Origin of the sequence: Undibacterium sp. TJN19 (assembly GCF_049339485.1) — a bacterium.
Classification (GTDB): Bacteria; Pseudomonadota; Gammaproteobacteria; order Burkholderiales; family Burkholderiaceae_D; genus Undibacterium.
The window spans coordinates 230,687-323,760 of sequence record NZ_JBMPPL010000007.1; the positions used below are offsets into that span (position 1 = coordinate 230,687).

A 93,074-nucleotide genomic window follows, 5' to 3' on the forward strand; every position below is an offset into this window, starting at 1 on the left:
GCGATGTCATCACAGGTATCGTCTGACACTGCTCAAGCGCGTGAAAGTATCAATAAAAATACGCATTGTGAACCGGCAAAGCGAACCGCGGATAAAACTGACAATACAGGTAAAGCACATGGTAGTTGCAAATCTTCTGCACCGTGTTGCCTTGGCATCGCTATGATGTCATCTTCACAGCGGATGTTTTTTTCTGCTGAACACGACGACGCGCTTGCCGTCCTCATTGCCCTGCATACTTCTTTTCCAGCCCGTGCACTGGAGCGTCCTCCCAAAAAGCAATTGGCTTGACTGGTAGCTGATTGCAGTTGCGGCTCAGGCCGTTTACTACCATGCATGCCTGTATCGTTATCTCTTCTTTGACCGGTCATCGTTGATAAAGTGCACAGTCGCACTGATCCGGCGTCGACTCGCAGATTGCTTGTTTCATCGTGAGGGTTTCATGTTTCAGTTTTACCCATTTCCACCCCGGCGCCTGTTGACTGTGCGCTTGTCCAGACAAAAGCTTTTGGCTTTGCTGCCTGTCATGTTTTTATTCACTGCTTGTGCCAGTTTTAATATTGATCAGGCGACCCAAACTGTGAACCAGGCCTATCCTGAATTTACCCAGGGCCAACTGGCTTTGGCTGCTGATGCAGACCAGCAGCGTAGCAGGCAAAACCAGGCACAAGAGATTTTGCAGCAACCACTTGCGCTTACACAGGCGGCGGCAGTGCAGCTTGCTTTGTTGAACAGCCCGGCGCTGCAAGCATTATTGGCCCAGCAACAGGCCGATGGTGCCGATACGGAGCAAAGTGCGCGTATCGCCAATCCCTTGCTAACTTTTGACCGCAATCACATGCCGGGCGAGCTTGAGCTAGGGCGCATGCTCAGTTTTGGTTTGCTGGATCTGCTTAGCCTGGCGCAGAGACAAAACCTCGCACAGCGCAAGCTTAGTCAGGGACAGACGCAATTAAGCCTGGATGTTATAGAAAGGGTAGGGCAGGTGCGTGCTGCCTGGGTCAAGGCCGTAGCAGCCCAGCAAAGCCTGGAGTATGCAAAACAGGTGACAGACGCTGCCGACGCCAGTGCCGAACTGGCAGAGCGCATGCGCAAGGCTGGCAATTTCAATGCCTTGCAGGCGGCAAGGCAACAGGCATTTCAGGCGGATGCGGTGGCACAATTAAGCATGGCACGACACGTTAATTTGTCCATGCGTGAAGAGTTGGTACGCTTGCTGGGCTTGAATGAGGCGCAGGAAAAAATTTTAAAGCTGCCAGAGCGATTGCCAGACCTGCCTGATACGCCGCGCACACCGGAAAGTATCAGTAGCTTTGCGACAAAAAACCGTCTCGATATCCGTCTCGCACAACAGGAACTCGATACCACGGCACAACGCCAGGGCCTGGATCTGGTCAGTAGTTTTACCGATATAGAACTGGGTGTCAGGCGGGATACGATTTTTGATGAAGCAGGTAAGGGTGTGGTCAAACGTGGTGTGGAAGTCAGCGTACGCCTGCCGGTTTTTGACTGGGGCGACCAACAGCGAACAGCGATGAACGCCAGCACTCTGGCGGCCAGTTACCGGTTGCAAGATACGGTCAATAATGCGGCTTCGCATTTGCGTGTCAGTTATTCTGCCTATCGCAGCAGCTATGACATCGCCAGGCAATATCGCGATGAAATCCTGCCCTTGCGCAAACGTATCTCGACAGAAAATCAATTGCGTTACAACGGCATGTTCATCAGCGTATTCGAATTGTTGGCCGATAGCCGTGAACAGATCAATAGCGTACTCGCCGCCATCAATGCCGAACAACAATTCTGGCTGGCTGATGCTGCGCTCCAGGCTGAACTGGTTGGTAAGCCATCTGCCAGCAGCCTGACGCCCCAAAAATCATCCGCAATATCAGACGCCGCGCATTGATCAATTGTGCGCAAAAGGGATAAACATGAATTCGAGAAGACAGTTTTTTAAAACAGCCGGGCTGGCTGGTGTGGCCGGCGGCGCTTTGGCAGCAACAGCTGTCAGTAAAGTTGCACTGGCTGCTTTGCCAGAAGCGGCGTCACAAACCAGTGCCGATACCATGCCGCCGCTGATGCCGCAAAATGGCCGGCCATACAGGCCCGTCGTCACGCTGAACGGCTGGACTTTGCCCTGGCGCATGAATAATGGCGTCAAGGAATTTCATCTGGTGGCAGAACCTGTGGTGCGCGAAATGGCACCTGGCATGAAAGCGCGCCTGTGGGGTTATAACGGCCAAAGCCCTGGCCCGACCATCGAAGTGGTAGAAGGTGATCGCGTGCGCCTGTTTGTCACCAACCGTTTGCCAGAACATACCAGCATGCACTGGCATGGTCAGCGTTTGGCCAATGGCATGGATGGTGTATCCGGCCTGACACAGGCATCCATACAGCCGGGCAAGACCTTTGTATATGAATTTGTCGCACGCCGTCCAGGTACTTTCATGTATCACCCGCATGCAGATGAAATGACGCAGATGGCGATGGGCATGATGGGCTCGTGGGTCACTCATCCCAAAAACAGGCATCCATTGATTGATGAAGTGGACAGGGACTTTATCTTTTTGCTGAATGCCTACGATATCGAACCCGGCGCATCCAAACCCAATATCATGACCATGACTGAATTCAATTTATGGTCATGGAACAGCCGCGTCTTTCCCGGTATCGATACGCTGAACGTACGCAAAAATGACAAGGTCAGGATACGTATCGGCAACCTGACGATGACCAATCACCCTATTCATATTCATGGACATGAATTCATGGTCACTGGCACTGACGGTGGTGCAATACCAAAGACCGCCCGCTGGCCCGAAGTGACGACCGATATTGCCGTTGGCCAGATGCGCCAGATAGAATTTATTGCCGATGAAGAAGGTGACTGGGCCTTTCATTGCCACAAGAGTCACCACACCATGAATGCAATGGGGCATAGCGTGCCGTCGATGATCGGTGTCGACCACCGTGAAGTGGCAGAAAAAATCAATAAACTGATTCCTGCCTATATGAGCATGGGTGACAAGGGCATGGCTGATATGGGAACAATGGACATGCCCTTGCCCGACAATACTTTACCCATGATGATGGGTGAAGGGCCTTTTGGTGGCCTGGAAATGGGCGGCATGTTCAGTGTCGTCAAAGTACGTAAAGACCAGAAACCGGGTGATTATAAAGACCCGGGCTGGTACCAGCATCCGAAAGGAACCGTCGCGTATGAATATACCGGACCTGTTGACGAACCTGTGCGTGCGTCGCAAGCAAAATCGGACAAGCTGCGCCAAGATGGGCACCAGCATGCAGAAATGGAAGTGCGAGTCAGGAAGCCACAGGGGCATTCAGGGCATTGATTGTGGCTTTAATTTTGGCTTTGATTTTGGCTTTAATTACGACATTGATTGCAACACTAGACCTGAATAAATTGCGTCAGCAATAAAATGGGGCAGCACTGTAAAAAAGTGCTGCCCCCATTTGTCTTCAATACAGCTTATTTTGCCGTGATCGTAACAGGGACCGATGCTTGTGCGCTTTTACCAGCAGAATCAGTCACACTGATTTTTAATGTATAAGTCCCGGTGACAGGGCTTGGCCAATTGATGGATATATTCAGTCCACTCATGGAGAAATTCATTCCCAAAGGCGCGCCAGATACAGAGACGGATACAGAGCTGACACCCGCATCAGTAATCCCGATAGCGCCGCTTAAAGCTTTGCCAGCAACACCCGTCATGGCTGTTGTCGTAATGACAGGCCCTGTGCTGCTGGTGCTGCCTGATGCCGTAATATTGACGCTGTAGACAGCCTGCCCGCTCAAGCCAGTCTTGCTGTCTTTTGCTATCGCAGTCACGGCATAATTGCCCGTTACAGGACTTGGCCAGTTGACGACACCGTTGCTACTGACCGTCATACCGGTTGGTGCACCGATGAGAGAATAAATCAGCGTGTTGCTGGCGACAGCATTGATGTTGAAACTCAGTGTGCTGCCAGCCTTGCCGCTGATCGTCGCTGGGCTCACTACTGGTGCGACGGGTGCTGCAACAGCTACGATATTGACGGTATAAATGCCCTTGGCACTCAGGCCGGTTTTGCTATCGGTCGCGGTGACGGTGACCGCATACGTACCGCTGACAGGTGCCGCCCAGTTGACGATGCCAGCACTGCTGATGATCATCCCTGGTGGCGCACCACTGAGACTGTAGCTTAATGCGTTGCTGGAACTGGCCGACACGGTAAACGATAAAGCTGTTCCGGCCACGCCACTGATGCTGGCAGAATTAACGACTGGTGGTGATGTGATATCCATGCCGCTGATGGTGCTCAGCAAGCTGTTGACATTGGGCGTGCCCAGGCCTGTCAGCGGGTCAAACCCGGTTTTGGCTGAGCAGTTGGTGCAACTGCCGTCCGTCCCTTTTGTCACATCTGCAAAGACGTTTGCGTAGGTGCCGGGAACGGTCGCTATTTTCCCATACAACACAGAATGCGGCGCTGCCAGTACGGGTTTTGAATTTTGTGCGAGCACGGCATTGGCAACTGCGAAAATACCTGCCCATTGTGGTGCAGCGAGGCTGGTGCCGCCGGCGCTGACCCAGTTGACTGTGCTGCTACCAGATTTGATGACGGCGACATATTGACCAGAATTTGGGTCGGCATTAAAGGCCACATCGGCAACCACACGGTGACCAGGTGTACCCAGGCCTGGTACGGCATTGCTTTGGTAAGCAGGCGTCGCTGTATAGCTGCTGACGCCGCCACCGGTACTCGCCCAGGCCACTTCGCTGCGTGCGCCTGTGCCGGAGTAGCTGAGTGTCGTCCCACCTACGCCAATGACATTCGGTGAAACTGATGGCCAGTCCACACCCGCCCCGGAGTCGCCCGTCGACGCCACATACGTCATTTTTGCCGTGGTGAATGCAGATTCAACCGTGGATGTCCAGCTGCCTTCATGTGAGCCAAAGCTCATTGATACCACGCCTGGCCCCATGGCATTGGCCAGTTTGATGGCAGCGACGAGATTGTTCATGGAAGCGTCAGGTGCTTCAATCAGTATGATTCTTGCAAGAGGGGCCGTTGCATGTGACCACTGCACATCCAACGTGATTTCTGTTGCCCAGCCGGAGTCATAAGCAGGTGCTGACGATGTCATTGTGCCACTTGTGCTGCTGTAAACCACGGCAATTTCACATCCTGTCATGGCAGCTGCTGCCAGCGGCAGACTGGCCGTGCTTGCAATGGTTTTTGTGGCGCAGCCAGGCAGGCCAAATTTTTGATTGAACGCGGTCAGTTCTGCAAGCAGGTTAGGGTCATGCATTGCATCAATGATATAGATGGTCTGACCGGCGCCGAGTTGCGCAGCCTGTGCTGCAGTGAGCGAGGCCGTATTGGTTGCATTCGATGGCAGCGTGGGCAAGCCATAGGCGGTGCGGATCTGTGCTGGTGTATAAGTTGATACAGAACCGGAGCTGGCCAATGGTTGTGCATTCTGACCGGTTTGTGTTGCCGTATCAACGGGCGCTGGCGCCAGATTTTGACGAGGCACAGCCTGAATGGCAGCGACAGTCAAGCCACGTGAACGCATGCCCTGCAATTCGCGCGGAATCGTTTGCCTGTTTGCTTGCATGCGCGCAGAACGCTTATTGTCTATAGCGTCAATATCGGCTGGTGCATCCAGCAAGACCGGCGCCAGATGAAAAGTAGGCAATACAGTTGTTGCACCTGCATCAGGTGGCAATACGGGAACCGTTACCTCAAACGTGGTGGTTCCTGTGGCGATGAGGGCAGGCACGGCCGCAGGCGTTTGCAGGCTGGCAGATTTTTCCGTGCTGCCACCGCAGGCACTTAATAAAACGCTGGCCGCTGTGCACAATATGGCAAGCAGCACGCTTGAACTGGTAAAAGCCAGCCAGTGTGAAGGAGTCGTTGAAATAGTAAGTGTGCGGTTCTTGTTCATCACGCTGGCGCTCCAGTAAGCAAAGAGGGGCTGACCGCGCAATGAAAACAGATCCGGTGACAAGATAGTCAGAAATTAATCCGAAATGTTCTGCATTGGTAACCCCGCCGCCATGACGTTGACACGTTTTAGGCCGGTAGCTTTGCGTCCCCGTTTTTCAACGAGTTTGCCCTCAAATGTGGTACAGAAAAATATTACGTCTTCAGCATAGAAATAAAATCTTTGGAAGGGAAGGACGCAATTGTGAAGGAATGTTGAAAGCATGCCGCTTTAGCATGTCTGTTGCATGAATCTGGGGCAGTTGAAATAATCTGTAAATGATTTGACCAATCTTTACCGGCCTGGCCTGGTTTGCCTTGCGCAGTTTTTGGTAGGTTTGTCCACAATGTTAAAATATTGACTATTAAAAAAATAGCCTCTGTCATTCGATTTTCGTTTGATCGTGTTTGATGATAAAAGAAAATTCATTTATATCATTTATCAAAATACATGCAATTTTAAAACCGTAAAAATAATCCATGAAAAAAAGTACACCATTTTTAAAAGCAGGTTTGTCTCTTTCCATCTTGTTGGTCTGCGCTGTCTCGCATGCTGCAAATATCAATCTTGATGATTGCAGCCTGCTAACTGCCAAACCTTTACGCGCTGATTTTCAGACATGGTTGAACAAGAACCGCAAACTGGCAAACGAAGGGAATTTTGAAGCTGCAAAAATGGTGGCGGCAGAAGCGAATAATCGTCTGGCTTGCCTGGAAGAGAAGATTGCCGAGAAATCACAATGGACGATGACCATGAGCGGTGCAGATGGTGCCAGTGAGACGACTTCAAATCCCGGTATAACTGATATTAAAAAATACCCCGAGGCATTTTCTGCTTTGAAAGATGCGGTCAGATACATGCATCAGGCGGGGACGAATGATCCGGCTTATCGCGGTATGTCTGCGCAACTGGTATTGCGTTATCTGGCAGTATTGCCGGAGTCACTAGAAACCGCTTATGAAGATGTCAGTGGCGCCAATCAGCTTGAATGCGTCATGAAACGCACATTTGGCAAGCGTGATCAAAAATTTGCCTGTGCTTCACACCGTACGACCCTGGCACAATTATCTGTCAAATTGCCGGCAGAACGTCGCGCAGAACTGGATGCCAAAGGGCAGCAGTGGGCGGCCAACTTCAAGTAAATCTAAGCACCCGTTACCCTTTCCCTGGCTACTTCCTGAGTTCGCTAACACACTGACTGTCAGCAGATGGCATGATTAAACTATGCTTCATTGGCGTCAACAGAATTTGATGTGAGGCGTTGTAGTCTCAACGGTCATGAAATTTGATCGCCGATGTGAAATTGCGAAATTGTTTAGTTGTTTGCTTCTCGTTCAAGAAACGGAAATAGCCATGAAAAACATTACCTTCAAAAAAGTTTTGTTCAGCGTAACTTCTTGTGCCGCATTGTTGATATCTGCGCAGTCGCAGGCACAGAATGTATCAGTTCAGTTCGGACAACCCGGATTTTATGGGCATGTTGATGTAGGTAATTTCCCCCAGCCTGAACTGGTGTATCGCCAACCCAGGATCGTGCAGCGCGTGGATGTTGTACAACCCCCACTGTATCTGGTTGTGCCAGCAGGGCATAGAAACCGCTGGGACAAAAATTGCTACCGCTATGATGCCTGCAACCGCCAGGTCTATTTTGTTCAGGAAAGCTGGTACAACAATCGGGTAGTTCCACGCTATCGTGATGGCTACTACCGCGAAATTGATCGCGATCATGATGGTCGCCGTGATTACAGGGAACGTGGCCACGAACATGACTATGGACATGGTCATTGATGCCGATGAAATCTTTGTTTCATGAAAGCCGATTTTTGTAGAAAATTTTTTGATACTGGCAGGCTTGGTTTGCTTGTCAGTATCAGCTGAAATTTGCCTGAAGTTTTTTTGAAATGTTATCCACACGCTTTAAGTCCATGTGTGAATAAATATCTGCATGCGTTCAGCTGATTTCAAATTGGCATAACATGTAGTTTATTTCTCCAGGCAATGATGGCTTTGTCCCAGAACGCCGCAATGCTGCTGGCATTTCCTTCAAGTTTCAATTCCAGAAAATCTGCCGCCGGTATCAAGGCTTCGCGCAACAAATCATTGTCACCGCGATCAAATGCCAATGCCCCGGTTTGTTTGGAAAGTTTTTCACCATATTCATTGAGTACCACCGGTACATGCAGATACGCAGGTGTAGCCAAGCCCAATAGTTTTTGCAAAAAAATCTGGCGTGCTGTTGAGTCGATGAGATCGGCACCCCGGACGATATGAGTGATACCCTGTGCTGCATCGTCAACGACGACGGCCAGTTGATAGGCCCAGAAGCCGTCAGCGCGTTTCAACACAAAATCCCCCACCTCGGCCGTTATATCCTGGGTTTGCAGACCACAGTATCTGTCGTTGAATTGTATGATTTCATGCGGTATTTCTGGCAGGCGCAAACGCCAGGCCCGCGGCGCTTTGCCTGCGGCAATGCCGTTGCGGCAGGTGCCGGGATAAACCTGGCTCGCAGCTTCACCCATGCGCAGGCGCGAGTCGGCAATTTCTTTACGTGAACAGGCGCAGGAATACACGTGCGTATCCAATTGCTGCATGGCGGCTTCATATAAATGCTGGCGCTGGCTTTGCCAGCTTACTTCACCATCATTTTTCATGCCACAGCGTTGCAGTGATTTCAAAATTTCTTGTGCAGCACCTTTGACGTTGCGGTCAAAATCCAGGTCTTCAATCCGCAGTAACCAAAGACCGTCATGTGCTTTGGCATCAAGATAACTGGCCATGGCCGCCACCAGAGAACCCATGTGCAAGGGGCCGGTGGGCGAAGGGGCGAAACGCCCTGTGTAAATAGACGACGAAACAGATTTGGTATCCATAAAACGAAATAGCGTCAGTTGCCGATCAGCATGCGCTGTACGACTGGGTCATTGAGTTTTTGTAAAAACCAGTGCAAGGCCTTGCCTTTGTTGCTGTTGCGCCAGACGATGCGGTTATTGCCACCTGGGCGGCTGCCTTCAGTCTGCTTCTCTATCAAGGTGCCCGCACGCAAATAGGGCAGGGCAATCCGTCTTGGCAGATGGCCGCAACCCAGGCCCGCTAACTGCGCTGCCAGTTTGGCTTGCATGGTTGGCACGGTCAGGGTGTCTTGCCCTCTCAGCAAGCCGGCAGTCATTGAAGGCAGGGTCAGGCCGGTATCGCCAACAGCAATGGCGCGGTGCGCTTGTAAAACTGATAATGTTACAGGTTCGGGCGCGTTTGCGAGAGGGTGAGTTGGTGATACTGCAAAAACCCAGTCAACGTTACCGAGCAGGCGGGTCTGGAATTCACCCTGCATGCGTATCGCGTCTGGTCCGTCATAGGCAGCACCGATGGCGAGGTCGGCCCGTCCAGAGACCATGCTTTCCCATACACCTGACAACACTTCTTCCGAGATCCGTATGCGGGTATCGCAGCCCTGTTGTTCAAATTCCTTGATCAACGGGATCAAGTCATCAAAATGAATAAGTCCATCCATGACAATACGCAATTCAGCCTCCCAGCCACTGGCCGCGCGTTTGACGCGGTTTTCCAGCTCCTGGGCGGCATTGAGCAAATGCCTGCCTTGCAATAAAAGCTCTTCCCCGGCAGTAGTCAGTTTGGCACGGTGACCGCGACGGTCATACAACAGGACATCCAAGTCTTCTTCCAGTTTGCGTATGCTGTAAGTAATGGCTGAGGGCACTTTATCCAGTGCCGCTGCTGCTGCCGCAAAGCTGCCTTTGCGGTCTATGGCATCCAGAATTTGCAGGGCTTCAAGGGTCAGGTTCACAGTTGTTCAATTAATTTGAATGAGATGTCGGAAATTTTACCCTTATCTGTTTGATTTTGCTTGTATATAGTGTGCTTACTGCCTGTACATCAACATCAGGAAATTTGAAGGAATAAAAATGATCACACTCAGACCATCTGAAGACCGCGGCCATGCCGAACATGGCTGGCTGAAATCGCATCACAGTTTTTCGTTTGCAGAATACTATGACCCGCAACATATGGGTTTTGGCCCTTTGCGCGTTATCAATGATGACTGGATTGCACCTGCCATGGGTTTTGGTACGCATCCGCATCAAAACATGGAAATCATCACTTATGTGCTTGAAGGTGCGATTGCGCACAAAGACAGCATGGGTAATGGCAGCACAATACGTCCGGGTAATGTTCAGTATATGAGCGCTGGTACCGGTGTTCGCCATTCGGAATTTAATCCGGCCAATAGCGAACATACGCGGCTGCTGCAAATCTGGATACAGCCAAACACGCTCGGTGGCGAACCGCTGTACGGCGAGAAGGAATTCAGCCGTGAAGAAAAACTGGGGCGCCTGCGTCTGGTGATATCTGGTGATGGTGCGGATGAGTCCATCAAGATACGCCAGGATGCACGTCTGTATATAGGTTTGTTCGATGGCGATCAGAAGACTGAGCTGGCACTGGCTGCCGACCGTCTTACCTATGTGCATGTGGCTCGTGGTGAAGTGAAATTAAATGGCCAGCTTTTGAAAGAAGGCGACGCCGTCAGAATACAGGCCGAAGAAAAACTCGTCCTGGAACAAGGCAAGCAGGCAGAAGTACTGGTTTTTGACTTACCGCATTAAAAACATGGCTGTCAGGGCAGGCGTCATTTGTTTTGCCCTGACAGCATTATTGTCAACCAAGCGTTTAAAAATTCAGGAGTAACAACATGACTAAAGTCGCAATTGTGTATCACACAGGTTATGGCCATACGGCCAAGGCTGCCGAAGCTGTCCACGCAGGTGCCAGCGCAGCAGGCGCCGAAGCCGAGCTGATATTGATTGATGCGGAAGGTAATCTGACCGATGCGCAATGGGCCAGCCTGGCCGCAGCAGATGCCATCGTCTTCGGTTCACCGACCTATATGGGCACGGTGTCCTGGCAGTTCAAGAAATTTGCAGATGCTTCTTCCAAGCCCTGGTACACCCAGGTCTGGAAAGACAAGATTGCAGCAGGCTTTACGAACTCAGCCACCATGAATGGTGACAAGCTGTCGACATTGCATTATCTGTTTACCCTGTCGCAACAGCACTCAATGATCTGGGTAGGCACAGGCCTGATGCCAGCCAACAGTAAGGCAGCGCAACGCAACGACATCAACTACGTCGGTAGTTTCAGCGGCTTGATGACACAATCCCCATCCGATTCCACACCAGAAGAAGGCCCGCTTCCAGGTGATCTGGAAACAGCAAAATTGTTTGGTAAGCGTATCGCTGAAGTGAGCAAAAAATTTAAATAAGCCCGCTTTCTAATGAAATGAAAAGCCCGTCAAATAACGGATTTGGCGGGCTTTTTGCCTATTCTGCTATTGGTGAAGGTGCACGGCTTAGTTGCTCTTCAGTTGCTCAAGCAAGGTGCTGAGATCCTCGACATGGTGATTCGAGATGAATTTATTGTCCTTGACTGTAAAAATATCGACACCGACAAAAGACACCTTGTTTCCAGTCGGAGGATATGAAAAGAAAGAACCGGTATGTGTACCGGTGAATGTGAAGTAGACCAATACCTTATCTTCCCCCACCGGTTCAATCATTGCAAAACTGCGTTTTCCGTCGGGAAAACCTTCGGACAGATTTTTCAGCAAACTCAATACGCTTTGCTTGCCGCTGATATCGGGCCCGTTTTTACGGGGTGGATAACTTTGGTAGTGTTCGTCAAAGAAGACAGATACAGCCTCTTCTTGGTAAGGATGCATTTCGGCGGCCTGGTAATATGACCGGACCATATTTTCACGGTGATGTGCTGTCGGTGCGGTATGTATTTCTGCATGCATGGAGGTTTCCTCTAAGGTAGTTGCCCATAGCGTTGAAGGGGAAAAGAGTACAGATGAGGCTGTTGCCAGGGTGGCGGCTGAGACTATTTTTGAAAACACAGCATGCTTCATTTGCTTCCTTTCATAATATTAATATGCAATTTGTTGCATATGAATATTATCATCATACATTAAGCTATGCAATTTGTTGTATAGGTATGCTATTCTTCATGAATGGCTCTCGCACACGCAATTCTTTCATCCATTCTCAAACACCCCAGTAGCGGTTATGAACTGGCGAAAGAATTTGATCGCGTTGTCAGTCATTTCTGGAGTGCGACGCATCAGCAGATCTATCGCGAACTCGCAGGGATGGAGAGGGATGGCCTGGTGACGGCAGCGGTGGTAGAGCAAAAGGATCGTCCAAACAGTAAATCTTATTCCATCACAGACCACGGACGGCAGGTATTGGCGGCCTGGATAGCTGAGCCAGTGGGTGTATCCGCCATGCGCGAAGATCTACTGATTAAATTGCGCGCAGAATCCCTGGTTGATCGCTCAGTGCTGATGACGGAAATAGAAAGACACCGGCAGATTCATCTGGACAAGCAGGAGTTCTACACGTCAATTATTGCCCGTGATTTTCCAGATGTGACCATCCTGTCGTCAACTGAGCTGGCGGATTACCTGGTCATCCGTTGCGGCGTCCGTTACGAGTTGGCTTACATAGAATGGTGTGATGAAGCACTTACAGCATTGGGTCATACATAAGCACAGGGCACTGGCATCATTTCAAATGCTCTGCAAGCAGTTCATTCAGATCATTCTATTTTTTTGAATGAACCCCTCCAGGGATAGCGGATCTGTGTCTGTAACGAAATACCTTTATTCTTGCCTGTGCTTTATTACAATCAATCCCTGGCTCATGTCGTGCGATAAGCCGATCCCGGGTGTCATAATTTTTCTTTTAAAAATTCCAGCAGTCTTGGGGCCAGATAGCCTGGCTCAGTACCTGGAACTTTGATCGGTTCTGACGCCCAATAGTGTCCGGCATTTTTTAAAACGACGGTGCGGACTGAGTTGCCAGCCTGTTTCAATGCGTGCGTGAAAGCGATTGACTGTCCTGCCGGATCGACAAATTTGTCTTTTGCACCCCAGCTAAGCAAGAAAGCTGTCTGATTATTGCTGCTTGTGACATAGGACAGCGGTGAAGCCTCGAAATAGATTTTTCTATTATCGATGAGGCTGTCGCCAAGAAAACCCTGGGCAATATTGTTGTCCGGGTAAAAGCGATTTGAATGTTCCCATTTTGCGGTCAGGTCATATGAACCATAGATGCCTATGCATACCTTGACCCTGGTGCTGACAGCGGCATTTTTTTTATCCATGCCGGTGCCGGCAAATGGCGGTAAATCGCCAGCGAGTGCGACTAGCGTAGCAAGTTGTGCCCCGGCAGAATCACCCATCAACCCCATACGTTCAGGATCAAGCTGGTAAGTCGCCGCCTGCTGTCGCAAGAATTGTACCGCTGCGCGTACATCATGCACCGCTGCCGGATAAAGATTTGTCTTGTCCTTCACCAGACGATAATTGACGGAAAATACGGCATAACCATGTTCTGCCAGATAGGGCCCCCAGTGCTTATACAGACTGGCATCAGCAAAGCGCCAGTCGCCACCATGAACGGCAATCAACACGGGGTATTTGTCATTGCCTTTGGGTTTGTATAAGTCGCCAGTCAACACTTCGCTACCTGAGTGTTGATAGATGATACCCCGCTGCACTTCATATTTTGTATCTGGCATGGCAGCGTGGGCAGAACTTCCTATAAACAAACTCAGGTTCAAAAACAGCAGGGCGTTTTTTGTGACGTAGTTTGCCAAACGATGCAACAAAGACCGGGCGTCATTGAAGCCATATAGATGACCTGGCTGAATAAGAGTTTTCATTCTGATTCCATGCAATCGTAGAGTTTTATAAGAGTTTTATGCTGAGGCATGATGGTGTACGGAGTATGCCGTGTCATTTCGGGCAGATGGCCGATTGTGTGACCAAGCCTGATTTTGCCGTGACGAATTGCATGGTGCGAAAGTGGCTCCCATAAAAAAACCGCCTGTTAAACAGACGGTTTAACAGGCGGTTTGGCAACTTCAGTTCAGCTTATGCAGACTTATTTTGATTCACCTTCAGCTACCATGTACACCAATTCCCAGCCATGGCCATCAATATCATGGAAGCCATGCCCATACATGAAACCGTGATCTATCGGCTCTTTAGGTATCGTGGCACCCGCTGCCTTTGCCTTGGCGACCAGGCTGTCGACATGCTCACGGCTGTCACAAGACAGGCAGTTCAAAACCTCAGTACGTTCACGCGCATCGCTGATGGGTTTGTTGGTAAAGCCGGCAAAAAATTCTTCCACCAGCAACATCACAAACAGGTGGTCACCCAGTATCATGCAGGCAGCTTTGTCGTTCGTAAATTTAGGTTCAAAGCTATACCCCAGACTGCTCCAGAATTCCTTGGAACGAGGCAGGTCTTTAACAGGCAGATTGACAAAAATTTGCTTATGCATTTTGTCTTCCTTTAATTTGTTGTAGCGTTATTGAGCAGTACGGTTGTATTGATATCGGATGGCTCAGTGAATGATGCTTTTACTTGCATTCACCTTCAGTTGCCCATGCGCAGCAATTCCAGCCATGGCCATCAATATCGTAAAAGCCCTGCGCATACATGAAGCCATGATCTTCAGCTTCATCAGGCACTGCACCACCAGCAGCCTTGACCTTTGCGATGAGGGTGTCGACATGCTCGCGGTTATCACAGGAGACCGCATGCAAGACTTCAACGCGTTCATGGGCATCACAGACGGGTTTGTGGCTAAGACTGGCAAAGAATTCTTCCACCAATAGCATGACCAGGATATTTTCACTGAATATGATGCAGACAGAGTTCTCACCGCTGAATTTTGGTTCGAAACTATATCCCAGACTGCTCCAGAATTCTCTTGAGCGTGACAGGTCTTTAACGGGCAGATTCACAAAGATTTGTTTATGCATTTTTTTCCCTTAGTGTGCTGTTGTTACTGTTGCCGCTGCTGAATTGGTCGATGGCAGATTCAATTCGCGCACGGGGCGCACTTCTATGCTGCCGTACTGTGCAGGTGGAATCTTTGATGCCAGCTGTATGGCTTCGTTAAGATCCCTGGCATCGATCAGGTAAAAACCGGCCAGCATTTCCTTGGTTTCAGCGAAAGGGCCGTCTGTTACTGACAATTGTCCGTTCCTTACCCTGACCGTGGTTGCGGTATGTACCGGATGCAAAGGTTCTGCTGCCAGCATGTGACCGCTGTCGAGCAGGCCTTGTGCATATCCTGCACATTTCTCATCCGGGCAGGCATTCCAGTGTTCGTTATCGAGATAAACGAGGCAAAGATATTTCATTGGGTCTCCAGTGCGGCAAGTATCGGATGTTGCTATCAGATTGGCAAAGGTTCGCCATTGATGATCCAGGGTGTACCATACTTGTCTACCAGCATGCCCCAGCACTTGGCCCAGAACGCACCTTGCATAGGCATGGTTATTTGTCCGCCTTCAGCCAGCGCATTGAAAATTCTGTTTGCTTCTTCAGTGGTTTCATAATTGAGTGCAAACGATACACCCTTGATACCTTCATACGGCATCTGTTGCGGGCAATCACCTGCAAACAGCATGCCGCCGTCTGGCAATTCGAGGCGTGCATGCAATATGCGATGGGCTGATTCTGGCGGTATCATGGCCGCCATTGGCGATTCTGCGCCATTCATCATGACGGTAATTTTGCCGCCCAATGTTTGTTCATAATAGTACATGGCTTCTTTGCAGTTGCCATCGAAAGAGAGGTAGGCGATAGGTTGTGGCATGGTAATTTCCTTTTATTCACTGGTTGGATTATCGTGGGAAAACGTCTCCACATCTGATAGTCGAATGGCCGGGCGGTAAATCGACACTGCTTCAAAAAAATAGTTAATTTTTTTTTTGATATCCGAAAAATTGCCAATAAGCATTAATTACTCAATGGCCTCACACGTTCATTGAGCAGTTTTAATTGTGCCTCAATAAATGGCAAATTGGGATCATGTCCAGCGCGTGGCACCACGATATATTCTTTTTGCGGTGCAGTAATGCTGTCTACATACTGACGGTAATCGCAGGCATGGTCAGTAAATCTTCTGCGCCCTGGACAAAAAAGACCGGGATGCCGAAGCTGCGTGCTGTCGCAGGAAGATCCACGGTGCTAAACATGCCGTCACCCTTGTAGCCGACAAATTTCAGGAAAGAGTAATCTTCGCCAGCTTCATAGTCAGCCTGGGCCATCTGCGTGGCGTAGGCTGGTTCTGGCGTCCACCATGCTGCGGGCGCTGGATCTGTGCGCAGTGCTTCATATTTGCGTATTGCCTTGCGCAAAATACCGAAGTTGCGCGGATTGTTCCACGGTGGCGGGCCTAGTGCGCTTATTTTGCTAACTGTCTCCTGATCGCCAGCAGCTTGTGCCAGGCTTAACACCTGCTTGTAACTGCTTGCCTGGTTCGCCCTGTAGCTGACGACTTGTGAAGTCCCCACATAGGCATAAAATAACTCAGGTCTGGACAAGCTCATTTGTACGCCTAGTATTGAGCCCCATGAACTGCCCGTCAAAATAATTTTTTTCTTGCCAAGATGTTGCGTCAGATAAGCCGCCAGGGCGACACCATCATCAGCCATTTGCGCAATAGTCAAAGGCGTTTCTTCACCTGGCTTGTTCTTGCCAAAAGTTTTGCCTGCACCGCGCTGATCCCATTGCACCAGCGTGTAGTCTTTTTCCCAGGCGCCATATATCGCGCTGGCATAGGGGCTCATGGTATTACCAGGCCCGCCGTGCACAATCAGGATGACCGGATTGCTGCAATGCTTGCCCTTAATGGTTACCCATTGGGATATGCCGCCTATGTCGACAAAACTTTCTTCGTTGATGGCTTGCGTTGCAGACTTGCAGGCAAGACCGGATGAAATTGGTGTCGCTTCGGCCAGACATAGGGCGGGTAGCAGGCTCATTAACAAAGCGGGAAAAACTTGGTGCAGTTTTGGCATATATCTCCTGGAGGTGGGGCGAACTTCTTTTATTTTTTTAGTAAGGGTGACGAGCGTCAGATAGATTCTTTAATTTATCAATGCCTGCAAGCGGCGTTCAATAAAACGTTTTTCCGGCTCCTGTTTGCAGAGTTTCAGCGCCTCTTCGTAGGACAATCTGGCCTGCGCCAGGTTACCGTCGCGGCGACACAGGTCAGCCCGGGCGGCGTGAGCCAGATGGTAATTTTGCATTTCCTGTTTTTCAAGCAAAGCTTCCACCAGATGCAAACCATTTTTTAGCCCACCAGCACACATGGCAATGGCGATGGCACGGTTCAATTCTATGACAGGGCTGGCTTCCACCCGCAGCAGCGCATCATACAAGCCAACTATTTGAGGCCAGTCAGTCTCGGCATAAGTAACTGCTTCTGCATGGACGGCAGATATTGCTGCCTGTAGCGTATAGGCTCCAAAGCGGCCCGAGCGTAATGCTTGTACTGTTAGCGTACCGCCTTCGACTATCAATACCTGGTCCCACAATTGCCGGTCTTGCTGATCCAGTGCAATCAATTCTCCCTGCTTGTCAGTACGGGCGGGACGGCGTGATTCATGCAAGAGCATCAGGGCCAGCAAGCCGCTGACTTCTGGTTCGAGCAATAATTCTTGCAACAGTCGCGTCAGTCGTATCGCTTCTGCCGCCAGATCCAGGCGTAAAACAGAGTGGCCGGCAGAACTGGAATAGCCTTCATTAAATACCAGGTAAATGACCCGTAATACATTGTGCAGTCGTGCTGGCAACTCTCCTTTTTCTGGCACCTGATAAGGGATCTTGGCATCACGTATTTTTGCCTTGGCACGCACTATGCGTTGCGCCAGCGTGGGGGCAGGGGTCAGGAAGGCGTGGGCGATTTCTTCTGTCGTCAAGCCGCAAACTTCGCGCAGCGTCAGCGCAACCTGGACGTCTGCTGCCAGTGCCGGATGACAGCAGGTAAAAATCAGCCGCAGCCGGTCATCTTCCAGCATGCCCTGATCTTCCCTATTGGCGGTTTCATCCACCAGGGCTTCCACTGCTTCAGTATGATCATCAAGGGGGGCAAAGCGGGCCTGCCGGCGTAAGCCGTCTATGGCCTTGTAGCGGCCTGCTGACACCAGCCAGGCATAAGGGTTTTGGGGTATGCCCTGTTCTTGCCACTGTTCAAGCGCAGCACGAAAGGCTTCATGGAGTGCTTCTTCAGCCAGGTCAAAATCACCCAGCACATGCACCAGCGTTGCAAAAACCCGACGCGCATCGGACTGATAGATGCGGTCTATGATTTGATGAAGGGTTTGCTGAGCTTGTTCCATCGGTTCCGGCATGAAATTGTTTGCCGAAAGTCTAACACTATGAATAGCCAGCCATTAAATCAATTTGCAAGAGCACGTATAAACTGCGTGAGCTGTCTACATTGCCTATGTCATATATGTCGTATATGAACAGCTTTAACGAACTTAAAGTCCGAATACAATCTTCTCGGTCTTACTGTCACGTGTCTGCATGAAACGTACGATGGATTCTACCGTGACGGTATCAATCTGCCCGGCCATGCGGCGGTCAAACGGGTGGTCGTCAAAACTGACATTGGCGCGAAACATGCGTGCGCCCAGTCGCGTCAACGTAGGGATGTTGAGCGTGTCTGGCTTGTAAGAGGCCGATTTCAGCCAGGCCTGCGCTTGTTCACGGGTTTCAATCCGGATGTCTTTGGATTGCGCTGCTGCAATCACTTCCAGCGCCCATTGATTCGAGTTCTGATAGTTGGTGGAAAAGGCATAAGACAGCATGTTATAACGTGCAGCATGCAGGTTTTTGGCCCGGCCATCTGCCATGACCTGTTTGAGTTTTTCCTGCAATTCCGGGGCCGGGATGAGGATCAGCGTCTCAAAGGCAAACATATCATCCAGGAAGAAATTGCCCAGGCCTTCGTAAAATAAATCTGAACTGGCGGTTCCGCATTGATTCAGTTCGTGCATGACTATCCAGGTGCCATCTGGAGTGCGCTGTATCAGGCCCAGGTGCGAATAGCGCAACTTGTATTTCGACAGGTCTTGCCCGACACGCGCGATGATGGCGACTTCAGCCTTGGTGTCATCCAGCCTGAGCTTGGTTTTTTGTGCAAATTCCAGCGCCTGCATGACCTTTTTCGGGTCATAGCTATTGTCTTCACATGGGCGCCCGGCGAAACCCGGTGCGCTATGCAATGCAGCAAGCAGCAAAAAAACACGGCCAAGCCAGGGCAGGACTTTGTGCATCATTGCACCTTGTTATGCTGCATGAGGGCGCTACCTACTTCATTCGGAATAAATGCCAGTGCCTTGCCTGCGCTGACCAGCAAATAACCGGTCGAAGTGGCGCTGACTTCAATGACCGCACCACTGACCAGGGCAGCTTTTTCTATCCCTTTTCCCGACAGTTTAATGGTGGCACTGACTGCCTGGGTCGAGCCTTTCACTACTACGGTAACGCCATCGGCAGCGGTTTTTACCGTATCGACGATCACCTGACCTGAGGCCGCCACCATGGACATGCTGCCCAGTAAAACGATACCAGCACCGCCCGACAGCATTTCAGAACCATTGGACGGGCCGCAAGAAAGGCAGTCACCGGCCTGGGCACCAAGCGGCAGGGCGATGGAAGTGAACAGAACGCTGATGAGGGCAAGTTTTTGTATGCGGGTTGACACGGTATCTCCTTAAGATCGAATGAATGCTTACACCTTACGTTAAGGCCATAAAACTGCAATCAATTTATCATTAGTCGCAATTGCTTACGGAAAAGGTAGCGTAAAACAATGCTTTATCACGTAGTAGGCAGTGTATCAGATTGCTGGTCAAATTGTTTGATATGCAATATTTGTTATCAACCTAACCCGTCGACAGATGCAGATGTCATGCGGGGTCATGCGTCAGCTTGTCTGCCTCGCGACGATAGGGGAAAAACAGACTGAAGCGCGTAAGACCTTCATGGCTGGTCACTTCCCAGCGGCCCTGATGCAGCAGCATGATGCTGCGCACGATGGATAATCCCAGCCCACTGCCACCAGATGAGGCTCGGCGTGATGAATCGACGCGATAAAAACGATCAAACAGGCGCGCCAGATGCTGAGTCTCTAAACAGTTACCCTGATTTTCAACTGTGATATGCGTGCACCTGCTGCCTTGCTCATCGCTTGCTTGTGATGACAGGGTAATCGCCGTGCCTTTGTCTGCATGGCGTACGGCATTCGACAAGAGATTGGCCAGTGCACGGCGCAGCAAATCGGGATCTGCCCAGATCATGCCACTGCCATGCCAGGTGATGGTAATCCCGTTCTCGTCGGCCAGCCCGTCGAAATAATCGGCAAGCCTGGCCAGCTCGACAGCTGCATCCAGTTCTTTACGTTCAATGGCGTGATCAGCATGTTCTGCACGGGCAATGAAGAGCATATTGTCAATCATGCGCGAAAGGCGTTGCAGTTCTTCAAAATTCGACCCCAGCAATTTTTCATAATAATCGACAGTGCGTTTCTGCCCCAGTGCTACTTCTGTCTGGCCCAGCAAATTGCTGATGGGTGTGCGCAAATCATGCGCCATATCGGCTGAGACCTGGCTCAGTTGAGCAAAACTGGTTTCCAGGCGATCCAGCATGGCATTGAAGCCGGCGATCAACGGGCGCAATTCTTGCGGGCTGCCCTGACTGGCGATGCGTATCGCCAGCTTGTCTATGCCGATGGTCGCTGTCTGCTTTGCAAGCAAGGATAAAGAGTGCAGGCTGCGCCTTGCTATCCAGTAGGCGATAGCCGCAGTCATCAATGCGGCCAGCAATGCCACGCCCAATACCTGATTGCGATACACCATCAACATGCGGGTACGTTCGGTCAGCAGGCGACCGGTGGTGATTTGCAAATCACGCCCATTGTGCTGCGCGTCGCTGGTGTGGGCTGATGCCGAAGTCACGATGAAAGGTGTGCCATCCATGATGGAATGCCTGACTGAGGCGAGCGTAAGCACCGCGTCAGGTGCGACAGCTGGCATATCAGGAATCGCAATAAGCCCGGGGTTGACTTCGATCAAAGGCGCTTCGCCAGGATATCTGATGACCAGCAAAGCCTCCCGGTTGCCTAGCATATTGGTAAACAGCTGTGGTTTCTGGCTGATCAGATTGATGATGTCCACATCACGCATCAATGTGCGTATCTGATCTACACGTGTCACCAGGGCAGCGTCATCGCGTTTCACCAGTTGTGCCACCAGCGCCACATATAGCGCATAGCCAACCGCTGCCAGTACGGTAAATGACAGCGTGGCATACCACCAGGCCAGACGTGAAACCAGCGAATAAGAATGGATTTTCACGTTTCGATTTCGCAACGATAACCAACACCGTGAACGGTCTGGATAAGATGAACGGGAAAAGGTTCATCTATTTTTTTTCGCAATCTGCGCACGGCCACATCCACCACATTGGTGTCACTATCGAAATTCATATCCCAGACGCGGGAGGCGATCAGGGAACGGGAAAGTACCTGTCCCTGGTTTTGCATGAAGAATTGCAGCAGCGAGAATTCCTTGTTGGTTAGGGCGATGCGCTGATCGGCGCGAACGACCTTGTGTTTTGCAATATCAATTTGCAGATCGGCAATTTCAAGAATCTCATCTTGCAGTTTTTGCCCGCCACGACGCAAGATGATTTTCACGCGCGCCAGCAATTCTGCGAACGAAAAGGGCTTTTGCAGATAATCATCGGCACCCAGCCCCAAACCCTTCAGACGGTCTTCCAGCGTGCCACGCGCTGTCAAAAATAATACCGGTGTATCCGATACCTGGTTGCCTTGCCGCAACTGCCTGATCACTTCCCAGCCATCCATTCCCGGCATCATCACATCCAGCAAGATCAGGTCATACTGTAATTCCCGGGCGCTGTGCAGGCCATCATTGCCATTGCGTGCCACATCGACGATATAGCCTGATTCAGTCAAACCATTGCGCAGGTAGTCGCCAGTCTTGGGTTCGTCTTCAATGACCAGTATTCGCATACGCGTTTCCTTTGATATGGCGGCACTATCTGATGCAGGTATTCTACTAAAGTCTGCATCAGGCAGGTTTGCTGTGATTGCTGCTTAATTACCAGCGGACCTCGCTGCTTCTTCTATCATGGCAGCCACTTCGCGCGCACGCGAGATATAAATCGTATGCGCACCATCTATCTCTTGCGTATGACTATGTGCACGTTGCGCATACATGCGTTGCAGCTCCGGGTTGATTGCGCGATCCTGTTTTGCCACCATATACCAGCTTGGTTTGACGCGCCATGCCGGGTTGGTGATCAGCGTCGTATTGACACGTACTGCAGCAGGTATTTGCGAATGTGCCATGAAATCTGCCTGCTCCGCTGGCAAGTCAGCCGCGAAATCTTCGTGAAAATGTGCCGGATCGACAAATACAAAACCATCGGGCGTTGCCACAGTGCGGATCTTGCCAGGAATTTTGTTTTTGTTCGATGCTGTCGATTCTCCTTCATCCGGTGCATGCGCCGCAATATAGACCAGGCCGGCGACGCGGGAATCCGTGCCCGCCTGGGTGATGACAGCACCGCCATAGCTGTGCCCTACCATAATGCTAGGGCCATCCTGGCGCGCCAGCACGCGTACTGTGGCAGCCACGTCTTCATCCAGAGAGGTGATCGGTTCCTGCACCATGTTGACGTTGTAGCCGTCTTTGCTCAGTATGTCGTACACCGGTTTCCAGCCAGAAGCATCGGCGAACTGGCCATGTACCAGTACGATATTCTTGACAGGGGCGGCGCTGGCAGGCATCACTGCCAAAGTCAGCAGTAAGGCAGATGCAATGGCAGAGATATGGCGAATACGGGTCATTGAGATAGACATGGTGGCTCCTTGGTTTCAGTTCACAGGGTTGTTACTTCGGCTTACGATTCACGAAGTATGTCTTGCGCCAGCCAACAGCCTCATTACAGAGTTATTACAAAAAAATGACAAATTCTTCCTGGTGCGATCATCAATTTAAAAGCAATTCTGTCGCCAGAATGAAAAAGCGCACTTCAACACGATGTTGAAATGCGCCAGGTATTTATTGAGACAGAAATTAGATCTGGTTGTGTCTGGATAAAGCGTGCTTGAAAAACAGTGCCTGAATTTTTACCAGATGACTACACGCCTATCTGGGGTCAGGTACATGTTATCGCCAGGTTTGACATCGAAGGACGTATAAAAATCCGGATGATTGACCATGCTGCCATTGACACGGAATTCGCCAGGTGAATGCGGGTCTGTCTTCACCAGGGTAATTGCACGCTGCTCGCGTGACTTGCCGCGCCTGGCCTGTGCCAGGCCCATGAACAGGCGCTGCTCGGCCGTCCAGCCGTCGATGACGGGTGCTGGCTTGCCTTCCAGTGACAGTTTGTATGCACGCAGGGCCATGACGATACCGGCATTGTCAGCAATGTTTTCACCGAGTGTCAGTTCGCCGTTCAGGAAGTGACCCGGTACCGGGCTGTAACCATTGTATTGTTCAACCAGTATCTTCGTCTTGTTTTTGAATTTCTCCTTGTCTTCAGCTGTCCACCAGTTACGCAGGTTGCCGTCACCATCGTATTGTGCGCCCTGGTCATCAAAGGCATGGCTGATTTCATGGCCGATAGAAATACCCAGTGCGCCATAGTTGAATGCATCTTCTGCATTGACATCAAACAGGGGGGATTGCAGACGTGCCGCCGGGAAGACCACTTCATTCATCTCCGGGCTGTAATAGGCATTCACAGTCTGTGGCGTCATATGCCATTCTTCGCGATCGATAGGCTTGCCCAGTTTTGCAATTTCCCTGTCATGGGCAAATGCACGTGCGCGCATGAGGTTGCCAACCAGGTCATCGTTGCGGATAGTCAGCCTGGAATAATCGAGCCACTTGTTTGGGTAACCAATCTTGACACTTATCTTGGACAATTTGATCTGCGCCTGCTGTTTGGTTTCAGGACTCATCCAGTCCAGGGTATCAATGCTTTGCTTGAACGCTGCCAGAAAATAGCTGACCATTTTATCTGTGCGCTGTTTGACTTCGGATGAAAAATACTTTTCTACATAGGCTTTGCCCATGGCTTCGCCCAGCACCTGGTCAACCAGGGCAACACCGCGTTTATCGCGGGTGCGGTTTTCCTTGATGCCGGCAATCAGTGCACCTTTGAAGGCAAAATCTTCATTCACAAAATCAGATGAGAGGTAAGGCGCATAGCCGCTGATCAGATGCCAGGTGAAATAGAATCTCCAGGTGTCCAGCGAGTTCGTGTTCAGGCTCTCATTGAAGCCTTTGACATAGCTGGGCTGTTGCACGATCAGGTCATTGATTTTGCCTGCCATGCCACTAGCCTGCAAATAGGCTTGCCAGTCGTAGTCAGGTGTCAGGGTTGCCAGGTCTTTGACGGCAAACTTGTTGTAGCTTTTGACCGGATCACGGTTTTCGACTGCTGTCCATTGTGCCTTGGCGATTTCTGTTTCCAGCGCGACGATGCGCCTGGCCTGGTCACCGGCATTTTTTTCGCCTGCCAGTGTCAGCATCTTTTCTATATGTGCCTGGTATTTGTTGCGGATATCCACCATCCTGGCGTCATCCAGCTTCAGGTAATAATCACGGTTCGGCAAGCCCAGCCCGCCCTGCGACACGCCAACAACATATTGACTGGAATTTTTATTGTCCTGATGAATGCCGACACGCAATGGTGTGGTGACGCCGATATGGTGCAAGTGGGCAATCAATGCCGGTATGGCCTTTTTGTCTGACAGTGCGGCAATGCTGCTCAATTCGGTTTTCAGCGGCTGTATGCCGAGGGTATTCAGTTTTTTCTCATCCATGAAGCTGTTATACAGGTCACCGATTTTCTGCCTGTCAGTACCAGCTACTTTATCGCCATCTGCTGCCGCACCTTCGACGATGCTGCGCAATTGCTGCTGCACGTCTTCACGCGCCTGCATGAAAGTGCCCCAGTCAGACTTGTCAGACGGGATTTCATTCGCCTTCAGCCAGCCGCCTTGTGCATAGCGGTAAAAATCATCCTGCGCGCGCGTAGTCTTGTCCATGTTTTCTGGTTTGACACCGGAACCCAGGGCAGCAGTCTTGACCATTGCACTGCCTGTTGCCGAATCAGCGGCCTGGCAGACGGGTGTCAGCAAGGCAAGGGTGAGAGTGCTCAGTAGTAGGCGTTTCATGGTTTTCCCCATATATTTTTTATCTGGATTTTTGGATTGCTGGCTGATGATTGCCTGCAACAGGGATTTGACTCTTCATCATAGTCTTAGTTCCAGTATGAAAAGCAAAAAGCGCATCCCTGAACTCGTCAGGAATGCGCTTTCTATTGTAGTCGGCAGGATTATCCGGCCGTGACTTCTGCGGAGCTAAGGCTGGCAGCGCTGCTATCGCTGGATTCTTTCATGCAATGCGGGCAAGATTTGCCTGGAATATACCAGGGTGACAATTGCTCACGTGGTGTGATGACAGCACGGCAAGCAAAGCATTGTTTGGTATCGGTGGCTTCCAGTTGCGGATTGAGCGCCGTGCGATAGTCAAATACAAAGCAGTCGCCATGATAATGATCGCCACCGACTTCTTCAAAATACTTGAGGATGCCGCCTTCGAGTTGATAGACGCTGTCAAAACCGACATTTTGCATATGGATGGCAGCTTTTTCACAGCGTATGCCGCCGGTGCAGAAAGTCACGACGGTTTTGTCATTCAGGGAAGCGCGATTCGCTTCGATCACCGCCGGGAATTCCGTAAACTTGGCAATGCGATAATCAATGGTATTGTCAAAACTGCCAACGTCTACTTCAAAATCATTGCGTGTATCAACCATCACCACGGGTTTACCGCTGTCATCATGGCCCTGATCAAGCCAGCGCTTCAGGGTATGCGCATCCACCGCTGGCGCACGGCCTTCTTCAGGCTTGATCAACGGCATGCGCATGGTGATGATTTCGGCTTTCAGCTTGACCAGTAATTTGGTGAACGGCTGGCGGTCAGAAAAACTTTCCTTGGCAATCACGTCAGCAAAGCGCGGGTCTTCATGCAACCAGTCCATGTAGGCATCAATTTCAAGACGCAGGCCAGCCAGGAACATATTGATGCCTTCGGGCGTCAACAGTATGGTGCCCTTCAGGTTAAGTTCCTTGCATTTATCGATAAACGCCTGGCGTTTTTCAGCCGTGTCATCGAAAGTGATAAATTTGTAGGCGGAGATATTGACGTAGGGATTGTCTGGAGTTTGGATTACAGCCGGCATGATAAATTCAGTAAGTCATTGATTCGACAGCATTATAAGCGATTTGTAGCCAATTTTACCTAGTTTGCTGTCAGCAGCATCTCTACATGCGGAATATCATCTTCCAGATACATGGGCGAAACAGTCTGAAAACCAAAGCTGCCATAGAATTTTTCCAGATACGCCTGTGCACCGATGCGGATGTCGGCTGCCGGATAGATTTGCCATAATGCTTCTATCCCTTTCGCTATCAACTGCTTGCCTACACCCGTACCACGCCAGCCCTGGGTGCTGATGACGCGGCCCAGTGAAGCTTCATGAAAGCTGATGCCAGCGGGCACGATGCGCAGATAGGCAGCCACTTCACCTTCCGCTGTCCAGGCAATCAGGTGATGAGAAAGCGGGTCTTTGCCGTCCACATCCTGATACACACAATTCTGTTCGATGACAAATACGGCACTGCGCGCCTGGTAAATGGCATGCAGTTGCAGATTGCCTAGTTCAGCAAAACTGGCGCACTGCCACTGTAAATCATTTAAATTATTCGACGAATTCATTCTTGAAGGCCTGCCTGTAAGCGTAAATTTGTTTTTTTGCCTGATGCCGCAATGGCATGCATATTACATCTGGCGGAACAAATGTGCATAAACCCGGCTGACTTGCAGCTTGTCTTCACTGCCTTTTAACTTCAGGCTGATCTTGCCGGTTTCATCCTTGTTGGCGATCTGTATGTGCAGGGTATTGACCACAGTACTACGGTGTATCTGCCAGAAAATGCTGCTGTCGAGTTGTGGCAGCAGTTCGCGCAGGCTGCTGCGTATCAGGGAAGAATGCTCTCTGGTGACAACGTTGACATATTTGTCTGTTGCCTCAAAATACAGCACATCGTCGACCGGTATCATGCGTATCTGGTTGCCAACGGCGGCGCGTATGATGCGCAGGCGTTCTGCGGCGGGCTGGTTGCCGGGCAGGCTGGCGGGCAAACCTTGTCCGGGTACCAGATGGCGCAATTGTTCCAGCACGCGTTCCAGCTCATTGGGGCGTTGCACGCCATCGTCGAGCCTGGCTTGCAATCTTTGTACGGTCTTGCCCAGCCTTTCTTCGCTGGCAGGTTTCAACACATAATCAGACGCTGAGTGTTCAAACGCCTCAATGGCAAATTCATCATAGGCGGTGACATAGACGATCAGCGGAAAAGCCTTGTCGTCTGGCCATTCCTCGGCCAGCTCCTGTGCGACTTCCAGGCCGGTTTTACCTGGCATCTTGATATCAAGGAATAATATGTCAGGTAAATTATTCAGTGCTTCCTGCACGGCTTCAACGCCGTTTTCTGCCATGGCGCAGATCTGTAATTCCGGCCAGAGTTTTTCCAGCATTTTTTGCAGGGTCAGTGCAAGGATGGGTTCGTCTTCAGCTATAAGGGCGCGTTTTGGTGTCATGGTTTTATTGTAATGGAATAGTGATATGGGCTATCGTACCTTCTGGCTGGTTCGCCAGCAAAGTCAGTCGTGCCTGTGGCCCGTACAAGGCCAGCAGGCGATCCCGGATATTGGCATTGCCAAGATGATGCCCTTCTGGTGAAACAATATTCACATTATCGTCATAATTGAAAGGCAGGCCAAGTCCTGTATCAATGACCTTCAGGTGTAATTGCATGTCTTCCTGCGTGGCTACCACGTGTATGCTGCCACCCTCCATTTTGGGTTCCAGGCCATGTTTGATGGCATTTTCCACCAAAGGTTGCAGCAGCATGGGGGCGATGGTTTTTTGCTGCAATTCATCAGGCAGGTCGAGCGTATAGCGAAGACGCTTTCCCATGCGTATGGCCAGTAATTCCAGATAGGCTTGCATGAGGGTGAATTCCTGCTTCAGCGTGGTTTGCTCGGCTCGCGAAGAACTGAGTGTATTGCGCAGATAGATAATCAGTTGCGCCAGCATATGCTGGGCGCGCGGCGGGTCAATCGCAATCAGCCCCTGTAAATTTGCCAGGGTATTGAACAGCATATGTGGTTCAATTTGCGCTTGCAATAATTGCAATTGCGCTTGCAGGGCCTGTTTTTCTATCGCTGCATTCTTGGCCTTTTCTGCTTCGGCAGCGGCGACCAGTTCCGAGATTTTGATACGACTCCAGAATGACCAGGCAGCCACCAGGCTGACAATGCTGGTCATCGTCACAAAGCTGCTGACATACGACCATTCGAAATGTATGACGTGCTCGATCGGATAGTTGAAACTGATTGCCGCCAGGCTTGATCCAATCAAGAAGGCAAGGGGGGCCACAATGACGCACATGACATAAAAACCGACGGTATGCGGCTGGCCCTCTCCCCAGATCAGGCGCTTCGTGAACTTGATCAAGCTGTAAGCAGAAAAGCCGATGAACATCGAGAAGATGATGTTATCAATCAGATTGCCACCCACCCGCATGACATAGGTAACCGCAAAGCCACAAGTGACATTGATGCCTAAAAGCCGAGGCAAATCGGTGATGAATTGCCTGAGGTTTAGCCGTAACTTAGGTAGCAGGCTTGAACTCAGATAAATCTTGAACTGGTGTAAAGCAGAGTTGTTCATGTTGGTCTTATTAATAATATGCCTGCCAGCAGACTACACCGGCCGCGCCGTCAATGACATCAGAACAGGACGAAACGCGTGCTTTTTGTCGCCAGCACGCTAAAAATAGTCGCCAGTGCCCGCAATAGCGGGGCCAGTCAGGCCACGGACGAGAGGCCAAAGCTTAAATGATTTTGCGTTTTTTCAAGTCTTGTAGTTCCGTATCGGAATACCCTAATAACTTGTTTAATACATTGTCCGTATGTTGCCCCAGCAACGGCGGCGCACTAGGATAGACAGCCGGTGTTGCCGACATCTTCATCGGGTTGGCCACCAGTTTGACTTTTCCGGCGGTAGGGTGGGGCAGGTCGAACTGCATTTCACGTGCCTTTACCTGCGGGTCTTCAAACACTTCATTCAAGGTATTGATAGGGCCGCAGGGGACGCCAGCGTCTTCGAGCAGGCTGATCCACTCTTGCTTGGTTTTTTGCCTGACCATTTCTGCCAGTATCGGCACCAGCATATCCCTGTGCTCAACCCGCTTGGGGTTGGTGCTGAAACGCGGGTCGTCTGCCAGTTCGGGCATGCCACCCATCTGCACAAATTTTTTATACTGGCCATCATTGCCTGCTGCCACAATGATGTGGCCATCTGCCGTGGCAAAGGTCTGGTAAGGCACAATATTCGGGTGCGCGTTGCCCCAGCGTTTGGGGGCATTGCCACTGGCGAGGTAATTCATGTTCATATTGGCCAGCATGGCCACCTGTACATCCAGCAAGGCCATATCGATGTATTGGCCTTCACCTGTCCTGTCCCTGTGCGTCAGTGCAGCCATGACGGCGATGGTCGAATACATGCCCGTCATTAAATCGGCAATGGCGACGCCAGCTTTTTGCGGGCCACCACCAGGCAGGTCATCGCGTTCACCCGTCAATGACATGAAGCCGCCCATGCCCTGCACGATAAAATCATAGCCAGCCCTGTGTGCATACGGGCCATCCTGACCGAAGCCGGTAATGGAGCAATACACGAGATCGGGCTTGATCAATTTCAGTGATGCGTAATCCAGCCCGTATTTTTTCAACTGGCCGACTTTATAATTTTCCAGCACCACATCCGACTGAGCCGCCAGTTTGCGTATGATGTCCTGGCCTTCAGGCGTCGCAATGTCGACAGTAATCGCCTGCTTGCTGCGGTTCGCTGCCAGGTAATAGGCAGCTTCCGTCGTATTGTTGCCTTCTGCATCGCGTAAATACGGCGGCCCCCAGGTGCGGGTATCGTCACCACTACCGGGCTTTTCAACCTTGATGACTTCGGCACCCAGGTCGGCCAGGTTTTGTGCACACCAGGGGCCAGCCAGCACCCGGGTCAAGTCCAGCACACGGATATGACCAAGGGCAGTTTTTTGTAGCGACGTTGTCGTCATCTTCGATTATCCTGTGAATTATTTTATTGGGAGAGCATGATGTGGCCCTATCCTAAAGTCATCGCCCATCGTGGTGGTGGGATTTTAGCGCCAGAAAACACACTGGCCGCGATGCGTTGCGGACTGGAACACGGTTTTGCTGCCGTGGAATTTGATGTCATGTTATCAAAAGACGGCATTCCTGTGCTGATGCATGATCCGGAATTTGGCCGGACCGTATCTGGTCACGGTGCCGTAGCGGATACCCTGGCCGCCGATTTGCAAAAAAAAGATGCAGGCAAATGGCTGGCCGAGCGCTTTGCCGGTGAACCTGTGCCACTGTACGCCGACATCGTGCATTTTTGCCGCCAGCATGGCATATGGATGAATGTGGAAATCAAGCCCGCACCTGGTGTCGAAGAAGAAACCGGTCGCGTCGTGGCAGAGCAGACGCAGGCCTTGTTTGCTGACGTCGCCGTGACGGATGACTTGCACCTGCCACTGTTCTCTTCCTTTTCTTTTAGCGCCCTGATGGCGGCCAAACACGCAGCCCCAACGATACCGCGTGGTTTTTTGATGGACAAAGTCACACGAGACTGGAAAGCATGCTTACAGGAACTGGCCGCCAGAGCCTTGCACACCAATCACAAATACCTGACGCCAGAAATGACAAAGGAAATCAAGGATGGCGGTTATGGCGTATTTTGCTACACCGTCAACACCCCGGAACGGGCAACAGAAATCCTGCACTGGGGTGTCGATGCATTTTGTACCGACAGGATAGATTTGATACCGGCTGATTTCTAAATTTTCCCATGGCAAATAGGGCGGTTACGAGTGCTTACACTGATTACATTTTTGGTGTCATCAGAAAAAATCGCAGCGGCGTTATTGGCACATGGGCTGCCTGCTCATCCACAATAAAACTGATCGCTGAAACTTTTCAAAGGGAAAAACCATGAAATCCATCCAATTTGCTGCTGCACTGGTCGCCACAATGATCGCAGGTTCCGTCTTCGCACAAACCAATACCCCGAATATCGATAAACGCCAGGAAGTACAGCAAAAACGCGTAGCCAAAGGCATGGAAACTGGTGCCCTGACCGCAAAAGAAGCGACCAACCTGGAAAAACGCGAAACCAAAATCGAAGCCGACAAGCAAGCCGCCAAAGCTGACGGCGTCGTCACAGGAGCCGAACGCGCCAAGCTCGAACATGAAGAAAACCGTGCGAGCAAGAAAATTCGTAATAAAAAACACAATGCAAGCACGGCAACAAATTAAGCTTTGGCGGTATGCGACGCTGTAAATGCAAAGCCCAAAACAAAACCGCCAGCTTATGCTGGCGGTTTTGTTTGTAGGAGAATTAGTCTGGATTTAAGCAGAAGTGTCCCAACGGTATTACCCCATGAGAACAAAATGCCTTGTTCTCCCAGTTGGGTGGGTTCCAGATCTTTGCTTTTTCAACCACACGATTGCGAACGGCTAGAAGTCGGTTTTGATATCGCCAATTTGCAGGTGCATTTGCGGTATGCAGCCATGCGCCACTTCGGCAATGACGCCAAAGTGTGTCAGGTTTTGCAGGTGGCTAATTAGCTTAGCAACTCATGGGCGTTAACGTAATCGCGCTCATGACGAGTCTGTAAAAACCTTAATAATCATTTCAAAATCATGGTTATAGCTATCCGCATTTATATTGATTCATTATTTTTATTGTGTACCAATACACCAAAATTACCGACAAAATAGGTATGGAAGCCCTCAACCTCAAAGTTGTAAACAGTTCGAAGACTATGCTGATTTGTAACGCTAATTACTCTCGCCGGCCAAGTGCGTGTCAGTTTTTCAGTAACCGCAATTCTCCACTTCTCACGATCACGTGTAGGGTGTCTCTGATACGGATCACAAATTTCCAGCTCATGCCCCTCTTTTAAATCAATTGCTTTTATCCAGCCTATATTTTTTACCCAAAAAGGATGTCCTGCGGTAGTTACTACCCAATCCATTTCACCAAGTTCGTTTTCGTATCTGACACAAAAAGTTTCCTGATCTTCGTGCTCAAACCTACGAATAACCTCACGATACATTAGCTCACCTGTCTCTTCGCAACGAGACAAGACCATGTCACCAGAGCCAATAAGTTCAATATCCCATATACCATCTTCCGCATGAATCTGCGTTCCCCCTACAAAACACGTATTTTCAATATCTGGATTTGGCTTTGAAGTTCCAGGGTCAGAGCGGGCGTCGGTGCGATACTGCTTTAATTTGTTTATCGCGTAAATGATGTTTGCTTTGCAGGTAATTCGTATCGATTCATTCATAGCTATTCATGAGAAGGCATCCAGCATATATTCTGTCAGTAGAGTCCTTACATTACTCGAAGACCGTTGAAGGTATCAAATATTATTTTTGTGGTTGTTGGGTCGATTCCCAAAACTCGCCTCTATTCATACTGAATATCACTCCCACTCGGCACAACCTTATCCAGTATTTGGTATTGATGCCCCCGCGCGATGCTGGCTACGCGGGTCATAGTTCCAGCCCATTGCCGTCTGCCTTTGGCTTGAGGTGGGTATTCATCCTTAGCTTATTGAACATGCGGGCTTTTTTGCTTTTTAATGTGGCCTTGTTTGCCGGATGTTTTTGCGTTGTTTGCGCGGTGTGTTGGGGGGGGCGCCTGGGTTTGTTGTGCCTGGAAGCGGGTTTGTTGCTGGCGGCGCAGGTCTTGCGCTATCTGGTGGGTGAGTTTGCGACGGGCGGCGGAGTCTAGTTTGGGCAGCAGGGTACTAGCCCAGTTTTCCAAGGGGTAACGTCGCCTTGCACTATATGGGAGGTATGTGGGTGTACCTGCCATCCGGCCAGCAGCTTGTTGCCGTTGTAGAGTTGCCAGTAGAGGGGCGACGTAGCCTGGGGGGACTTCAACAGCGTGGGTGATGGCCAGCCGGGCGCCGTTTTGTTTGACGATGACGGGTTCGGTGAGGTCGAGATCGAACGAGATATCGAGGCTGTTGCGGTTCTTGAAATCGACTGTAAAGTGCATGCGCTTGCCTTTGTCTTGAGGTCTGCGTGGCGGTGGTTAGCAAGCCGAGATGGATATGCGTACGATTAAGTTGCTCTTATGTCTACGTTCTGCTGCTGATAAAACAACGTCAAATCATCAAAAAACACGTCCCGGTTTCCTCCGTTTTTCTCTGTGTCTCCGTGCCTCTGTGTTGAGAGGTCTTCCGTTTTTAGGCACTTTTTCCAATAATCCCAGTCGCCAGCTATCAGCACCCATAGATATATAGCCGAATTTATACCGTATAATCAGAAATTACCCCTATTTTTCAGCTTTGAACTATCACTCTATGAACTCGTCAGAAATCCGCGATAAATTCCTCAGCTTTTTCGAATCCAAAGGCCACACCCGTGTTCGTTCTTCCAGTCTGATCCCTGGCAATGACCCGACCTTGCTGTTCACCAACTCCGGTATGGTGCAGTTCAAGGACGTGTTTCTGGGGCAAGACAAACGTGCCTATACGCGTGCCACGACAGCGCAGCGCAGTGTGCGTGCTGGTGGTAAGCATAATGATCTGGAAAACGTCGGTTATACCGCGCGTCACCATACCTTCTTTGAGATGCTGGGCAATTTCTCTTTCGGCGATTATTTCAAGAAAGATGCGATTCACTATGCGTGGGAATTGCTGACGACAGTCTATGGTTTGCCAAAAGACAAGCTGACCGTCACCGTCTATCAGGAAGATGACGAAGCCTACGATATCTGGAAAAATGAAATCGGTGTACCGGTAGAGCGCATTATCCGTATCGGCGACAACAAGGGTGCGCGTTATGCATCCGACAATTTCTGGCAAATGGCTGACACGGGCCCTTGCGGTCCCTGTACCGAGATTTTCTATGACCATGGTCCGGAAATCTGGGGTGGCCCTCCAGGTTCGCCAGATGAAGATGGCGACCGTTTCATTGAAATCTGGAATCTGGTGTTCATGCAGTTCAACAAGGATGAAGCTGGTGTCCTGAACCCTTTGCCTAAACCATGTGTGGATACCGGCATGGGTTTGGAACGTCTGTCTGCTGTTTTGCAGCATGTGCATTCCAACTATGAAATCGATACTTTCCAGAACCTGATCAAAGCCGCTGCGCGTGAAACTGGCTGTACGGACCTGGAAAACAATTCCCTGCGCGTGATTGCAGATCATATCCGCTGCGCGGGCTTTTTGATCGTTGACGGCATCATCCCTGGCAATGAAGGCCGTGGTTATGTATTGCGCCGTATTACCCGCCGTGCCTTGCGTCATGGCCACAAGCTGGGTCAGAGCCAGCCTTTCTTCTACAAGCTGGTGCCTGATCTGGTCAAGGAAATGGGTGTTGCTTATCCTGAACTGGCTGAGGCGGCTGAGCGTGTTGCCCAGGTATTGAAACAAGAAGAAGAACGTTTTGGCGAAACGCTGGAACACGGTATGAAGATACTGGAAGCCGCTCTCGCCAAAGACAGCAAAAATCTGGACGGCAGAACAGCGTTCACTTTGTACGACACTTACGGCTTCCCGCTGGATCTGACGGCAGATATCTGCCGTGAGCGCGACGTTGTGCTGGATGAAGCTGGCTTTAACGTGGCGATGGAAGAGCAGCGCACAAATTCACGTGAAGGCGGCAAATTCAAGATGGCTGCGGCAATGGAGTACAGCGGCGATAAAACCAAATTCGTTGGCTACGATCAGTTGCAACACGAAGCCAGGGTGGTCGCTTTGTATGTCGATGGCAGCGCCGTCAATGAAATCAAGGCTGGCCAGCAAGCTATCGTGGTGCTCGACACGACGCCTTTCTATGCTGAATCAGGCGGCCAGGCTGGTGACTCCGGTGTCCTGGTGACGGCGGATGGTACGGTGTTTGAAGTCAGCGATACGTTGAAGGTACAAGCTGATGTATTCGGTCACCATGGCGTTTTGAAATCAGGCAGTCTGAGCCTGGCACAAAGTCTCAAGGCAGAAGTGAATGCAGAAATTCGCGCACAAACCATGCGCAATCACTCTGCCACGCATTTGATGCACAAGGCCTTGCGCGAAGTACTGGGCAGCCATGTCGCACAAAAAGGTTCTCTGGTGGATGTGGAAAAAACCCGCTTCGACTTTAGCCATAATGGCCCCATGACTGCGGATGAAATCCGTCAGGTGGAAACCATCGTCAACCGTGAAATTCTGGCGAATGCTGCCACCCAGGCCCAAGTCATGGGCTATGACGATGCGGTCAAGCATGGCGCGATGGCGCTGTTCGGCGAAAAATACGGCGATGAAGTACGTGTGCTGGATATCGGTTCTTCGCGTGAACTGTGTGGCGGTACGCATGTCTCCCGCACGGGTGATATCGGTCTGTTCAAGATCGTTGCTGAAGGTGGTGTTGCTGCCGGTATCCGCCGTGTTGAAGCGGTAACGGGTGAAGTGGCATTGACGCTGGTGCAAAACCTCAATAGCCGTATCAATGAAGCTGCCGCTGCCCTGAAAACCCAGCCGGAAGAATTGACGTTGCGTATTGGTCAGGTGCAGGATCATGTCAAGGCGCTGGAAAAAGAACTGGCGACATTGAAATCAAAAATGGCTTCCAGCCAGGGCGATGACCTGGTATCACAAGCAGTGGATGTCAAAGGCATCAAGGTGCTGGCAGCAACGCTGGAAGGCGCTGATGTGACAGCCCTGCGTGAAACCATGGACAAGCTTAAAGACAAGCTGAAAACAGCGGCCATCGTGCTGGCAGCAGTCAATGATGGCAAGGTCAGCCTGATTGCCGGTGTGACTGCGGACAGTACTTCGAGGGTCAAAGCTGGTGATCTGGTCAATTTTGTTGCGCAGCAAGTCGGTGGCAAAGGTGGCGGTCGCCCTGATATGGCGCAAGCTGGCGGTACCGATGCGAGCGGTCTTGCGAAAGCCTTGGCAGGAGTTTCTGAATGGGTAAATTCACGGGTATGATCCACGTACGTCGCGCAGAAATCTCGGATGCAGCACAGCTGCAACGTGTTTTCGCCAGCACCAGCACTTATGCCGGTACTTTGCAATTGCCACATCCTTCTTTCGAATTGTGGCAAGAGCGGCTGGAAAATGCCGACCCCAAAGATACCCGCCTGGTCGCCATTTATGATGGCGTCGTGGTGGGTAGCGCCAGCCTGCATCTTGAGAAAAAGCAAAGACGCGCCCATGTCGCCGCTCTGGGCATGGGTGTGGCTGATTCCTTCTCCGGGCGTGGTATAGGCACGGCCTTGCTGACGGAAATCCTGCATATTTCTGATAACTGGCTCAATTTGCTGCGTATAGAATTGACCGTGTTTTGCGATAACACTGCTGCCATCCGTCTTTACAAAAAATTTGGTTTTGAAATAGAAGGCACCCATCGTGCCTACGCATTTCGCAATGGCGAATTTGTCGATAGTTATGCGATGGCGCGCCTGCATCCGCATCAGGCCATGGTGCCCGTGCGTGAAACCTGAGCCTGTACCCGAAAAACTTGATAAGCCCCGAGGATTTTGATGGAAATGAAATTTTGCCCGGTCTGTGCCACATCATTAATCGAACGTGCAGATGAGCAAGAAGCAGGTAAATTAAGACTGGCCTGTCCCGAAGGGCATTGGACACATTGGGATAATCCCCTGCCAGTATTGGCTGCCCTGGTTGAACTGGATGGCAAGATCATGCTGGCCCGCAATGCCGCCTGGCCAGAAAAAAGCTTTGCCCTCATCACCGGCTTCATGGAACGCGGCGAAACCCCGGAGCAGGGCGTGGCCCGCGAACTCAAAGAAGAAACAGACCTTAATGCCGATCAGATCACCCTGTTAGGCGTGTATGAGTTCATCCGAAAGAATGAGCTCATCATCGCCTACCATGTGAAGGCATCTGGTACGGTCACTTTGTCACCAGAACTGGTCGAATACCGTCTGATAGAACCGGAAAAACTGCGCCCCTGGAATGCCGGTACCGGCCATGCCATGGCTGACTGGATGCGTTCACGCGGGCTGGAGCCTGTCTACAGGGAATGGGAAGGCAAGTAAGCCCGGGTCTTTTGCATTGCAAAAGGATAGACGTTGGCGACCTGCCAAAGCGTGTGGAAATTTGCATCTGCCTGATCATGGAGCAGCAGTTTTACAATTGTTTTGATGAAATATCCGAACTAAGTAAGCCAGCAGTAAGTTTAATGACTAAGATGAGAGTAGCGGCTTTGGACGAAAAATCCTGGGTTTTGCACTATTGTAGTGCGGAAACTTTGTAAAATATTTGGTCTTTTGTTGTTAGTCTGCTGCGATGCACCATACAAATGAAAATTCCGGTAGAATTGGTGCATCAATTGTCGGGCGTATATGCTTACTCAATTTGTATTACTGGGAAAATCATGCAATTCAATAAAGAACTGGATGCACGCGGACTGAACTGTCCTCTTCCAATTTTAAAGACCAAGAAAGCACTGGCAGAAATGCTCACCGGTGAAGTCTTGCATGTCTTGGCGACTGATCCTGGATCTGTTCGCGACTTTAAAGCTTTCTCCAAGCAAACCGGCAATGAATTGCTGTCGCACATGGAAGGCAGTAAAGAGTTTGAATATTTCATCAAGCGCAAATAATTTGCGATTGCTTGTTTGAATTGGATATGTCGGTCTCAAATCCAAAGTTGTTGAGATGCTGTTATCCGCTCGCTAAAACCCGCAATGCTGTTGCGGGTTTTTTTACGCCTGCAAGATCTGATCTGTTTAATTCAACGTTGATTGAACGCTGATTCAGCATTGATTCAGCGTTGATATCGCCTCTGGTTTACTTGCTTGTTGGCGATATTTATCGTTTGCCTTTGGTTTCGATTAGGCATTCCTCTCTAGTGTTGAAGTGGATTAAAAAGAACGCTCGTGCTAAATTATGCAAAATCTTGATGTTTTCGTTTTATAATCACTACAATTTACGTATACGTCAATTTGTGGAAGCGAAAGCGAAGTAAGATGCGCTTAATATGTGATTTGTAAGTGCGTCGTATTGTTCGCAATCAACTTGTTTTCTGCAAGGTGTACGTCTGCTGTTGGCTTCAAACTTATTCAGTTTTAATCAGTTTTTCAGTTTACATTCGCATTACCTTCGGTATTCCCCAATTAGCTCATAAAGGCAGAACTATGAAAGTCCTGGTACCAGTCAAACGCGTCGTCGATTACAACGTCAAAGTACGCGTCAAATCTGATGGCTCTGGCGTTGATATCGCCAACGTCAAAATGTCCATGAACCCATTTGATGAAATCGCTGTTGAAGAAGCGACCCGCCTGAAAGAAGCGGGCGTGGTGACCGAGGTGATTGCTGTTTCTTGCGGCGTGGCACAATGCCAGGAAACCCTGCGTACCGCGATGGCAATTGGTGCTGACCGTGGCATTCTGGTCGAAAGCGATGCAGAACTGCAACCGCTGGCTGTGGCTAAATTGCTCAAGGCACTGGCTGATAAAGAGCAACCACAACTGATCATCCTCGGCAAACAGGCGATTGATGATGATTGCAACCAGACCGGCCAGATGCTGGCAGCCCTGCTGGGTTGGCCACAGGCGACTTTCGCTTCCAAAGTCACGGTTGCTGATGGTAAAGCCACGGTCACGCGTGAAGTGGACGGTGGTCTGGAAACATTGTCCCTGACACTGCCAGCCATCATCACCACAGACTTGCGCTTGAATGAGCCACGTTATGTGACTTTGCCTAACATCATGAAAGCCAAAAAAAAACAACTGGACAATGTCAAGCCAGCAGACCTGGGTGTCGACGTTGCTTCCCGCGTCAAGACCTTGAAAGTCACCGAGCCACCAAAACGCAGCGCCGGTATCAAAGTGCCTGACGTGGCGACCCTGGTTGCCAAGCTGCGCAATGAAGCCAAGGTTATTGGCTGATAGCTTTCAGCTTTCATAAAGACAGAATTTAAGAATAATTTTTGTTGCCGGGATATTGATCCTGACAATACATCAAGTGGAAGACATCATGACTACACTCGTCATCGCTGAACACGACAATGCTGGCCTCAAGGGCAGCACATTGAATACCGTTACTGCTGCTGCACAATGCGGCGCAGATGTACACGTACTGGTTGCTGGCCACAATGCTGGCGCAGTTGCACAAGCTGCTGCACAAATCGCTGGCGTCAGTAAAGTATTGCATGCAGATGCAGCGCATTTTGCCGATGGCCTGGCAGAAAACATTGCCGAGCAGGTATTGGCAATCGCTTCTGGCTACAGCCACATCCTGGCACCGGCAACTGCCTACGGCAAAAACATTTTGCCACGCGTTGCTGCCAAGCTCGACGTCTCGCAAATCTCTGAAATCACCAAAGTAGACAGTCCTGACACTTTCGAGCGTCCTATCTACGCTGGTAACGCCATCGCGACTGTACAATCGACAGATGCGATCAAGGTCATCACTGTACGTACAACAGGCTTTGATGCTGCGGCTACTGGTGGCTCTGCTGCTGTAGAAACTGTTGCTGCTGTTGCTGACTCTGGTAAATCTGCTTTCGTTTCGCGCGAAGTGGCCAAGTCTGACCGTCCTGAATTGACCGCTGCCAAAGTCATCGTTTCTGGTGGCCGTGGTATGGGTTCTGGCGAAAACTTCAAAATTCTGGAACCGTTGGCTGACAAGCTGGGTGCGGCCATGGGTGCATCCCGTGCTGCGGTGGATGCTGGCTTTGTACCGAATGACTGGCAAGTTGGCCAAACCGGCAAAATCGTTGCTCCGCAACTGTACATCGCCGTCGGTATCTCCGGCGCGATCCAGCATCTGGCCGGTATGAAAGATTCCAAAACCATCGTCGCCATCAACAAAGATCCAGAAGCACCGATCTTCTCGGTAGCTGACTACGGCATCGTTGGCGATCTGTTTGATATCGTTCCACAGTTGGTAGCTGAACTGGGCTAAAAAGGAACCCCTGATTAAGCTACTGCGCGACGCTATTTTGGGCCTGCGATGCTCGCCGTACAGTCGTACGAAGCGCTTCCGGGTTTTCAATGAGCCAAACTAACGCCGCTCGCTACGCTTCCTCAGGGATTCCTTGATTCACGTAATTTGTTGGTCACCTTAGTGATCTGACTGGGGGGCAGGTAAGCGGTTTATCGCATCATTCTGGCGATCTTCCTGACCTGCCCCTTCTTCTTTTTTTGGGATACAAAAATGAGCTATGTTGCCCCTGTCAAAGACATGCTGTTCATCATCAATGAACTGGCTGGTCTGGCTGAAGTCAGTGCCTTGCCTGGTTGTGAAGATGCGACGGCAGAAACCGTAGAAGCGGTGCTGGAAGAAAACGCCAAATTTGCCGGTGAAGTGGTGGCCCCATTGAACTGGCCAGGCGACCAGGCACCGAGCTACTGGAAAGACGGCGAAGTCTTCACCACCAAGGGTTTCAAGGAAGCCTTCAAGATGTTTGGCGAGGCAGGCTGGCAGGGTGTGCAGCACCCGCAAGAATTTGGCGGCCAGGGCTTGCCCAAGCTGGTGGCGACACCTTGCATAGAAATGTTGAATGCCGCCAGTATCTCGTTTGCGCTTTGCCCGCTGCTGACAGACGGTGCGATTGAAGCCCTGCTGACTGCAGGTACAGATGAACAAAAAGCCATCTACCTGGAAAATCTGATTTCCGGTAAGTGGACCGGCACCATGAATTTGACCGAGCCACAAGCCGGGTCTGACCTGGCGATGGTCCGCAGCCGTGCCGTGCCCCAAGGCGACGGTACTTACAAAGTCTACGGCACCAAGATTTTCATCACCTATGGTGAACACGATATGGCAGAAAATATCGTCCACCTGGTGCTGGCACGTACGCCGGATGCACCAGAAGGCGTCAAAGGTATTTCCCTGTTCATCGTGCCAAAATTCCTGGTCAATGCTGATGGCACACTGGGTGCGCGCAATGATGCACACTGTGTATCGATAGAACACAAACTGGGCATCAAGGCCAGCCCGACTGCGGTATTGCAGTTTGGTGACAACGGCGGCGCGATAGGCACGCTGGTCGGTGAAGAAAACCGCGGCCTTGAATATATGTTCATCATGATGAATGCCGCCCGTTTTGGCGTTGGCATGCAGGGCATAGGCGTGGCAGAACGCGCTTATCAAAAGGCGGTTCAATACGCCAAAGACCGTGTGCAATCGCGTGACCTGGCAGGCTCTGCCGGCCCGGTTGCCATCATCAATCACCCTGATGTACGTCGTATGCTGATGTCCATGCGTGCACAGACTGAAGGCGCACGTGCGCTGGCTTATGTGGCTGCCGGTATCAGCGATTTCGCCCATCACCATGCTGATACGGGCGTGCGCAAGGCGCATCAGGCCATGTATGAATATCTGGTGCCTGTCGTCAAGGGTTGGTCGACAGAAATGTCACTGGATGTCACATCGACGGGTGTACAGGTGCATGGTGGCATGGGCTTTATTGAAGAAACTGGTGCTGCGCAGCATTATCGTGATTCCAGGATCTTGACGATCTATGAAGGCACGACAGCAATTCAGGCGAATGATCTGGTGGGGCGCAAGACTGCCCGTGATGGCGGCGCAACAGCCAAAGCCTTTATCGCGCAAATCCGTGAAACGGAAGCGCAACTGGCGGCAAGTGGTTCTGCTGACATGCTGGCAATACAGCGTCAACTGGTCGCTGGTTCTGCTGCGCTGGAAAGCGCGGTCGATTATGTTGTCACCAACTTCAAGCAGGATATCAAAGGCGTCTTTGCCGGTAGCGTGCTGTATTTGAAGCTGGCAGGTATCGTTCTGGGTGGCTGGCAAATGGCGCGTGCTGCCATCGTCGCCCAGCAAAAGCTGGATGCAGGCGCAGGGGATGCCGCGTTCTATAAAGCAAAAATTGCGACGGCACGTTATTTTGCTGACCATATCCTGTCCGCAGCCCAAGGTTTGCGCTCAGCGATCGTCGATGGCAGTGCAGGGGTGATGGCGCTGGAAGAGGATCAGTTCTAAGAACCTGTTTCCTGTCTTACTGCGCGTGCGTGATCGGGGGCTCATACGCTGCTCTTCATCCCGCTGACGTTCGCTACAGATTATCAACAGGTTCCAAAACACCAGGAAGTAGAAAAGGGTAAAAAAAATGGCTCAAGTTTGCTTGAGCCATTTTTGTTTCTGTAGCCAGTACAGCTTAGCCGTAAGCACCGCCGGTATAAAGCAAATCAAAAGCGCGGGCAATGACGGCAATCAGTGATCCTGCGCCTATGCCAAGGCTTAACACCAGTATCAGCGCCAGTGGCCATGAAGAATCACTGACCTTGCCAGAGCCAGCATTGAATCTGGCATCCCATTTTTCATCCGACATCAGGCCCAATACCAGGGTTTCCAGTATGGCAATCAAAAATGACAGTGTTAGCAGGCCATAAGTCAGCAAGCCAGGCTGGCCGAAATAGAAGTGGGCGATGATTGCGGAGATGGGCAGGGCAATGAAATGCAGCCAGCCCCATTTGTCTTTCTTGCCACGAAGATAAAAGCGGTGCGCGCCAAATGCGCCCAGTACGGCTGCCAGCAAAGTGGCCAGGGTTTTATTTTTATGCGTTTGTGTCATGGGGGCAAGCGGTAAAATACGAAGCTGTGATTGTATGTCATACCGCCAAACCGTGTCGTAATTGTCACGCTACTTCCATAAACAAGGCGAAATGACGGGGAAAAGTGGGATAGTCCTTGCGACTTGCTTAAGAAACGGGCTATAATCTACAGCTTTTTCCGCGTTCAGACATTTTTTGGAAATATTATGGTCGTTATTCGTTTAGCTCGTGGTGGCGCAAAAAAGCGCCCTTTTTACAACATCGTTGCAACTGATTCCCGTAATCGTCGCGATGGTCGCTTTATCGAGCGTATCGGTTTCTACAATCCTGTAGCAACTGGTAATGCTGAGACAGTTCGTGTCGCAGCAGATCGCCTCGCATACTGGCAAGGTGTTGGCGCGCAGTTGTCGCCAGCAGTAGCACGCCTGGTAGCGCAATCCAGCAAAGCAGCAGCTTAATCGCTGGCTTTGATGGCTGCTGAAGTTCATGTTCCTGATGATTTAGTCCTGGTTGGCTATATCTCGGGAGCATTTGGTATTCATGGTTGGGTAAGGATACGTCCTTATTCTTCCGATGCTGATGCAATGTTGTCAGCTAAGACCTGGTGGTTGAACAAGCCAGATTTACACGATGTTGACCGCATGGAAGTCAAAATCCATGGTGAAGACGTAGTGGCGCGACTGGTGGGTGTGCCTGACAGAAATGCGGCTGAGGCGCTGAAAGGCTCTTCCGTTCAAATTTCCCGTAAGCATTTCCCGGCATTGGCGACTGGCGAATTCTATTGGGTAGACCTCATGGGTCTGCAGGTAGACAATCTGCAAGGCGAAAATTTAGGTGTCGTCAGAGACATGATGGATAACGGTGCGCATCCTATTCTAAGGGTTGCTGCGCAGGATGTTCCTGAAGCTGAACTGGCGAAACACGAACTGCTGATTCCCTTTGTCGAAAACTTCGTTAAAGAAGTAGATCAGAAGGCAAGAAAAATTCTGGTCGACTGGGGCAGGGACTATTAACGTAATGCAATCAGAAGGCATGCACATGCAGTTTGATGTCATTACGCTGTTTCCTGAAATGTTCGCAGCTATTACGCAATCAGGCGTAACACGGCGTGCATTTGAACAAAAAAAATGCGAATTGAAGCTCTGGAATCCCCGCGATTTTACCAGTGACAAACATCGTACTGTGGATGACCGGTCTTATGGCGGTGGCCCAGGTATGGTGATGATGGCAAAACCTTTGCAGGCTGCAATTGCCGCTGCGAAGCTGCGTCAGACTGAATCATCCCAGACAGCCCCAAAGGTGATTTATCTGTCGCCGCAGGGCAGGCCGCTTACCCATCAAAAGGTAATGCAGCTGACGGAGGCCAGTGGTCTGGTACTGTTGTGTGGGCGATATGAAGCGGTTGATCAGCGTTTGCTGGATAATTACGTCGATGAAGAAATCAGCCTTGGCGATTTCGTTCTGTCTGGCGGTGAATTGCCTGCAATGGCGCTGATGGATGCGGTGATACGCCAGATTCCCGGTGTCTTGCATGATGATGCATCGGCGGTTGAAGACAGTTTTGTGAATGGCTTGCTGGATTGCCCGCACTACACGCGACCGGAAATCTTCGAAGAAGAATCCGTGCCAGCCGTGTTATTGGGTGGCAACCATGCCGAGATTGAAAAATGGCGACGCCAGCAGGCTTTGTTGGCCAGTCAGCAGAAACGCCCTGATTTGATCGTTGCAGCACGCGCAGCAGGCTTGCTTAGCCGTGCTGATGAAAAGTTTTTAAGTAGTTTGTAGTCAATTTCTGTCTTAGGGCAGAAATCAATAAGCGCAAATCGTATGATTTGCATGGTAAACCCCATCCTCTACCGGGCATCAGTCAGAACCAGGTTCTGCGGCGTCGGCAAGATGGTCTTAGGAGTAAAAAATGGATCTGATCCAAAAATTAGAGCAAGAAGAAATTGCTCGCCTCGGCAAGAGCATTCCTGACTTTGCACCAGGTGACACAGTCGTTGTGAGCGTCAACGTTGTTGAAGGTACTCGCAAACGTGCACAGGCTTACGAAGGTGTTGTTATCTCCCGTCGTAACCGTGGTTTGAATTCCAACTTCATCGTCCGTAAGATTTCTTCCGGCGAAGGCGTTGAGCGTACATTCCAGTTGTATTCCCCACTGATCGCTTCTATCGAAGTGAAACGTCGCGGTGATGTACGTCGCGCTAAGTTGTACTACTTGCGTGAACGTTCTGGTAAATCTGCTCGTATTAAAGAGAAATTGCCAGCACGTAAAGTTGCTGCCGCAAAAGCAGAGTAATATCTGGTCTTGCAGTATCAAAAAAAAGGATGCTCAGGCATCCTTTTTTCATTTGAAAGAAAAAGTTTATTATTTTGAGCAAAGCTTTCCTTAATCCTGAACTGTTGCCTATACATTCCACTGCCGATGAAGCAGCGGTACCGGCATATCGCCTGTCGGCTGACTGGTTACGCCAGCGCTTTTCTGAACAAAGGGAATGGGCGCCAGAGGTGAGCGACGAGAATTTCTTCTCGAAAAATTTACTCTTTAAGCCAGCTTCGGTATTGATTCCCATTGTCCAGCATAAAGATGGCTTGACCTTGCTGCTGACCGAAAGGGCCGCGCATTTGAACGACCATCCTGGGCAAATCAGTTTCCCGGGTGGGCGTTTTGAAGAAGCCGACATCAATCCCGTAGAAACTGCCTTGCGTGAAGCTGAAGAAGAAGTGGGTTTGCAACGGCGTTTTGTCGATGTGCTGGGGCGTTTGCCAGAATACCGTACCGGTACCGGCTATCAGGTCAGCCCTATCGTGGCGCTGGTGAATCCTGCTTTTGAATTGCAGTCTGACCCTACCGAAGTGGCTGCCATCTTTGAAGTACCATTGGCTTTTCTGATGGATGGCAAAAACCATCAGCGCAGGACATTTGAGTTGCCCGATGGTAGTGGTCAGCGGCAATTTTATGCCATGCCCTATCAGCAGCATTTCATCTGGGGCGCAACGGCTGGTATGTTGCGCAATCTGTTTCATTTTTTGCGCGCATGATAGCAAAAGACTTGCTTTTAGTGTCCTGATCGACGGATTCATTCAACAAATCTGGCCAAATCTGACGAGGATCGCCACGATACTGTGTCGCAAATCCTGGTAAGGCACCAGCCTTGCTGTGCTTGGCTTCTTGCCTCATAAGGACTTCTCCAGATTTGTTATCGAATGAATTAATAACCGGGACGCTGGAACAAAGCTTCATAATCTGACTAAATCGGTTTACACTTGCCGCATTTGCAAATTCATTGTTTGCCGCTTTGCGCTGCAACATAAGTCCAGTCAATCATGACCTTTATTTCCATTCTGTTGGCCCTGTTAATTGAGCAGCTCAAGCCTTTGCGGGCAGATAACCCTATCTATACGCAAATCCAGACGCTGGCTGAAAAAATCGAGGCTTCGTTTAATGCAGGTAAAATCAAGCACGGTCGCCTGGGCTGGTGGATCATTGTCGGCTTGCTGACTGTGCCTACCGCGCTGATCTATTGGTTGTGTCACCGCCTCAGCCCTTTTGCGGCACTGATCTGGAATGTGATCATCGTTTATCTGACGCTGGGTTTTCGTCGTTACAGCCATTATTTCACGTCCATACAACTGGCCCTGAGTTCAGGCGATGAAGAGGCTGCCCGCCGTTACCTGGCTGAATGGACGCATCTCGATACCACTGGCATGGATGTTTCTGAAATCTCCCGGCTGGCAGTGGAGCGTTCATTGATCGCCAGCCATCGCAATGTGTTTGGCGTGTTTTTCTGGTTCCTGATGCCGGTCGGGCCAGCATGTGCCGTCATGTACCGTGTTGCCGAATATCTGGCGCGGGCATGGAATGAACCTGAGCATATGAAAAATGAAGAGTTCGGTGTCTATGCCGCCCAGGTGTTTTACTGGATAGACTGGATACCAGCCCGCCTGACGGCGGTCGCCTTTGCCGTTGTCGGTAATTTCGAAGATGCGGTTTATTCATGGCGTAACTATGCTGACCGCTGGTCGGATGAGGTAGTCGGTATCATTTTATCGGCAGGTGGTGGTGCACTTGGTGTACGTCTCGGCGAACCTGAAGAAAAAGCCATGGTCTTGCAGGCCGATGCCAGCGCCGTTGATGTCGACAGCCTGGAGCTGGAAAGCCAGCCCGGTGCTGAGGCATCGCCCAGGGCTTTGCAAAGCGCGGTTGGCCTGGTCTGGCGCGCCTTGCTACTGTGGATGTTGCTGCTCTTGCTCCTGTCCTTTGCTGCCTGGGTATAAGTCAACGAAGCTGGCCTTGCATTGCAGCCAGCTCTTTTCGCGTTCCTGATTTGGTCGTCGTCATTTCTTATGTCTAGTCATGCCAAAAACTTTCAAAGGCCAGTGTCAGTGCGGTGATATTCAATATGTGGTTCAGGGACGACCATTAACCCTGTTTTGCTGTCATTGCAAGGATTGTCAGCGCCAGTCATCCAGCGCCTTTGGCATGGCTTTCTGGATCGCGGATGCCGTATTGGAATTAGCCCATGGCCACTTGCAGAAATGGGTGCGCACCATGCCATCCGGCCGACAGATGGAATGCAGCTTTTGTCCGGTTTGCGGGACACGCTTGTTCCACCGTATTCTTGGTCAGGACGCCGTTCTCAGTATCAAACCGGGAACCCTGGACGATGCACGTGATTTGAAGCCAGTGGCACATATCTGGACAGCCAGTGCGCAATCCTGGCTGCAACTGGATGGGCAAGATCTGCAATATCCGCATAACCCTGATGATTTTCAGGCATTGATTGCTGCCTGGGCTGAAATGCACCCCTGAACTATTCCAGACATGCAAACTGCTTGTTGAAAACATGAAAAAAATTATCGCTCCCGGTATTTGCCTGCGCGCGTTAGAAGCTGGTGATGCCGAACAATTTGCCGCCGTGGTGCTGGAATCAGTGCCCACGGTAGGGCGCTGGATGTCATGGTGCCATGCCGGGTTTACGGTGGATGGCGCGCATGAATGGTTTGACGCCTGCAACCGTGCCCGTGCAGAAAGTACGGCGTATGAATTTGGTATCTTCACTGAAGACGGCAAGGAGTTATTGGGCGGCTGTGGCCTGAACCTGATCAGCAAGATGCACAATTACTGTAACCTCGGTTATTGGGTCAGGCAATCAAAACAGGGGCAGGGCATTGCCACCCAGGTAGCTCGCATACTCGCAGAAGCCGGCTTCAGGCACATGGGCTTTAACCGCATAGAGATCGTGGTTGCTGAAGGTAATGAACTCAGTATGCAGGTCGCGAGAAAACTGGGAGCACAGCATGAATGCATGGCACGTAACCGCCTGATGGTTGATGGCCAGCCGGTGTCAGCATCGATAAACTCACTGATACTGCAAGAATGGCCAGCGTTAGCCTGCCCAATGACGATCGAAAGCTGAAGTAACTGATACCAGGAGGACGGTAGCCACATGCAGGCACGCAACGCCACCATTGATATTGGCAAAGGGCTGGGAATTATCCTGGTGGTGTTTGGCCACAACTGGATCATTGCGCATGATCATGGTGAATTGTTTCGCATCGTCTTTTCTTTCCACATGCCCCTGTTTTTTTTCTTGTCAGGCGCTGTGCTTCATCATGATGCCGCTTTCAGGGATTATGCGGTGTTCAAAGCAGATGCACTGCTGAAACCGTATTTTATTGTCCTGCTGGTATGGGGCGCTTTTCGCATACTGTTTGCCCATGTGCCCTGGGATACTTATCTGGCTGGCCTCTTGTATGGCACCGGCAACACCATAGAATGGGTGCCATTGTGGTATTTGCCGCATCTTTTTTTAGCCATGCTGGCAGCATGGGGCATATTACGTATCATTGACTGCTTTCAATCGCGGCAGGTAATAGCCTGGCTGCTTGCCGCTTTGCTGCTGGGCGTTGGCATTGTCGCCACGCAAATGGTGGCCCGGCTTGATGGGCAGGCTTATGAGCATCTGAACCATATACTGGCAAATCACCAGAACAACTTCCCTGGCTTACCCTGGAGTGCCGACTTGCTAGGTATCAGTACGGCATTTATCCTGCTGGGTTATCTGTTGCGTGACAAGGTCATGCACTTTAAGCCGCGCCTGTGGATTTTAATGCTGGCGGCCCTGGTCTTCGTGGCCTTGCATATCTTGTTCGATGACACCATAGACCTGAACATGCGCCAGTACGACAGCTGGTGGGTGTCTACTGCGCAGGCGGTGGCAGGCATTTACCTGTTGCTGTGTATGGCAGATGCACTGGGTCACTGGCCTGCTGGCAGGCGGGTATTTGCTTATCTGGGTAATAGCAGTCTGTTCATCATGATTTTTCATTCATGGATAGAGTGGAAAGTCTTTACGCTGCTGGGCAAGCTGGATCCGCAGGCTTCCAATGACTACCTGCATGCCATCGTTGCCCTGTTTTGCGGCCTGCTGCTGCCCTTGCTGATATTGGAAGTGGTGAAAAGACAAACTCTGTTGACAAAATTACTGTTGCCTTTCCGAAGCCGTCTATAAAAAAACAGCTGGCTTCAGACGGGCTTCTGGTCAGTCATGCCCCTGTAGTGTGCCTGTGCTTACATGGCAGGGTGGTCAAGTACACGTTGGCTACCGCACTTTACTAAGATTCAAAATGAACTATATTGGCTTAATTGCCAGGCATGTTTACCGATGTGGGAACGAATTTTGCAAAGGCTCACAATATATCTACCCGGCGATTTTGATTCAAGTCTTCTATAAGATATAATATGGAAGTATTCTGAAAGCTTGGTATCACATAATGATGTTAAGCTTTTTTCACTCTTGCTTCATAGCGAGCCGAGCACATGGCCGATTCCAATAAAACGCAACCTCAGCAAGTACGCGAGTTTTTCATCCAAGGTCTTACCAGTGATGGCAAACAATTTCGCCCCAGTGACTGGGCAGAGCGCCTGTGCGGAGCCATGTCCTGTTTCAGCCCTGACGGTGGGCGTAATTCGCACCTGCAATACTCGCCCTATGTGCGTCCTATCCTGTTAAATGGCGTGCGTTCTGTCGTGGTCAATGAAGCCATACGTGAAATTGAGCCGCTGGCATATCACTTTGTGGTCAGTTTTGCCAAAGATAATGATTTACAGATTATCGATGCCTGCCTGTTGCCGGACGCCCCTGTAGCGGGAAAATAAGGCATTCAAACCAGCGGCAGGCAGATATGGCAGCAAATCAGTCGTCCGGCGTGATGGATGCTTGAAATGCCTGTATCACCTGTTGCCTCAACCAGCGATTGGCCGGATCATTTTCCACATTCTGGTGCCAGTACAAATACACATCCCAAGAAGGCATGACTACTGGCAAAGGTAAAATCTGGTTGTCAAACTGTTCATTGGCAATGCGCGCATAGCCTTCTGGCATGGTCAGTAACAGATCAGTCTGGCTGACGACCCTGCAAGCAGCGAAGTAATGCTGGCAACGCAGGCGTATGCGTCTTTGCAATCCCAGGCGGCTCAGTTCAAAATCTTCCAGACCCATGCCCTTGCGGCGCGAACTGGCCAGTATGTGTTCTGCCTGCATATAACTGTCCATATCCAGCTTGCCCTGAATGACAGGGTGATCACGTCTGGCCAGCACCACGGTGGTGTCCTGCTTTATCTTCTGGCGATGTATTTCATTCGGCAATGGCAATAGCATGTCAATTGCCAGATCCAGGCTGCCCGCGGCCAGTTCACTGACCAGCTCTCTTCTTTCCACCTGTATCGCTGCCAGATTGATTTGCGGCGCCAGCCGCGTAATGCTTTCCATCAGTGGCGGCAGGGCGGTGGATTCCAAAACATCCCGCAAGGCCAGGTTGAACTGTTTGGTCGCCAGTGCCGGGTCAAACTTGTCATTCTCGGTCAGCGTCACCTCCAGCCCGCGCAAGGCTTGCCGCACTGGTTCTATGATGCTGCGCGCCAGCGGGGTCGAGACCATCATCTGCCCCTGACGCACGAACAAAGGGTCATTGAACAATTGCCGCAAGCGATTCAGCGCATGGCTGATGGCTGGCTGTGTCAGGTTCAGTTGCTGGCTGGCACGCGTCACGCTGCCTTCGGTATAGATGGCAACAAAGACAGTGAACAGGTTTAAATCGACACGGGATAAATGCATAAAATTAATTAATTCAGATAATAACTATTCATTTGATCAATTATAGGTGTGGGCATACACTTTGTTCATCAAATTAATGCGTTTATTTATTGAGGAACTAATGGCAGCTTTATATCTGGTCAGGCATGGACAGGCGTCATTTGGCAACCAGAACTATGACCAATTGTCTGAACTGGGTGAACAGCAGGCGCGTCATCTGGGCCGCTGGTGGGCTGCACGTGATATGCAGGTCTCACGTGTTGTCACGGGTGCGCTGAAACGGCACCAGCAAACCGCGCAAGCCTGTCTGTCTGAAATGCTGCAACAGGATATTGATGCACTCGACACCTCTGCCTGGCATTGTGATGCGGGTTTTAATGAATACAACCATCATGAAGTTCTGGCGCGGCATGTGCCGGCTTTTGATGACCCGGCAGCCGTCAAGCATTTCCTCTTGAATACGCCGAATGGCAAGCAGGCCTTCCAGGATATTTTTGCCCAGGCTATCAGCCGCTGGATGTCAGGTGAGCATGATACGGAATATGTAGAAAGCTGGAATGAATTCCGTCAGCGCTGCGTTACCGCCATGCACAAGCAACTGGCGATTGCGGATGATGCGAAGAACATCGTGGTGTTCACCTCGGGCGGCACAATCTCGGCGCTATGCCAGCATGTGCTTGGCTTCCCCGACCCACGCTTTGCTGAACTCAACTGGTCGCTGGTGAATAGTGCAGTCACGCGCTTTCATTTGCAGCCGACCGCAGAAGGCATAGTGCGTCCAGCACTGGCTTACCTGAATAACTTTTCGCATCTTGAAGTGTTGAACAATTCCAAAGCCATCACTTACGTTTAACGAAATAAGAGAAATGAGAGAGACAGATGACAGCAATGTTTGATTTGGTCGGCAAGGTCGCACTGGTTACCGGCGCCAGCCGTGGCATAGGTGAAGCCGTTGCCAAAACCCTGGCTGCCAACGGTGCCTATGTCATCGTGAGCAGCCGTAAGGCTGAAGCTTGCGAAGCCGTGGTGGCATCGATTATCGCTGCCGGCGGCAAGGCAGAAGCACGTGCCTGCCATATCGGTGAAATGGCGCAGATAGATGCCCTGTTTGCTGACATTACAGCAGCGCACGGCAAGCTTGATATTCTGGTCAACAATGCCGCCACCAACCCACACTTCGGGCATATCACCGAGACGGATGTCAGCGCGTTCCAGAAGACGGTCGATGTCAATATACGCGGCTATTTCTTCATGTCTTCAGCCGGTGCCAAACTGATGGCAAAACATGGTGGCGGCAGCATCATCAATGTGGCTTCTGTCAACGGCGTAGTGCCAGGCGCCATGCAGGGGATTTATTCCATCACCAAGGCAGCGGTCATCGCCATGACCAAATCCTTCGCCCAAGAGTGTGCACCCATGGGCGTGCGCGTGAATGCCTTGCTGCCTGGCGCGACTGATACCAAGTTTGCCTCAGCCCTGTTCCACAATCCCGTCATTCTCGAAAGAGCATTGACCCGCATACCCATGAAGCGCATTGCCGAACCCGATGAAATGGCCGGCACGGTCTTGTACCTGGCATCGAATGCATCGAGCTATACGACAGGTGCCTGCATCAATGTTGATGGTGGTTATCTGGTTAGCTAAGGCAATAAACAAGGCACGACCATGAAACCGGCATACGTAGCAAGCAATCCAGATTACGCAGCGCAACTGAAGAGCCTGGTGTTGGCCATGCCCATGGCGAAATGGCTGGGGATAGAATTTGTGCAGATAACGCCGGGTGAAGTGGAGCTGGAGATCGCTTACCGCGAAGAACTCAGTTTCGTACCCGGAAAAATGCAGGCCACAGCCATCTTCGCAGTTGCTGATTTTGCTGGTGTCTCTGCCGCTGGCACAATGCTGCCAGCAGGCTGGATCAACGCCAGTATTGATTGTAGTTTGAAGATAGTCGCCCCTGCCGATGGTGAAAAATTACTGGCACGTGGACGCGTCATTTCACACAGCAAGTTATTGACTGTCAGCGCCGCAGAGGTTTTTTCTGTACGTAATGGCGAAGAGATTTTATGCGCAACAGCATTGCTGACGGCGCGCAATATTGAGCTACAAAGAAAGTAAAGCGGACAGAGCCATGTCCATTTAAAAAACTGAGCGAACCTAGCAAACTGAACAAACAAGGAAAAGGACACATCATGGATTTTCAATACAGCCCCAAAGTCAAAGATTTGCAGGCACGCCTGATCGCCTTCATGGATGAGCATGTCTATCCAAATGAAAAAACTTTCTTTGGTGAGATCGCTGCCAACCGCAAGGCGGGCAATGCGTGGATACCAACCAAGGTTGTTGAGCAACTCAAGGCCAAGGCGCGCGATGCCGGTTTGTGGAACCTCTTCCTGCCAGAATCCGGTCATGGCGCAGGCTTGACCAATCTCGAATATGCACCTCTGTGCGAAATCATGGGCCGCGCGGTCTGGGCACCAGAAGTATTCAATTGCTCGGCACCTGATACCGGCAATATGGAAGTGTTTGCCCGTTACGGTACGCCAGAGCATCAGGAACAATGGCTGAAGCCCTTGTTGCGAGGCGAAATCCGTTCCTGCTTTGCCATGACAGAACCGGCAGTCGCATCCTCTGACGCCACCAATATCGAAGCCTCCATTGTCCGTGATGGCGATGAGTATGTCATCAATGGCCGCAAATGGTGGTCGTCCGGTGCCAATGATCCACGCTGCAAAGTGTTTATCTTCATGGGCAAGAGTGATCCTGACAATGCTGATCGTCATAAACAGCAATCCATGATCATCGTGCCGCGTGATACACCGGGCGTGACCATCCTGCGTGCCTTGCCGGTATTTGGTTATGACGATGCACCGCATGGTCATGGAGAAGTCCTGTTTGAAAATGTACGTGTACCTGCATCCAATATTTTGCTGGGCGAAGGCCGTGGCTTTGAAATTGCCCAGGGCCGCCTTGGGCCTGGCCGCATTCATCACTGCATGCGTCTCATCGGCCTGGCAGAACGTGCGCTGGAAGATATGTGCAAACGCTCTTTGACACGTGTGGCTTTTGGTAAGCGGGTAGCAGAGCAGGGGGTGACACTGGAGCGTATTGCCAATGCCCGTATTCTTATCGATCAGGCGCGTTTCCTGGTCTTGAATGCCGCGCAGATGATGGACACGGTAGGCAATAAGGCCGCCGCCAAAGAAATCGCCATGATCAAGGTAGCTGCGCCAACCATGGCTTGCCAGGTCATTGACTGGGCCATACAGGCGCATGGCGGTGGTGGTGTGTCGGATGACTTTGGCCTCGCGTATTCCTATGCCCAAGCCCGCACCTTGCGCCTGGCAGATGGGCCGGATGAAGTGCACAGGAATCAGATAGGCAAGATGGAGTTGAAAAAGCACATGGAGAAAAAATAATTACTTACGGCTTGATTCTTACTTGATGCGGTTGATGGAACGGTAGTTGTGGACGGGCTCTTCCTCTTTTTGAGGCGGGGCTTTTCCGACGTTAACTGCCCGGCTTGCTGACATTTTCAAATTATTCCTAAAAATAGAGAGACAAAAAATGCGCGACACTCCCTGGATCCAATCTTACCCTGCTGGCGTACACTGGGATGCCGACCTGCCCATCAGCAGCGTTCCGCAACTGTTGCATGACGCCGCCGCTAGATGGCCGGACCTGCCAGCCCTTGAATTCATGGGCAAGAAAACCACGTATGGCGAACTGCAAAAACTCGTCAACCAGGCAACCAGGGGTTTCCAGCAACTGGGCGTCGAGCCAGGTATGCACATAGGTTTGTATTTGCCAAACACACCACATTACGTCATCAGTTTTTTCGCAATCCTGCAAGCTGGTGGTACGGTGGTCAATTACTCTCCGCTGGATGCGGAAAAAGTGCTTGAACACAAAGTGGCAGATAGCCACACCGACATGCTGGTAACGCTGGACATGGTCATGCTGTATCCGCACATGGCCAAAATGCTGGGTCATACGCGTCTGCAAAAACTGATTATCGGTAATATTGCAGAAATGTCGCCTTACCCCGATGCAGTCAGGGCCAACCTGGAAAAGGCCGGGCAGCTTAGCGCCATACCTGTGGATGCGCAACATCTGCTGTTTGCGCAATTGCTCGATAATGATGGGCAATACGCGCCTATCCCGCAAATAGACCCCAAAGAAGCTATCGCTACGCTGCAATATACGGGTGGCACGACGGGTTTGCCAAAAGGAGCCATGCTCACGCATGGCAACCTGACTACGGCTTGCAGCCAGATCATGGAAACCACCAATATCGAGCCGCGTGTACTGGAAGAGGGTAAGGAAAAACTGCTGGCCGTGCTGCCGCTATTCCACATCTATGCCTTGACGGTGGATATGTTGTTTGGCATACGCCTGGGTGCAGAAATCGTCTTGCATACGCGCTTTGATGTGGACACCGTCGTCAAGGACCTGGCCAATAAAAAAATTACGGTATTCCCCGGCGTGCCGACCATGTACACCGCCATCATTCATCACCCGCAAATCAAAGAGTTTGATTTGAGCGCCCTGAAGTTTTGCAATTCCGGTGGCGCACCCTTGCCGACAGAAGTGTTGCAACAATTCCAGGCACTGACAGGTTGCACGCTGCTTGAAGGCTGGGGCATGACTGAGACTTCGCCCACCGGCACTTTTACGCCTTTGGGTGGTGCGCGCAAGAATGGTTCTTGTGGCTTGCCTACACCGGGCATCAGTTTTAAGTTCGTCAGCATTGATGATCCGCGCCAGGAAGTCGCTTTGGGCGAGCGGGGTGAAATCTGCGTGGCCGGTGCCAACATCATGAAAGGCTACTGGAACAAACCTGAGGCGACCAGGGATGCCTTTACCAGCGATGGCTATTTCCGTACCGGTGATGTGGGCTATATGGATGCGGACGGCTTTGTGTATATTGTCGACCGCACCAAGGACATGATCCTGTCCGGTGGCTATAACGTCTATCCACGCAATATTGAAGAAGCGATTTATGAGCACCCAGCGGTTGCTGAAGTCAGCGTCATCGGCATTCCCGATGAATATCGCGGTCAGGCAGCCAAGGCCTTTATCAAACTGAAAACCGGTGCAGCGCCTTTCAGTTTTGATGAACTGAAAGATTTCCTGAAAGAGCGCCTGGGCAAGCACGAAATGCCACAAGCCATGGATATACGCGCAGAATTACCCAAAACACCGGTAGGAAAATTGTCGAAGAAAGAACTGTACGACGAAGAAGCAAAAAAACGTGCAAGCGCCTGAGTCTGATTAATCGATTTTTGATTTTTCAGCCAGGTTTTCATCATAAGGCCCGGAGTCGGGTCCGGGCCTTATGATTTTTTCTAAAGACTGGTTTTGCAGCTTATCCAGATCTTCCTTGCCACATTCAACCACGATTGTTTTTGTATCTATCTGGGCAAAACGCTGGGCGCTGACCTGTAATTCTGGTACTGCCTTGCGCGGACGTACTGGTTGTGGGTGGTGGAGGAAAAACATGGCCTGCTCCTGTTGAAGGAAGGCTTACAAATGAGGTGTTACCAAGAAATTGCAAGCATCAATAGTAGAATAATTGATACTCATGAGCTACGCCTGCTTTCCTTACCTGGATCATGAGGGCGGCAGTTCCCGCCAATGCAGGCGGATATTGGCTTTGACCGTTCACCGCATAAAAAAACGGTACACGAATAAGGGCTTCCCGATCCTGGGCGCCAATACTTTATTTCTTCATCATATTGAGGCGCAAAATTAATTTCTATTTCTGCCTGGCTGAACCAGTTTGACGGTAAATCATGCTTTTGCATGAAGCTATTCAGCCAGAAATGATAGTGATGCAGCAGCATGTCAAACTCTGCAGTCTCGGGCGTTGATGTCAATCGCAGCAAATCCAGACGTATGCCTGACACACATTGCTTTTCGGCATAACTGCGCAATTTTCCCATTGCCCAATAAGCTTCCAGGTCATTGTTGCGACTAGTGAATGAACTTGCTATGCCGTAGGCAAGATTTTTAATATCCGCTTTGCGAACCATTTATTCACCTCAGGCTATTTCTATACCAGGTCTGCCAGTGCTTTTTCTAACTTGGGAAAATTGAAAACAAAGCCCTGTTCCTGCAAGTGTTTCGGTATGACGCGTTGTCCATCCAATAGCAGACTAGCCTGTTCACCCAATAAAAGACGTACAGGCAAGCCAGGTGTCGGGAAGAAACTCGGTCTGTGCAAAACACATGCGGCTATCGTGCTGAATTGTTTTTGTGTGACAGTTTCTGGGGCGGTGAAATTATATGTTTCATCATGGGTGATTGACCCAGCGTGTTGCCAGATATGGGCAATGCCGCGCAAAACATCCTGCACGTGTATCCATGACTGCCATTGCCTGCCGCTGCCCAAGGCACCACCCAGTCCCATTTTAATTGGCAAAAGCATCATGCCGAGTGCGCCCTGATGCCCCAGTACCAGCCCAAGGCGCATTTTGGCTACCTTTACCCCGTAAACGCTGGCTGCCTGATTCGCAGCTTCCCATTCCTGACATAACTGCGACATGAAAATGGCCTGAGGTGGCGCATTTTCGCTTAATTCTGTGTCGTCTCCCAGAGCTTGCACGCCATAGTAACCAATGGCAGAAGCTGACAGCAACAGCCGCGGTTTGGTCTCTGCCTTGCTGATCCAGTCCACCAGCGTGTTGGTCAGACCAGTGCGACTTTTGCGCAATTCTGTCTTGCGTGCCTCTGACCAGCGCCAGCCCAGTACGCGTGCGCCTGCCAGGTTGATGATGACGTCTATGTGGTGATTTGCTGGCAATTCCTGCATGGCGCCAATCACTCTGACCTTGCCGTCAAATTTCCAGGCTGCCTGTTTTGGCTTACGGCTTAAGATGGTCACTTGCTGTCCATCAGCCAGCAAAGCCTTGACCAGTAACTGTCCGATAAAACCTGTTGCGCCTGTTACTAAAACCTGCTCTGCTTTATCGCTAAAGTGCATCATGGGGGCCTGTCTTTCTTTGATTTCCAGTTGTCGTAAGCGCAGCGCCGCAAAGCCATCCCGCATGCCTGATATTCCTACCCCAATACCGCATACAGCGAGAAATGCGCTAAGCATGCCGTGCGTTTGCCATACCAGTTCAGTAGGTTCCTGTAACCAGGCAGGTACGTTAAGTGCAAGCAGGGTGATAAAGGCACCGCCATTGATTGCCAGGACAGTGTGGGTGACACGCTCGGTCGCAGGCAGTAAGCGCGTCTGGTCTTCAATGACAAAGTCCCACAGCGTCAGGACTATCTCTACGCCAAATACCAGTATCAATACGAGTACCCAGATGCCATGCCATTGCCAGGCCGACAGTCCGATGAACAGGAGACTATAGATAATCGCACGGGTCGCATGTATGCCCAATTCTGTGCGTGCTGTCGCCCGCTGCGGCAAGGCTTCTGTCAGTTCGTGGTGGTACAAGGTGTCAAAAGCGCCGAGCAAGCCTTGCGCCGCCATTAATTGCAATGCGATGAGGTGAGTGTTCATGATGTCTTGTTTCTATTTGAATCGTTATTCAAGTCGTGGAACACACCAACTTGTTTGAAGGTGGTACCGAACAGCGCATGCTTGATTTCTATGCGTATATTGAATTGTTGTGTGTTGTCGTTACGATGGCATAAATAGGTTTTGCCCGGGGTAAGGATGCCAGGGATAGGAATGCGTACACCAAGCACATCCCAGAAATAACCGTCGCTGGTGAAATACAGGTTGCCCTCATGCACATGCAGGCGCAATTTCATGCCCAGGCCCATGCCTACATATTCCAGCACTTCACCCTTTTCGCTTTCCTGCATGTAGGAGGTAAACTGTATGGGCGCGCGATTGTGCAGGCGATAGATGCGCTGCTTGAAAATGGCCGTAGAATCTGCCTTGGAATACACTTCAATATCGACAGGAAAATCATGATCGGTATACGGTATCAGGGCGCCCGCAATCATCGGTTTGGTAATGTGGCCGAACAGTTTTCCCAGGCCTGAACAGCTCAGTTCACTCAGTACGCCGTTGTAGTATAAAGGCTGGCCCACCTCAGGGTTTTTGGCAAAACGCGCCTGGATGTCGGGATGCAGCGTCAGCCATTCCGACCCCAGTATTCTGCGGAACAGTTCACCCTCTGAAGGCCGTGTCGTGGTTTGTGCAGGTGTCGCTTTCATTTGCTTTCTCCGGCGCTCTTGATGAGCGTCGCATCGATTTTCCATAGCAGCAGCAAGGGTGGAATCAGCATGAGCAGGGCAAAGCAGTCCACCCAGACATTGACTATCATCTTCGCCTGCATGGATATCAGCATGTCTTGTGGTGCCCAGATCAGGATGCCCGCCGTCAGCCAGCCCCAGGCAATGCGGCTGCGATATTTGTCGCCAAAATAAACCAGGGCACCCATCCACAAACCCACGGTTTGTACTGTGGCACCGAACAGGCTCATCCACCAGATTTGCGCATTGCGGGCAGCATCCGGGGCAGCGCCAGGCCAGAAATATTGCTCGATCAGTTGATGATAAACCTCAACAAGTGGCTGGCTACTGATCCAGGGTAGCAAGGCACCAACCAGGAAATGCCCGGCTGCGGCAGCGTATAACCAGTAGATGAGCCAGCCACGGATGTTTGATTTTCGCATTTATTTCTCTTATTTCTGTCATTACAGAAATTAAAGATCAAATGCAGGTGTATGTCAAGATTTTTGTTATTTTATTCAATATATTTCTGTTATTCCTGGGCTTTTCTCATGCGTATCCGATGCACATGCCATTCGCCAGGCGTAGATACATGAGGGGTGAAATGTGCAAATCCCCGGCTTTTCCTGCTTGGCGTACAATCCACGCTGCAAAATCCTGCCGCATTTGAGACCAAGAACAAACATGAAAGTCCTGCTCGTCGAAGACGACCCCATGATAGGTGAAAATATCCAGATCGCGCTGGAAAGCGAAGCGAATCTGGTTGACTGGTTGCGCAATGGCGAAGCGGCAGAGGCAGCCCTGCAAATTCATCGCTATGATGTGTTGCTGCTGGACCTGAGTTTGCCACAGCGCGATGGCATCGCCATTTTGAAAGACTTGCGCAAACGTGGTGACACTTTGCCCGTGCTGGTGATGACGGCGCGCGACACGGTACCGGAGCGGGTACTGGGTTTGCATGCCGGAGCCGACGATTACTTGATCAAGCCCTTTGATCTGGATGAGCTGATCGCCCGCATGCATGCACTGGTGCGCCGCGCACACGGGCGTGTCGATACATCCTATGTCTGTGGCGACGTGGTGGTTGATTCCACCACCCGGCAGGTTTTTAACGGCCAGGAACAAGTGATACTGTCATCCCGCGAATGGACAATCCTGGATGCCCTGATCGCACGGCCTGGCGCAATATTGTCACGCAGCAGGCTGGAGGATCAATTATTTGGTTGTACTTCCGAAATTGAAAGCAATGCTGTTGAAGTGTATATCCACGGTCTCAGGAAAAAATTGGGACAAAAATTCATCTTGAATGTGCGTGGTGTTGGCTACATGGTCGAGAAAAGCGCATGAAATCCTTGCGCCTGCAAATGATGCTGCTGTTCGGCATCGCCATTCTGGCAGCAGCTGCCTTGCAGTTTGCCACGTCATTCCACGCTGCCATAGGCGAGGCCGATAAATTATTTGACTATCACATGCAGCAAATGGCGCTGGCTTTGCAGGACAATGATTTTGAACAGGTTGACTGGCGCACCATGCCGGGCATAGAAAGCAACGGCTTTGATTTTGTCGTGCAGGTCTGGGGTGGCGATGGTAATCGCGTTTATCAGTCGCGTCAGTACCGCTTCTTGCCCAAACAGGCTGCGCTGGGGTTTTCTACCGTGACACTCGACAACGGTGAGTGGCGTATTTATGCGGTAAAAGAAAACAAGCGCGTAGTGCAGGTTGCGCAAAAAATCGATACCCGCCGCGAGCGCGCCATTTCATTTGCACTGAGTACCTTGTGGCCAGTGATACCTGTTTCGATCTTATTGTTTTGCGCTGCCTGGTGGGGCGTCAGTTCAGTATTGGCACCGCTTAATCGCATAGGCAGTGACCTGGCCAACCGCAATGCCAATTCCGTTGAGCCGGTTTCTGCCGACGGTGTGCCAAGTGAAGTATCTTTGCTGGTGACAGAATTAAATTCCCTGCTCAGCCGTATGGGCCTGGCTTTGCAGGCACAACAGCGTTTTGTCGCTGATGCCGCCCATGAACTGAGGTCACCCATCACTGCCTTGCGTCTGCAAGTGCAAAACCTCGGCAGGGTAAAAGATGAAGTGACCCATGAACAGGCAGTCAGCCGCTTACTGGGTGGTGTTGACAGGGCATCGCGCCTGGTTGAGCAATTGCTGGCGTTGGCGCGGCAAGACCCTTCATCCCAGGCAGCAAGCGGTTTTGCCATGACTTCGCTCGGCAATTGCATAGAGCAGGCGATCAGTGATGTCACTCCATTTGCGCAATCGCGGAATATCAGTTTGGTAGCCAGCATCTCTCCAGCCGCGGAAATATTGGCAGACGGAGAGGGTTTGCGTGTAATGATACGCAATCTTCTGGACAATGCAGTACGCTATATTTCAGAAGCCGGAAGGGTGGAGGTACGATTGGTCGCGGATGCCGACAGCGTTTGTTTAAGCATACAGGATTCAGGCGAAGGCGTGCCGCTGGCCGAAAGAGGCCGGATTTTTGATCGCTTTTACCGTGTTGCCGGTTCCGATAAAAGTGGCAGCGGACTGGGCCTGGCGATTGCCAAAACCATCGCAGATCGCCATCATGCAAAAATAGAAATGGCCGATGCCACATTGGGTGGTTTGGAAGTGAAAATTCATTTTCCGCTTTCAAGAAGCGGATAAGAGAACGAGAGACTGCTCATACAAGCGTTAATTCCACCGCCATATCGCTATTTTAAGATTCCCCTAAGTTTCTTGGTGCACCATAGCGAAGTTTTGTGATACTGGTTCGTCTATTGGCCATCGTATCCATATCTACACCGATTTCGACAATCAAGACTTACAGAGGATATTTCCATGCGTTCCCAATTGAAATTCAGCACACTTGGCAGTATTGCCGCCGTATCGATTTTATTAGCCGCCTGCAGCAGCCCGTCAGTCAAAGTTGCAGAAACACCTGCGCAAGCAAAACCGGATATGTCAAAACCAAAACCAGACGATAGCCGTAAAATTGAGTCGGTGAGCACAGTCGTTGATCCGCTGGATGATCCGAAAGGCGTGCTGGCAAAACGCAGTGTCTATTTCGACTTTGATCAGTATGTCGTCAAATCGGAATATAGCCCGGTCGTGGAAGCACATTCAAGATATCTGGGCGCGAACAAAGGCAGAAAAATCCTGATCCAGGGTAATACCGATGAACGCGGTGGCAGCGAATACAACCTGGCGCTGGGTCAGAAACGTGCAGAGGCAGTGCGTAAAGCCATGGCATTGTCTGGCACACCAGATGCACAGATGGAAGCGGTTTCTTTGGGCAAGGAAAAACCAAAAGCCTCCGGCAGCAATGAAGCCGCCTGGGCAGAAAACCGTCGCGCCGATATCGTCTATTCGGCAAAATAAGCCGGATTCAGTTTCACGCAAGGTAAGCTATCAACGCCATCCTCTGTTCTGCTTGAGGCATGAGCAGTTGACAGCTTGCCTTTTTCGTTTTCAAAGTTGCTAGCAGATTGTTGATTTTTTTCATGTTGATGCGAAAGATAGTTTTACTTTTGCTGTTCTGTAGCGGCAGCGTGGCCGCAATGCAGCCTGGTTCCATGCGTTTGAATTCCCAGCATGCAATGGTAGTGGATGAACGCAGCGGGCAAATACTGCTGGAAAAGAATGCCAGTGAAGTGGTCCCCATCGCTTCGTTGACTAAGCTCATGACTGCCATGGTGGTGCTCGACAGCAAAGCAAATATGGATGAGAAAATCTCCATAGAAGAAGAGGATAAAGACCAGCTCAAGCATAGCCGTTCCCATGTGCCGGTAGGCTCAAGCATCACACGCAGGGAAGCCTTGCAACTGGCACTGATGTCTTCCGATAATCGCGCTGCTGCGTCACTGGCGCGCACTTATCCCGGTGGCAATGGCGCGTTCATGGTGGCGGTGAAATCCAAACTGATCGCACTGGGTATGGGGCATACCTTTATCCGCGAAGCCACGGGCTTGTCGCCAGAAAACACGTCGACAGCAGTTGATCTGGTAAAAATGGCGCAAGCGGCATCACGTTACCCGGAGATTGCTGATATCACCACAGACAGTGAAGACACCATCTCCCTCAAAGACGGTCGTAACCGCGAATTCCATAACACCAACCGCCTGGTTGGCAAGAAGGGCTGGGATGTGCTGTTATCCAAAACCGGATTTACCAATGAGGCAGGCAATTGCCTGATCATGCGTGTAAAACTGGCCGGCAAGAAAGCCACGCTGGTCTTGCTGAACGCAAGAGCCAGCTCAGCAAGACTGATGGATGCATTGAATATCGGACGGCTGCTGGAGAATAAGCCCGCAGAGTCAAAAGCGGGCAAGAGTCTCAGGCATGTGCGGCATCGCTGACACCAGCACGGGCCTGATGTCGCTAGTCCTTGCGCAAGCTTTCCACGGCCTTTAATTCGGTCGAGCGGTCAACAGACTGGTTGGTACTGGCAAACATATTGTTGGTGGGTAGTTTGATTTCGATATCTGATACTGCGCCAATCTTGATCACGCCCTGGCTAAGACTGAGTGCCAGTACGTGACCGCCGGCTTTGTGATCATTTGCCAGATAGTGCCAGTGGTAACCTGGTACATTGAAACCTTTAGAAAAACCGGGGCTGCGGAAAGCAACCAGTACGCCCCTGGTATTGCTAAAATTAAATAATGTTTGTGTCTTGGTGACTTCGGCAAGTGGTTTGTAGGGCTTGTCTTGAGGTGAGATTGCACGCGTCGTCAATTGCGTAAATTCAGCTTCCACACGGATCGCATAGAAAAGATTTTTGTTTTCCAAGCGTTGATCCAGCATTTCTTCCAGCTCTTTCAGGCTGGTTTCCTTGTTGATCTCATAGCGGTAGTCGGTATTGAATCTGGTGACGACAGCGAACGGCGTCAATTGCTTGCCGCTGGCTTTGACCACCGTGCCGTCGGCTTTGAACTGGAAAACTTCGCCATCGAGTACGATCATTTCACCGTCAACGCGGTTAAAGGTGCCAATGCCAAAGTCGCCTTTGAGCTTGAGTTCATCCACCGTCAGTTCACCTTCATAGGCGCCTGCCAGAAGCGCGTCAATTGTGGCGTACTGAAAGGCTTTGTGTTCCTGCGGTTTTTGCGCGTGGCTCAGTGTGGCTGCGAGAAACAGCAGGACTGCCAGGCTTAAATTTTTCATATTCATGATGGGAAATAAAGGTGTTGAATTGATAGTGGAAAGCCCGTTTTCTCATTATCTGCCAAACCTGCGCTTTTGCCACTGGGCTGTTTTGTACCGACATGGTCAGTCAGATACGATAATTTTCTGGTTAAATAGGCAAGCATGCATTATGCTGCAAAAACCTCATCCGGCACGGTATACGCTTGCAAATTTTTTCTTGTACAACCAAGATCATGCCTGATAGTCTTGCCACTTCCTTTTAAAAAAACCATGAAAAAGAACCTTGTAAAGAATGCCTTGCTGCTTTTTGGATTTGCGCTTTGCCTGCAAACGCAAGCACAGGATGTATCCAATGGTGTGGCGATCCAGCTACAACTGGAAACAACAACGGCCAAGGGAGCAGAACTAGGACCACGCTCAAGAGAACTGGTGGCCCTCGTCAATACCAAACGATTTGCCGAAGCAGAGCGCATGGCTGTCTCTTTACGGAAAGAGTATGAAGCGATCTTTGATCGCAGCCAGAAGCAATATTCATTTCAGACCAAGACCGAATATGATGAATTCAGGAAAACACATCCTGAAAAGTTTGAATGGATAGACTGGAGTTACAAGGAGTGCCTGCAGATGCAAACCTTCATCGCCGCAGAAAAGCGTGACTTCGTTACGGCACTTGCATTTTCCAGGGAGATGGAAATACTGGCGCCGATTTCAGCAGGAACGGCAGTGGAGATGGGTTATATCCTCAATCAAAGTGGCAAGCCCGCCGAGGGCCTGGCTGCCTACACCAAGGCCAATGAACTTACACGTGTCTATACATCACAGCGGCCTTACCGTGGCGCTGCCCTACGTGGCATGGGCTTCGCATTGATAGATTTGAAGCGCCTTGAAGAGGCAGAATTGCGTCTGATCGAGTCGCTGGAGGTCGATCCCGGCAACAAGGTCGCACTCAATGAACTGGCTTATATACGTGACTTGCGCACCAAAAAGTAGGGCAAAAAACCAGCACACTGTCGCCCGGAAAATGCCCTTGTGTTACCAGGATATGAAACCAGGGAGTAGACATGCCTGATACTCGTCAACAACTGAGTATGTATGCTGCAGCGGATGCAGTCAAAGACATCGAGGCGCTACGTGCAATTGTCGACCCGGTGCAACACGGTTTGATACCGGCGCACATTACCTTGTGTCGTGAAGACGAGCTTGCTGATTATCCAGCGATAAAGAATAGGCTTCAAAAGCTGTCATGGTCAGTGCTCAGCTTGCGTTTTGGCAGGCCGGAAGTATTTTCCGGTCATGGCATACTGCTGCACTGCATAGATGGCGAGGATGAATTTCATCACTTGCGCGAACACTTGCTTGACTCAATACATATCAGGAATCAGCGTCCGCATATTACGATTGCACACCCGCGCAATCCACAGGCATCTGGCAACGCACTGGCACAGGCGTTGACGTTACCGGAAACCATCACCGTCAGATTTCCAGCCATTTATCTTATCGAGCAGACCGGGCGTGAGCCCTGGCGTATTTTGGAAACCTATGCACTGACTGCTGCCCCTGAAGCCATAGATGGTGGAAACTAAATTCTGTTTTTATCTGCAAGGCAACGCATCAAAAAAATAATCATCATTTACCCGCATGAGAGTGGCCTTAACCATGAAACGATTAATTGAGATACGTACTTATCGCCTTAAACCGGGCGCAGCGGATGCCTTTCATCATGCTGTCCATCACCTCGCTGTGCCGATGTTGAAGAAGTGGAATACTGACGTGGTTGCTTATGGGCGTTCAGATCATGAAGAAGCGACTTATTTTTTGATACGCTCTTACGAAAATCGCGAGGCACTGGAGCGTGAGCAAAATGCTTTTTACAGTTCCAGCGAGTGGAAAGATGGCCCCAGAAGTGAACTGGTGGATCGCCTGGACAGTTACATGAATACGCTTATATGGGTTTCGCAAGAAGCGATCAACAGCATGCGTGAATTGAACAAACCGTAAATCCTGACAAGCGCTTACCCACAATAGATTTAATCAATGCGGGCGTTTTTGGAAGCGCTTGCAAGATAACGTTGCATAAGCAGGGGAATCACACTGTCGCGCCAGAATTCGGTGCAGATGACACCGGAAGACATCCCGCCGTGGGCAAACTGAGGCAGGTAAAAATTTTCTGCTTTATGCACGGAGTGCCCGGTCAAATCCAGAAAAGCTTGCTCAAGTTTTTCCTGTAAATGAACAATACTCTCAGGCCAGGCGACAGTGGCAAAATGTCGCTGAAATTCTTTCCATAAATACGGATCACCTCGCAAGCCCCAGTTTGCCGGCTCATCTTTGAAAAGACAGGCGATAGTCATGGTGTTGTGAGTGTCGTGCATGGTTAAATTTTCTTGGTAGACTTCGGGCTGTGGCACGTCAGGATGGCAAGTGACGATAGCATATATACAGGTTCACGTCTTCCGGCATGCATGGCGTTTTAATCAGCGGGCAATGTGATTGCTGCGCTTGATCTTGTTTTGTAATTGCAATAATCCATAAATCAGGGCCTCGGCGGTGGGTGGACAGCCCGGGATATAGATGTCGACAGGTACGATCCGATCGCAACCACGTACCACGGAATACGAATAGTGGTAATAACCACCGCCATTGGCACAGGAACCCATGGAGATGACATAACGTGGTTCAGCCATCTGGTCATACACTTTACGCAGGGCAGGGGCCATTTTATTGGTGAGCGTGCCAGCGACGATCATCAGGTCGGCGTGACGCGGGCTGGCGCGTGGCATGAAGCCAAAGCGATCCATGTCATAGCGGGCACTGGCAGCCTGCATCATTTCCACTGCGCAGCAGGCCAGGCCAAAAGACAGATACCACATGCTATTGCTTTGTACCTTGTTCATCAAATCATTGACGTTGGTCAGGATATAAGAATCCTGAAACAAACCTGCTTGCTCTTCCATGAATGCTGCTCCCACTATGAGAAGCCGCCATTATGGGTTCATGCAAGGATTTGGTCTTGAACCGAAACGACATTCAATTCATCGGCAGGAAGAAACAATTTTCCTATCTCGCCTCCATTGAAACTGAACGCCCAGAATGCAGCATCCTGACTGGCTATGCCGCGCACCAGTTGTGCTGGAGTGTGCCCAGTGAAGCGTACGAAGTCACGGTTCATATGGGCCTGATCGGCATAACCAAAGCTTAAGGCACATTCTGCCCAGGTCCTCGCGGGAAGTTTGCCCAGCAATGTACTGATACGGGCTGGAAAAAGTATAAAAGGGACTGCTAAGCACTCCAACGATTTTTACCGCTATGCTTGGCCCTGTACATAGCGTCATCTGCACGTCGCAATAATTCATCAAGATCTGATTCACCATCGACCTGGATGGCGAGGCCGATGCTGGTGGTAATATTGATCTGGTGTTCACCCAAGGAAAAACGCTGTTGCATGGAGGCGATAATTTTTTCCGCCACTTCACGTGTATCGTGTTCAGGATTGTTCAAGCCTTCAAGGATGATGGTGAATTCATCGCCAGCCAGCCGGGCAACGGAATCGGTTTTGCGTACTGCCATGCAAAGACGGTTACCAAACTCTTTCAATAGCTCGTCGCCGGTATGATGTCCCAGCGTATCGTTGACGTTTTTGAAGCCATCAAGATCCAGAAACATGACTGCCAGTGCGCTGCGTGTGCGGCTGGCGCGCAGGATAGCGCCTGACAACCTGTCCATGAAAAGTGCGCGATTCGGCAAACCGGTCAGCACGTCGTACTGCGCCAGGAAAATCAGTTTTTCCTCAAACTGCTTGCGCTCGGTGATGTCCCTGACCACACCGACAAAGACACGGCGTGAATCGAACTGGATTTCATTTACCGTCAGTTCCAGTGTGAACTGCGTCCCATCCTTGCGCAGGCCAGGTAGTTCCAGTTTCGGCCGCCCCAGAACCTTGCTTTCTCCTGTTTGCAGATAATTCTGCATGCCCGCCTCATGGCGTTTGCGCATTTCGAAAGGCATCAGGATTTGCAGTTTTTGGCCTATCACTTCATGGGGGCGATAGCCAAAAATCATTGCCGCAGCATCATTGAATGATTCTATGATGCCCTTGTCATTCGTCGTCATGATGCCTTCGCCAACGCTGCTGAAAACGGTGTTCATTTCCAGTTGCTGCTCTCGGGCATGATTTTCAGAGTCTGTCAGACGCTTGACCAGGGGTTTGATCTGCGAACGCATGACCAGAACACCCAGGACCAGGATAAGCAGTAATGCTGGCGTGACAGAGGATAATTGTGCCCGTATTGCGCCGTAGAGTTCTGTCGTGTCTTGCTTGACCACGATTCCCAGGTTTCTATTCAAAGGGGCAAACGCTGCCATCACGTTATGTCCTTTATAGTCTAATGTCGCAATCAGGCCAGCTTTGCCGTCAATCGCGTAACTCATGGGCAGTGGCTGGCCGGTGATATTCTCCTTGCCGATCGTGTAAGGGGCGCTTTGCCTTCCTGATGGCAGACAGATCAGGGTCTTGAGATGGCCGGAACACAATGCGATTTCTCCAGTATCACCAAGCCCATGCAGATCGAATAGCTGCGCCTGTATCACAGGCAAGCGCTGGTTCAGATGCAGGCTGGCAAAGGCGATACCATCCTTCAATAAAGGAGAGTCCGTGTACAGTGTCAATTCCTTATCCCATTGCAGGGCGGAAGACTGACCGGGATAATCAGGCAGGTCCAGCCTGGTAATGGCGTTATCTGATTTTTCTCCCATATACAAAAGCAGCTTGCCATCGGGGGAAGTGATCGATGCGCTTCGCATGCCTTCGTTCATCAGGCTGCGTAATTCTGACTGGATTTCTGCAATAACGCTTTCATTGCCAGGCTGAAGGGTGAGCATGTATGCAGATGCCATCAAATGCGTATTGTGGGTAGCATGTTCCGCTGTGGCATATCCTTGCGTAAGCGTGGCCTGCGTCAGCATGCGTTGATTATCCAGCTTGAACTGTAATTTTTCCTTTAGAGAATTTTCCAGTATGGTTTGCTGAAATACAAAACCGGTGAGGCCGGCAGTCAGGGTAACGACGCATAGAATGGCGGCGCTCATGAAACCAATTTTTTCATCAAGCTGGAAAAATTTTTGCGCATGATGACTGTTAGAGTGATACAGGCTTGACCACATTGCCAGTGCGATGATGATCATCCCTATTGCGGTATGAATCGCCATGCGAGCTGAGCGCGCCCAGCCAAATAGCTGGTCAGGCGACAATACATAGCCGATCAAACCTGTCAGGCCGATAGCCAATATGCAGAAAACCAGTATCTGATAGCTGAGTTCCCTGGTCCGGCTGGTGATGTTATTCAACAGCACCAGGCTGACACCAGTGAGCATGAATCCCACGGCCGTGTTCGGTGCCAGCCGCCCCAGACGCATATTGCCATCCTGTAGCCAAGTGTGAAGAAAGCCCCAGTCTATGCCAAGATTGATATCAAAAAGATATTCGATCAGTACCAGTCCGCATAGACAAAAAAGGAAGATACCAACACTGCTTTGAATAGCATGCACAGGTTTTTTTATCAGCCCCGGCAGCGCGATTGCCAGTCCGGTCAGTGCGAAGCACAGCGCGGTATTAAATACCATGGCGACCAGGCCGGTACGTATTTCCACCATGGCCCGCATATGCAATAACCAGCCGCTGATGACCAGCAGTCCCAGCGCCAAAAGAATAAGGCCAAACAAGACTGGAAATGAAAATAGGGGAGGAAATGTCCGGGAAACATGGTCTCTCGAACTTTTCAGATTTCCAGTCAAGTCGGGTTTTGGCAGATCTTGCATTTTGATGGAAATAAATGGCGCGTAAATTCAGTTCATCATAGTCCATTTGAAGACGAAAATAACAGAGTTCACAATGGTTCAAAAAGCGCAGCAATTACGCTTTATATAGACATGCTAAAAAGATATCTGAAAGATCTCTGAGAGATATTTGATGCAGGAAAAGTGTTAATAAAGCAACGGCATCAAAATTTTGTGTTTTTTAGATAAGCTCTGATTAAGTTAAGTGCGATGCTCTTTGGGGTTTGTGATGCTTGTCGTTGTGCCTATTCAGTTTTCCGAAGTTCAGGGCTTTCTGCTGTTGGATTGGGGTCGGCAAGATAGCAAGATGCTGGCAGGGTGTTGGCTCTTAACTGATAGCGGTAAGAATGTGTTTGATCCCCATTTTCCGCATTGACTTTGATCGTCTTGAAGTAGCGACGCCTGAGATCAAAATTGCTACGCATATTCAGGCGTATATCCTGCAACAGGATTAAGGGATTTGCCGCTATCGGTGCAAAATCTTCCTGGGGGCGGTATTTGGAAAAAGCAAAACCCAGGCGTTTGACATAGGTCGCAAACATTGCCGCATTTTCTGGTACTCCACAAGCGAGAAGTACGGCAATCGCCTGATGCTGTGCGGACGCTTTCCACTTACCACTTTCGTAGTAATACAGGCCAGCATCATCGTAATTTTCGACAGTGCGCCAACTGGTTTCGGGCAGATGGCGTGTTATCCGGAGTGCCTGCGCATTGAGCTGCAAAGCTGCCCGCTGGTTCTGGTTTTTTTCAAATTCACTCATGGCAGCGTTTCGCAATTTGTCTGCCTTGATTTCGAGATCGGATTGTGCGGCAAAACAAAGTAGAGGCAGCGAAAAAAAGACGGTCGAAAATACTTTTTTCATTGAGCGTAAGCCTTCCATAGTCAACACAGCTTAACTCATTTCAAATCTGCATGCATGGCTGATTAAGTGATACCAAATGCTACCGGACGGCATCTGTATGGCTTGCATGCAAGGTAGCGCAAGTCATTCCATGGCAGCGGCCATTTCACGATCTTATAACCAACCCTGATCGCGTGCCAGGCGAAAAGCTTCCACACGGTTTTTTGCATGCAATTTACTGATCGCTTCCGACAGATAGTTGCGTACCGTACCTTCTGATAAATGCATGAGTTTGGCAATTTCCGTGCTGGTTGAACCTGTGCCAGCCAGTCGTAACACCTGACGCTCACGCTCACTCAGCGGGTCTTGTTCGCCGCCCCAGCTTTCCATCGCCAGTTCTGGCGCAATCGCGCGGCCACCCGCATGCACAGTGCGTATGGCGGCGGCCAGGGTATCTGCCGGCGCGTCTTTCAGCATATAGCCGCGCACTCCGCTGGCCATGGCGCGACGCAAATAGCCGCTGCGGGCAAAAGTGGTCAGGACCACGACTTTGCTGGTCAGTTTTTTTTCCATGACGGCAGCAGCCAATTCCAGCCCCGTCATGATAGGCATTTCTATATCGGTGACGACGATGTCTGGCTGCTCTTTCTCGCACAAAGCGAGCGCTTCCTGGCCGTTTTTTGCCAGACCGACGACTTGCAGGTCTTCTTCCAGACCTAACAGCGCAGCCAGTGCGCCCGATACCAGTGCCTGGTCTTCGGCTATGATGATGCGTATCATATTAACTCTTTCATCGGCAATGATAATTCTATACGCAAGCCCTGCGTGACAAATAAATCCAGCTTGCCACCCAATGCCTGTACTCTTTCTGTCATGCCGTTCAATCCATTCCCTTTGCTCAGTTTGTCAATATGGCTGGTGTTGCCGTTGTCGCTGATTTCCAGCCTGGCCAGACCATTACCCTGGCTTAGTTTGATTTCACATTGACTCGCTTTTGCATGACGAATGATGTTAGTGATGGCTTCGCGTACTGCCAGGGCCATGACATTTTCTACCGCTGGAGGTAGCGTAAGCTGATCTATTTCAGTGCGCAATTCTACCTGTGCCGCATCCAGTACACTTTTTGCAGATTGCAATTCATGCGCCAGACCAGTGGCGCGGTAACCAACGACGGCTGCCCGTACTTCTGCCAGTGCCTGTCTGGCGGTATGCTCAATGTCGTAAATTTCCTTTTTGCAGGCGACAGGATTTCTATCCATTAATTTACCAGCCAGTTCGGCCTTTAGCGTGATGACAGATAAGGTATGCCCCAGTAAATCATGCAGGTCCCTGGCTATACGTTCACGTTCTGCGAGGGCGGCAAGGTATTCCACCTCTTCCTGTTTTTTGAGCAGGCTGGCATTGCTGCTTGCCAGGCGCTCGCCAATGATGGCACCAAGCCCACTAGGGATGCTGAATATCAGGGCCGGTATCCAGAAATAGGTCTCCAGTCGCATTAGAAAACTGGCGGCCGCAACAATCAAGGCGACTGCCGCCAGGCCTTCATAGGCTTTCCGTGAATTGTGTATGCGCGAACACATGGTTGCTGCGAAAATGCAAAAAACCGAGCTGCCGAAATTGTACCTGGCCCAGGCAATACCCAGCGCGCAGTTGATCAGTATGCAAAGATAAATACGCCAGCCACTGATCCAGAAACTATAAAAATAGATGGGGAGGAAAAATAAAAAACTGACGGCCAGCAATAAAATTTCACTTCCCGTCAGCGGCATGTAAAGGTATTTCCAGGCAAACATTGCAAATGAAAGTAGCCAAAAATAGGGCGCATTTCCATAGCGTGCGGGTACCCAGGGTGGGGACAGTTTTTTTATGAATGCGTTGCTCATTGCTTGCACCTCGGGTTTGTTGCCTGATTCATGTTCTATCGCGCCTTTAAATCAACAGGACGACATTATTCTTTCAAAAGCCGCACGTCGGCAAGCTGGAAAGTGTATGCGCCAGTTTCCGGGCCTGCGCTGAAAGTGATAATGGTGATCATGCTGGCATCCAGGCCTTTAAACAGGCTGAAAGGTATGATGATTTCCGTCCATTCCTGCGGTGCTGTGAATTGTACAGAAATGGGGACATAGCTACCTTGCACATTGATACCGACACTATACTGTTTGCCATCACCTTTGACTTTGAATTTTAATAGGTTGGCACTACTCAGGTCAGCCGCATCCATAGGCTTGGAGCCCGGGAAGAAGGATAGACCTGCCCAGGGGTAAGCAAAGCCTGGCTGGATATTTGCATTGATGATCAGGGCAGGGAATGCACCAGCTTCACCGGCTGCAGGTTCAACCAGTTTGGTGTCTATGGTAGATTTGCCACCCATGGGCGCATCATTTGATGGCCACCAGCCAAAGCCAAAGGGGCTGGCCAGTTTTTCTTTGCTGAACAGGCTGATGCGGCCATTCGGCGGCAATTGTACGGTCAATCTCTTTTGCGCATTTTGTTTTTCCACTTCCAGCATTTTTTGTTCGCGCTGGCCACTGACACGTTCACCATCTTTCCAGACGTCGACAATATTGCGCGTGGCATTGATATCCTTGTCTGGCTCACCGGCGACCAGGACCAGATCCGCTTTATAGCCTTTGGCGATGCGGCCACGGTCACTCAATCCGAATGCATGGGCGGGTACAGATGTGGCGGCCGCCAATGCGCTGGTGGGGCTCAAGCCGGCGTCGACCAGTGCGGCCAGTTCATGATGCAGGCTGACCCCGTATTGCGTGCCAGAGTTACCTGCATCAGTGCCTGCCAATATGGGTATGCCTGCTGCGTGCATGGCTGCGGTGACCATCTTTGGTACCTTCATTCTATTGATATCTGCTTCCCGTCCGTAAGGTGCATTAAGGGGTAACAACTGGGCTTTGCTGAGCATGGAAGTCAGGCGTTTATCCGTCAATACATCCTGTTCCTTGACGCCAGCGATGCTTTCCAGCACGCTGAAGGTAGGGATGATAAATGCATGTCTGCGCTTGGCTTTTTGAACAAGATCACGCATGTCGCTATCGGCGATTTGCTTGCCTGTAAACAGATGTACCAGTGCGTCAGCGCCGGCATCGAGTGCATCTTCTGCCTCTTTCAGGCTGCCTATATGAACAACTGCCAGTTTATTGCGCAAGTGGGCGGCGTCTATCAGTGCTTTCACGGTTGGCACATCGAGGCTATTGAAGGGACGTTTTTCGTTCCCATGTTCAAGCACGATCTTGATGAAATGCGAGCCTTCGGCAATCCTGGCATCGACCCAGGCTTGGGCCTCTTCCGGCTTGTTTAATGTGGGGATAGGGAAACCATATTCGGTACCATGCCCGCCGGGCGCGGTAGCCAACAGACCGGCAGAAATGACATCTGCGCGATCATGGTTTTCACCCTTGCGCATTTTTTCATTGAGCTGTTTCATCAGATCGACACTGTTGGCCATATCAATCTGGGTGGTGACTCCGAACAGCAAGGGCAATTCCATATCCTGATACACGTGCACATGGGCATCAATCAAGCCGGGCAGCAGCGTGCGGCCATTGCCATTGATGATGGTGGTGTCCGGCGTGGCTTTACCTGTAAAGTTAAGATCTTTTATCTTGCGGTCAGCGATGAGGACATTTCTGTCTTGCAGCATTTTTTCGCCATCAAACACACGCACATGCTGAATCAGGAAACTTTCTGCCATTGCAGGTAATTGCAGAAAGATTCCAGACATTACCAATGCCAGCGCCAAATATTTTTTTTGCATCATGTTCTCCGTAAAATTGATGCTTGTATTCTGAATGGGATGGTCACTGGAAAACAGAAGCAATTGCCACCAGTTTGAGGTGACAAATGTCATGTTTTAAATCAGGATGGAGAACGTGAATTAAAAACTGGAGGCGTTTAAGCCGTAAGCAGAGAATAGGCTGTTAAAAACAGATGAGGAGTTCCCTGGTAAAGCGGAACTCCTCATCTGTTTATTCAAGCAAGGTAATCAAGACAATCAAGGCATCCTGCACAGGCAGTGCGTCAGTGTCGTAAAACTTTTACCTTCCTTGTTGATATCTGCCAGCCAGGTCAGGTCAGACAACATCTGGCCAGCAGCCAATGGCGGCAAGCCTGTTGGAACCACGGCTACTTTGAACTGGTCTTGCAATATTTGGGCTGTCTGGGCACCGAAAATGCTGAAGATACGGTCAAATTTGGATGGTTCGCGTTCTATATAGCTGATACGGTAATCATTGCCCAGCTTGGCACGTGCAGATGCGGATTTCAGCGCGTCACCAAAACTGCCTACGGTATCAATGAGTCCACGTTCCTTGGCTTGCTGGCCAGTCCAGACCCGGCCTTGAGCGACGGCGTTGATCTTTTCTGGCGTGGTCTTGCGAGCAGCGGCTGCTTTGCCTGTGAAATCTGCATAAGTATGATTGATACTTGCTTGCAAAACTTCAGCAAAACGCGGGTTCAGCGGGCGCAGCGGGTTGTAGGCATCTGCCAGCCAGGTGGTTGGTGAGCCAGCAGTGTGTACGCCAATTTTTTCTATCGCTTTATCCGCTGTCGGCAAAATGGCGATGACACCGATAGAGCCGGTGATGGTGGCTTCATCCGCAATCACTTCATCTGCTGCCATCGATATCCAGTAGCCGCCAGATGCTGCGACATTGCCCATGGAGACAACAACAGGCTTGCCAACTTTGCGTGTCAATTCCAGTTCACGGCGGATAAGCTCAGAACCAAACGCGCTGCCGCCAGGGGAATCAACCCGCAAAACGATGGCCTTGATATTGTCGTCTTCACGCGCCTTGCGTATCAGGCTGGCGGTAGACAAACCGCCGATGGAACCCGGTGGTGCCATGCCCTCACTGATTTCGCCAGATGCCACGACGACACCGATAGCATCACCAAATACTTTAGGATGCAGGCGTGACAGATAATCTTCAAACGGGATTTGACGGAAACTCTTGATCTGTTCATCCCTGATGCCGCGTTTCAGCATCAGCTCCCGTAATTCATCGCGGGTTTTCAAGCCGTCTACCAACTTCGTATTGATGGCAAGTTTGGCGATATCACCACCAGCCGCTGTCATCAGTTGGGTCAGGTTGTTGATACCATTCATGATGGTGCCATCTGGCAGCTTACGGGCTTTTTCTACGTCGGTGGTGTAAGTTTTCCACAGCGCGCTATAGAGGAAGTTCTCTGCTTCAGCGGCTTCTGGTGACGGGCCATTGGCAACATAGGGTTCACCAAAGCTTTTATAATCCCCAGCCTTCAGAACGGTCACCGTGACGCCGAATTTATCCAGCGCATCGCGATAATAGTTCTGGTAACGGCCAAAACCGCTGATCATCACCGACCCCATAGGATGCAGATAAATTTCATTCGCATGGGACGCCAGATAATATTGCTTTTGGTCGAAACTGGAACCCCAGGCAACCACGGTCTTGCCACTGGCTTTGAAGCGATCAATGGCGGCTGCTACTTCGCGCAGCATGGGCAAGCCCGATCCACCCATTTCATCAAGCAATAATACTGCGCTGCTGATGCTGGGATCTTTTGCCGCCTGATCCAGTACCGCCAAAATGTCACGCAATTGCGTGCTTTTCCTGACGTCACCCCGGGCTTCGGCGATCAGGGTGTCGCGGGTACTACCAGAATTCTGCTCTACCAGCGGGCCTTTGAAATCGAGCAATAGGGCGGTCTTGTCTTCAATTTTTTTAACACCACCACTAAAAATACTGATCGCAAGCGCGATCAGTAAAATAAGTAGCAGCAGGTTTAACAGTACGCGACGGCTAAAGTCCAGGGCCGCCCATAAATATTTGAAACCTTTTCCTATCCAGCGAAAGGGAGTGAAAGTCATAGTATTTTTCCTTGTTTTGCAGGTATTGTTTTTATTCAGGCCAGACGGCCTTCAATAACTGCGCGAGATGCGCGCCAGCACGTGCCAGCGCATCTTCTTTCATGTTGAGCATGGTTTTCTCATATTCCAGTGGCAACGCTATAGACCAGTTATTACCTTTTTGGTTCGGCGTACTTTTGCTGAACTGCGTGCCGGCAAACAATATCCTGGCATCACGGATGGCATCATCGGCCCACAAAGCAGGTAAATCCTCAATGGCACCGCCGGTGGGAGCAATAGTTTTCGCCCGTTTGGCCAGACCGTCATTCATGCGGCCACGCTTGAATTGTACGGGCAGGTCATCCCACAAAGAGTGCAGGTTGCCGCAGGGGCATTGCAGAGCGTTGCCACCTACAGTGTTGCTGTTGTGGTCGTATTGGCCTTCATCAGGGTTGATGATCTTGCCATCGGCATTGAGGAAGACGGAACCAACATGCAGAGGCTGATGCAGGTCGCCAACATAATGGGTCAGCAAAATCAAGGCTTCCTGCTTGTCCTTGAAATTGAAAGGCTTCGGTTGTGGCTTACCTTGCAATACCAGCACGGCCGCGCGGATGGCATTGACCACGTCATGGTCACTGGTACCGACGTAACCGGTCTTGTAATGATCATGCTGCAGGCTGACATCGGCATAGTGATACTGTTTGTGGCAGTTTTCTTCGCCAATGGCCGGGTTGCAATTGCTGTCATTACGTTTTACATAATCGCTCATAGCGGCTATGCCTGCTGCGGTTTCAAAGGAGGCACACTCAGGATAGCGACCAGCCGATGTATAGGCAAAATCCTTGTCCGGTGCAATACCTTTGACACAATCACCCCATACCGCCACTTTTTCCAGGGTATTTTCACCCAGCAAGGCCCTGACCTGGGCGCCAGCCTTGGTGCCCGTCAGCAGCGATTCGGCAATCGCCCCTACGGTCTGGTGGCCATCGGCGCCCCAGGCAAAACTCAATTGCGGCAAACTGGCCAGTGCCAGCATGAAGGCTGAGATCAGTAACTTTTTCATAGGAGTATCAGATAGATAGTGAGGTAAGAGCAAAGATGATAACAAGCAAAGATGACGAGGATATAGCAAACGGGGCAAATTGTGTGCAGATCAGAATGCGTATTGCATGCGCATGCTAAAGACACTGGCATGACGGGCGTTGAGTTTGCCCATGACATACGAAGCTTCGTATTTGATGACCTGGCTGATGCTGGCTGCATCACCAAGTTTGAAACTGCCCGACAGGACAGGGCCGGCACGATGCGATTGCAGTGCTTTTGACGACCAGTTATCCCAGTCGCCGAGTTCGCCAAAGCCCTGCAGGCCCAATTCCACGCCTGAGTGATAGCGGTATTTGGCCTGCCACTGGTATTTCATTTGCGGGCTGGTCGCTGGCGTCGTGCGATAGGTGCGTTCAAGAAACACATTGGCATTGACTTGCACCCGGCCAAATTCTGTTTGCATGGCTGGGCCAAATTCAAAATCCACGCCACGGCTGGTGTCTGTGTTCCTGTTCAGGTTGGTATGCAAGGCGACATCGACAGGATATTGCCCATGAGTCAGCAGGAAATCATTTTGCCAGGCCCAGGCGCTATTCGCCAGCGACCCAGCACCGCGCCTGAACCAGCTGGCATAAATTTCGGTATACCAGGTTTTGTTGGGCATGTAACTCAAGCCCAGTTCCGGGACGGTCGATGTAGGGCGGTTATCGACGAAAGATGACCAGGATTTGTAATCGATGGTTTTCTCACCCTCATTCTCATAGATGGATACCAGGTAATAACCGGAACCCGCTATCGCCGGCGCAGATGCCAGCAAGCAGGCAGCACAAGCAGTATATATTGCGTAAGAGGCAATTTTATTCATGGTTATCCTGCATGACCTGGCAGTGGAATGGGTATTTTCATATCATGGCATTGCCACAGGAAAGTGCAAGAAAATCTCTCGGGAATTGTTATTTTTCTCATGTTCTGACCGGGTCGCCTGCAATTTCACTGGCTTTGCCTTTAGCCGGAATTCGACTTCATCCCCAATAAGAGCTAAACTTGCGTGTTTTTCTTCCATTTTTGCGGCATCAGCAATGAACACCATGAATACATCCTCAGACGACGCACCAGAATCAGACAGTGATGTCGCCAATGAGCCGGTCGCGACCAGCGCACCGTCAAAAGACCTGATCAGCCGCGAAGTGGCACGTCGCCGCACCTTCGGCATTATTTCCCATCCGGATGCGGGTAAAACCACGCTGACTGAAAAGCTGCTGATGTTTTCGGGCGCGATCCAGCTGGCGGGTACGGTCAAGGCGCGCAAGAGCGGCCGCCATGCGACATCCGACTGGATGGAGATAGAAAAGCAGCGCGGCATTTCGGTAGCTTCCTCCGTCATGCAGTTTGAATACCGCGACCATGTGGTCAACCTGCTCGATACGCCGGGCCACCAGGATTTTTCTGAAGATACCTACCGCGTGTTGACTGCTGTCGATTCGGCCCTGATGGTGATCGATGCCGCCAAAGGTGTGGAAGAACAGACCATCAAGCTGCTCAATGTCTGCCGCATGCGTAATACGCCTATCATCACCTTCGTCAACAAGATGGACCGCGAAACCCGTGACCCGCTGGAATTGCTGGATGAACTGGAATCCGTACTGAAAATACAGTGTGCACCGGTGACCTGGCCGATAGGCATGGGTAAGGCTTTCCGTGGCGTATACCATATACTGAAAGATGAGATTTTACTGTTCACACCAGGTAGCGAGCGTGCTGACCAGGAATTTGAAGTCATCAAGGGCATTAATAATCCACGTCTGGTAGAGATGTTCCCGCTGGAAATTGAACAACTGAAGATGGAGGTCGAGCTGGTGCATGGGGCTTCCCACCCCTTCAGCCTCGAAGACTTTTTGGCGGGTGTACAGACGCCGGTGTTCTTTGGTTCTGCCATCAATAACTTCGGTGTGCGTGAAATTTTGAATGCCTTGCTGGACTGGGCACCTGCACCGCGTGAACGTGACGCCACTGTGCGTTCAGTGGAACCAAAAGAGACGCCGTTTTCTGGTTTTATTTTCAAAATCCAGGCGAATATGGACCCGGCCCACCGTGACCGCATTGCCTTCCTGCGTGTGTGTTCTGGCCGGTTCGAGCGTGGCATGAAGCTCAAGCACTTGCGTCTGAACCGTGAGATCAAGGTATCTTCCGTTGTCACCTTCATGGCATCTTCACGTGAACAGGTGGAAGAGGCTTACGCCGGTGACATCATTGGCTTGCCTAACCATGGCAATATGCAGATAGGCGACAGTTTCTCTGAAGGTGAGTTGCTGCAATTTACCGGCATCCCTTATTTCGCGCCAGACTTTTTCCGTACGGCACGTATTTTGAACCCGTTGAAGATCAAGCAATTGCAAAAAGGCTTGCAGCAATTGGGCGAAGAAGGTGCGGTACAGGTATTCAAGCCTGTCGTCAGCAGTGATCTGGTGCTGGGTGCGGTCGGTGTCTTGCAGTTTGAAGTCGTAGCCAGCCGTCTAAAAAATGAATATGGTGTGGATGCCGTGTTTGAAGGCACCAGCATCAGTAGCGCACGCTGGATCAGTTGTGAAGACAAGAAAATGCTGGCCGACTTTGAACGCTCCAGCGCCGGTGGCAACATCGCCTATGATGCTGCGGGCAATATGGCTTACCTGGCGACATCGGGCGTGAATTTGAAATTGACGCAAGAACGTTGGCCCGGCGTGACCTTCCATGCGACGCGTGAACACGCGGCAAAATTAGGCTAACCTAAATTTCCTGAAAGCAATTTAAGACGGAAATATTTAAGTACTGTTGAACTAAAATCGCTGCATTCAAGCGGCTTACAGAGCGAAAGACTTCTGTAAGCCGCTTTTTCATTGGGTTTGCAGAATCTGCTTGAAACACCGCTTTGATTTGCTAATATTCTGATTTATAAGGGTTTTTTTATTATTACTTCTGACGTCAATCTGTAATATCCCAGGGGTACAATAGCTTTCACACTTCTTCCCGATTTACTGTTGCAGCATTTACGAGGAGCTTGATCATGGCGCTATTTTTTATTGAAGCCGTCCGTTTTGATGATAGTGGTGAACGCGTCGCCAAGGTGCGTTGGGGTAAAAGCAAAGGCGGTCAGGTCATGCCGCCCGCTATCGTGGAAGACCCGCAGGAAGTGGACGTGCAGGCAGTTCTTGAAACCATTGCCAACGGCGATGAAGTCATTCCAAAATTTCACAGCAGCAATGGCATCATACTTGGCCCCAAGGTGGTTGGCATTATGTATGAGGACGGAGCACACGGCCTGACCACGGCCAGCTACGATGATCCCGGCCATAGCCTGAGCGATTTACCTTCCTTCTGATATCAACGATCTGGCAGCACACCACCACAGGCTGGTGGTGTGCTGCCAGATATTCTCCCGTTTTGATTTCCTGTTCTGCGTTTTTTGCATATGTGTAAGCTTGGTATATGCAAATAAGAAATACTTCGTTGTCCTTAGCCATCTAGTCTACATATCATAGGCACAGCGCCGTTTGGATAGGTATTGCTATCCGGCATGCTTCTATTTGTTTTTTATTTACACGCCTGCATCTGCCCGGATGCTGTGCTGATTATTTTTCAGGAATATGATGAGAATTTCTACAAAAAAAACAATCTCCACTTTATTGACTGGCGTGATACTGGCTGGTGCTTCCTTGTCGGCAACAGCTGCGGACTTGCTTGATACAGTCAAAGCGCGCGGAACCTTGAAAATTGCGCTTGAAGGCACTTACCCACCATTTAATTTTAAAGATACCAAAACCAATGAACTGGCTGGCTTTGACGTGGATGTCGCCAAATTACTGGCGGCTAAGCTGGGTGTCAAACCAGAATTTTTGACTTCCGAATGGAGCGGCATACTCGCAGGTTTGTCAGCAGGCAAGTTTGATGTCATCGTCAATCAGGTTGGCGTTACTGCCAAGCGTCAGGAAACTTTTGATTTCTCTGACCCATACACGGTCTCCAGCGCGCAGCTCATCGTCAAAAAAGACGAGAAACGCGCCTTTAACAATCTGGAAGACCTGAAAGGCAAGAAACTTGGCGTAGGGCAGGGTAGCAATTACGAAGAGCGTGCCAAGGCTGTCGCTGGTGTGGAAGTCAAGAGCTACCCAGGTGCACCTGAGTATCTGCAAGATCTGGCAGCGGGCCGTGTTGACGCTGCTTTGAATGACAGTCTGATGGTTGCTTACCTGGTCAAGACTAGTAACCTGCCTATCAAGGCGGGCGCACCTATCGGTGAAATCGCAAAAAATGGCATTCCCTTCCAAAAGGGCAATCCCAAGTTTGCAGCTGCTTTGAATGCAGCCCTGGCTGACATCATCAAAGACGGCAGCTTTGCCAAGGTATCCAATAAATGGTTTGGCAAGGATGTCAGCAAGGCACCTGTTGCGCCTTAAGCGACAAATAAGCTAAATCAAGCCGGTGATACTGTTTAATACGGATTGCCGGCTGCTTACGCATGTATGATTAAGTGGATGTACTCCATTTGATATCATAAGAACGCATCTCACCCTATTGATGAAATGAGTTCTCTTATCCCCGTCATCACGGGGATATTTCTTTTTAAAGTCGCCATGGAAATTTTCGAATTGCTGCAAATGGCAGCCCCGGTCATGTTGAAGGGGGTTGCCTATACCTTGATGTTTGCCATTGGAGCCATGGTAGGGGGATTGATCCTGGGTTTCTTGCTGGCGGTTGCACGGATATTACCAAGCAGACTGATCAGTACGCCGGCGGCCATCTATGTCAGCCTGATACGTGGTACACCCCTGCTGGTACAGATTTTTGTTATTTACTACGGCTTGCCCAGCATAGGCATAGAATTCTCGGCAACGTCGGCAGGCATACTGGCGCTGAGCCTGAACGCAGGTGCTTACCTGTCAGAAAGTATACGTGGCGCGATAGTAGGGGTCAGCCGTGGTCAGTGGTCTGCCAGTTCCAGCCTGGGTTTGAATTACGGCCAGACACTGCGTTATATCGTCGTGCCCCAGGCCATGCGCACAGCAGTGCCATCAATGAGCAATACCCTGATCAGCCTGATCAAGGATACCTCACTGGTATCCGTTATCACGGTGACTGAACTGATGCTGGCCACCAAGGAGGTCATTGCTACCAGTTTTCGCCCCTTACCACTTTATATCGCTGCAGCCTGCGTCTACTGGGTCTTAAGCCTGTGTTTTGAAGTTGTGCAAAGACGCATGGAGCAACGCATGCAGAAAGCTCACCAAGTTTAAATACAGACTAGTTTGCCTGAAATTCGCTTGATTCCTTCCCTTCTGCGGGTGTTTCTAATTCTGTTGTAATTTGCATGAATTGCGCCAGGTCAGCGTTGCTCAGCTTGCCCTGTAATGCAGACGCCAGTAATTCAGCTGGCCGCACACTCAGGTCAGCCCGCGTCATCACCAGTGCCTGGCCAGGTATCTGACTGGCCTTGAAGCCATAATGGATAAGACAGGCACTGATCCATTCTTCCATGATCTCCAGCACGTGCTGACGTTTTCCCAGCGGCGATAAAAAGCTGACGCCTTCCGGCTTTAGTCTGCCCCATAAAGCGTTAGGATCTACAGCTATGTTTTTCAATTCACTCAAGGCCAGTTTTTGCGGATCCATCCAGCTTCCGGCGAAACGCTGTTGTATCTGCACTTGCATGATACTGGTCGCGTAGTCATCCCAATTGCTGGATTTAAGATTTTCCTTGTGGAGCAGGGCATACCATGCATCTTCAGTCTGCTGTTCACCACCCAATAAGTGCAGGCATTGTGAGAGTGGCGGGAAACCTGGTTTCGCGTGTGGAACAATCGCCGCTACCCGTTCCTCCAGTGAGGGATGGGTATCAAATTCTGAACTGGAACGGGATTCGGCACGCTTTATGGCTGTCTGGATGTCGGCGCGCCTGAGACCAGGTTTGCAGAATCGCCGGAAACCCTCAAAAATAGGCATGCGCGCGCCGCGATTTAGTGCTGGCCCCAATTCGTAGTCCAGATAGCTGGACCACACAGGAGATATCAGATGGACTTTTTCCAGTGCATTACGGGTGGCGACAGGGCCGAATTTTTTTGCAGCCAGTGCATCGGCTGCAAATTCCTGTTCTCTTGAGACGCCCGCAGACAAGCGCAGAAACCATTTGCCGTAGTAGCGGAACAAGACATCCAGGAAAAATAGGGAATCATCCAGGTCCGTGACCGTATAAGCGATAGACATGCGGGTACGATATACCCATGGCCCCAGTGATAAATCACCGGCTACAAAATGACCAAATTCATGCGCAATGACCGAACCCAGTTCCGCTTCAGACAAAGTGCCAAGCAAGGGCAGGCCAAGCCCCACTTCAAGTTCAGTGATTTTGCCGCGCCAGTTTTTCTTGCCGCTGATAAAAGCCGACGCTGCGCCGATCAAATGTATATTGACCGGCGCTTCCACCTTGAGATCTTTGCCTATATTTTCCAGCAAGGCATACAGAGGCGCAGCTGTTTCGCGTGACAATGGTTTTGCTGCGTCGCCGTTGTTTTTTTCTTTTTTTCGTGGTCGCAGCGCATACGCCAGGGTCAAGGCCGCAATACCTGCGATGATGCCGGAAAATTGCAGCGATGAGCGATGATTCATCTGAGCCAGGGGTATCCAGGCCAAACCTGCGACCAGGCCTAAAGCCAGTATCCAGAAACCCAGCCAAAGCGCAACGACCATCCCGGCTCGTTGTGTCAGATTGGAATTTTGTGATTTTTTTCTATGTTCAGTTTTCATGGATATGTCAACTCTGCCATTGTTTGATAGCGGTTGTCACCCCGCCTTGCAGCACATCAGTTTTTGCTGCCCGCTGACGCCAGTTGGTTTTTTCTTGTGAAGAAAGGCCAGGATTGCGTGAGCGTATGAAAAATGCTGATGCCAGTAAATCCGGCTCTATATCTGCGGCATCAAGGTTGACATTTTCACCGCAGACAAATTGATCATACAGCTTCAGGTCAGCCTTGCTCAGGTAGAGCAAACTCTGGAGCTTGTTGATGGCAGTTTGATTATGGGTTCTGACCGCTTCACCGTATAGTAAGCCCAATTGATCCCGTCCAAGAAGGCTACGCAGTTCCATCGCATGAATTTCTGTCAGCAAGGCCAGTGCCTGATCAGGTTTTTCACGCAATACAAAGCCAAGCTTGATGATGGGCGCATCTTTGTTTTCAGCTTTATTCAGTGGCAATCCTGCGCGCATACGCACTGCGTCTAGTATCTGGTCGTTTTGTGCTTTATCTGGAAAACTGTGCAAATACTTTTGTGGGTCCATATTAAGTTGACGTGCGATCAGGCCAAATTCCAGGGCCCGTTCTGAATAGTGCTCTGTCTTTTTGTCGCTGAGTGTTGTTTCGAGCAACTTTAAAGCTTCTTTATGGCGTTGCTGTGCCAGCAGCAGGCGTATCTCTACTTCAAATAAATAATTGGCATCTTGCTGCGAAAGTTGATGCAGATGCGTTAAATCGTGGTAGGCGCCAGCTACATCACCGTGCGCTGCTTTCCGCCAGACCAGGCTGCGCAGGATATTCGTGTTGTCAGGAAATTTCTGCGCCAGCTCCGCCATTCTCTGCAAACCATCTATGCCGCTAAATAAAGACACATACAAATATTGTTCATTGGATGCATCAGGTTTTTGTCTGGCGCGTTCGGCATATTCACGCAACATCAACTCATGTTCGCCAGCCTCGTCACGTATATCCTGCAAATTACGTTCCATAATAATGTTGCCAGGGTTTTCTTTGACGATACGACGCGACAGACGTATTGCTTCCGCGGTGGAAGTGCTGCGGGCAATTTGCAAGGCAACGTCCACATAGCGGGGATCCCAATCCTTGAGTGGAAGTAATGCATCCATTGCCATTGTCATTTGCTTTTCCTGATTGCGGGAAAAAGCATAGTTAATGCAGGAAAAAACACCGGCAGTCTTGGGTTGACTGATGACAGTAATATGTTCTACGCGGGTCTCGTTTTCATGCTTGCTCATCGTCATTGTCTGCGGTGGCTCGGTAAACGCATATTTGATATTACTGAGTTCAATAAAACGTTTGCCGCAATAGACGGTTTGTCCACCAGTGTTGTTGACATTGTCGGCTCTGGGTAAGCTCTCTTTGGTATAAACAATTGTATTGCGTACTAATGGGGCTGCACCGGCAATATTCCAGATGCTGTAACGGTCACTGCTTTCAAGCGTGGTGTCTAGGGTATCGATGACGCCAGCCTTGATAGCCCTGGCGGTACCGTGCTGAATGCCTGCTTCCAGGGTAATGGTGGTTCGTCCCTGTGCGGGTACGCTGATGACCTGATTGCCGAAGCTGACTGTCAGCGGCACTTCAAAGCCATTGAGCAGAGTCAGGTCCTGGTAATTCGACTCGTGGTAACTATGCGCCGCCCCGGTCAATACCAAGACTACCAGAATCATTGCCAGACCACGCGTGTATAGCCAACCGAGAATACCCAAAGGGGCGCGGGCAAAAATCTGCCATTGATTTGGACCACTTACTCTGACGACGTAAGAGCCAAGTGGGACCAATGGGATGGCAAATAAAATGACAAATGCATGCAAGGCGATATAGCTGCCATCGCTGTCTTTTTCCGATTCACCGATAAAACTGAACCCGATGGAGTTAATACTGCCTAATGAAGGCGTGCTCTTCAAAGGCTTGGCAAACAGGCGCCGCTCCTGTGTCAGTGCTTTCAATACAGCTTTATGTTCAGGCAAACGCCGGAATAATCTGGCCAATACCAGAGCGCGGTAGACCTTGAAGGGGTCGCCTGTTTCTATCGCCCGGCTGATTTTTGGGTCTTCGCTGAGCGCCAGTAATTCTGGTACCCGTTGAAAAAGTTGTGCTGGATCAGATATAGACATGCTTGGTAGAAATTGGAATAAAGTGGATAGTTAGTTGGTTTCAATAAATTGTTTTCAGGCCCTGAACCAATGTTTCTAAATCAGCGTTTTTTCAGATTGGGTGCCAGAGACAAGATAACCAGTGCAATGGCAATAGGCAAGGTGGAAATAAAGCCAAAGTACTTAAAACCGAAAGCGCCAAGTACGCCGCCAACAAAAAAAGCGAGGACAAGTGACGCATGCAAACGCAGTTTTTGCAAGTTGGCGCCGACTTCGTTTCGTTGATGAAACTCATCCCTGTTCTTGTTCCAGTAAATTAATTTACCCAGTTCTATTCCGATGTCGGTCACCAGGCCTGTAACATGGGTAGTGCGAATTTCTGCATGTGAAATTTTGGTAATCAGAGCATTTTGCAAGCCCATCACATAACATAACAAGACCGTGGTCAAAGAAACTGTGATAAAGGCATGCGCTTGTAATTCTGAACCAACCAGGCCAAATAGCAAAAGCAGGGCCGCTTCAAATAATAAGACCGGGGTATAAATATTGCGCAGGCCGTTTCGTCTGGCATAGTTGACAATGAGTGCTGTACATGCTGCTCCCCAGGCAAAAGCAACAAGCATGAAAAGCGCCGCAAATGCGGGCAGTAACTTGCCCAGGACCAAGTCGTCGGCCGCAGAAGAAAGCATGCCTGTCATATGAGAGGTATATTGTCCCACCGCCAAAAAGCCACCTGCATTCAAGGCACCAGCCACGCATGCCAGACTCACTCCCAGATGTAGATTGGATTGGGGAGTGCGTTTGGCAGAGGTCAGGTTTGATAGATAATTGATGGGCATGCAAGCAGAGAAATGTTTTTTTTACCAGTTTGACTTCAGTTTAGCTGAAAAACTGGTGCAAAAACACACCGCGCTGCATTTGCCCCTCTGGTGCATGTTTGAGTCATTTCATGGCGGGGGTAGCCCACTATGAAGTGAAGGCCTCACATCACAGGTCTTTGGGCAGACAGAACTGTACGGTGATCCTGGAAGTTCAAGGCGCAACGCTGGATAAAATCACCTAGCGGCTCTGACTGGCCTGGCCCTGTATCTGCCGCAGGTTTGTCGGGCTGCGGAAATACGCCCATGCCAGCCATCAGCGAATACCATGACGCTACCGGATAATAAGTGTCGATTTTTTGCCGGCGAATTTCATCTCCCAGATCGCGCCCTTCCAGCCAGGTGGCAAAAACCTGCTTGAGCGAATCCGGTATGGTATGCAGATTTGCCGCATTGGCTTTCCAGTAGTCGGTATCTGTCCGTGTATTGGTTTTGTAATGGGCAATGATGTAGTTACGGTGCCCGTCAAAATAATCATTGATTTGTTGATTGTAGACATTTTGTGCCTGCTCACTCAGGTCACCTTTTTCCAGGAACAGACAGAAAATGGCCGCCGTCATTTGTGTCAGGTACAGCGCAGTTGCTTCAAGCGGTTCTAAAAAGCCTTGCGACAAGCCAACGGCCAGACAATTCTTGTTCCAGTGTTTTTCTACACGTCCCAGTTTCATTTTCAAGTGACGCGCCTGGGTATCTGATTCCAGCATGCCCAGTTTTTCGCGCAACTCTTGTTCTGCCTTTTCGGGAGTTGTAAATGCAGAGCTGTAGACATAGCCATTGCCATAGCGATTTTGCAGGGGGATTTTCCATGACCAGCCATATTTCATTGCAGTGGAAATCGTTTGGGTAGGAATGGACGCCCCGATTTCCGTCGGCATGGCAATGGCTGAATCATTTAATAAATGGTCGGCGTAACTGACAAAAGGTGTTTTCAGGGCCTTACCTATCAACAGCGCAGCAAAACCGGAGCAATCGACAAAAAAATCGGCTTCCAGCGGGTCGCCACCTTCAATGAGAACGGCAGCAATATTGCCGCTGGCATCGAGCCTCGTATCGGTAATGTGGGCGCTGATATGGCGGATGCCCATTTCCAGCGCTTTCTTATGTAAAAATTTGCCCAATAACATGGCGTCGAAATGATAGCCATATGTCGTAAAAAATGGAAAGTTATGCGCTGCAATAGGTGCCAGGCTGTTCTCAGCAAGTTTTGATGAGAGAAAAAATTTGTTGGGCAGGGCGCATACATCTTCGCCGTTCAGCCGTGCTTTGACGTTATTGATAAACACCGGCAATGTCAGGTTGTCTATCATCGTCACAAATGGATGAAAATAGCTTTCATGGCCTGGTTTGGTTGACCAACCGTCAAAGGCAATACCAGATTTATAAGTGGCATTACATTCCGGCATCCATTCTGATTCCTGTATGCCCAAATTATCGAAGAATTTTTTCAAGACAGGTGTAGAGCCTTCACCAACACCGATCACGCCAACTGTCGGCGATTCTACGACGGTGACTTCTATATCTTTTTCTTTTACAGAGTGGGCAATGATTAATGCGGCCATCCAGCCTGCAGAGCCGCCACCAACGATCATGATTTTTTTAACAGGTTTTTGCGTAGTCATAGTCACGGGCCATTGTCATGAGTAAATTGAAATGCGATGCCGTTTAAATTGGCGAACCATCTACATTAACAAAATTTGCTGAAGTTAAAACAAAAAAAGTGATGAGACCAGGGAGGCTCATCACTTTCAAGAACGGGAAGGCATATCCTGGTGTGACAGATATTCCCTCCCGCATTCATGATAATTACATTTTGGCGTGCAAAGTCAGGAAGATTTGACGGCCATTTTTATACAGTGATGCTGGCAAATCTGCTGCACCAGGTGTTTTCCATACAGAGCTGACCAGTGGATTATTCAGATCTTTGCCGTCCAGGGAAATGGACAGGCTGTCATTGATCTGGTAAGCCAGTGTTGCAGACAAAGTGCCGATATCATTCTGGAACGCAGCGCTGTTACGGCTGGTACCATTGAGGAAACCGGAACGATAGCTGTATGTCAGACGTGCGCTGAATTTGTTATCTTCGTAGAACGCGCCAATGTTATAGGCATTCTTGGAAGTACCGATCAAAGTACAATCAGGCGCAAGCAGATCGCCGCACTTGGAACCAGGAGCTGCGCCAGTTTCTTTACCCAGAGTATAGGTGTAGTTGGCGTTGATACCAAAACCTGCTGGCAATGCCTGGATATACGACAATTCCAGACCTTTTACTTCAGCTTGTGTATTGATAGGCGTACTCATCGCATACACAGTGTTTTTCTTCTGGATCTGGTTATAGAACGTACCTGTGCTTGAACCATAGGTAACGTAACCATCCAGAGCAGAATAGAACGCATCAGCAGAAACCAGGGATTTCGGTGCGAAATACCATTCCACGCCCAGATCTACCGTATTGGCGCGGATAGGTTTCAGGTTAGGGTTACCACCGTTACCTGTACCTTGTACGTCACGCAGATCCAGACCAGCCATTTGACCCAGTTCAGGACGAGCCATCGTGCGGGAAACACTAAAACGTGCAACCATGTCTTTGTTCAGATCCATGCGGAAGTTTGCACTTGGCAGGAAATCGATATAGCTGTTGTTATACGTTCTTGGTTCAAAATTGCCGGAAGCACCGATTTCATTACGGGTAACTTGCTCGCTGGTATGGGCAACGCGCAAACCGAAATTACCGCTGATGCCTTCGCCAGCAAAGTCAGCCATCACATAAGCAGACTGTGTTGGTTCCTTGATGGAGAATTCATTTTGCAGCAAGTGGCCACTGTAGTTGGTGTACTGAGCTAACCAGGCATTCACAGAAGCTTGTGAGAATGTCCAGTAACCGGCGCCGTTTGCACCCAGGTCATTAAAGATGCTTGGGAAAGCTGTCAAACCAGACATAGGCAGATTCGCCGCATTGCTCAAACCTGGCAGGGCATTGTTACCAATCGATGTCAGATCACGTTTGTGTTCAGCAGCACGGAAGCCGAAACGCAAAGTAGGGATGCTGGACAGATCGGTTTTGAACGTACCGTCGATTTGTGCGTAATCTTCTTTGTCATTTGCTGTTACGTGGGAGCCATAAGTATATGGTGCGCCTGGTGTGCCTGGTGCGCCATTGTTAAAGCCGCCGATGGAGAACTTGTCAGCACCCGGTGTCACATAGATGACTGGCTTGTCAGAACCTTGTATTGTATAGCTGCCACCTGTCCAAGGCATCCAGATACCCATCGCGCCGCTGATGGTGTTGCCCAGGCCTTTGGTCGTACCGACTTTACCTGCCAGTGTCAACTGATCATTGACACGGAAAGAACCGTCAACATTGAAGAACTGCGACTGGCTTTCTGCTACAGGACGAGAGAAAATTTCCTGAACAGAGCTGGACATGCCGCTGCAAGGTACGCAGCCAGCAGGATTAGTCACTGTCAATTGAGAAATAACGCCCTGGTTCAAAGTGCCCGTGACAGCACTGGTTGGGAAACCAGTTGTCGCCCAGGATGGACCAACGAAACGGCCAAGGGATTGCATGAAATTGTGATTGACGTTAGGTGCATCCAGATGAGACTGGAATGCCGTTACATCAATGTTCACATCTTTGGATGGCTTGAACTGGAAGTCGATCAGGCCACCTTCACGGGTACGCTGTTGTTCAAACCAGGCAGTACCGCCGAGGAAGCTTGTCAACGCGCCAGAAGCTGGCGATGTTGCAGTATTGGCTGTACCTGCACCTTTGATCGCACTGTCAATCGGTGAACCGACATCAACTTTTTCCCACCAGATTTGATTCTCTTGACCAGCACGGCTCAGCGTACGTTTTTGATGGAAGCCCTGTACCAGGATACCCATGGTGGAGGCATCATTTTTCCATGCGACCATGCCGCTTAATTGTGCGTCAGATTTACCAGAGTTGGCTGAATTAACCAAACCGATACTTGCTTGGGCATTGAATTGTTTTTTGAAGTCCAGTGGTTTGCGTGTTTCGATATCCACGACACCTTCAGCGCCACCTTCGAGCAGGTTAGCCTGGGAACCTTTATGAACAGTCACACGACCGATCAATTCAGATGGGAACAAAGAGAAGCTGACACTGCGGCCACCGCCAACGATGTTGTCAGCAAACCAGTCACCACTTGATACTGAGTGGCCATTCAATGTTGTCAGTGTCAGGCCGAACGGTGTGCCGCGCAAAGCAACGCGGTCGTTTTCACCAAAGCTGCCTTCGCCACCGCCAGCTGCCGCAACACTGACGCCAGGTACACGCTGCAATGAGTCAGCCACGTTTTTATCAGGCATCTTGCCGATGTCTTCGGCTGTAATCACTTCAACGAAATTATCGGCATTGCGTTTTTGATTCAGAGACTGTTGCAGAGACGCACGAATACCAGTTACGACCACCTCTTGAGGGCCTGCTGGTTTCGCGGCTTCTTGTGCTTGCGCCTGCATTGCAACACTCATGACCAGGACCGCAACAGCGGAAGCCACAGGCGTTAGATTACTTCTCATTGGACTCAATTTATTTTGCATTTAATTCTCCTTCGGTTAAGACCTGTGAAAAGTTTCAGGTCCGTTACAAAAAATTGCCTTCTCCCCCATACCTTACGCACTTGACGTAGCAGACAGTGAGTATTTTCGGTACAACCCGCTGCAGAACAAAAAACATTCTGAGTTAACTACCACTCGAAACAACTACACCGGATGTGAAGCACTTTAGTGATGACGAAACAGGTTGTCAATCGGTATCTAAGTGGTATCTATGCGATGTTTAATTGGTTTCTTTTTTGACATCTATATGTCATGTATCTATTTGTTTTTATTGGATAAATTATTTTTTTTAATTTGCCAAGTATGAAAGTGGACTGATGTTTTAATTCCACAAGTGGTCTATAACTGTGCGTTTTTTAAACAAAAAAGTGGATTTGAAGTGGCGTTAAACTAAATTTTTTATATTAATTTATATATGCCTTTACTGATGCTTAAATAAGCAGATTCGGCGCGTTCAAAACGAAAGAAAAAATGAAGCCAGGGAAGCGAAAAAAAATACGTTCACCACGCTTTTTTACGAAGAGTTTTGCGTAATCCATGCTTTCGATCGTTAAGACCAGTTGTAAAAAAATAGCAGAATTTTGACTTAAATCTTTTGGTGAATTAAGGCGGGGAGGGGCGCAAATTTTCCGATAGTGCGGCATGCCAGTCACAACATTGTTAATACCACATAGATACCGCTTGACAGCCAGTTATGAGGACACTAAAGTGAGCCAAATTCAAAGACAGACGGTTCACATACCATATTGCATAGGCTGGAAGTGAAACTTGTACTGGAGTGGTATTTATTTTGCCCCGGGGGACGTCATTTTTCAGAGTTCATTTGTAGCTGAAAAATTGCGGGATATATGATCGTCATTGCATTCTTTTAATTCCATATCAAGCATGTGGTGAGGCTGAGCTGGTTTTGGAGGGCGTCATATGACGATACACATATGTCAGGACAGAGCGGCAAAAAAACCTTCAATATAACAATGGGAGTGGGAATGGATTTTTCAAATCGCCAGCAAGAGCCGGGCAAGAAGTTTGTCGGTTTAGGGCTGGTCATATTATTTCACGTGCTGGTGGTATGGGCACTGGTATCTGGACTAGCGCGCAAGGCCATGGAAG

Annotated in this window: 90 protein-coding genes, 1 pseudogene and 1 riboswitch (1 of these 92 cut by a window edge); of the genes and pseudogenes, 43 read left to right on the plus strand and 48 right to left on the minus strand. The window is 50.3% G+C overall.

Features of this window, described 5'->3' with window-relative positions; translation table 11 throughout:
* The 3 genes from ACO0LH_RS19370 to ACO0LH_RS19380 all read left to right on the plus strand — a co-directional run.
* On the plus strand, positions 1-291 hold the 3' portion of the coding sequence (locus ACO0LH_RS19370) for a hypothetical protein (protein WP_422942777.1). It extends 21 nt beyond the left edge of the window; 291 of the gene's 312 nt are visible here — the last part of the coding sequence; its start codon lies beyond the left edge, outside the window; the stop codon is at positions 289-291.
* A gap of 151 nt (positions 292-442) precedes the next feature.
* Positions 443-1,906 (plus strand): TolC family protein, encoded by a 1,464-nt coding sequence (locus ACO0LH_RS19375; RefSeq protein ID WP_422942778.1) that lies wholly within the window; start codon positions 443-445, stop codon positions 1,904-1,906.
* A gap of 25 nt (positions 1,907-1,931) precedes the next feature.
* Positions 1,932-3,353, plus strand: coding sequence for a multicopper oxidase domain-containing protein (locus ACO0LH_RS19380; RefSeq protein WP_422942779.1), 1,422 nt, complete (start codon positions 1,932-1,934; stop codon positions 3,351-3,353).
* A 137-nt stretch (positions 3,354-3,490) separates the two neighbouring features.
* Here ACO0LH_RS19380 and ACO0LH_RS19385 read toward each other — a convergent pair whose 3' ends face one another.
* Positions 3,491-6,013: a putative Ig domain-containing protein gene (locus tag ACO0LH_RS19385; RefSeq protein ID WP_422942780.1), complete on the minus strand. Its 2,523-nt coding sequence runs from the start codon at positions 6,011-6,013 to the stop codon at positions 3,491-3,493.
* A 31-nt stretch (positions 6,014-6,044) separates the two neighbouring features.
* A riboswitch (cyclic di-GMP riboswitch) is annotated at positions 6,045-6,131 on the minus strand.
* A 337-nt stretch (positions 6,132-6,468) separates the two neighbouring features.
* On the opposite strand from ACO0LH_RS19385, the gene ACO0LH_RS19390 reads away from it, so the two are divergent.
* Positions 6,469-7,131 carry a hypothetical protein gene (locus ACO0LH_RS19390; protein WP_422942781.1) on the plus strand — a complete coding sequence of 221 codons (663 nt, stop codon included), beginning with the start codon at positions 6,469-6,471 and terminating at the stop codon, positions 7,129-7,131.
* A gap of 211 nt (positions 7,132-7,342) precedes the next feature.
* Complete coding sequence (locus ACO0LH_RS19395; protein WP_422942782.1) at positions 7,343-7,777, plus strand: hypothetical protein; 435 nt, start codon at positions 7,343-7,345, stop codon at positions 7,775-7,777.
* A gap of 173 nt (positions 7,778-7,950) precedes the next feature.
* On the opposite strand, the gene gluQRS is transcribed toward ACO0LH_RS19395, so the two are convergent.
* The gene (gluQRS, locus tag ACO0LH_RS19400; RefSeq protein ID WP_422942783.1) at positions 7,951-8,862 is read right to left on the minus strand and encodes a tRNA glutamyl-Q(34) synthetase GluQRS; all 912 of its coding nucleotides are present in this window, start codon (positions 8,860-8,862) and stop codon (positions 7,951-7,953) included.
* A gap of 14 nt (positions 8,863-8,876) precedes the next feature.
* Complete coding sequence (locus ACO0LH_RS19405; protein WP_422942784.1) at positions 8,877-9,794, minus strand: LysR family transcriptional regulator; 918 nt, start codon at positions 9,792-9,794, stop codon at positions 8,877-8,879.
* Between the two features lie 118 nt (positions 9,795-9,912).
* On the opposite strand from ACO0LH_RS19405, the gene ACO0LH_RS19410 reads away from it, so the two are divergent.
* Both ACO0LH_RS19410 and ACO0LH_RS19415 read left to right on the plus strand, forming a co-directional pair.
* Complete coding sequence (locus ACO0LH_RS19410; protein ID WP_422942785.1) at positions 9,913-10,614, plus strand: pirin family protein; 702 nt, start codon at positions 9,913-9,915, stop codon at positions 10,612-10,614.
* An 86-nt stretch (positions 10,615-10,700) separates the two neighbouring features.
* Positions 10,701-11,270, plus strand: a complete 570-nt coding sequence (locus tag ACO0LH_RS19415; RefSeq protein WP_422942786.1) for a flavodoxin family protein — start codon at positions 10,701-10,703, stop codon at positions 11,268-11,270.
* Positions 11,271-11,357: 87 nt separating this feature from the next.
* Here ACO0LH_RS19415 and ACO0LH_RS19420 read toward each other — a convergent pair whose 3' ends face one another.
* Positions 11,358-11,915 (minus strand): ester cyclase, encoded by a 558-nt coding sequence (locus ACO0LH_RS19420; RefSeq protein WP_422942787.1) that lies wholly within the window; start codon positions 11,913-11,915, stop codon positions 11,358-11,360.
* 102 nt (positions 11,916-12,017) lie between these two features.
* On the opposite strand from ACO0LH_RS19420, the gene ACO0LH_RS19425 reads away from it, so the two are divergent.
* Positions 12,018-12,554: a PadR family transcriptional regulator gene (locus ACO0LH_RS19425; protein WP_422942788.1), complete on the plus strand. Its 537-nt coding sequence runs from the start codon at positions 12,018-12,020 to the stop codon at positions 12,552-12,554.
* Between the two features lie 182 nt (positions 12,555-12,736).
* Here the strand turns inward: ACO0LH_RS19425 and ACO0LH_RS19430 are convergent, their stop codons facing one another.
* From ACO0LH_RS19430 to ACO0LH_RS19515, 18 genes are all read right to left on the minus strand, one after another.
* Entirely contained in the window at positions 12,737-13,732 is a 996-nt protein-coding gene (locus ACO0LH_RS19430) for an alpha/beta hydrolase fold domain-containing protein (RefSeq protein WP_422942789.1), read from the minus strand.
* 221 nt (positions 13,733-13,953) lie between these two features.
* Positions 13,954-14,358 (minus strand): VOC family protein, encoded by a 405-nt coding sequence (locus tag ACO0LH_RS19435; protein WP_422942790.1) that lies wholly within the window; start codon positions 14,356-14,358, stop codon positions 13,954-13,956.
* A 79-nt stretch (positions 14,359-14,437) separates the two neighbouring features.
* Positions 14,438-14,842, minus strand: coding sequence for a VOC family protein (locus tag ACO0LH_RS19440; RefSeq protein WP_422942791.1), 405 nt, complete (start codon positions 14,840-14,842; stop codon positions 14,438-14,440).
* Positions 14,843-14,851: 9 nt separating this feature from the next.
* On the minus strand, positions 14,852-15,226 hold the full coding sequence (locus tag ACO0LH_RS19445; RefSeq protein WP_422942792.1) for a YciI family protein: 375 nt from the start codon (positions 15,224-15,226) through the stop codon (positions 14,852-14,854).
* A 35-nt stretch (positions 15,227-15,261) separates the two neighbouring features.
* The gene (locus ACO0LH_RS19450) at positions 15,262-15,684 is read right to left on the minus strand and encodes a VOC family protein (protein WP_422942793.1); all 423 of its coding nucleotides are present in this window, start codon (positions 15,682-15,684) and stop codon (positions 15,262-15,264) included.
* Between the two features lie 268 nt (positions 15,685-15,952).
* The gene (locus ACO0LH_RS19455; RefSeq protein WP_422942794.1) at positions 15,953-16,891 is read right to left on the minus strand and encodes an alpha/beta fold hydrolase; all 939 of its coding nucleotides are present in this window, start codon (positions 16,889-16,891) and stop codon (positions 15,953-15,955) included.
* Between the two features lie 69 nt (positions 16,892-16,960).
* Positions 16,961-18,226 (minus strand): RNA polymerase sigma factor, encoded by a 1,266-nt coding sequence (locus tag ACO0LH_RS19460; RefSeq protein ID WP_422942795.1) that lies wholly within the window; start codon positions 18,224-18,226, stop codon positions 16,961-16,963.
* Positions 18,227-18,358: 132 nt separating this feature from the next.
* Positions 18,359-19,156: a DUF2145 domain-containing protein gene (locus tag ACO0LH_RS19465; RefSeq protein WP_422942796.1), complete on the minus strand. Its 798-nt coding sequence runs from the start codon at positions 19,154-19,156 to the stop codon at positions 18,359-18,361.
* Positions 19,156-19,587 (minus strand): hypothetical protein, encoded by a 432-nt coding sequence (locus ACO0LH_RS19470; RefSeq protein WP_422942797.1) that lies wholly within the window; start codon positions 19,585-19,587, stop codon positions 19,156-19,158. Before ACO0LH_RS19470 ends, ACO0LH_RS19465 begins: the two co-directional genes overlap by 1 nt.
* A 205-nt stretch (positions 19,588-19,792) precedes the next feature.
* Positions 19,793-21,238 (minus strand): heavy metal sensor histidine kinase, encoded by a 1,446-nt coding sequence (locus ACO0LH_RS19475; protein ID WP_422942798.1) that lies wholly within the window; start codon positions 21,236-21,238, stop codon positions 19,793-19,795.
* On the minus strand, positions 21,235-21,918 hold the full coding sequence (locus ACO0LH_RS19480) for a heavy metal response regulator transcription factor (protein WP_422942799.1): 684 nt from the start codon (positions 21,916-21,918) through the stop codon (positions 21,235-21,237). The genes ACO0LH_RS19475 and ACO0LH_RS19480 overlap by 4 nt, the downstream gene beginning before the upstream one ends.
* A gap of 84 nt (positions 21,919-22,002) precedes the next feature.
* Positions 22,003-22,770 carry an alpha/beta hydrolase gene (locus ACO0LH_RS19485; RefSeq protein ID WP_422942800.1) on the minus strand — a complete coding sequence of 256 codons (768 nt, stop codon included), beginning with the start codon at positions 22,768-22,770 and terminating at the stop codon, positions 22,003-22,005.
* A 270-nt stretch (positions 22,771-23,040) separates the two neighbouring features.
* The gene (locus ACO0LH_RS19490) at positions 23,041-25,101 is read right to left on the minus strand and encodes a M13 family metallopeptidase (protein WP_422942801.1); all 2,061 of its coding nucleotides are present in this window, start codon (positions 25,099-25,101) and stop codon (positions 23,041-23,043) included.
* 161 nt (positions 25,102-25,262) lie between these two features.
* Positions 25,263-26,171 (minus strand): sulfurtransferase, encoded by a 909-nt coding sequence (locus ACO0LH_RS19495; RefSeq protein ID WP_422942802.1) that lies wholly within the window; start codon positions 26,169-26,171, stop codon positions 25,263-25,265.
* A 59-nt stretch (positions 26,172-26,230) separates the two neighbouring features.
* On the minus strand, positions 26,231-26,707 hold the full coding sequence (locus ACO0LH_RS19500; RefSeq protein ID WP_422942803.1) for a GNAT family N-acetyltransferase: 477 nt from the start codon (positions 26,705-26,707) through the stop codon (positions 26,231-26,233).
* A 63-nt stretch (positions 26,708-26,770) separates the two neighbouring features.
* Entirely contained in the window at positions 26,771-27,589 is an 819-nt protein-coding gene (locus ACO0LH_RS19505; RefSeq protein WP_422942804.1) for a LytR/AlgR family response regulator transcription factor, read from the minus strand.
* Between the two features lie 4 nt (positions 27,590-27,593).
* Positions 27,594-28,724: a sensor histidine kinase gene (locus tag ACO0LH_RS19510; protein WP_422942805.1), complete on the minus strand. Its 1,131-nt coding sequence runs from the start codon at positions 28,722-28,724 to the stop codon at positions 27,594-27,596.
* A 163-nt stretch (positions 28,725-28,887) separates the two neighbouring features.
* The gene (locus ACO0LH_RS19515; protein WP_422942806.1) at positions 28,888-30,129 is read right to left on the minus strand and encodes a CaiB/BaiF CoA transferase family protein; all 1,242 of its coding nucleotides are present in this window, start codon (positions 30,127-30,129) and stop codon (positions 28,888-28,890) included.
* A 39-nt stretch (positions 30,130-30,168) separates the two neighbouring features.
* Between ACO0LH_RS19515 and ugpQ the strand changes: the two genes are divergently transcribed.
* Both ugpQ and ACO0LH_RS19525 read left to right on the plus strand, forming a co-directional pair.
* Positions 30,169-30,915, plus strand: a complete 747-nt coding sequence (gene ugpQ, locus ACO0LH_RS19520; RefSeq protein ID WP_422942807.1) for a glycerophosphodiester phosphodiesterase — start codon at positions 30,169-30,171, stop codon at positions 30,913-30,915.
* 151 nt (positions 30,916-31,066) lie between these two features.
* Positions 31,067-31,390: a hypothetical protein gene (locus ACO0LH_RS19525; RefSeq protein ID WP_422942808.1), complete on the plus strand. Its 324-nt coding sequence runs from the start codon at positions 31,067-31,069 to the stop codon at positions 31,388-31,390.
* A 407-nt stretch (positions 31,391-31,797) separates the two neighbouring features.
* Here the strand turns inward: ACO0LH_RS19525 and ACO0LH_RS19530 are convergent, their stop codons facing one another.
* Positions 31,798-32,430 (minus strand): polymorphic toxin-type HINT domain-containing protein, encoded by a 633-nt coding sequence (locus tag ACO0LH_RS19530; protein WP_422942809.1) that lies wholly within the window; start codon positions 32,428-32,430, stop codon positions 31,798-31,800.
* A 266-nt stretch (positions 32,431-32,696) separates the two neighbouring features.
* Positions 32,697-33,155: pseudogene (locus tag ACO0LH_RS19535) on the minus strand (hypothetical protein); the annotation flags it as partial.
* A 301-nt stretch (positions 33,156-33,456) separates the two neighbouring features.
* Between ACO0LH_RS19535 and alaS the strand changes: the two are divergent.
* The 7 genes from alaS (at position 33,457) to ACO0LH_RS19570 (ending at position 42,056) form a co-directional block, all read left to right on the plus strand.
* The gene (gene alaS, locus ACO0LH_RS19540; protein ID WP_422942810.1) at positions 33,457-36,069 is read left to right on the plus strand and encodes an alanine--tRNA ligase; all 2,613 of its coding nucleotides are present in this window, start codon (positions 33,457-33,459) and stop codon (positions 36,067-36,069) included.
* On the plus strand, positions 36,048-36,584 hold the full coding sequence (locus tag ACO0LH_RS19545; RefSeq protein ID WP_422942811.1) for a GNAT family N-acetyltransferase: 537 nt from the start codon (positions 36,048-36,050) through the stop codon (positions 36,582-36,584). Before alaS ends, ACO0LH_RS19545 begins: the two co-directional genes overlap by 22 nt.
* Positions 36,585-36,620: 36 nt before the next feature.
* Complete coding sequence (locus ACO0LH_RS19550; RefSeq protein WP_422942812.1) at positions 36,621-37,142, plus strand: NUDIX domain-containing protein; 522 nt, start codon at positions 36,621-36,623, stop codon at positions 37,140-37,142.
* Positions 37,143-37,480: 338 nt separating this feature from the next.
* Positions 37,481-37,708, plus strand: coding sequence for a sulfurtransferase TusA family protein (locus tag ACO0LH_RS19555; protein ID WP_186947484.1), 228 nt, complete (start codon positions 37,481-37,483; stop codon positions 37,706-37,708).
* 534 nt (positions 37,709-38,242) lie between these two features.
* Positions 38,243-38,995 (plus strand): electron transfer flavoprotein subunit beta/FixA family protein, encoded by a 753-nt coding sequence (locus ACO0LH_RS19560; RefSeq protein ID WP_162042137.1) that lies wholly within the window; start codon positions 38,243-38,245, stop codon positions 38,993-38,995.
* An 88-nt stretch (positions 38,996-39,083) separates the two neighbouring features.
* Positions 39,084-40,013 (plus strand): electron transfer flavoprotein subunit alpha/FixB family protein, encoded by a 930-nt coding sequence (locus ACO0LH_RS19565; protein ID WP_422942813.1) that lies wholly within the window; start codon positions 39,084-39,086, stop codon positions 40,011-40,013.
* 252 nt (positions 40,014-40,265) lie between these two features.
* Complete coding sequence (locus ACO0LH_RS19570; RefSeq protein ID WP_422942814.1) at positions 40,266-42,056, plus strand: acyl-CoA dehydrogenase; 1,791 nt, start codon at positions 40,266-40,268, stop codon at positions 42,054-42,056.
* Positions 42,057-42,231: 175 nt separating this feature from the next.
* Here the strand turns inward: ACO0LH_RS19570 and ACO0LH_RS19575 are convergent, their stop codons facing one another.
* Positions 42,232-42,648: an NINE protein gene (locus ACO0LH_RS19575; protein ID WP_422942815.1), complete on the minus strand. Its 417-nt coding sequence runs from the start codon at positions 42,646-42,648 to the stop codon at positions 42,232-42,234.
* Between the two features lie 186 nt (positions 42,649-42,834).
* Here ACO0LH_RS19575 and rpsP point away from each other — a divergent pair, with 186 nt between their 5' ends.
* From rpsP to ACO0LH_RS19625, 10 genes are all read left to right on the plus strand, one after another.
* Complete coding sequence (gene rpsP / locus ACO0LH_RS19580) at positions 42,835-43,086, plus strand: 30S ribosomal protein S16 (RefSeq protein WP_422942816.1); 252 nt, start codon at positions 42,835-42,837, stop codon at positions 43,084-43,086.
* 12 nt (positions 43,087-43,098) lie between these two features.
* Positions 43,099-43,641, plus strand: coding sequence for a ribosome maturation factor RimM (rimM, locus tag ACO0LH_RS19585; RefSeq protein ID WP_422942817.1), 543 nt, complete (start codon positions 43,099-43,101; stop codon positions 43,639-43,641).
* A 25-nt stretch (positions 43,642-43,666) separates the two neighbouring features.
* A complete protein-coding gene (gene trmD / locus ACO0LH_RS19590; RefSeq protein WP_422942818.1) occupies positions 43,667-44,413 on the plus strand; it encodes a tRNA (guanosine(37)-N1)-methyltransferase TrmD in 747 nt (248 codons plus the stop codon).
* 130 nt (positions 44,414-44,543) lie between these two features.
* Positions 44,544-44,927, plus strand: a complete 384-nt coding sequence (gene rplS / locus ACO0LH_RS19595) for a 50S ribosomal protein L19 (RefSeq protein WP_422942819.1) — start codon at positions 44,544-44,546, stop codon at positions 44,925-44,927.
* 74 nt (positions 44,928-45,001) lie between these two features.
* On the plus strand, positions 45,002-45,670 hold the full coding sequence (locus ACO0LH_RS19600) for a CoA pyrophosphatase (RefSeq protein WP_422942820.1): 669 nt from the start codon (positions 45,002-45,004) through the stop codon (positions 45,668-45,670).
* A gap of 285 nt (positions 45,671-45,955) precedes the next feature.
* Positions 45,956-46,906, plus strand: a complete 951-nt coding sequence (locus tag ACO0LH_RS19605; protein ID WP_422942821.1) for a CobD/CbiB family protein — start codon at positions 45,956-45,958, stop codon at positions 46,904-46,906.
* A 79-nt stretch (positions 46,907-46,985) separates the two neighbouring features.
* Positions 46,986-47,441 (plus strand): GFA family protein, encoded by a 456-nt coding sequence (locus ACO0LH_RS19610; RefSeq protein WP_422942822.1) that lies wholly within the window; start codon positions 46,986-46,988, stop codon positions 47,439-47,441.
* A 34-nt stretch (positions 47,442-47,475) separates the two neighbouring features.
* A complete protein-coding gene (locus ACO0LH_RS19615) occupies positions 47,476-48,048 on the plus strand; it encodes a GNAT family N-acetyltransferase (protein ID WP_422942823.1) in 573 nt (190 codons plus the stop codon).
* Positions 48,049-48,078: 30 nt separating this feature from the next.
* Positions 48,079-49,143, plus strand: coding sequence for an acyltransferase family protein (locus tag ACO0LH_RS19620; protein WP_422942824.1), 1,065 nt, complete (start codon positions 48,079-48,081; stop codon positions 49,141-49,143).
* A gap of 308 nt (positions 49,144-49,451) precedes the next feature.
* Positions 49,452-49,790, plus strand: a complete 339-nt coding sequence (locus ACO0LH_RS19625; protein ID WP_422942825.1) for a DUF3579 domain-containing protein — start codon at positions 49,452-49,454, stop codon at positions 49,788-49,790.
* A gap of 37 nt (positions 49,791-49,827) precedes the next feature.
* Here the strand turns inward: ACO0LH_RS19625 and ACO0LH_RS19630 are convergent, their stop codons facing one another.
* A complete protein-coding gene (locus tag ACO0LH_RS19630) occupies positions 49,828-50,748 on the minus strand; it encodes a LysR family transcriptional regulator (protein WP_422942826.1) in 921 nt (306 codons plus the stop codon).
* Between the two features lie 100 nt (positions 50,749-50,848).
* Between ACO0LH_RS19630 and ACO0LH_RS19635 the strand changes: the two genes are divergently transcribed.
* The 5 genes from ACO0LH_RS19635 (at position 50,849) to ACO0LH_RS19655 (ending at position 55,992) form a co-directional block, all read left to right on the plus strand.
* Positions 50,849-51,580, plus strand: coding sequence for a histidine phosphatase family protein (locus tag ACO0LH_RS19635; RefSeq protein WP_422942827.1), 732 nt, complete (start codon positions 50,849-50,851; stop codon positions 51,578-51,580).
* 26 nt (positions 51,581-51,606) lie between these two features.
* Positions 51,607-52,371: an SDR family oxidoreductase gene (locus ACO0LH_RS19640; protein WP_422942828.1), complete on the plus strand. Its 765-nt coding sequence runs from the start codon at positions 51,607-51,609 to the stop codon at positions 52,369-52,371.
* A gap of 21 nt (positions 52,372-52,392) precedes the next feature.
* The gene (locus ACO0LH_RS19645; protein ID WP_422942829.1) at positions 52,393-52,842 is read left to right on the plus strand and encodes a PaaI family thioesterase; all 450 of its coding nucleotides are present in this window, start codon (positions 52,393-52,395) and stop codon (positions 52,840-52,842) included.
* A 74-nt stretch (positions 52,843-52,916) separates the two neighbouring features.
* Positions 52,917-54,143 (plus strand): acyl-CoA dehydrogenase, encoded by a 1,227-nt coding sequence (locus tag ACO0LH_RS19650; protein ID WP_422942830.1) that lies wholly within the window; start codon positions 52,917-52,919, stop codon positions 54,141-54,143.
* 148 nt (positions 54,144-54,291) lie between these two features.
* Positions 54,292-55,992, plus strand: coding sequence for a long-chain-fatty-acid--CoA ligase (locus ACO0LH_RS19655; RefSeq protein ID WP_422942831.1), 1,701 nt, complete (start codon positions 54,292-54,294; stop codon positions 55,990-55,992).
* A 6-nt stretch (positions 55,993-55,998) separates the two neighbouring features.
* Here ACO0LH_RS19655 and ACO0LH_RS19660 read toward each other — a convergent pair whose 3' ends face one another.
* The 4 genes from ACO0LH_RS19660 to ACO0LH_RS19675 form a co-directional block, all read right to left on the minus strand.
* Positions 55,999-56,226, minus strand: coding sequence for a hypothetical protein (locus ACO0LH_RS19660; protein WP_422942832.1), 228 nt, complete (start codon positions 56,224-56,226; stop codon positions 55,999-56,001).
* Between the two features lie 553 nt (positions 56,227-56,779).
* Positions 56,780-58,240, minus strand: coding sequence for a TIGR01777 family oxidoreductase (locus tag ACO0LH_RS19665; RefSeq protein WP_422942833.1), 1,461 nt, complete (start codon positions 58,238-58,240; stop codon positions 56,780-56,782).
* A complete protein-coding gene (locus ACO0LH_RS19670) occupies positions 58,237-58,905 on the minus strand; it encodes a DUF4166 domain-containing protein (protein ID WP_422942834.1) in 669 nt (222 codons plus the stop codon). Before ACO0LH_RS19670 ends, ACO0LH_RS19665 begins: the two co-directional genes overlap by 4 nt.
* Positions 58,902-59,366 (minus strand): cell division protein, encoded by a 465-nt coding sequence (locus ACO0LH_RS19675; RefSeq protein WP_422942836.1) that lies wholly within the window; start codon positions 59,364-59,366, stop codon positions 58,902-58,904. The genes ACO0LH_RS19670 and ACO0LH_RS19675 overlap by 4 nt, the downstream gene beginning before the upstream one ends.
* Before the next feature lie 241 nt (positions 59,367-59,607).
* Between ACO0LH_RS19675 and ACO0LH_RS19680 the strand changes: the two genes are divergently transcribed.
* From ACO0LH_RS19680 to ACO0LH_RS19695, 4 genes are all read left to right on the plus strand, one after another.
* Positions 59,608-60,270, plus strand: a complete 663-nt coding sequence (locus ACO0LH_RS19680) for a response regulator (RefSeq protein ID WP_422942837.1) — start codon at positions 59,608-59,610, stop codon at positions 60,268-60,270.
* Entirely contained in the window at positions 60,267-61,586 is a 1,320-nt protein-coding gene (locus tag ACO0LH_RS19685; RefSeq protein ID WP_422942838.1) for an ATP-binding protein, read from the plus strand. The genes ACO0LH_RS19680 and ACO0LH_RS19685 overlap by 4 nt, the downstream gene beginning before the upstream one ends.
* Positions 61,587-61,760: 174 nt before the next feature.
* Entirely contained in the window at positions 61,761-62,300 is a 540-nt protein-coding gene (pal, locus tag ACO0LH_RS19690) for a peptidoglycan-associated lipoprotein Pal (RefSeq protein ID WP_422942839.1), read from the plus strand.
* Positions 62,301-62,494: 194 nt separating this feature from the next.
* Positions 62,495-63,277 carry a serine hydrolase gene (locus ACO0LH_RS19695; RefSeq protein ID WP_422942840.1) on the plus strand — a complete coding sequence of 261 codons (783 nt, stop codon included), beginning with the start codon at positions 62,495-62,497 and terminating at the stop codon, positions 63,275-63,277.
* A gap of 22 nt (positions 63,278-63,299) precedes the next feature.
* Here ACO0LH_RS19695 and budA read toward each other — a convergent pair whose 3' ends face one another.
* Positions 63,300-64,088 (minus strand): acetolactate decarboxylase, encoded by a 789-nt coding sequence (gene budA / locus ACO0LH_RS19700; protein ID WP_422942841.1) that lies wholly within the window; start codon positions 64,086-64,088, stop codon positions 63,300-63,302.
* 246 nt (positions 64,089-64,334) lie between these two features.
* Between budA and ACO0LH_RS19705 the strand changes: the two genes are divergently transcribed.
* The 3 genes from ACO0LH_RS19705 (at position 64,335) to ACO0LH_RS19715 (ending at position 66,062) form a co-directional block, all read left to right on the plus strand.
* The gene (locus ACO0LH_RS19705; protein WP_422942842.1) at positions 64,335-65,054 is read left to right on the plus strand and encodes a hypothetical protein; all 720 of its coding nucleotides are present in this window, start codon (positions 64,335-64,337) and stop codon (positions 65,052-65,054) included.
* A gap of 71 nt (positions 65,055-65,125) precedes the next feature.
* Entirely contained in the window at positions 65,126-65,647 is a 522-nt protein-coding gene (locus tag ACO0LH_RS19710; protein WP_422942843.1) for a 2'-5' RNA ligase family protein, read from the plus strand.
* Positions 65,648-65,720: 73 nt separating this feature from the next.
* Positions 65,721-66,062: an NIPSNAP family protein gene (locus ACO0LH_RS19715; RefSeq protein ID WP_422942844.1), complete on the plus strand. Its 342-nt coding sequence runs from the start codon at positions 65,721-65,723 to the stop codon at positions 66,060-66,062.
* Positions 66,063-66,091: 29 nt separating this feature from the next.
* Here ACO0LH_RS19715 and ACO0LH_RS19720 read toward each other — a convergent pair whose 3' ends face one another.
* From ACO0LH_RS19720 to ACO0LH_RS19775, 12 genes are all read right to left on the minus strand, one after another.
* Positions 66,092-66,436: a MobA protein gene (locus ACO0LH_RS19720; RefSeq protein WP_422942845.1), complete on the minus strand. Its 345-nt coding sequence runs from the start codon at positions 66,434-66,436 to the stop codon at positions 66,092-66,094.
* Between the two features lie 102 nt (positions 66,437-66,538).
* Entirely contained in the window at positions 66,539-67,018 is a 480-nt protein-coding gene (locus ACO0LH_RS19725) for a NuoB/complex I 20 kDa subunit family protein (protein WP_422942846.1), read from the minus strand.
* 38 nt (positions 67,019-67,056) lie between these two features.
* On the minus strand, positions 67,057-67,233 hold the full coding sequence (locus ACO0LH_RS19730; protein WP_422942847.1) for a hypothetical protein: 177 nt from the start codon (positions 67,231-67,233) through the stop codon (positions 67,057-67,059).
* A gap of 110 nt (positions 67,234-67,343) precedes the next feature.
* Positions 67,344-69,782, minus strand: a complete 2,439-nt coding sequence (locus ACO0LH_RS19735) for a diguanylate cyclase domain-containing protein (protein ID WP_422942848.1) — start codon at positions 69,780-69,782, stop codon at positions 67,344-67,346.
* 359 nt (positions 69,783-70,141) lie between these two features.
* Positions 70,142-70,759: a hypothetical protein gene (locus ACO0LH_RS19740; RefSeq protein ID WP_422942849.1), complete on the minus strand. Its 618-nt coding sequence runs from the start codon at positions 70,757-70,759 to the stop codon at positions 70,142-70,144.
* A 153-nt stretch (positions 70,760-70,912) separates the two neighbouring features.
* Positions 70,913-71,518: a response regulator transcription factor gene (locus ACO0LH_RS19745; RefSeq protein ID WP_422942850.1), complete on the minus strand. Its 606-nt coding sequence runs from the start codon at positions 71,516-71,518 to the stop codon at positions 70,913-70,915.
* Positions 71,515-72,621, minus strand: a complete 1,107-nt coding sequence (locus ACO0LH_RS19750) for a sensor histidine kinase (RefSeq protein ID WP_422942851.1) — start codon at positions 72,619-72,621, stop codon at positions 71,515-71,517. Before ACO0LH_RS19750 ends, ACO0LH_RS19745 begins: the two co-directional genes overlap by 4 nt.
* Positions 72,622-72,686: 65 nt before the next feature.
* A complete protein-coding gene (locus ACO0LH_RS19755) occupies positions 72,687-74,507 on the minus strand; it encodes a CIA30 family protein (RefSeq protein WP_422942852.1) in 1,821 nt (606 codons plus the stop codon).
* Between the two features lie 237 nt (positions 74,508-74,744).
* Entirely contained in the window at positions 74,745-76,601 is a 1,857-nt protein-coding gene (gene sppA / locus ACO0LH_RS19760; RefSeq protein WP_422942853.1) for a signal peptide peptidase SppA, read from the minus strand.
* Between the two features lie 31 nt (positions 76,602-76,632).
* The gene (locus tag ACO0LH_RS19765) at positions 76,633-77,646 is read right to left on the minus strand and encodes a S1/P1 nuclease (RefSeq protein WP_422942855.1); all 1,014 of its coding nucleotides are present in this window, start codon (positions 77,644-77,646) and stop codon (positions 76,633-76,635) included.
* Between the two features lie 90 nt (positions 77,647-77,736).
* Positions 77,737-78,492: a hypothetical protein gene (locus ACO0LH_RS19770; RefSeq protein WP_422942856.1), complete on the minus strand. Its 756-nt coding sequence runs from the start codon at positions 78,490-78,492 to the stop codon at positions 77,737-77,739.
* A 42-nt stretch (positions 78,493-78,534) separates the two neighbouring features.
* Entirely contained in the window at positions 78,535-78,717 is a 183-nt protein-coding gene (locus ACO0LH_RS19775) for a hypothetical protein (RefSeq protein ID WP_422942857.1), read from the minus strand.
* On the opposite strand from ACO0LH_RS19775, the gene ACO0LH_RS19780 reads away from it, so the two are divergent.
* The 4 genes from ACO0LH_RS19780 (at position 78,716) to ACO0LH_RS19795 (ending at position 82,897) form a co-directional block, all read left to right on the plus strand.
* Positions 78,716-80,392: a peptide chain release factor 3 gene (locus ACO0LH_RS19780; protein ID WP_422942858.1), complete on the plus strand. Its 1,677-nt coding sequence runs from the start codon at positions 78,716-78,718 to the stop codon at positions 80,390-80,392. The genes ACO0LH_RS19775 and ACO0LH_RS19780 overlap by 2 nt on opposite strands.
* A gap of 278 nt (positions 80,393-80,670) precedes the next feature.
* Positions 80,671-80,985, plus strand: a complete 315-nt coding sequence (locus tag ACO0LH_RS19785; protein WP_422942859.1) for a hypothetical protein — start codon at positions 80,671-80,673, stop codon at positions 80,983-80,985.
* Between the two features lie 268 nt (positions 80,986-81,253).
* A complete protein-coding gene (locus ACO0LH_RS19790; RefSeq protein WP_422942860.1) occupies positions 81,254-82,060 on the plus strand; it encodes a transporter substrate-binding domain-containing protein in 807 nt (268 codons plus the stop codon).
* A gap of 177 nt (positions 82,061-82,237) precedes the next feature.
* Positions 82,238-82,897 (plus strand): amino acid ABC transporter permease, encoded by a 660-nt coding sequence (locus tag ACO0LH_RS19795; protein WP_422942861.1) that lies wholly within the window; start codon positions 82,238-82,240, stop codon positions 82,895-82,897.
* 7 nt (positions 82,898-82,904) lie between these two features.
* Here ACO0LH_RS19795 and ACO0LH_RS19800 read toward each other — a convergent pair whose 3' ends face one another.
* From ACO0LH_RS19800 to ACO0LH_RS19820, 5 genes are all read right to left on the minus strand, one after another.
* Positions 82,905-84,404: a M48 family metalloprotease gene (locus ACO0LH_RS19800; RefSeq protein ID WP_422942862.1), complete on the minus strand. Its 1,500-nt coding sequence runs from the start codon at positions 84,402-84,404 to the stop codon at positions 82,905-82,907.
* 7 nt (positions 84,405-84,411) lie between these two features.
* Positions 84,412-86,529 (minus strand): tetratricopeptide repeat protein, encoded by a 2,118-nt coding sequence (locus tag ACO0LH_RS19805; protein ID WP_422942863.1) that lies wholly within the window; start codon positions 86,527-86,529, stop codon positions 84,412-84,414.
* An 80-nt stretch (positions 86,530-86,609) separates the two neighbouring features.
* On the minus strand, positions 86,610-87,347 hold the full coding sequence (locus tag ACO0LH_RS19810; protein WP_422942864.1) for a YoaK family protein: 738 nt from the start codon (positions 87,345-87,347) through the stop codon (positions 86,610-86,612).
* Between the two features lie 143 nt (positions 87,348-87,490).
* Complete coding sequence (locus ACO0LH_RS19815) at positions 87,491-89,005, minus strand: tryptophan halogenase family protein (RefSeq protein WP_422942865.1); 1,515 nt, start codon at positions 89,003-89,005, stop codon at positions 87,491-87,493.
* A 184-nt stretch (positions 89,006-89,189) separates the two neighbouring features.
* A complete protein-coding gene (locus ACO0LH_RS19820) occupies positions 89,190-91,946 on the minus strand; it encodes a TonB-dependent receptor (protein ID WP_422942866.1) in 2,757 nt (918 codons plus the stop codon).
* Positions 91,947-93,074: the final 1,128 nt, after the last annotated feature.

What these genes read in the sequence shown, in the direction of transcription:
- ACO0LH_RS19375 (WP_422942778.1), top strand. Translation starts at nt 443, where the DNA reads ATGTTTCAGTTTTACCCATTTCCACCCCGGCGCCTGTTGACTGTGCGC.
- ACO0LH_RS19380 (WP_422942779.1), top strand. Translation starts at nt 1,932, where the DNA reads ATGAATTCGAGAAGACAGTTTTTTAAAACAGCCGGGCTGGCTGGTGTG.
- ACO0LH_RS19390 (WP_422942781.1), top strand. Translation starts at nt 6,469, where the DNA reads ATGAAAAAAAGTACACCATTTTTAAAAGCAGGTTTGTCTCTTTCCATC.
- ACO0LH_RS19395 (WP_422942782.1), top strand. Translation starts at nt 7,343, where the DNA reads ATGAAAAACATTACCTTCAAAAAAGTTTTGTTCAGCGTAACTTCTTGT.
- gluQRS (WP_422942783.1), bottom strand. Translation starts at nt 8,862, where the DNA reads ATGGATACCAAATCTGTTTCGTCGTCTATTTACACAGGGCGTTTCGCC.
- ACO0LH_RS19410 (WP_422942785.1), top strand. Translation starts at nt 9,913, where the DNA reads ATGATCACACTCAGACCATCTGAAGACCGCGGCCATGCCGAACATGGC.
- ACO0LH_RS19415 (WP_422942786.1), top strand. Translation starts at nt 10,701, where the DNA reads ATGACTAAAGTCGCAATTGTGTATCACACAGGTTATGGCCATACGGCC.
- ACO0LH_RS19420 (WP_422942787.1), bottom strand. Translation starts at nt 11,915, where the DNA reads ATGAAGCATGCTGTGTTTTCAAAAATAGTCTCAGCCGCCACCCTGGCA.
- ACO0LH_RS19425 (WP_422942788.1), top strand. Translation starts at nt 12,018, where the DNA reads ATGGCTCTCGCACACGCAATTCTTTCATCCATTCTCAAACACCCCAGT.
- ACO0LH_RS19430 (WP_422942789.1), bottom strand. Translation starts at nt 13,732, where the DNA reads ATGAAAACTCTTATTCAGCCAGGTCATCTATATGGCTTCAATGACGCC.
- ACO0LH_RS19435 (WP_422942790.1), bottom strand. Translation starts at nt 14,358, where the DNA reads ATGCATAAGCAAATTTTTGTCAATCTGCCTGTTAAAGACCTGCCTCGT.
- ACO0LH_RS19440 (WP_422942791.1), bottom strand. Translation starts at nt 14,842, where the DNA reads ATGCATAAACAAATCTTTGTGAATCTGCCCGTTAAAGACCTGTCACGC.
- ACO0LH_RS19445 (WP_422942792.1), bottom strand. Translation starts at nt 15,226, where the DNA reads ATGAAATATCTTTGCCTCGTTTATCTCGATAACGAACACTGGAATGCC.
- ACO0LH_RS19450 (WP_422942793.1), bottom strand. Translation starts at nt 15,684, where the DNA reads ATGCCACAACCTATCGCCTACCTCTCTTTCGATGGCAACTGCAAAGAA.
- ACO0LH_RS19455 (WP_422942794.1), bottom strand. Translation starts at nt 16,891, where the DNA reads ATGCCAAAACTGCACCAAGTTTTTCCCGCTTTGTTAATGAGCCTGCTA.
- ACO0LH_RS19460 (WP_422942795.1), bottom strand. Translation starts at nt 18,226, where the DNA reads ATGCCGGAACCGATGGAACAAGCTCAGCAAACCCTTCATCAAATCATA.
- ACO0LH_RS19465 (WP_422942796.1), bottom strand. Translation starts at nt 19,156, where the DNA reads ATGCACAAAGTCCTGCCCTGGCTTGGCCGTGTTTTTTTGCTGCTTGCT.
- ACO0LH_RS19480 (WP_422942799.1), bottom strand. Translation starts at nt 21,918, where the DNA reads ATGCGAATACTGGTCATTGAAGACGAACCCAAGACTGGCGACTACCTG.
- ACO0LH_RS19485 (WP_422942800.1), bottom strand. Translation starts at nt 22,770, where the DNA reads ATGTCTATCTCAATGACCCGTATTCGCCATATCTCTGCCATTGCATCT.
- ACO0LH_RS19490 (WP_422942801.1), bottom strand. Translation starts at nt 25,101, where the DNA reads ATGAAACGCCTACTACTGAGCACTCTCACCCTTGCCTTGCTGACACCC.
- ACO0LH_RS19495 (WP_422942802.1), bottom strand. Translation starts at nt 26,171, where the DNA reads ATGCCGGCTGTAATCCAAACTCCAGACAATCCCTACGTCAATATCTCC.
- ACO0LH_RS19500 (WP_422942803.1), bottom strand. Translation starts at nt 26,707, where the DNA reads ATGAATTCGTCGAATAATTTAAATGATTTACAGTGGCAGTGCGCCAGT.
- ACO0LH_RS19505 (WP_422942804.1), bottom strand. Translation starts at nt 27,589, where the DNA reads ATGACACCAAAACGCGCCCTTATAGCTGAAGACGAACCCATCCTTGCA.
- ACO0LH_RS19510 (WP_422942805.1), bottom strand. Translation starts at nt 28,724, where the DNA reads ATGAACAACTCTGCTTTACACCAGTTCAAGATTTATCTGAGTTCAAGC.
- ACO0LH_RS19515 (WP_422942806.1), bottom strand. Translation starts at nt 30,129, where the DNA reads ATGACGACAACGTCGCTACAAAAAACTGCCCTTGGTCATATCCGTGTG.
- ugpQ (WP_422942807.1), top strand. Translation starts at nt 30,169, where the DNA reads ATGTGGCCCTATCCTAAAGTCATCGCCCATCGTGGTGGTGGGATTTTA.
- ACO0LH_RS19525 (WP_422942808.1), top strand. Translation starts at nt 31,067, where the DNA reads ATGAAATCCATCCAATTTGCTGCTGCACTGGTCGCCACAATGATCGCA.
- ACO0LH_RS19530 (WP_422942809.1), bottom strand. Translation starts at nt 32,430, where the DNA reads ATGAATGAATCGATACGAATTACCTGCAAAGCAAACATCATTTACGCG.
- alaS (WP_422942810.1), top strand. Translation starts at nt 33,457, where the DNA reads ATGAACTCGTCAGAAATCCGCGATAAATTCCTCAGCTTTTTCGAATCC.
- ACO0LH_RS19545 (WP_422942811.1), top strand. Translation starts at nt 36,048, where the DNA reads ATGGGTAAATTCACGGGTATGATCCACGTACGTCGCGCAGAAATCTCG.
- ACO0LH_RS19555 (WP_186947484.1), top strand. Translation starts at nt 37,481, where the DNA reads ATGCAATTCAATAAAGAACTGGATGCACGCGGACTGAACTGTCCTCTT.
- ACO0LH_RS19560 (WP_162042137.1), top strand. Translation starts at nt 38,243, where the DNA reads ATGAAAGTCCTGGTACCAGTCAAACGCGTCGTCGATTACAACGTCAAA.
- ACO0LH_RS19565 (WP_422942813.1), top strand. Translation starts at nt 39,084, where the DNA reads ATGACTACACTCGTCATCGCTGAACACGACAATGCTGGCCTCAAGGGC.
- ACO0LH_RS19570 (WP_422942814.1), top strand. Translation starts at nt 40,266, where the DNA reads ATGAGCTATGTTGCCCCTGTCAAAGACATGCTGTTCATCATCAATGAA.
- ACO0LH_RS19575 (WP_422942815.1), bottom strand. Translation starts at nt 42,648, where the DNA reads ATGACACAAACGCATAAAAATAAAACCCTGGCCACTTTGCTGGCAGCC.
- rpsP (WP_422942816.1), top strand. Translation starts at nt 42,835, where the DNA reads ATGGTCGTTATTCGTTTAGCTCGTGGTGGCGCAAAAAAGCGCCCTTTT.
- rimM (WP_422942817.1), top strand. Translation starts at nt 43,099, where the DNA reads ATGGCTGCTGAAGTTCATGTTCCTGATGATTTAGTCCTGGTTGGCTAT.
- trmD (WP_422942818.1), top strand. Translation starts at nt 43,667, where the DNA reads ATGCAGTTTGATGTCATTACGCTGTTTCCTGAAATGTTCGCAGCTATT.
- rplS (WP_422942819.1), top strand. Translation starts at nt 44,544, where the DNA reads ATGGATCTGATCCAAAAATTAGAGCAAGAAGAAATTGCTCGCCTCGGC.
- ACO0LH_RS19605 (WP_422942821.1), top strand. Translation starts at nt 45,956, where the DNA reads ATGACCTTTATTTCCATTCTGTTGGCCCTGTTAATTGAGCAGCTCAAG.
- ACO0LH_RS19610 (WP_422942822.1), top strand. Translation starts at nt 46,986, where the DNA reads ATGCCAAAAACTTTCAAAGGCCAGTGTCAGTGCGGTGATATTCAATAT.
- ACO0LH_RS19615 (WP_422942823.1), top strand. Translation starts at nt 47,476, where the DNA reads ATGAAAAAAATTATCGCTCCCGGTATTTGCCTGCGCGCGTTAGAAGCT.
- ACO0LH_RS19620 (WP_422942824.1), top strand. Translation starts at nt 48,079, where the DNA reads ATGCAGGCACGCAACGCCACCATTGATATTGGCAAAGGGCTGGGAATT.
- ACO0LH_RS19625 (WP_422942825.1), top strand. Translation starts at nt 49,452, where the DNA reads ATGGCCGATTCCAATAAAACGCAACCTCAGCAAGTACGCGAGTTTTTC.
- ACO0LH_RS19630 (WP_422942826.1), bottom strand. Translation starts at nt 50,748, where the DNA reads ATGCATTTATCCCGTGTCGATTTAAACCTGTTCACTGTCTTTGTTGCC.
- ACO0LH_RS19635 (WP_422942827.1), top strand. Translation starts at nt 50,849, where the DNA reads ATGGCAGCTTTATATCTGGTCAGGCATGGACAGGCGTCATTTGGCAAC.
- ACO0LH_RS19640 (WP_422942828.1), top strand. Translation starts at nt 51,607, where the DNA reads ATGACAGCAATGTTTGATTTGGTCGGCAAGGTCGCACTGGTTACCGGC.
- ACO0LH_RS19645 (WP_422942829.1), top strand. Translation starts at nt 52,393, where the DNA reads ATGAAACCGGCATACGTAGCAAGCAATCCAGATTACGCAGCGCAACTG.
- ACO0LH_RS19650 (WP_422942830.1), top strand. Translation starts at nt 52,917, where the DNA reads ATGGATTTTCAATACAGCCCCAAAGTCAAAGATTTGCAGGCACGCCTG.
- ACO0LH_RS19655 (WP_422942831.1), top strand. Translation starts at nt 54,292, where the DNA reads ATGCGCGACACTCCCTGGATCCAATCTTACCCTGCTGGCGTACACTGG.
- ACO0LH_RS19660 (WP_422942832.1), bottom strand. Translation starts at nt 56,226, where the DNA reads ATGTTTTTCCTCCACCACCCACAACCAGTACGTCCGCGCAAGGCAGTA.
- ACO0LH_RS19665 (WP_422942833.1), bottom strand. Translation starts at nt 58,240, where the DNA reads ATGAACACTCACCTCATCGCATTGCAATTAATGGCGGCGCAAGGCTTG.
- ACO0LH_RS19670 (WP_422942834.1), bottom strand. Translation starts at nt 58,905, where the DNA reads ATGAAAGCGACACCTGCACAAACCACGACACGGCCTTCAGAGGGTGAA.
- ACO0LH_RS19675 (WP_422942836.1), bottom strand. Translation starts at nt 59,366, where the DNA reads ATGCGAAAATCAAACATCCGTGGCTGGCTCATCTACTGGTTATACGCT.
- ACO0LH_RS19680 (WP_422942837.1), top strand. Translation starts at nt 59,608, where the DNA reads ATGAAAGTCCTGCTCGTCGAAGACGACCCCATGATAGGTGAAAATATC.
- ACO0LH_RS19685 (WP_422942838.1), top strand. Translation starts at nt 60,267, where the DNA reads ATGAAATCCTTGCGCCTGCAAATGATGCTGCTGTTCGGCATCGCCATT.
- pal (WP_422942839.1), top strand. Translation starts at nt 61,761, where the DNA reads ATGCGTTCCCAATTGAAATTCAGCACACTTGGCAGTATTGCCGCCGTA.
- ACO0LH_RS19695 (WP_422942840.1), top strand. Translation starts at nt 62,495, where the DNA reads ATGCGTTTGAATTCCCAGCATGCAATGGTAGTGGATGAACGCAGCGGG.
- budA (WP_422942841.1), bottom strand. Translation starts at nt 64,088, where the DNA reads ATGAATATGAAAAATTTAAGCCTGGCAGTCCTGCTGTTTCTCGCAGCC.
- ACO0LH_RS19705 (WP_422942842.1), top strand. Translation starts at nt 64,335, where the DNA reads ATGAAAAAGAACCTTGTAAAGAATGCCTTGCTGCTTTTTGGATTTGCG.
- ACO0LH_RS19710 (WP_422942843.1), top strand. Translation starts at nt 65,126, where the DNA reads ATGCCTGATACTCGTCAACAACTGAGTATGTATGCTGCAGCGGATGCA.
- ACO0LH_RS19715 (WP_422942844.1), top strand. Translation starts at nt 65,721, where the DNA reads ATGAAACGATTAATTGAGATACGTACTTATCGCCTTAAACCGGGCGCA.
- ACO0LH_RS19720 (WP_422942845.1), bottom strand. Translation starts at nt 66,436, where the DNA reads ATGCACGACACTCACAACACCATGACTATCGCCTGTCTTTTCAAAGAT.
- ACO0LH_RS19725 (WP_422942846.1), bottom strand. Translation starts at nt 67,018, where the DNA reads ATGGAAGAGCAAGCAGGTTTGTTTCAGGATTCTTATATCCTGACCAAC.
- ACO0LH_RS19730 (WP_422942847.1), bottom strand. Translation starts at nt 67,233, where the DNA reads ATGAACCGTGACTTCGTACGCTTCACTGGGCACACTCCAGCACAACTG.
- ACO0LH_RS19740 (WP_422942849.1), bottom strand. Translation starts at nt 70,759, where the DNA reads ATGAAAAAAGTATTTTCGACCGTCTTTTTTTCGCTGCCTCTACTTTGT.
- ACO0LH_RS19745 (WP_422942850.1), bottom strand. Translation starts at nt 71,518, where the DNA reads ATGATACGCATCATCATAGCCGAAGACCAGGCACTGGTATCGGGCGCA.
- ACO0LH_RS19750 (WP_422942851.1), bottom strand. Translation starts at nt 72,621, where the DNA reads ATGAGCAACGCATTCATAAAAAAACTGTCCCCACCCTGGGTACCCGCA.
- ACO0LH_RS19755 (WP_422942852.1), bottom strand. Translation starts at nt 74,507, where the DNA reads ATGCAAAAAAAATATTTGGCGCTGGCATTGGTAATGTCTGGAATCTTT.
- sppA (WP_422942853.1), bottom strand. Translation starts at nt 76,601, where the DNA reads ATGACTTTCACTCCCTTTCGCTGGATAGGAAAAGGTTTCAAATATTTA.
- ACO0LH_RS19765 (WP_422942855.1), bottom strand. Translation starts at nt 77,646, where the DNA reads ATGAAAAAGTTACTGATCTCAGCCTTCATGCTGGCACTGGCCAGTTTG.
- ACO0LH_RS19770 (WP_422942856.1), bottom strand. Translation starts at nt 78,492, where the DNA reads ATGAATAAAATTGCCTCTTACGCAATATATACTGCTTGTGCTGCCTGC.
- ACO0LH_RS19780 (WP_422942858.1), top strand. Translation starts at nt 78,716, where the DNA reads ATGAATACATCCTCAGACGACGCACCAGAATCAGACAGTGATGTCGCC.
- ACO0LH_RS19775 (WP_422942857.1), bottom strand. Translation starts at nt 78,717, where the DNA reads ATGGTGTTCATTGCTGATGCCGCAAAAATGGAAGAAAAACACGCAAGT.
- ACO0LH_RS19785 (WP_422942859.1), top strand. Translation starts at nt 80,671, where the DNA reads ATGGCGCTATTTTTTATTGAAGCCGTCCGTTTTGATGATAGTGGTGAA.
- ACO0LH_RS19790 (WP_422942860.1), top strand. Translation starts at nt 81,254, where the DNA reads ATGAGAATTTCTACAAAAAAAACAATCTCCACTTTATTGACTGGCGTG.
- ACO0LH_RS19795 (WP_422942861.1), top strand. Translation starts at nt 82,238, where the DNA reads ATGGAAATTTTCGAATTGCTGCAAATGGCAGCCCCGGTCATGTTGAAG.
- ACO0LH_RS19800 (WP_422942862.1), bottom strand. Translation starts at nt 84,404, where the DNA reads ATGAAAACTGAACATAGAAAAAAATCACAAAATTCCAATCTGACACAA.
- ACO0LH_RS19805 (WP_422942863.1), bottom strand. Translation starts at nt 86,529, where the DNA reads ATGTCTATATCTGATCCAGCACAACTTTTTCAACGGGTACCAGAATTA.
- ACO0LH_RS19810 (WP_422942864.1), bottom strand. Translation starts at nt 87,347, where the DNA reads ATGCCCATCAATTATCTATCAAACCTGACCTCTGCCAAACGCACTCCC.
- ACO0LH_RS19815 (WP_422942865.1), bottom strand. Translation starts at nt 89,005, where the DNA reads ATGACTACGCAAAAACCTGTTAAAAAAATCATGATCGTTGGTGGCGGC.
- ACO0LH_RS19820 (WP_422942866.1), bottom strand. Translation starts at nt 91,946, where the DNA reads ATGCAAAATAAATTGAGTCCAATGAGAAGTAATCTAACGCCTGTGGCT.